82 protein-coding genes and 2 pseudogenes (2 of these 84 cut by a window edge) are annotated in these 115,343 nt (G+C 41.5%); 43 read left to right on the plus strand and 41 right to left on the minus strand.

What is annotated here, in order from left to right; genetic code table 11:
- Positions 1-1,956, plus strand: the 3' portion of a protein-coding gene (locus tag HC965_RS11520) for an alpha-L-arabinofuranosidase C-terminal domain-containing protein (RefSeq protein WP_223854874.1). Its footprint begins 531 nt before the window's first position; only the last 1,956 of its 2,487 coding nucleotides appear in the window; its start codon lies beyond the left edge, outside the window; it ends in the stop codon at positions 1,954-1,956.
- Between the two features lie 151 nt (positions 1,957-2,107).
- On the opposite strand, the gene uxuA is transcribed toward HC965_RS11520, so the two are convergent.
- Both uxuA and HC965_RS11530 read right to left on the minus strand, forming a co-directional pair.
- Positions 2,108-3,295, minus strand: coding sequence for a mannonate dehydratase (gene uxuA, locus HC965_RS11525; RefSeq protein ID WP_191031587.1), 1,188 nt, complete (start codon positions 3,293-3,295; stop codon positions 2,108-2,110).
- Between the two features lie 42 nt (positions 3,296-3,337).
- Positions 3,338-4,153 carry an SDR family oxidoreductase gene (locus tag HC965_RS11530; protein ID WP_191031588.1) on the minus strand — a complete coding sequence of 272 codons (816 nt, stop codon included), beginning with the start codon at positions 4,151-4,153 and terminating at the stop codon, positions 3,338-3,340.
- A 118-nt stretch (positions 4,154-4,271) separates the two neighbouring features.
- Between HC965_RS11530 and HC965_RS11535 the strand changes: the two genes are divergently transcribed.
- Positions 4,272-5,153: an AraC family transcriptional regulator gene (locus HC965_RS11535; RefSeq protein ID WP_191031589.1), complete on the plus strand. Its 882-nt coding sequence runs from the start codon at positions 4,272-4,274 to the stop codon at positions 5,151-5,153.
- A gap of 2 nt (positions 5,154-5,155) precedes the next feature.
- Here the strand turns inward: HC965_RS11535 and HC965_RS11540 are convergent, their stop codons facing one another.
- Together HC965_RS11540 and HC965_RS11545 are read right to left on the minus strand one after the other, a co-directional pair.
- Positions 5,156-5,611, minus strand: coding sequence for a PIN domain-containing protein (locus tag HC965_RS11540; RefSeq protein WP_191031590.1), 456 nt, complete (start codon positions 5,609-5,611; stop codon positions 5,156-5,158).
- Positions 5,608-5,883, minus strand: coding sequence for a hypothetical protein (locus tag HC965_RS11545; protein WP_191031591.1), 276 nt, complete (start codon positions 5,881-5,883; stop codon positions 5,608-5,610). The genes HC965_RS11540 and HC965_RS11545 overlap by 4 nt, the downstream gene beginning before the upstream one ends.
- 136 nt (positions 5,884-6,019) lie before the next feature.
- Between HC965_RS11545 and HC965_RS11550 the strand changes: the two genes are divergently transcribed.
- Positions 6,020-7,972 (plus strand): glycoside hydrolase family 97 protein, encoded by a 1,953-nt coding sequence (locus HC965_RS11550; protein ID WP_191031592.1) that lies wholly within the window; start codon positions 6,020-6,022, stop codon positions 7,970-7,972.
- A 181-nt stretch (positions 7,973-8,153) separates the two neighbouring features.
- On the opposite strand, the gene HC965_RS11555 is transcribed toward HC965_RS11550, so the two are convergent.
- Positions 8,154-9,005, minus strand: coding sequence for an aldo/keto reductase (locus tag HC965_RS11555; protein WP_191031593.1), 852 nt, complete (start codon positions 9,003-9,005; stop codon positions 8,154-8,156).
- Between the two features lie 232 nt (positions 9,006-9,237).
- Between HC965_RS11555 and HC965_RS11560 the strand changes: the two genes are divergently transcribed.
- Complete coding sequence (locus tag HC965_RS11560; protein WP_191031594.1) at positions 9,238-10,854, plus strand: alpha/beta fold hydrolase; 1,617 nt, start codon at positions 9,238-9,240, stop codon at positions 10,852-10,854.
- Positions 10,855-10,879: 25 nt separating this feature from the next.
- Here HC965_RS11560 and HC965_RS11565 read toward each other — a convergent pair whose 3' ends face one another.
- Together HC965_RS11565 and HC965_RS11570 are read right to left on the minus strand one after the other, a co-directional pair.
- The gene (locus HC965_RS11565; RefSeq protein WP_191031595.1) at positions 10,880-11,263 is read right to left on the minus strand and encodes a DUF3037 domain-containing protein; all 384 of its coding nucleotides are present in this window, start codon (positions 11,261-11,263) and stop codon (positions 10,880-10,882) included.
- Positions 11,241-12,023 (minus strand): HipA family kinase, encoded by a 783-nt coding sequence (locus HC965_RS11570; protein ID WP_191031596.1) that lies wholly within the window; start codon positions 12,021-12,023, stop codon positions 11,241-11,243. Before HC965_RS11570 ends, HC965_RS11565 begins: the two co-directional genes overlap by 23 nt.
- 164 nt (positions 12,024-12,187) lie before the next feature.
- On the opposite strand from HC965_RS11570, the gene HC965_RS11575 reads away from it, so the two are divergent.
- The 18 genes and pseudogenes from HC965_RS11575 to HC965_RS11660 all read left to right on the plus strand — a co-directional run bounded on the left by HC965_RS11575 (position 12,188) and on the right by HC965_RS11660 (position 48,869).
- Positions 12,188-14,119, plus strand: coding sequence for a glycoside hydrolase family 127 protein (locus HC965_RS11575; protein ID WP_191031597.1), 1,932 nt, complete (start codon positions 12,188-12,190; stop codon positions 14,117-14,119).
- 75 nt (positions 14,120-14,194) lie between these two features.
- Positions 14,195-16,120 carry an alpha/beta fold hydrolase gene (locus HC965_RS11580; protein ID WP_191031598.1) on the plus strand — a complete coding sequence of 642 codons (1,926 nt, stop codon included), beginning with the start codon at positions 14,195-14,197 and terminating at the stop codon, positions 16,118-16,120.
- A gap of 19 nt (positions 16,121-16,139) precedes the next feature.
- Positions 16,140-18,407, plus strand: a complete 2,268-nt coding sequence (locus HC965_RS11585) for a heparinase II/III family protein (protein WP_191031599.1) — start codon at positions 16,140-16,142, stop codon at positions 18,405-18,407.
- Positions 18,408-18,533: 126 nt separating this feature from the next.
- Positions 18,534-21,309: pseudogene (locus HC965_RS11590) on the plus strand (two-component regulator propeller domain-containing protein).
- A 231-nt stretch (positions 21,310-21,540) separates the two neighbouring features.
- Positions 21,541-22,056: a sigma-70 family RNA polymerase sigma factor gene (locus HC965_RS11595; RefSeq protein WP_191031600.1), complete on the plus strand. Its 516-nt coding sequence runs from the start codon at positions 21,541-21,543 to the stop codon at positions 22,054-22,056.
- Between the two features lie 44 nt (positions 22,057-22,100).
- On the plus strand, positions 22,101-25,310 hold the full coding sequence (locus HC965_RS11600; protein ID WP_191031601.1) for a TonB-dependent receptor: 3,210 nt from the start codon (positions 22,101-22,103) through the stop codon (positions 25,308-25,310).
- A 27-nt stretch (positions 25,311-25,337) separates the two neighbouring features.
- The gene (locus HC965_RS11605; protein WP_191031602.1) at positions 25,338-27,059 is read left to right on the plus strand and encodes a RagB/SusD family nutrient uptake outer membrane protein; all 1,722 of its coding nucleotides are present in this window, start codon (positions 25,338-25,340) and stop codon (positions 27,057-27,059) included.
- 34 nt (positions 27,060-27,093) lie between these two features.
- On the plus strand, positions 27,094-28,557 hold the full coding sequence (locus tag HC965_RS11610; RefSeq protein WP_191031603.1) for an Ig-like domain-containing protein: 1,464 nt from the start codon (positions 27,094-27,096) through the stop codon (positions 28,555-28,557).
- 53 nt (positions 28,558-28,610) lie between these two features.
- On the plus strand, positions 28,611-29,876 hold the full coding sequence (locus HC965_RS11615; RefSeq protein WP_223854841.1) for an alginate lyase family protein: 1,266 nt from the start codon (positions 28,611-28,613) through the stop codon (positions 29,874-29,876).
- A gap of 95 nt (positions 29,877-29,971) precedes the next feature.
- The gene (locus HC965_RS11620) at positions 29,972-33,115 is read left to right on the plus strand and encodes a glycoside hydrolase family 2 TIM barrel-domain containing protein (protein WP_191031605.1); all 3,144 of its coding nucleotides are present in this window, start codon (positions 29,972-29,974) and stop codon (positions 33,113-33,115) included.
- 164 nt (positions 33,116-33,279) lie between these two features.
- Positions 33,280-36,105: a two-component regulator propeller domain-containing protein gene (locus HC965_RS11625; RefSeq protein WP_191031606.1), complete on the plus strand. Its 2,826-nt coding sequence runs from the start codon at positions 33,280-33,282 to the stop codon at positions 36,103-36,105.
- A gap of 955 nt (positions 36,106-37,060) precedes the next feature.
- Entirely contained in the window at positions 37,061-37,576 is a 516-nt protein-coding gene (locus HC965_RS11630) for an RNA polymerase sigma-70 factor (RefSeq protein ID WP_191031607.1), read from the plus strand.
- A gap of 69 nt (positions 37,577-37,645) precedes the next feature.
- Positions 37,646-40,933, plus strand: coding sequence for a TonB-dependent receptor (locus HC965_RS11635; protein ID WP_191031608.1), 3,288 nt, complete (start codon positions 37,646-37,648; stop codon positions 40,931-40,933).
- Positions 40,934-40,944: 11 nt separating this feature from the next.
- Positions 40,945-42,684, plus strand: coding sequence for a RagB/SusD family nutrient uptake outer membrane protein (locus tag HC965_RS11640; RefSeq protein ID WP_191031609.1), 1,740 nt, complete (start codon positions 40,945-40,947; stop codon positions 42,682-42,684).
- 37 nt (positions 42,685-42,721) lie between these two features.
- Positions 42,722-44,293 carry an Ig-like domain-containing protein gene (locus tag HC965_RS11645; protein WP_191031610.1) on the plus strand — a complete coding sequence of 524 codons (1,572 nt, stop codon included), beginning with the start codon at positions 42,722-42,724 and terminating at the stop codon, positions 44,291-44,293.
- A gap of 43 nt (positions 44,294-44,336) precedes the next feature.
- Complete coding sequence (locus HC965_RS11650) at positions 44,337-45,725, plus strand: alginate lyase family protein (RefSeq protein WP_223854842.1); 1,389 nt, start codon at positions 44,337-44,339, stop codon at positions 45,723-45,725.
- Between the two features lie 224 nt (positions 45,726-45,949).
- The gene (locus HC965_RS11655) at positions 45,950-47,599 is read left to right on the plus strand and encodes a glycoside hydrolase 43 family protein (protein ID WP_191031612.1); all 1,650 of its coding nucleotides are present in this window, start codon (positions 45,950-45,952) and stop codon (positions 47,597-47,599) included.
- A 49-nt stretch (positions 47,600-47,648) separates the two neighbouring features.
- The gene (locus tag HC965_RS11660; RefSeq protein ID WP_191031613.1) at positions 47,649-48,869 is read left to right on the plus strand and encodes a glycoside hydrolase family 88 protein; all 1,221 of its coding nucleotides are present in this window, start codon (positions 47,649-47,651) and stop codon (positions 48,867-48,869) included.
- Positions 48,870-48,991: 122 nt separating this feature from the next.
- Here the strand turns inward: HC965_RS11660 and HC965_RS11665 are convergent, their stop codons facing one another.
- The 4 genes from HC965_RS11665 to HC965_RS11680 form a co-directional block, all read right to left on the minus strand.
- The gene (locus HC965_RS11665) at positions 48,992-49,471 is read right to left on the minus strand and encodes a copper resistance protein NlpE N-terminal domain-containing protein (RefSeq protein ID WP_191031614.1); all 480 of its coding nucleotides are present in this window, start codon (positions 49,469-49,471) and stop codon (positions 48,992-48,994) included.
- 53 nt (positions 49,472-49,524) lie between these two features.
- Complete coding sequence (locus tag HC965_RS11670; protein ID WP_191031615.1) at positions 49,525-50,811, minus strand: hemolysin family protein; 1,287 nt, start codon at positions 50,809-50,811, stop codon at positions 49,525-49,527.
- Between the two features lie 184 nt (positions 50,812-50,995).
- Positions 50,996-51,778, minus strand: coding sequence for a M48 family metallopeptidase (locus HC965_RS11675; RefSeq protein WP_191031616.1), 783 nt, complete (start codon positions 51,776-51,778; stop codon positions 50,996-50,998).
- Between the two features lie 19 nt (positions 51,779-51,797).
- A complete protein-coding gene (locus HC965_RS11680; RefSeq protein WP_191031617.1) occupies positions 51,798-54,176 on the minus strand; it encodes a TonB-dependent receptor in 2,379 nt (792 codons plus the stop codon).
- Positions 54,177-54,290: 114 nt separating this feature from the next.
- On the opposite strand from HC965_RS11680, the gene HC965_RS11685 reads away from it, so the two are divergent.
- Both HC965_RS11685 and HC965_RS11690 read left to right on the plus strand, forming a co-directional pair.
- Positions 54,291-54,725, plus strand: a complete 435-nt coding sequence (locus tag HC965_RS11685; RefSeq protein WP_191031618.1) for a DUF2007 domain-containing protein — start codon at positions 54,291-54,293, stop codon at positions 54,723-54,725.
- A 25-nt stretch (positions 54,726-54,750) separates the two neighbouring features.
- Entirely contained in the window at positions 54,751-55,569 is an 819-nt protein-coding gene (locus HC965_RS11690) for an alpha/beta hydrolase family protein (protein ID WP_191031619.1), read from the plus strand.
- 205 nt (positions 55,570-55,774) lie between these two features.
- Here HC965_RS11690 and HC965_RS11695 read toward each other — a convergent pair whose 3' ends face one another.
- On the minus strand, positions 55,775-57,193 hold the full coding sequence (locus HC965_RS11695) for a S41 family peptidase (RefSeq protein ID WP_191032011.1): 1,419 nt from the start codon (positions 57,191-57,193) through the stop codon (positions 55,775-55,777).
- Positions 57,194-57,373: 180 nt separating this feature from the next.
- On the opposite strand from HC965_RS11695, the gene mnmA reads away from it, so the two are divergent.
- The 3 genes from mnmA to HC965_RS11710 all read left to right on the plus strand — a co-directional run bounded on the left by mnmA (position 57,374) and on the right by HC965_RS11710 (position 59,113).
- Entirely contained in the window at positions 57,374-58,441 is a 1,068-nt protein-coding gene (gene mnmA, locus HC965_RS11700; protein ID WP_191031620.1) for a tRNA 2-thiouridine(34) synthase MnmA, read from the plus strand.
- Between the two features lie 89 nt (positions 58,442-58,530).
- Positions 58,531-58,770, plus strand: coding sequence for a hypothetical protein (locus tag HC965_RS11705; RefSeq protein ID WP_191031621.1), 240 nt, complete (start codon positions 58,531-58,533; stop codon positions 58,768-58,770).
- Positions 58,760-59,113 (plus strand): type II toxin-antitoxin system RelE/ParE family toxin, encoded by a 354-nt coding sequence (locus HC965_RS11710; RefSeq protein ID WP_191032012.1) that lies wholly within the window; start codon positions 58,760-58,762, stop codon positions 59,111-59,113. The genes HC965_RS11705 and HC965_RS11710 overlap by 11 nt, the downstream gene beginning before the upstream one ends.
- Before the next feature lie 36 nt (positions 59,114-59,149).
- Here the strand turns inward: HC965_RS11710 and HC965_RS11715 are convergent, their stop codons facing one another.
- The 8 genes and pseudogenes from HC965_RS11715 to HC965_RS11750 form a co-directional block, all read right to left on the minus strand.
- The gene (locus HC965_RS11715) at positions 59,150-59,809 is read right to left on the minus strand and encodes a response regulator transcription factor (protein ID WP_191031622.1); all 660 of its coding nucleotides are present in this window, start codon (positions 59,807-59,809) and stop codon (positions 59,150-59,152) included.
- 101 nt (positions 59,810-59,910) lie between these two features.
- Positions 59,911-60,501 carry a DUF4251 domain-containing protein gene (locus tag HC965_RS11720; RefSeq protein ID WP_191031623.1) on the minus strand — a complete coding sequence of 197 codons (591 nt, stop codon included), beginning with the start codon at positions 60,499-60,501 and terminating at the stop codon, positions 59,911-59,913.
- A gap of 67 nt (positions 60,502-60,568) precedes the next feature.
- A pseudogene (locus HC965_RS11725) lies at positions 60,569-62,017 on the minus strand (Na+/H+ antiporter NhaC family protein); the annotation flags it as partial.
- Between the two features lie 43 nt (positions 62,018-62,060).
- On the minus strand, positions 62,061-62,933 hold the full coding sequence (locus HC965_RS11730) for a VIT1/CCC1 transporter family protein (RefSeq protein ID WP_191031625.1): 873 nt from the start codon (positions 62,931-62,933) through the stop codon (positions 62,061-62,063).
- A gap of 121 nt (positions 62,934-63,054) precedes the next feature.
- Positions 63,055-63,489: a hypothetical protein gene (locus HC965_RS11735; protein WP_191031626.1), complete on the minus strand. Its 435-nt coding sequence runs from the start codon at positions 63,487-63,489 to the stop codon at positions 63,055-63,057.
- Between the two features lie 46 nt (positions 63,490-63,535).
- Positions 63,536-64,711: an MFS transporter gene (locus tag HC965_RS11740; protein WP_191031627.1), complete on the minus strand. Its 1,176-nt coding sequence runs from the start codon at positions 64,709-64,711 to the stop codon at positions 63,536-63,538.
- Positions 64,712-64,736: 25 nt separating this feature from the next.
- Positions 64,737-67,103 (minus strand): penicillin-binding protein 1C, encoded by a 2,367-nt coding sequence (pbpC, locus tag HC965_RS11745; RefSeq protein WP_191031628.1) that lies wholly within the window; start codon positions 67,101-67,103, stop codon positions 64,737-64,739.
- A 119-nt stretch (positions 67,104-67,222) separates the two neighbouring features.
- Positions 67,223-72,940: an alpha-2-macroglobulin gene (locus HC965_RS11750; RefSeq protein ID WP_191031629.1), complete on the minus strand. Its 5,718-nt coding sequence runs from the start codon at positions 72,938-72,940 to the stop codon at positions 67,223-67,225.
- 97 nt (positions 72,941-73,037) lie between these two features.
- Here HC965_RS11750 and HC965_RS11755 point away from each other — a divergent pair, with 97 nt between their 5' ends.
- Positions 73,038-73,439: an FKBP-type peptidyl-prolyl cis-trans isomerase gene (locus HC965_RS11755; protein ID WP_191031630.1), complete on the plus strand. Its 402-nt coding sequence runs from the start codon at positions 73,038-73,040 to the stop codon at positions 73,437-73,439.
- 19 nt (positions 73,440-73,458) lie between these two features.
- Here HC965_RS11755 and HC965_RS11760 read toward each other — a convergent pair whose 3' ends face one another.
- The 3 genes from HC965_RS11760 to HC965_RS11770 all read right to left on the minus strand — a co-directional run bounded on the left by HC965_RS11760 (position 73,459) and on the right by HC965_RS11770 (position 75,581).
- Positions 73,459-73,857 carry a LytTR family DNA-binding domain-containing protein gene (locus HC965_RS11760; RefSeq protein WP_191031631.1) on the minus strand — a complete coding sequence of 133 codons (399 nt, stop codon included), beginning with the start codon at positions 73,855-73,857 and terminating at the stop codon, positions 73,459-73,461.
- Between the two features lie 134 nt (positions 73,858-73,991).
- Entirely contained in the window at positions 73,992-75,104 is a 1,113-nt protein-coding gene (locus HC965_RS11765; protein ID WP_191031632.1) for a helix-turn-helix domain-containing protein, read from the minus strand.
- Positions 75,105-75,227: 123 nt separating this feature from the next.
- Positions 75,228-75,581 carry a DUF1622 domain-containing protein gene (locus HC965_RS11770; protein ID WP_191031633.1) on the minus strand — a complete coding sequence of 118 codons (354 nt, stop codon included), beginning with the start codon at positions 75,579-75,581 and terminating at the stop codon, positions 75,228-75,230.
- A gap of 173 nt (positions 75,582-75,754) precedes the next feature.
- Between HC965_RS11770 and HC965_RS11775 the strand changes: the two genes are divergently transcribed.
- Positions 75,755-75,961, plus strand: a complete 207-nt coding sequence (locus tag HC965_RS11775) for a hypothetical protein (RefSeq protein ID WP_191031634.1) — start codon at positions 75,755-75,757, stop codon at positions 75,959-75,961.
- Complete coding sequence (locus HC965_RS11780) at positions 75,958-76,572, plus strand: zeta toxin family protein (RefSeq protein WP_191031635.1); 615 nt, start codon at positions 75,958-75,960, stop codon at positions 76,570-76,572. Before HC965_RS11775 ends, HC965_RS11780 begins: the two co-directional genes overlap by 4 nt.
- A gap of 179 nt (positions 76,573-76,751) precedes the next feature.
- Here HC965_RS11780 and HC965_RS11785 read toward each other — a convergent pair whose 3' ends face one another.
- The 5 genes from HC965_RS11785 to HC965_RS11805 all read right to left on the minus strand — a co-directional run bounded on the left by HC965_RS11785 (position 76,752) and on the right by HC965_RS11805 (position 80,696).
- The gene (locus HC965_RS11785; RefSeq protein ID WP_191031636.1) at positions 76,752-77,246 is read right to left on the minus strand and encodes a lipocalin family protein; all 495 of its coding nucleotides are present in this window, start codon (positions 77,244-77,246) and stop codon (positions 76,752-76,754) included.
- Between the two features lie 207 nt (positions 77,247-77,453).
- Entirely contained in the window at positions 77,454-77,672 is a 219-nt protein-coding gene (locus tag HC965_RS11790; RefSeq protein ID WP_191031637.1) for an XRE family transcriptional regulator, read from the minus strand.
- Between the two features lie 471 nt (positions 77,673-78,143).
- On the minus strand, positions 78,144-78,746 hold the full coding sequence (locus HC965_RS11795; protein ID WP_191031638.1) for a hypothetical protein: 603 nt from the start codon (positions 78,744-78,746) through the stop codon (positions 78,144-78,146).
- A gap of 218 nt (positions 78,747-78,964) precedes the next feature.
- Positions 78,965-79,975 carry a GGGtGRT protein gene (locus HC965_RS11800; RefSeq protein ID WP_191031639.1) on the minus strand — a complete coding sequence of 337 codons (1,011 nt, stop codon included), beginning with the start codon at positions 79,973-79,975 and terminating at the stop codon, positions 78,965-78,967.
- Positions 79,976-79,994: 19 nt separating this feature from the next.
- Complete coding sequence (locus HC965_RS11805) at positions 79,995-80,696, minus strand: iron-sulfur cluster assembly scaffold protein (protein WP_004296942.1); 702 nt, start codon at positions 80,694-80,696, stop codon at positions 79,995-79,997.
- Positions 80,697-80,934: 238 nt separating this feature from the next.
- On the opposite strand from HC965_RS11805, the gene HC965_RS11810 reads away from it, so the two are divergent.
- The 9 genes from HC965_RS11810 to HC965_RS11845 all read left to right on the plus strand — a co-directional run bounded on the left by HC965_RS11810 (position 80,935) and on the right by HC965_RS11845 (position 89,136).
- On the plus strand, positions 80,935-81,339 hold the full coding sequence (locus tag HC965_RS11810) for an HsmA family protein (RefSeq protein ID WP_167963913.1): 405 nt from the start codon (positions 80,935-80,937) through the stop codon (positions 81,337-81,339).
- 227 nt (positions 81,340-81,566) lie between these two features.
- Positions 81,567-82,067, plus strand: coding sequence for a DMP19 family protein (locus HC965_RS11815; protein ID WP_191031640.1), 501 nt, complete (start codon positions 81,567-81,569; stop codon positions 82,065-82,067).
- An 82-nt stretch (positions 82,068-82,149) separates the two neighbouring features.
- Positions 82,150-82,905 carry a hypothetical protein gene (locus tag HC965_RS11820; protein ID WP_191031641.1) on the plus strand — a complete coding sequence of 252 codons (756 nt, stop codon included), beginning with the start codon at positions 82,150-82,152 and terminating at the stop codon, positions 82,903-82,905.
- Between the two features lie 32 nt (positions 82,906-82,937).
- Positions 82,938-83,483: a Yip1 family protein gene (locus HC965_RS11825; protein WP_191031642.1), complete on the plus strand. Its 546-nt coding sequence runs from the start codon at positions 82,938-82,940 to the stop codon at positions 83,481-83,483.
- 9 nt (positions 83,484-83,492) lie between these two features.
- Positions 83,493-83,945: an SsrA-binding protein gene (smpB, locus tag HC965_RS11830; protein WP_022139564.1), complete on the plus strand. Its 453-nt coding sequence runs from the start codon at positions 83,493-83,495 to the stop codon at positions 83,943-83,945.
- An 87-nt stretch (positions 83,946-84,032) separates the two neighbouring features.
- The gene (gene metH / locus HC965_RS11835; protein ID WP_191031643.1) at positions 84,033-86,780 is read left to right on the plus strand and encodes a methionine synthase; all 2,748 of its coding nucleotides are present in this window, start codon (positions 84,033-84,035) and stop codon (positions 86,778-86,780) included.
- A gap of 12 nt (positions 86,781-86,792) precedes the next feature.
- Positions 86,793-87,392: a nitroreductase family protein gene (locus HC965_RS11840; RefSeq protein WP_191031644.1), complete on the plus strand. Its 600-nt coding sequence runs from the start codon at positions 86,793-86,795 to the stop codon at positions 87,390-87,392.
- Between the two features lie 71 nt (positions 87,393-87,463).
- On the plus strand, positions 87,464-87,589 hold the full coding sequence (locus HC965_RS26680; protein ID WP_223854845.1) for a symporter small accessory protein: 126 nt from the start codon (positions 87,464-87,466) through the stop codon (positions 87,587-87,589).
- Complete coding sequence (locus tag HC965_RS11845) at positions 87,586-89,136, plus strand: sodium:solute symporter (RefSeq protein WP_191031645.1); 1,551 nt, start codon at positions 87,586-87,588, stop codon at positions 89,134-89,136. The genes HC965_RS26680 and HC965_RS11845 overlap by 4 nt, the downstream gene beginning before the upstream one ends.
- 13 nt (positions 89,137-89,149) lie before the next feature.
- Here the strand turns inward: HC965_RS11845 and HC965_RS11850 are convergent, their stop codons facing one another.
- Both HC965_RS11850 and udk read right to left on the minus strand, forming a co-directional pair.
- Positions 89,150-90,541, minus strand: a complete 1,392-nt coding sequence (locus HC965_RS11850) for a transporter substrate-binding domain-containing protein (protein WP_191031646.1) — start codon at positions 90,539-90,541, stop codon at positions 89,150-89,152.
- A gap of 24 nt (positions 90,542-90,565) precedes the next feature.
- On the minus strand, positions 90,566-91,177 hold the full coding sequence (gene udk / locus HC965_RS11855; RefSeq protein WP_191031647.1) for a uridine kinase: 612 nt from the start codon (positions 91,175-91,177) through the stop codon (positions 90,566-90,568).
- A 106-nt stretch (positions 91,178-91,283) separates the two neighbouring features.
- Between udk and HC965_RS11860 the strand changes: the two genes are divergently transcribed.
- Both HC965_RS11860 and HC965_RS11865 read left to right on the plus strand, forming a co-directional pair.
- Complete coding sequence (locus HC965_RS11860) at positions 91,284-91,583, plus strand: Dabb family protein (protein WP_191031648.1); 300 nt, start codon at positions 91,284-91,286, stop codon at positions 91,581-91,583.
- An 18-nt stretch (positions 91,584-91,601) separates the two neighbouring features.
- Entirely contained in the window at positions 91,602-93,653 is a 2,052-nt protein-coding gene (locus HC965_RS11865; protein WP_191031649.1) for a cytochrome c biogenesis protein CcdA, read from the plus strand.
- Positions 93,654-93,748: 95 nt separating this feature from the next.
- Here HC965_RS11865 and HC965_RS11870 read toward each other — a convergent pair whose 3' ends face one another.
- The 11 genes from HC965_RS11870 to HC965_RS11920 form a co-directional block, all read right to left on the minus strand.
- Positions 93,749-94,453 (minus strand): pirin family protein, encoded by a 705-nt coding sequence (locus HC965_RS11870; RefSeq protein ID WP_191031650.1) that lies wholly within the window; start codon positions 94,451-94,453, stop codon positions 93,749-93,751.
- A 133-nt stretch (positions 94,454-94,586) separates the two neighbouring features.
- Entirely contained in the window at positions 94,587-96,821 is a 2,235-nt protein-coding gene (bglX, locus tag HC965_RS11875; protein ID WP_191031651.1) for a beta-glucosidase BglX, read from the minus strand.
- A 25-nt stretch (positions 96,822-96,846) separates the two neighbouring features.
- Positions 96,847-98,826 carry an FAD-dependent oxidoreductase gene (locus HC965_RS11880; protein WP_191031652.1) on the minus strand — a complete coding sequence of 660 codons (1,980 nt, stop codon included), beginning with the start codon at positions 98,824-98,826 and terminating at the stop codon, positions 96,847-96,849.
- Between the two features lie 8 nt (positions 98,827-98,834).
- Entirely contained in the window at positions 98,835-101,150 is a 2,316-nt protein-coding gene (locus HC965_RS11885; RefSeq protein ID WP_191031653.1) for a glycoside hydrolase family 3 N-terminal domain-containing protein, read from the minus strand.
- 85 nt (positions 101,151-101,235) lie between these two features.
- Entirely contained in the window at positions 101,236-102,450 is a 1,215-nt protein-coding gene (locus tag HC965_RS11890) for a hypothetical protein (protein ID WP_191031654.1), read from the minus strand.
- A gap of 13 nt (positions 102,451-102,463) precedes the next feature.
- On the minus strand, positions 102,464-103,819 hold the full coding sequence (locus HC965_RS11895) for a glycoside hydrolase family 2 TIM barrel-domain containing protein (protein WP_191031655.1): 1,356 nt from the start codon (positions 103,817-103,819) through the stop codon (positions 102,464-102,466).
- Positions 103,820-103,823: 4 nt separating this feature from the next.
- Positions 103,824-105,470, minus strand: coding sequence for an FAD-dependent oxidoreductase (locus tag HC965_RS11900; protein WP_191031656.1), 1,647 nt, complete (start codon positions 105,468-105,470; stop codon positions 103,824-103,826).
- Positions 105,471-105,497: 27 nt separating this feature from the next.
- Complete coding sequence (locus HC965_RS11905; protein ID WP_191031657.1) at positions 105,498-107,084, minus strand: RagB/SusD family nutrient uptake outer membrane protein; 1,587 nt, start codon at positions 107,082-107,084, stop codon at positions 105,498-105,500.
- 12 nt (positions 107,085-107,096) lie between these two features.
- Positions 107,097-110,366, minus strand: a complete 3,270-nt coding sequence (locus tag HC965_RS11910) for a TonB-dependent receptor (protein WP_191031658.1) — start codon at positions 110,364-110,366, stop codon at positions 107,097-107,099.
- Between the two features lie 268 nt (positions 110,367-110,634).
- Positions 110,635-111,612 carry a FecR family protein gene (locus HC965_RS11915; protein WP_191031659.1) on the minus strand — a complete coding sequence of 326 codons (978 nt, stop codon included), beginning with the start codon at positions 111,610-111,612 and terminating at the stop codon, positions 110,635-110,637.
- A gap of 124 nt (positions 111,613-111,736) precedes the next feature.
- Positions 111,737-112,339, minus strand: a complete 603-nt coding sequence (locus HC965_RS11920; RefSeq protein ID WP_191031660.1) for an RNA polymerase sigma-70 factor — start codon at positions 112,337-112,339, stop codon at positions 111,737-111,739.
- Between the two features lie 174 nt (positions 112,340-112,513).
- Here HC965_RS11920 and HC965_RS11925 point away from each other — a divergent pair, with 174 nt between their 5' ends.
- Positions 112,514-113,167 carry a DUF2490 domain-containing protein gene (locus HC965_RS11925; protein ID WP_191031661.1) on the plus strand — a complete coding sequence of 218 codons (654 nt, stop codon included), beginning with the start codon at positions 112,514-112,516 and terminating at the stop codon, positions 113,165-113,167.
- Positions 113,168-113,470: 303 nt separating this feature from the next.
- Positions 113,471-115,343, plus strand: partial view of a fimbrillin family protein gene (locus HC965_RS11930; RefSeq protein ID WP_191031662.1) — the 5' portion only. 35 nt of this gene lie beyond the right edge of the window; only the first 1,873 of its 1,908 coding nucleotides appear in the window; the start codon lies at positions 113,471-113,473; its stop codon lies beyond the right edge, outside the window.

Raw genomic sequence — 115,343 nt, forward strand, 5'->3', positions numbered from 1 at the left:
GTGGATGATAAAAAGCGTTTTGCCGGATTGAAGCCGGTAACAGCCCATATCAAGGTAGAAAGAGAGCTGACGAAACCTATTAGTGAGCATCTGATAGGAGTGTTTTTTGAAGACTTGAATTATGCAGCAGACGGTGGCCTTTATGCGGAACTGATTCAGAATCGTGATTTCGAATATTCTTCCAAAGATGGGAATAAGGATAAAAATTGGAATAGTACCTATGCGTGGAGCATACAGGGGGATGGAACAACATTCACTATTGGCACTGATCAGCCGGTTCATGTAAATAATCCGCATTATGCTATATTGGATGTTCACGCACCGGGAGCTGCCTTTATGAATGCCGGTTTTGGTGGTATTATTGCTAAGAAAGGAGAAAAATATGATTTCTCCATGTTTTCAAAAGTATTAGGTGGAGGAAAAGGAGGAAAAACCCTTGTTCAGTTGGTAACTAAAGAGGGAAAAGAGATTGCAAGAACAGTCATGAAGCTTTCTTCCAAGGATTGGAAAAAGCAGAGTATTACATTGACAGCAACCGAAGATGCTGATAGTACGATATTAGTTCTTTCTCCTCAAACAGTAGGGTGTTATGCTTTGGATATGATTTCTTTGTTTCCACAAAAAACATTTAAGGGGCATAAGAATGGGCTTCGTGCAGATTTGGCACAAGCAATAGCAGATATCCATCCTCGTTTTGTTCGTTTTCCGGGTGGTTGTCTGGCGCATGGTGACGGAGTGGATAATATTTATAACTGGAAAGAAACAATCGGACCGTTGGAAGCTCGCAAACCGGCACCTAATATTTGGCGATATCATCAGACACGTGGTTTGGGATATTTTGAATATTTCCAATTTTGTGAAGATATAAATGCAGAGCCGCTTCCTGTGGTGGCGGCTGGTGTACCATGTCAGAACTCTGGAATAAATGGACCTAGTCATCATTCTACAAATATCATAACTGCCAACGGACAACAAGGGGGCATTCCAATGAAAGAAATGGGACAGTATATTCAGGATGTACTGGATTTGATAGAATATGCTAATGGCGATGCAAAGAAAACTGTATGGGGTAAAGAACGTGCGAAAGCAGGACATCCGGCACCTTTTAACCTGAAATATTTGGGAGTAGGCAATGAGGATATGATAAGCGATGTTTTTAAAGAACGCTTCACAATGATTTGTAATGCAGTAAAAGAAAAGTACCCGGATATTATTGTGATAGGAACCACCGGTCCGTTTAGTGAGGGGACTGATTATGAAGAAGGTTGGGCATTTGCTGATGAATTGGGAATCCCCATGGTTGATGAACATAATTACAATACACCGGGTTGGTTTATTCATAATCAAAACTATTATGATCATTATGACCGTAATAAATCAAAAGTTTATTTAGGAGAATATGCAGCGCATTTGCCGGGACGTCCGAGTAATATTGAGACAGCTTTGGCAGCAGCTTTATTCCTTACTTCTGTAGAACGAAACGGGGATGTGGTAGCTATGACTTCGTATGCGCCTCTTCTAGCCAAAGAAGGATGTATTCAATGGAATCCTGATTTGATTTATTTCAATAACAAGGAAGTAAAACCAACCGTAGATTATTACGTACAGCAGATGTATGGACAGAATGCCGGTAATGAATATATTTCTGCTGAAGTTTTATTGGATAATAATCAGATATCCGTAAAAAAACGTATTGGGACATCAGTTGTACGTGATGGAAAAACTGGAGATTTAATTGTGAAACTGGTAAATATGCTTCCTGTTTGTGTAAATGCACATTTGGAGATTCCTTCATTGAAAGGTATAAACGCTATTGTAACTAAAACACTGCTAATGGGAAATCCTGTTGATGTAGATGTTGTTCCTGTATCGGAAACAATAGGCATAAGTGATAAGTTTCCTTATGAATTACCTGCATATTCATTCACTGTACTTAGAATCCAAGCATCTAAGTAGACAATAAAATAATAAGGGGTTGAATAGGTTTCTATATTTCAGTTCCCCCTAAGATAACGATTGCTTCCCCGTAGACAAACCAGAGTTCCTCCATAGGGGAAACAACAGTTTGTTTACGGGGAAGCAATCGTTACATTCTCACGGGAAATGATTAAAATCTCATCTGACGTTCTTTCTCATCATCCACCACAGCCATCATTCCTTCTACTTGTGCAAGAGCCAGCATACGTCCGTGGAAAGAATATCCCGGGTTGTAGCCTTTATCTTCATCTCCGAGCATCATTCGTCCGTGGTCTACACGCATCGGTAATCCCGGATTCTCATTTTCGAAGATACGGATAAGGTCAATCAGATGCCCTCTTCCCGTGAGATGGGAACTTTCAATAAAGTTTCCACCTTCCATAGCAGCCGTGCTACGCAGATGTACGAAGTGAGTTCTTTTTGCAAATTTCTTAGCCAACTCACGTGTATCGTTATGCTCGCCTGCACTCAAAGAACCTGCACAGAAAGTCAATCCGTTATGAGGATTATTTACGGCATTTAAGAACCATTCAATATCACTTTCATTGGTAACGATACGCGGTAAACCTAATATCTGGAATGGAGGGTCATCCGGATGTACGCACATATTGACACCGTATTCTTCGCATACGGGCATGATGGCAGATAAGAAGTAGCGCATATTCTCACGCAATGTATCTCGGTCTATATCTTTGTACATAGAGAGTAACCGCTTGAAGATGGCTACCGGATTTTTATCTCCTTCCTTGATATTACCGTTGACAAAACCTTGTGTCTTGACAATGATTGTATCAATCAGGGCATCTTTCTCTTCTTCTGTGATAACCTTGTCCAACTCGGCTACTTTTCGAAGTTCTTCTTCGGTATAATCCTTTTCAACTCCTTCACGTTCCAGGATTCGGATATCGAAATAAGCAAAACGGATACGGTCGTAATACAGGGAGCTGGTACCGTCCGGCCAGGGGTGTTGCAAGTCTGTACGTATCCAGTCGATAACGGGCATGAAGTTGTAACACACTGTCTTTATGCCGCATTTACCCAAATTGGCAAGGCTTACTTTATAGTTCTCAATCAACTGTTCACGTTCCGTTCCTGCATATTTGATTGTTTCGCATACAGGAAGACTTTCCACTACCGACCACCGCAAGCCATAAGATTCGATGTATGATTTCAAATCGTTAATAGCTTCTACTGTCCATATTTCACCGTTCGGTACATCATGTAGGGCAGTGACAATTCCTTCCACTCCTATCTGTCGGAGCATCGGCAAGGTTATCTTATCCTTTTTGCCGAACCATCTCCATGTTTTTTCCATCATAGTCTTTTTCTTCTCTTTATAAAACAGGCTATTATTTATTGCTTAAACTCCGCTGAATGCACTGAAACCACCGTCGATGGGCAGCATTGCTCCGGTTACGAAGCTAGCGGCTTCACTACACAGGAAATGCACTGCACCATTCAACTCTTTAATGTCGCCGAAACGTTTCATCGGAGTTTTAGCCAATACTTTCTTGCTTCTGTCTGTCAGTGAACCATCCGGGTTGATGAGTACCCGACGGTTTTGGTCGCCGATAAAGAAGCCCGGTGCAATGGCGTTTACACGGATACCATCACCATATTTAAGTGCCATTTCGCTGGCCAGCCATTGAGTGAAATTGGCTACGGCAGTTTTTGCAGCCGAATATCCCGGTACACGGGTGATAGCACTGTATGCTGCCATTGAGGATACATTGATGATACATCCTTTGCCTTGTTTTGCCATTACTTTACCGAATATCATAGACGGATATACGGTTCCGTTCATATTCAGATTAGTTACTTTCTCCCAGCAGGAGATATCCATATCATAGAAATGCTGTTCCGGTTCAAGAGTCGCTCCCGGCATATTGCCACCGGCAATATTCAGCAGAATATCAATCTGTCCCCATTTAGATACGATTTCTTCGGCTACTTTTTCCAGACTGGAGATGTCAAGGACATTACCAATGATACCGATTACGTCTTCACCATATTGCTTGAGTTCAGCCACACGGTTGTCCAGTTGCTCCTGACGAATGTCAATAGCTACTACTTTCGCTCCCTGCTGTACAAAGTGTTGGGCAATATTTCCACCCAGTACACCACCTGCTCCGGTAATAACAGCAACTTTACCGGCAATACTAAATAATTCGTTCATGGTTCTATCAAATGTTTTTATGAATGATGCAAAAATAGCGGGTTTTTACACATGCTATGATGCGTATTTTTGCAAGATATTTACTTATCTTTGCAAAAGTAGTTTAGAAAGGAGATTTATGAAGAAGATAATGAATGAGAAGTTGACTATTACGACTTCCAATCCAGTCCGTGCCCGCTTTTATGAATATCCGCGTTTCACGTATCCGTGGCATTTTCATAGTGAGTATGAAATTATCTATGTGGAGAAGGGAGAAGGGGATTGCCTGATAGGTGACAGCATTATCTCTTATTCAAAAGGTGATTTGATTCTTTTCGGTTCCGAACTTCCTCATAGTATGCAGAGTCCGCCGGATAGCGGGAGAGAATCAGATAACGGAGAAGAATCCGAACTGAAAGTAAAAGGAGTGAATATTCAGTTTGAGAAAGACTTTATGCATTATTCCATCTCTCAATACTCGCAGTTTATTCCTATCAGGAATCTGTTGGAAGATGCTTGCAGAGGAATTAAATTCACTGTTACCCACTCAGGGAAAATCATTAAGCTATTAAAACAGATTCCTTCTGCCAAAGGGGCGGAGCAAATCATCCTGTTGCTTTCACTTCTACAAATGATGGCTACCAACAATCACAGGAAATATCTGACTACTTCCCATTATACTCCGTCCCCTTCCATTATGCGTAATGAAAGGATGGAAAAAGTGATTGCCTATCTGAACAAGCATTATACCAAGTCTATCGGCCTGGATGAAATAGCTTCTTACACAGCGATGAATCCCACCGCTTTCTGCCGGTATTTTAAAGAAAACACAGGGAAGACATTCAAAGAGTATGTACTTGATATGCGTATCGGATATGCTTGTAAACTATTGAATAGTAGTATGATGAATATATCGCAAATCAGTGCAACTTGCGGATTTGAATCACCCGTACACTTTAATCGTATCTTTAAACGACTAACAGGTATGACACCGACTTTTTATAGAGAGCAGATGGAATAATATCAAAGTTCAGATGATATTCTTTTTATAAATTCTTCAGGAGTTACAATTTCTATTTGTTCATTATCAGTATGAAAGTCTTTTTTATTCAGGGTTATTAGATATTCACATTGTTCGGCTATAGCATTTTGATATTGGTAACTATCTTCTATGTCTGTAAAATTAGTATCCCATATACCTTTGCTTAATTCTTCATTGGAAATGTCGCAGATATCCGACATTAATAATATATTGTTAAGTATATTGCGTAGTTTATCCAAACGTTCATCTTTGGATAAAGAATCTGTTTTCTTTAAATATGCTTCTACAAGATATGTAATTGTATAAAAAGAACCTTGGGAAATGTAGCAGTCAATAACTCCGGTTTTAAATAGATTGTATATGCGGACAATTTCAGTGGAATGTGAACGGTTGGTTATGGACTCCATTAATATGTTAGTATCTAAAAAGACTCTCATTCTAAGTTGTATTTTTCTTTTAAAATATTATCTCTCATCTCTTCCCACGGCATTTCAGAATCAATACTTCCTATTAAGGACTGGCTGTCGAACAATTCTCTTCTTTTCTTTCTGGAAAGGTTAATCTGTCCCTCTTGTTCTTTTTGAAACTGCATATACTGCTTTAGCACATCAACATTTTCTTCTTCTCTGATGGACTTTATAATCTTGCGTCTTATATTTTTAATATACGACTGGGAATAATATTCACCTATAGGCTCTTCTACTTTCATATCTTGTTCTGTTTACAATATAAACAAAGATACTATTAAATAATGGAACTGAAAATAATATTTTATTTTTTATCGTATATTTGATGTTGAGTATAATTTCTTTCTCGTTCGTATGTAATAGGAAAGATGAATAAACATGAACGTAAATAGAATGAAGAAAAGAATTTTGCTTTTGTTGCTGGTGATACCGGCATTGGTGAAAGCGCAAGATGTGATGACAGAAACCCGTCAGGAACTGATATCTCCCGACGGAGCTTATCGCTTTACCTTCTATCAGCGTGCGGTGGGAGAGGATAATGCACAAATGTATTATACCTTAACTTATAAGAACCGTCCGGTGATTGAAGAAAGTAAATTGGGAGTTCTGATTGAGAATCAGTTGTTTGAGTCGGCGTTGGGTGTTCCGAATGATACTTGTCTTTTTTGGTGCGAGAATCTGAAGTTGACAGGGACTGAACAACGAAAAGCGGATGAGACATGGAAGCCTGTATATGGCGAACGTGCGGAGGTGCGTGACTGTTACAATGAGATGACTTTGAAATTCAAGAAGGGAGAAGGGGATGGCAACCGAGACGGTGGCTATGATAAGCGTAAGAACTACTTTATGAACATTATCGTTCGTGCCTATAATGAAGGAGTTGCTTTCCGCTATCATTTCCCGGAAACGACAAACGGGCTTTTCTTGCATATCGTCGGTGAACAGACCAGCTTCACAATGCCTGAAGGAACGATGGCTTATTACGAGCGTTGGGCACAAGGACCTTGCGTACTTCGTCCGTTGGAAGGATGGGGAAAAGAGGAAAGTGAACGTCCTCTGACTTTGAAACTGCCTGATGGATTGTCCGTAGCCCTGCTCGAAGCGGAGATGGTGGATTATGTTCGTGGTAAATTCCGTTTATCGGCTGAGAAGCCTTCCACTTTGGAGACAAGTCTGTATAGCAGCGTCGATATTATTTCTCCTTACAGCACTCCGTGGCGTGTAATCATGGTCGGAGAACGTCCGGTCGATTTGATTAATAACAATGATATTGTCTTGAATCTCAATCCGGCTTGCAAACTGGCTGATACTTCCTGGATTAAACCGGGAAAAGTATTCCGTTCGGGCGACTTGAAACAGGATAGAGTGAAAGCAGCCATTGACTTTGCGGCAGAACGTGGTATTCAGTATGTGCACATGGATGCAGGCTGGTACGGGCCGGAAATGAAGATGAGTTCGGATGCCACTACTGTTTCTCCGGATAAAGACCTCGATATACCCGCTTTGTGTAAATATGCCGAATCGAAAGGAATCGGACTGATGGTGTATGTCAATCAGCGTGCGTTGGTGCAGCAGTTGGATACTTTATTGCCTTTGTATAAGAAATGGGGATTGAAAGGTATTAAGTTCGGTTTTGTACAGATAGGTAATCAGCGTTGGAGTACTTGGTTGCATGATGCAGTCCGTAAATGTGGAGAATATGGTCTGATGGTAGATATTCATGACGAATATCGTCCGACAGGCTTCAGCCGTACTTATCCTAACCTGATGACGCAGGAAGGTATTCGTGGAAATGAAGAAATGCCGGATGCGACACACAATACAACTCTTCCTTTCACCCGTTACTTGGCAGGTGCAGGAGATTATACGCTTTGCTATTTCAATAACCGGGTGAAGAATACGAAAGCACATCAGTTGGCGATGGCAGCAGTGTATTACAGTCCTTTGCAATTTATGTTCTGGTATGACAGACCGGAATTTTATAAAGGAGAAGAAGAACTGGAATTTTGGAAAGCTATTCCGAGCGTATGGGATGACAGCCGTGCATTGGATGGAGAAATTGGTGAATATATCGTTCAGGCTCGTCGTTCGGAAAATGACTGGTTTGTGGGAGCAATGACGAATACGGAAGCCCGTACTGTTACCTTGACTACGGATTTCCTGGAACCGGGGAAGAAGTATATGCTTCATCTGTACGAAGATGACGACAAGCTGAATACACGGACGAAGGTGCGCAGTACTCATAAGAAGATAAAAGCAGGAGATAAGCTTGTCTTGAAGCTGAAAGCGAGTGGAGGAGCCGCATTACATTTCACTCCATTGGAAAAATAAATATGATAAATAATAAAGAAGGAAATAACATACTGCAAGAATTAGTTGCATGACACCCGGGTCTCATACATACCGACACCCGGATGTCAGGCATACCAACACCCGGGTGTCAGCATGCTTGAGACCCGGGTGTCATACAACTTGTTTATATAGCACAAATATTTCTTGAATACATATCGTTTCATTCATTTTTGGTACCATAATTAATCAACCACTTCACCATCTCCGGGTCATTGTGAGAGAAGAAAAGGGTTTTAGCTGTATCAAGCGCAGCGATAGCCGCCATAGCATCCGGTGTTAGAGAAAAATCGAATACATTGAAATTCTCAACCATACGTACTTTATGAGTTGATTTGGGAATCACGATAATATCGCGTTGAATCAGATAACGAAGAGCAACTTGTGCCACTGATTTACCATATTCTTTACCGATTTCCTGGAGAGTCGGGTTGGTAAAGAAATCGTTCCGGCCTTCGGCAAACGGGCCCCATGACATAATTTTAGTACCATATTCCTTCATTACTTCCTGTAACTTTATCTGTTGGTTGAAAACGTGTGTCTCCACCTGATTGACAGCAGGAGTGATTTCACAGAATTCCGCCAGGTCTACAAAGCGGTCAGGATAGAAGTTGCTGACACCGATTGCACGAAGTTTACCGGCCTTGTATGCTTCTTCCATAGCCCGGTAAGTTCCGTAATAATCACCGAATGGCTGATGAATGAGCAGCAAGTCGATATAATCACTCTTCAATTTGCGCAGCGACTCATCAATAGAAGCTTTAGCCTTTTCGTAACCGGCATTTGAAATCCATACTTTTGTAGTGATGAACAGCTCCTCACGCGGCACACCGCATTTGCTGATTGCATTTCCTACACCTTCCTCATTATGATAGGCTTGTGCCGTATCAATAGAGCGATAGCCTACACTGATTGCATCTGACACGCAACGTTCACACTCTTCAGGCGTAACCTGATAAACACCATAACCCAAAATAGGCATTTCAATGCCATTGTTCAATTTTACTTTTTCCATAATCAAGTATATTAAAATAAAAGCGTATTCTAATGTTTTTATTATCTTTATTTCCTCTATGCAAAGTTAGCCTGTAAATAGTAATCTGTCTTTATATAGATTACGGGTTTTGCTACCATTTTTACGGATAGCCCTATCTTTGCATTTAATCTCTCATATATATAGTCGTTTTTTGAGTGTTTTGTTCTCCATATTCGTAGTATATGGAGTTAAATCAATTAAAAGAAGCATTATGAATAAATATTTTCTTGTTGTTTTGTTATCCCTGTTCATGCAGGCTACCCGGGTTGCAGCAGCCCCCTGGCAATGGTCAGTAGAAATAAAAGAGCTGATTTCGGAAGAAACAAACGCTCACCCTTCCGCCTTTCTATGGATACCGGAAAACTGCAAACAAGTCCGTGCCGTCATCATCGGACAACATAATATGACGGAAGAGACGATTTTCGAACATCCCCAATTCCGGAAGAACATGAGTAAACTGGGAATCGCGGAGATATGGATAACTCCCGGAATAGACCAACGATGGGACGTGACCAAAGGCACTCAGCAAATCTTTGAAACAATAATGAAGAACCTGTCTGAAATAAGCGGATATGCAGAACTCGAATTTGCCCCAGTCATCCCTGTCGGACATTCGGCAATGGCCACCTATCCGTGGAACTTTGCCGCCTGGAACCCCGAACGGACATTGGCTGTACTCTCTATTCACGGTGATTCTCCCAGAACTCATCTGACAGGTTACGGGCGTGCGAATTTGGATTGGGGGACTCGTACAATAGAAGGCATCCCCTCATTAATGGTAATGGGAGAAGACGAATGGTGGGAAGACCGGCTGATAACCTCTTTCGATTATCGTCGTGAATACCCGAATGCCCCTCTTTCGTTCCTTGCAGATGCAGGACACGGACATTTTGATATTTCCGATGAATTGATTGATTATCTTTCCCTCTTTCTGAAAAAGGCAGTACAATATCGGTTGCCGAAACATTCACCATTGGATGCTCCGGTTCAGTTAATCCCGGTAGAAGCAAAGAATGGCTGGCTGGCAGACCGCTGGCGGAAAAATGAAATGCCTACAGCAGAAGCCGCTTCCTATGATAAATATAAAGGAGACAAGAACCATGCGTTTTGGTATTTTGATAAGGAAATGGCAGATACCACAGAAAAATACTATGCCAATGAACGTGGAAAGACAGAACAGTATATCGGCTTTGAGCAAAAAGGAAAACTGATTACTTTCAATCCGAAATCCCATGTGCGTATGTCTCCTTCTTTTCAACCCGAAGCGGATGGAGTCACTTTCCACTTGAAAGCAGTCTACACAGATACGCTAAGGAACGAATATTCAAAAAAACACAGTACACGTCCGATTCGAATGACGAGAATCTGTGGACCGGTGGAAGTTGTGAATGATACGACTTTTACTGTACGTTTCTATCGGATGGGGTTGGATAATCCCAAGCGTACAGGAAGTATCTGCCTGATGGCTTCCGTAAAGCAGGACCATAAATACCGGAGTGCCGTTCAGCAGGTAGAGATTCGTATTCCGCATCGGAATAAGGAAGGGATACCACAGCATATTACTTTCCCGAAACTATCGGATGTAAAAGCTTCTGTGAAAGAAATTACGTTGAAAGGAACTTCAGATTCCGGTCTCCCGGTCGGCTATTATGTAAAGGAAGGTCCGGCAGAAATAAAGGGTGATAAGCTCGTATTGACAAAAATTCCCCCACGTGCAAAGTTTCCGGTGAAGGTTACGGTAGTAGCCTGGCAATATGGACGTAGCGTAGAACCCCAAGTGCAGACTGCCGAAGCAGTAGAGCAGAGTTTCTATATTACTGCCCGTTAGTTTGGTGAAGAGATTGTTCAAGGAATCAGAGTACTAATTCCTTGAACAATCTTTCCAAAGTCTTATCTAAATCAGCAGAAAATCCCGGATGCGGACGGGACACCTGTATGCAGGAACTTTTGACCGCAGTCAGCCAACGGAACCTGTCGGGAATATCCATATTGGCTATGGCTCCTCCCTCTTTATTTCCCATGCATATCTTGTCAAACACCTGTAATCCTTCTCTCAGGCAATTCATATCCAGTTCGGAAGAAAACAGTTTCAGTTTGTTTTCATTTATCATATAGAGGGATTTCAGGTATTTAGCTCGTTTGGAAAACAGTACAATTCCCACGTTGATAAACTCCTCACGTTCTACTTTGGGAACGAAGCGGATAACTGCGTATTCATATAAGTGCCTTTCTTGCATTTTGTGCTTCATTTACAAATGTTTTGGAATGCTTCATCCTTTCTTCTAAGAATTGGATATAAATATCTCTCAAATCCTGTGGCGTTTCTGTGCCTTCCGTCCAGTTCAACCAGTTGTCGGGAACAGCATTGACTATCTCACGTATTTTATCGGAAGTCAATAACTGCCTGAATTCAGCGTCTACCTCTTCCAGTTTATCGGCAAATGGTAGTAGTACATGGTCTTTTACCTGTACAAAAGGAACAAGCGCCTGTTTTTGCCAATTTGTCCAGGAATGGTGGAAATAGAGGGAAGCCCCGTGGTCAATCAACCATAGTTCTTTGTGCCACATCAGCATATTGGTATTTTTGATGGTGCGGTCTATATTAGTCAGCAGGGCATCCAGCCATACTACTTGCGAAGCCGTTTTCCCATCCACTTTATGTACTATCGGGTCAAAAGTCAGTGAACCGGAAAGGAAATGCAATCCCATATTTAGTCCGCGGCTCCATTGCAGTAAATCCTGTATTTCTTCATCCGCTTCCGTTTGCCCGAAGGCTTCATCCAAGTTTAGAAAAACGATTTCGGGAACTCTGAAACCCAGTGCACGAGCTATTTCCCCGCCGATTAATTCGGCAATCAGTGCTTTCGTACCATGTCCTGCTCCTCTGAACTTTACGACATACTTAAATTCATCGTCAGCTTCGGCCAAAGCAGGCAATGAGCCCCCCTCACGCAGAGGAAGAATATATCTTGTTACATTTGCCGTACGTAAATACATGTAGCTCCTTTCTTTAATTTGGGCAATAAAGATAGGGCGTTTCGGATGAATTTTATTAGAAAGTGTGCCTTAAATTAAAGAATTGTAGCTTAATTAAATAATTTTGTAGCTTTGAGTGTTTAAGGCGCTTTGTTCGTATCTTATAGATAAAAGATAGAAATAGTATGAATAAGAAAGTTTTAGTTACGGTATTCTTGTTGGGCTCATGGACAGTATCAGGTATAGTGTCTGCCCAGTCTGTATATCCCGGACAACATCAGGGAAAGTTGAAAAAGGAAACAGTGGCTCCCCTTCAGGCAGAGAGTTTTGATTTGAAAGACGTCCGCTTGTTGCCCAGCCGCTTCCGCGATAATATGCTTCGGGATTCTGCCTGGATGACTTCAATAGATGTCAATCGTCTGCTGCATAGTTTCCGTACCAATGCTGGCGTATTTGCCGGACGTGAAGGCGGATATATGACAGTGAAGAAACTTGGTGGCTGGGAATCTTTGGATTGCGAACTTCGCGGACATACTACCGGACATATGCTTTCGGCACTCGGTTTGATGTACGCATCTACCGGCAGTGAAATCTTCAAACTGAAAGGCGATAGCCTGGTCAATGGACTCGAAGAAGTGCAGAATGTGTTGAAAAGCGGGTATCTGAGCGCCTGGCCCGAAGAACTGATAAACCGGAACATTCAGGGAAAAGGCGTATGGGCTCCCTGGTATACTCTGCATAAACTTTTCTCAGGGTTGATAGACCAATATCTGTATGCGGATAATAAGAAAGCATTAACTATTGTCACCCGAATGGGCGATTGGGCATACAATAAACTGAAACCCCTTAGTGAAGAAACACGCAAACTTATGATTCGCAATGAATTTGGCGGTATCAATGAGTCATTCTACAATTTGTACTCAATCACAGGAGATGAACGTTATCGCTGGCTGGCGGAATATTTCTATCACAATGACGTAATCGACCCATTGAAAGAACTTCGCGATGACTTGGGAACGAAGCATACGAATACATTCATCCCGAAAGTCATAGCTGAAGCCCGCAACTACGAATTAACCCGGAACGAAACAAGCAGGAAACTCTCGGAATTTTTCTGGCACACCATGATTGACCATCATACTTTTGCTCCGGGATGCAGCAGTGATAAAGAACACTACTTTGACCCGAAGAAATTCTCCCAACACTTGACCGGCTATACCGGAGAAACTTGCTGTACCTATAATATGCTGAAACTTAGCCGCCATCTCTTCTGCTGGACGGGCGATTCATCTATTGCGGATTATTATGAAAGGGCCTTGTACAATCACATCTTGGGGCAACAAGACCCCGAAACGGGTATGGTGGCTTATTTCCTGCCTTTGCTTTCCGGCTCTCATAAACTGTATAGCACAAAAGAGAACTCTTTTTGGTGTTGCGTGGGCAGCGGATTTGAGAATCACGCCAAGTTTGGAGAAGCTATCTACTACCATAACAATCAAGGAATATATGTAAATCTCTTTATCTCCTCACAGGTAACTTGGAAAGAAAGGGGATTGACAATCCGCCAGGAAACGGAATTTCCAAAAGAAGAAACAACACGTTTCACTCTTAGCGCAGAGAATCCCGTTCGTACCACTGTTTATCTGCGTTATCCTTCATGGAGCAAAGATGTGAAAGTCCTGGTGAACGGTAAGAAAATATCTTTAAAGCAGAAATCGGGCTCTTATATCGCCATTACCCGTGAATGGAAAGATGGCGACCAAATCTCGGCTACTTATCCAATGCAAATCAAAATGGAGACTACCCCGGATAACCCGAATAAGGCAGCTTTGTTATACGGCCCGCTAGTATTGGCGGGAGAACGGGGTACTGAAGATATGCAGGCACCTGCTCCTTTCTCAAATCCGGCTCTTTACAATGATTATTATACCTATAATTTTCATGTCCCTGCCCATCTGCGCACTTCTTTAAAACTGGATAAGAAACACCCTGAACGTGCCTTGCAACGTGTAGGACGTGATTTAACGTTTACGACAGAACAAGGAGATGTGATTCGTCCGCTATATGATTTGCATCACCAGCGCTATGTCGTATATTGGGATTTACAATCCGAATAGTACCCGCTACAATCAAAATAACGCCTGCTAAAACAGGAAATATTGAAAACAGAAAATAGATAGTAAAACAACGAAATGAAGAATCATTTATTAATTGCCGCTTTTGTAAGTATCTGCTTTTTGTCCGGTTCTTGCAAAATATCATCCGGTCAGGGAAATCAGTATGACTTCTCTTCTTTGGATTCTGTCATTCAAGGATGGGTTGATAAAGGATATTACCCCGGTGCATCCATTTGCGTAGTGAAGAATGATACCGTCATTTTTCAGAAGAACTATCGGGATTATACCCCTGATACGAAGGTATATGTCGCTTCTGCCGGAAAATGGGTGGCGGCTGCCGTCATCGGTGCAGTTGTAGACCGTACAGATTTGGGATGGGATGATTCGGTAGAGAAATGGCTGCCGGAATTTAAAGGCGATGCCAAAGGCAAGATTCTTTTGCGGCAATTATTATCCCATACATCGGGAGTGCGCCCGTATCTTCCCGAACCTCGTGTAGATAACTATAATCATTTGGATTCGGCAGTCATAGAAATTCTCCCTTTGGATACAGTCTTTACCCCCGGCACTCGTTTTGAATATGGTGGACTTGCCATGCAAATTGCCGGAAGGATGGCGGAAGTGGCGATGGGAAAGGAGTTTGAAACTCTTTTCCAGGAACTGCTTGCACAACCTTTGGAAATGAAGAATTCTCATTTTACCCCAATCAACACGGACGGCGGACATGCACCCATGTTAGGGGGCGGACTGTGTACTACCTTGAATGATTATCTTCATTTCCTGTCTATGATTTATCACGATGGAATGTATAATGGCAAGCAGATTATATCAGCAGAAACAATAAAGGAGATGCAGGCCGACCAAGTGAAAGATGCCATCATCCCTTCGCATGACTCGGATAATTATGTAGCGAAAGGACTAGGACAATCCCACAATGGAATCTACGGATTGGGAGAATGGCGTGACCTGATAGATAAAAAGACAGGTGAAGCCTATCAGATTAGTTCACCGGGATGGGCTGGTGCTTATCCATGGATAAATAAACATGATAAAGTTTACGGATTCTTCATCTCCCATGTAACAGGTTCTTCCGCAAAAGAAGACGGTTTCTCTTCTTTCTTCGGCAGCCCTGTCATTTCACGGACTGTTTCAGAAATACTGAAAGGTAATTCATTGGTTATTAAGCAAGGACGTATTAACGTCGGAAACGGCTCTCTATACTATGAAGAAGCCGGGCAGGGTGAACCGGTAATCTTTGTTCACGGCCATTCGCTCGACCATCGTATGTGGGATGAGCAATTTTCGGTATTTGCGAAAAAGTATCATGTCATTCGCTATGATTTGAGAGGGTATGGCATCTCTTCTTCCCAAACGGAAGATTATCAATTTATGCACGCTGAAGACCTGGTTACTTTGATGGACTCTTTGAACATTCATGAAGCACATATTGTCGGACTTTCTTTAGGTGGATTTATCACCGCTGATATGTTAGCGTATTTCCCTGACCGGATGCTATCGGCTTTTCTAGCTAGTGGAAACATTCGGAAATCAAAAGGCCCCAGTGAACCGATGACTAAGGAAGAAGCAAAGATGCGTGATGAAGAAATAGCTGCTCTGAAAAAGAAAGGAGTGGAGGTGATGAAGAAAGAATGGTTTGAAGGATTAATGAAATCCGGTGGAACTCAACGTGAACGGATGCGTGCACCTTTGTGGCAGATGATTGACGAATGGGATGCATGGCAACCGCTACACAAAGAAGTGCGGGTAGTAGCAGGACTGGATGCCATCGAAAGATTGAAAAAGAGTCACCCTGCCGTACCTGCCTTAATTGTAGAAGGTCATTCTTCTGATAATAAATTCTCAAAAAATCCCCCAATATTAGACTATCTGCCTAATGGAAAGTTGAAAGTCATTGAGGATTGTGGACACATGATGAATATGGAACGCCCGAAGGAATTCAATGCAGCTTTAGAAGAATTTTTAATCAATATTGAACACTAAAATAAAAGAAACAAATATCATGAAACAAATAGTTCTATGTCTAATCGGAATCTTATTTGCATCGTTTGTATCTGCACAAAAGATAAACCACCCTTCGCTTTTGTACACCCCTCAACGTATTCAGCAGGTGAAACAGCGTATGCAAAACGAGAAGAAATTACAGGAAGCCTGGGAAGATATTAAGAAAACCGCCGATGAAGCCTTGCAAAAGAAAGATTTCAATCGGTTGGATTATCTGTCGTTAGCTTATCTGATGACGGATAACAAAGATTATGCTGACGTAATAAAAGAGATTCTTTTGAAAGCAGTGGAAGCCGAGTCTTGGGGAGATATGGAAATGATGGCACGTATTCCTGCCTGGCGTTCGCAACTGGGCATGGCACATAAGAGTTTTCTTTCTGCCATAGGGTATGATGCAGCTTATAACGTAATGTCTTCTTCGGAAAGAAAAAAGATAGCCGAAGGATTGAAACGATTGGCGGTAGAACCTGCATTGGGCGATTGGCTATTGGAACCTACCCGTATCCATTCTTTGAACTCTATGGGACACAACTGGTGGACTTCCTGCGTATGCCAGGGTGGAATTCTTGCATTAAGCCTACAGAATGAACTTCCCGAAGTAAAAGAGTGGGTAGACCAGCTTCATGAATCACTTCCCGAATGGTTTGACTTTGCAGGCGATGCCTTGCAACAGAAAGCAAAGAGCTTTGATGAGGCCGGAGGAATGTATGAAAGTCTGAATTATGCAAACTTTGGCATCCAGGAAGCTCTACTGTTTCGGATAGCTTGGATAAATACGCATCCCGGACAGAATCCCGGCGATATACCCCAATTAGCAAAACTGCCGAACTACTTCTCACAAGTATGCTATCCCCGTACAGGTATGCTGCATAGTTTGAATTTTGGCGACAGCCATAAGAACGTATCAGCAGAATCAAGTATGATGTTACTGTATGCATTAGGACTGAAAGACCCGACTATTCTGTGGTATATAACCCAGATAGAGCAAGGGCAGCATCGCGATGGTTTTTTCCTGAATCGTCCGATGGGCTTTCTTTATACACCTGATTTGAACAAAGCTCCCGTAACTCCCGAATTGAAAACGTCACAACTATTCTCAGATTTCGGTTGGGCTACCATGCGTACTTCATGGGAAAAGGATGCTACGATGCTTGCCGTGAAAAGTGGCCATACCTGGAATCATTCTCATGCGGATGCCAATTCCTTTATTGTTTTCCATAAAGGAGTCGATATAATCAAGGACGGAGGAAACTGCTGGTATCCCAATCCTGCCTATCGCAACTATTTCTTCCAAAGCCAGGCGCATAATGTAGTCCTGTTCAACGGAGAAGGACAACCCCGTGAACAACAGTATAGCGGCTCTACTTTGCGAGGAAATCTTTGTCATCTCCTGGATGCAGGCAATGTGAAATATGTTTTAGCGAATGGAACAGGTCCTGTCTCTAATAATTTCAGCCGTAACTTCCGTCATTTCCTATGGATGGATAATGTGATTTATATGATTGATGACTTGAAGACGCACAAAGTCGGACAGTTCGAATGGCTATGGCATACCAATGGAACTTACAAGAAATCGGGCATTGACGTAAATGTGACAAACGGAAATTCTTCAGTAGTCATCCGCCCTTTATATCCTCGTCTGCTGGCTAAATCAGATTTTGTGCACGACTATCCCGAAGATTTATATTGGGAAGAAATAGAAGCTCCTACGGAAGACTTGAAAGGAACCGAAAAATATTATTCTTTCCATTTACCGGCCGAAGTGAATCGTGTGAAAGGACTGACAGCCATTATCCTGAAAGATACTCCCGATGAAAAAGACCTGCCACAAATGGAAAGGCGTGAAGGGCAGGACTGGATAGGGCTTCGTATCCGTCATAAAGGTAAAATTACCGATTTATATATTAACCAATTGGCAGACGGAAGATTAATGCACAGTAATTCATGGATTATGCCCGACGGTTGGATGACAGATGCTTATATGTTTGCTGTTTCCTATCCGGAAGATACTGAAGCAAAGGATGCTAAGGATTTCTTCATTGCCTACGGAAGTGCATTGAGACGGGACAATGAAACCTACTTCTCATCATTGGCTAAGCTCTTCGTCATTCAGAAAGCAGAAGATAAGAAACTGAATCTTTGGATAGACGGACAGCCGAAGATAAATGCAACTTTTAGAAGTACAAAGAAGCCTGTAACTGTAGAAGTGAATGATAAGAAAATTCCGGTGAGCTATCAGAATTCGCAGGTAAAGGTGAAACTATAAATAAGTATATCCAGGATAAATTCTATCTTTTCAAAAAGAATAAGTTCCTTGTTTTTTGTGCAAACCTATATAAAATCCGAGATATTTTATGTAGGTTTGCATTGTTTCGTTAAATATGAATCCTCTATGCATAATCTAATACGACATATAGTGAAGACTTTGGTTGCCCTTTGTCTGCTACTCATAAGTATGCCTATTTATCCGATTTCATACTCTTTCCGCAGTATTTCCGAAACGGACGGACTTTCCGACCTGATGGTCAGTTCTTTTTATAAAGACTCATTAGGCTATATCTGGATTGGCACAGCAAGTTCTGTTGAACGTTTTGATGGAGTCCATCTGAAACATTACCCTATATTGGGAAATAATGAAAAACTAAAATGGGTGAATGTAATAACAGAGACGGCAGGTAATAGGATATGGATAGGGAATGATATGGGATTGTGGACGGTTCATAAGGAAACGGAAAAACTGGAACCCTTTAGTCCGGAGACTATTAATTGTGGTGTCCGTGCCCTTTTGCCAACTCAGGACGGAGGATTGTATATAGGCAGTGAAAAAGGCTTATTTATCTATCGAAATAATCAATTGGAACGACTGGCAGTAAGTTCCGACATCTTATCGGCGGAAAACTTCATCGTTGCATTGAATTTGGATGAAAATGGAACTTTATGGATTCTCACCAAAGGCGGATTACATTCCATGAACATCTCAAACCGGAAAATAACCTCTTATCCATACAAGCAAGGATTCTCCTATAGAAACATGACACGTATCGGCAAAAAGCTCTATTTAGGAACAATGGATCATGGATTGCTATGTTTTGATAGTTCGACAGGTGAGTTTAAAGAAAATATTATCGACTTGGGTTGTAACGTTATCATGTCTCTCTCCAGTGATGAAAAGAATCTGTTGTATGTAGGTACCGATGGAAACGGGGTACATTTTGTCTCTGCGGACAACATGAAGATTGTTCGTTCCTTTTGTTACGAACCGGGAAATAAACAGGCGATCCGTTCCAATTCTGTCTATGCGTTATTAGTTGACAGGGAAGGAGTGATTTGGATTGGCTTTTATCAGTTAGGATTGGATTATACGCTATATCAGAGCGGGTTTTTCTACCTATGCCTATCTTCCCTATTTCGATTCGAAAGAGATGCCTGTTCGTGCAATAGCCGTTTCGAAAGATGAGAAACTGATAGGTTCGCGCAATGGACTTTTCTATATAGATGAAAAGAAGCAGCGGTTTAAAAGTTTTAAAGTTCCTCAGTTACGTTCCAATATGATCCTGTGTATTTATGCTTTTGAAGGAAAGTATTACATCGGTACTTATGGTGGCGGTATGTATGTACTCAATCCTTCCACGTTGGCTTTGTCTGATTTTGAAGCAGCAGACCTAAAATCAACCCCATTCTTGAAAGGGCATGTGTTTAGTATAAAATCGGATGATGAAGGAAATTTGTGGATGGCGACGTCCATGGGGCTTTATTGTTATAAGGACGGGAAGCAGATCCGGCATTATACTACCGAAAATTCAAAACTACCGGGAGAAAATGTGTATGATATATGCTTTGATTCCACACGTAAAGGATGGATTTGTACAGAGAACGGTTTATGTATTTGGGATCCGTCAACCAATAGTGTGAAGTCGGATGTGTTTCCCGAAGGATTTATTCATAAAGATAAAATCCGGACGGTATATGAAGATTCCAATCATGAACTTTATTTTCTTCCTGACAAAGGTGCTATTTTTATATCTGATTTGTCGATGAATCATTTTCGGAGAATGCAGTCGGGTACTCCTTTGGATGGAAAGGATGCGATGTTTATTGTAGAAGATCCCGAAGGTTGGTTGTGGATTGGTACCAATTTGGGCTTATATCGTTATGATAAGAAAAATAATTTTATTCCCTATAATTTCGTAGATGGCTTGCCGAGCTCTATTTTTATAACCTGTTTCCCTGTAATAGACGAAGAGGGTACAATATGGTTTGGTAATTCGAAAGGTATGATTTATCTGACCTCGGAACAAAACGGCAGAAAGGCAAAATGGCATTATCCGGTTGCTATTACCGACGTACTGGTGAATGGAAAGCAATCTGTTTATGCTCAGATGAATAGAGAAAATAACGTGTATAAAATAAAATTGGAAGCCGGGCAACGCAATCTGACAATCCGTTTCTCCGGGTTTACCTATTCGGAGCCTGCTTATATGTCTTATAAATGTAAGATGGAAGGGATAGATGGCGACTGGCAATTATTGAGCGGACAATCAGAAATGACGTATTACGACTTATCATCCGGCAATTATCAGTTTAGAATTCACCGGGTGGATGATCCGGAGTCGGAAATTAGCCTGATAGTGACTGTTGCTCCTCGTTTCAATGCTGTTTTGTGGAGTATGATTGTTTTAGTGATATTGACAGTAACCTTGACTTATATATATTATCACCGGAGAATGAAACGAAACAACCTTATTGAATTGACGGAAAAGCAGCAACCGGTAATAGAAGAAAAATATAGAAAAAGCAATGTGACTGAAGAAGAATGTAGACGCTTGGCTGGCGAATTGGAACTTCTGATGCAAAGGGATCGGCTATATGTCAATCCAAATCTGAAAATAGCAGATTTAGCTTCTATATTGAATGTTTCTACTTATACATTATCCTATTTATTCAATCAATACTTGGATAAAAACTATTATGACTATTTGAATGACTATCGCATAGAGGAGTTTAAGCGTTTAGTTGATAAAGATGAATATTCCAAATATACATTGACAGCCATCGCTGAACTATGCGGTTTTAGTTCGCGCACGTCTTTCTTTCGCTATTTTAAAAAGGTTATCGGAATTACTCCGAATGAATATATTCGAAGTATCGGAAAGACCAACGAAGAATAATCTACCTATGTACCTTTCACTTTAAACTTTAGATTGATAAATACCCCTTTAGAGTCTCAAATAATAAATTGAGACTCTATGAATTTGTAACCTAACTGATTGATAATTAGCTTTTAATTTAGTTTCTCGTTCTCTGCCAATAGGACGGAATTTATCTCTCTCTTTTTGAATATCAGTTTTCATATTTACCCTCTATATTTGCCAGCGTAATGATAAACAAAAATCTAAGCAATGGAAAATATAGATATGTCATCCGCACAGTTGATTACTGATTCCTATCAGAATTATCATCGTTCCGTCTACTTATATATAGTATATAAGATAGGGAAAGATGAAGACGCGAAAGATTTGGCTCAAGATGTATTTTTGCGTTTGATGGATTATAAGCAAATGTTGCGTCCGGAAACAGTAAAGTACTTCATCTTCTCTATTTGTCGGAATTTGGTTACTGATTATTTGCGTCGTCATTATAAAATGCAGGAAATCACATCCTATTTTTTAGATCAGATTCCTACCTCTACCAATGAGGTAGAGAGTCAGATTATCGCCAATGATATAGCTGCGTGTGAGCAGGAGAGAGTTCTCCGGCTGCCTGCGCAACGGAAGAAAATTTATGCGATGAGCCGTTTCGGGCACAAATCGTCGGCAGATATTTCCGCTTGTCTCGGCTTATCTGTCCGTACGGTAGAAAATCATTTGTTTATCAGCCGGAAAGAAATCCGCGAATATATCCAACAGTGTATCTAATATTAGAATAAATAGTATAAATGTTAGTTTTAAATTTTATGTATATGAAAAAAAGTCTCTTCAGATTTTCATCGAGAAGGATTCTATTCTCCACGGTGATAGCCTCTGCTCTTCTGGCAGGTGGTTCGCAGGCTGTCTTTGCAGATGCTGGGGAAGTGCAAGCTGTATTTCAGTCTGGCACAATCAAAGGAAAAATCGTGGATTCCAATGGCGGGCCTGTCATTGGCGCCAATGTTATGGTTAAAGGTACCACGAATGGATGTATAACAGACATCGACGGAAACTTCTCATTGAAAGATGCCAAAGGAACTTTGGTTATCTCCTATATCGGTTACAAAACGGAAGAGGTACAGGTGAAAGGCTGTGAAACTAATTTGAGAATTGTGCTGAAAGAAGACTCTGAACTACTGCAAGAAGTTGTGGTGGTGGGGTACGGTAGCATGAAGAAAGAATCGTTGACAGGTTCGGTAACTGTGGTTGACCAGAAACTTTTTAAAGATAAAGGTACGGTAGCCAATCCACTCTCGGCTATGCAAGGTCAAGTACCGGGTTTACGCATCACCCGTTCGTCTGCTGCTCCGGGCGAAGAAGGATGGGGCGTCTCTATCCGTGGTTCGGTTTCGAAGAATAACGTAGAGCCTTTACTGATTATCGACGGCGTACCTGCCAGCGGTGTGAGTGAGATGGCGCAACTCAATGCTGACGATATCGAAACCATTAACTTCCTGAAAGATGCTTCGGCTGCCATTTATGGGGCAAAGGCGGCCGGCGGTGTGATTTTGGTAACCACCAAACGTCCTGACGTCGGTAGAACCAAAGTGGAATATAGCGGTTCGGTTACACGCAAAATTGTAGGTTTGCAACCTCGCATGATGAGCATGGATGAATGGACAGACGGTGTGCTCCAAGCTCGCTTGAATGATGGCTATGGCGAAGATGACAACTGGGTACGCTACGCCCGTTTGGCTAAGGCGATGAAGGGCAGTTGGATTAACCTGCATGGTGGTAACAACCCTGACGAAGATCCCATTCCGGGAGGATTCCGTGGCGTGGCTGATTTTGTGTTTCACGATATGAACTGGACTGATGTGTTGTGGGGAAATGCCACTTCTACCCAGCATAATCTTAGTGTAAGCGGAGGTACTGAAAAATCGAGTTACCGACTTTCACTAGGTTATTTGAACGACCAAGGTACGCTGCAATGGGGAAACAACTCAAACGAACGCTATAATGCACGTTTGTTCAGTAGCGTCAAGATAAACGACCGTATCAGTTTGGAAACCAACATGTCGGCCAGTCGCCAGCATCAAGTAGCTCCTACACAGATTGGCAGCATATTAGGCAGCAGCATACCGCAACCGGGGCTTCCGGTTTCGACTATCGATGGCAAACCTTATGCATGGGGTGGTATTCACACTCCCAACTGGTCAGCCGAGTTGGGCGGAGACAACAAACTTGTGGTAACCGCTATGAGTGTGAATGAGATTTTAAAAGTAAACATTCTGGATGGGCTTGATTTTCAAGGCACTTTGGGATACTCAACGAATAACGCAGCCCGTGATGAACAATATCTTTCGATTGATTGGTATCAATACGACGGAACACCGATTCTGAACGAGAACTCTCCTTATCCCGCCAAAGAAAAATCGTCATATACGAAAAGTTCCGCACGTACCGACAACTACACAGCATCCGCTTTCCTCACTTATAAGAAGTTATTTGATGAAGTTCATGACATATCGCTTATGGGAGGTGTGCAATACGACTATGCTGCTTACGATTATAGCGGTACCAAAGCAATGGATGTGGAAGCTGCTATCGAATCGCTCAACGGTAAGGGGCAAGTCTACATCGATAAAGTAGACCGTTGGGAGGAAGCCATTCTTTCTTATTTCGGCCGTTTGAATTATAACTACAAGTCGAGATATATGGTAGAAGTGAATGCTCGCTACGACGGCTCTTCAAAATTCTTGCCTGAAAACCGCTGGAACTTCTTTTGGGGGGCATCGGCCGGATGGCGTATCACTGAAGAGAAATTTATGGAGAACTTGCGCAATTATGTGAGTGAACTGAAACTGCGTGCTTCATATGGTGAGGTAGGTAACCAAAACGGTATCGGACGCTATGACGGCATACAACTCTACAACTATAAATCTGGTAGCGGTGCCTTGTTAGGCAATTCGAAAGGAACCTATGTAGAATCTGCCGGACTGGTGAGTACCGTGCGCACTTGGGAACGCATCTACAACTATAACTTGGGTATCGATTTCGGTTTCCTCAACAATCGCCTTACAGGTACGTTCGAGGTATTTAAAAAGAAAAATGACAATATGCTGGTTTCTCGTTTGCATCCCGGTGTTTTGGGTGGAACGGCTCCCAGTACCAATAGTGGTAAGTTCGAAGCTAATGGTTACGATGCCAGTTTGACTTGGCGTGACAAGATAGGCAGTTTCAACTATCACGTTGGCGCTACACTGACCTATATGAATAACAAACTCATTGATGGAGGTAACATTGTGGTGAATGCAGGCTATAACGAAGCAGTGAATGGCTACCCACTCAATTCTGTGTTTGGTTATCGCTACGTGGGCAAGGTTCAAAACCAGGACCAGCTGGACTATTATGTGGACAAATATGTGGGCAGCAACTCTATCGCCCTGCCTGCCAACCTGCGTTTAGGTGACCACATGTATGAGGATGTGAACAAAGATGGTAAATTGACACAGGATGACCTTGTATTTCTCGGTTCCGACGACCCCAAATATTCGTTCTCGTTTAATTTCGGATGTGAGTGGAAGGGATTCGATTTCAATACCGTGTTCCAAGGTGTGGGCAAACGTACCATCTATCGTGAAATCGACTCTTGGAAAGTGCCTTTCAAAGCTATTTGGCTGAACACTACTAATCAGTCAGTAGGTAATGTATGGAGCCCTGAAACCCCTAACAACCATTTTCCTACCTATTCGAACAGCAATGACATCAATAACTACAACTACATTCCTTCTACCTGGTCGGCCGACAATGGTGCCTACTTGCGTCTCAAAGAGATTGTGCTGGGTTACACATTGCCAAAGGCATGGATGAACAAGAGCGGCTTCATCAGCAACTTGCGTGTTTACGTATCGGGTGCCGACTTGTGGGAGAAATCGTACATTAGTGATGGATGGGACCCCGAAGCTACTCGCAAAGTGGAGAACAAACAACGCTATCCGTTTAACCGCACCGTGACTTTCGGTGTGAATGCCACGTTCTAATTTTTATTCTTAATATTGAAGATAACAATGAAAAAAATAGCATATATTTTAGGAGTTATTTGCGCCATGACCATGCAGTCGTGTTTAGACCTTGAGCCCAAGACGCAATTGGCCGATACCAACTATTGGGAGTCGCCCGAACATTTCAAACTCTTTGCCACCCAGTTTTATGGCTGGTCGGCAGACTTTCGATGGCTTGACGATAGTCAGCACGCCGATATTCGTTCGGACTTGTTTGCTTATAGTACGGTGAATGTCTATAGCAATGGAACGAACAGTATTCCGTCGTCCGACAAGCACTATACCGACAATTACAATCGTATTCGCCAAACCAACACTCTGTTGCAACAAGCCGATGCGTACGACCGACAAGCTGACATCACCACTTCGGTGGGTGAAGCTCACTTCTTCCGTGCTTATTGCTACTTCGAGTTGTTGCAGGCTTACGGTGACCTTATTATTACCCGCACACCGCTCGATGTCGATTCGCCAGAGATGCAGAAGGCCCGCAATCCGCGTACCGAGGTGGCTGACTTTATCATTGACGACTTAAAAGAGGCCGTCAGACTCTTACCTGTCGATAAAGCTATCAGTAGCAGCGATGAAGGCCGTCTCTCCAGCGAAGCCGCTTTGGCATTTCTTTCACGTGTAGCTCTCTATGAAGGCACATGGGAGAAATTCCACAATGGCGGTCAAAACACCGAACGTACAAAAGATTTGCTTAACACTGCGGCACAGGCAGCCCATGATGTGATGCAAAGCGGAACATTCGAACTTTTTGCTCCTCAAGAACTGGGTACGGAAGCCTATAAGTATCTCTTCATCCTGGAAAATGAGAAGTCAAACCCTGCCAGCATCAATAAAACAGGTAATAAAGAGTATATTTTTACCCGCCGTCATGACCCCGTTCTCAACTCTATTGGTTTCAATATTACACAGGGGCGTTTGGGTAATGCTCTGTACGTCACTCGTAAAATGGCTAATATGTATCTGCAAAGTAATGGGTTACCCATCAACCCCCAAACGTGGAGTTACACAAAAGTGGATGATGAATATAAAAACCGCGACAACCGTATGAACAATCAGCTTATGGTACCCGGACAGACCTACTGGGGTACAAACGGCGGGCGCATCAATTGGACCGGGGACGCTGCCGAAATAGCCAATGCCTCGCATCGAAATTTCATACCTCAAACAGGTACGGGCTACTTCCCTCATAAGTGGTGTAGCGAACGCGATGGAGTGCCTACCGGTATGGAAGCTTACGACTTTCCCATCATTCGCTATGCCGAGGTGTTGTTGAACTATGCAGAAGCCGTGTTTGAACGTGATGGGCAGATATCAGATGAAGACTTAGCTATCAGCTTGAACCTGACACGCAAACGCGTCAACCCCGAAATGCCCGACTTGACCAACGATTTTGTTACGACAAACAATCTGGATATGCGTACCGAGATTCGTCGCGAACGTACCATTGAATTTTTCGATGAGAATTTCCGCATTGATGACCTGAAACGTTGGAAAACAGCCGAAGACGAAATGCCGATGAACCTCACCGGTGTGAAGTGGGAGGGAACCGATTTTGAAAACAGATGGCCCGATGCTTCTTTTAAGGATAAAGATGGCGAAGGTTGTATCATCCACGAGAAAGGACGCAACTGGCACGAAAAGCATTACTTGTTGCCGCTGCCCGCTGACCAACTCAAACTGAATCCCAACTTGAAACAAAATCCGGGTTGGAACCAATAATCCATTCATCATTCATTTATAAAGTAATCGAATTATGACAAACAAAAACATACTTCAAAAAGGTGCATTTGCAGCACTGATGACGAGTAGCTTGGTGATGACCGTTTCGTGTAACGATGACGATGTATCCACCGTTTTAGACGAGAGAGTACTCGTGAAGGAAATCAGCCTTGAAGTGACTCCTGACCTGCCTCTGTTGATAGGTACTGATACATTAATAAAATATACGGTAGGCCCCGATGAAGCTTTCAACAAAGAGTTGGTATGGAAATCAACTGTGCCCGATGTAGCTACCGTAGATGCCGAAGGACGCATCACGGCAGTAAGTGCGGGTAGCACGGTCATTTCGGCCAGGCCGGCTGTAGGCTATTCTACCACTTCAACCATCAATGTGAAGGTGGTAAACGAAATTGTTCACATCGCTGATATCAATCTCACTAACGAAGAGCTTGAAGTGTTTGTTACCTCGACTTTGCCACTCACTTGGCAAACTATTCCGGCCGACCCAACTTATCCCGGGGTGATTTGGAAAAGCCTCACTCCTGATAAGGCTACCATCAATGAAAAAGGTGAAGTAAAGGGCGTAGCTGAAGGAACGGCACGTATCCAGGTTACCGCTACCGATGACAAGCATTTTACAAAAGAGTTTGAAATTAAGGTGAAGCCCATTATCTATATCGAAAGTATGGAATTCGTGAAGGAAGCCGACAAGCTGGCTTTAGGCGAAACCTATACTCCGCAGATGAATGTAATGCCGGCAGACGCTACACTATCGTACATCGCATGGGAAAGCAACAAACCCGATGTTGTGGAAGTTGACGAAAAAGGCCGATTCGTGGCGAAGGCTTATGGCAATGCCGTGATTACCGCTTTGGCTGATTATGGTGACGGTAAACCTGTCAAAGCTACGATGAGTATTAACGTGAGTGAAGGTTTAATGAACGACCAGTTTACTATCGAGAATATGTGGCAGCCATTCGGCAGCTTTAACCACAGGGAATTTGAATGGATGAAAAACGATGGAACGCTTCGCGTCTTCCCAGGCGATGATAAGGCTTACAAGGCTATGCGCATTTGTCGCACTGGTGGATTTGGATTCAATGTAACCAACTATCCCATCTTGGCCTTTAAAGTGAAATTCCCCGAAAATGTGTTCGAAGCATCCACAAGCATGGAGTGGTATCTCGACATTTGGGGGGGAAGCGGCATTACAGTAGCCGGTAAATATGGTGAAGATACCGATAAAGGTAAAAACGCCATGGCTGTGGTAGATTGCGGTGAATATAAAGTGTTCTATGCCGACTTTACGAAGAAATTCCTCGGCTCAAAACAACAGTATATGCCAACTGCATTGACGAAGTATGATACGGTGGAACTTCAATTTTGGAAAATCTGGTATGAAGCCAATGAAACTGGCAGTATCTATGTGGATTGGATTAAGACTTTCACATCGGAACAGGAACTGAAAAATCTGATAAAGGTTGAAAGTTCTGAATAATTGTAACCGACTTCTCAGAAAACTGATTGAATAACAAAATGAAATTTGAATGTATGAAAAATCTGATTTATACCTTCGTGGGCAACATAGCGCTTGTGTTATTGACCAGCTGCAGTGCCGAGTTCGAGAACGGAACTCCCGAACCGTGGCAACGCGAAATTAACCCCAATGAAAATTATGAGTACACCATCAAGCATCCTTGTCTGGTGAACACCGAAGCCGACTTTGAACGTGCACGCCGCAAAGTGAATGAACGCGCCGAACCTTGGATTAGCGGCTGGCAAAAATTGTGCGATAGCCGATTTGCCCAACTGAGCTACAATTCAAATCCGCAAGAGGAAATTGTGCGCCACTCGCAAGGCGGGAACTTTAATACGGCTGCTTTCGATGCCGGCGCCGCTTATCAGTTGGCTTTACGTTGGAAAATTTCGGGGGATGAAGATTACGCCAAAGCGGCTATTAAAATTCTGAACGGATGGGCTAAGACTTGTAAGGGGGTGAATTATAAAACATGGCCTGACGACAGCCATCGCCTGCTTGCCGCCGGATTCATCGGTTACCAGTTTGCTGCTCCCGCTGAACTGATGCGCGACTATGAAGGCTGGAAAACCGAAGATTTCGAAATCTTCAAGAAATGGATAGATAAAACTTTCTATCCCATCTGCGATGATTTCTTAGATAACCACTTTAACTCTTCAGCTATTGCGGGCTGGATGAGTTGGGACCTGCCCGCCATGCTCACCATTCTTTCTATCGGTGTGCTGAACGATGACGATGCCAAGATAAAACAAGCCTTGGAGTTTTTCTATCACGGAAAAGGTATGGGCTGCATCGAGTGGTCGGTGAAAGGTATGCACGAAGACCCGGAGGGAAAAGTGAAAGGCAGACATTTGGCACAGAGTCAGGAGATGGGACGTGACCAAGGACACGCTACTCTCAACGTAGGATTGCACGCTTACTTCTGCCGTACAGCCTATAACATGGGTATTGACCTTTTCGCCTACAATGACAACATCATTCTCGACCTCTGCGAATACACGGCTAAGTACAACCTGACTTCGACCGAAGATGTAGAGATGCCCTTCGAACCTTACTATCACCCCAAGTATGGCTGGCATGAGAAGGTATCGGCCGACGGTAAAGGCCGTGCCCGTCCGGGATGGGAACTTCTTTATAACCATTATGCCAAGGTGAAACGTCTGAATGCGCCTTATTCACAAGCCTTTGCCGAAAAAGAACGTCCCGAAGGATATGGTGAGCGTGGTACTGCCGAAGCCGGTGATTTGGGATTTGGAACATTATTGTATACTGAAGAATAACTTTTAGAGATTCTCCTGCTGATTTCAAGGAGTTAAGAAGTCAGGCTTCTTAACTCCTTGATACTCTCCGCTGAAACCCTCATAACTCTTTCCTTATGATAAATAGATTATTTTCTGCCTTATTATTCCTTTTCTGCCTTTTGGGTGGTTCACCTCAAACGACGAAGGCGCAAAACAACGAGTGGGAAGACCCCACCAGATATGAGTGGAACAAAGAGAAGCCACATACTGACTTTCGTCTCTATGAGCGGGCTGACGATGCTGTAAGCGATAATCCTCAAAAATCGCCCTGGCAACATTCATTGAATGGTACGTGGAAGTTTATCTACGCCCCAGATATAGCAGAGAGCATAAAAGATTTTTATCGCACAGATTTATCCGACAATAACTGGGATACAATTACCGTACCTTCCAACTGGGAAATCCAAGGATTTGGTGAGCCGATTATCCGTAACATTCAGTATGTGTTTTCACCCAATCCACCTTATATTGACGTTGACAATCCGGTGGGTACCTACCGGCGCACATTTACAATCCCTCAACATTGGCAGGACCGTGAAGTGTTGTTGCATTTCGGCTCTATCAGCGGCTACGCCCGTATTTATGTGAACGGACAACAAGTAGGCATGACCAAAACTTCGAAGGTCCCTGCTGAATTCAATATAACCCGCCATCTGAAAGAAGAGGAGAATTTACTTGCCGTGCAGGTATATCGTTGGCACGATGGCAGCTATATGGAAGACCAGGATTTTTGGCGTTTGAGCGGTATCGAACGCGATGTTTTCCTTACCGCTTATCCCAAAACTACTATCTGGGATTTCTTCTTGCATGCAGGACTGGACGATACCTATCGGCATGGGAAATTCCGGGCTACCGTAGACCTACGTTCGTTCAATACTAATATGACTCCTGCCAAAGGGACGCTTACACTCGAATTGAAGGACGCAGAGGGTAAAATAGTCTTGTCGGCCAAGAAAGCATATCATATTTCAGATATTAGTACTACACTAGCCTTTGAAGGCGCTATACGCAACGTACAGAAATGGAGTGCTGAACAGCCTTCGCTTTACAACTGTATCCTGACACTTCAAACCGATAACGACAAGCAAAAAACAGTAGTGGCTCATAAAGTCGGATTCCGCCGTATCGAAATAAAGAATGCCAAACTGTGGGTGAATGGTGTTCCAACCTATATAAAGGGGGTCAACCGACATGAACATAACGACAGTTTGGGACATACTCAAACTTATGAAATCATGATGAATGACCTGAAGCTGATAAAGCAACTGAATATGAACGCTGTTCGTACCAGCCATTATCCCAATCATCCGTTGTTTTATAAATTGTGCGACCAATATGGCATTTACATTGTAGATGAAGCCAATATTGAAACCCACGGAATGGGTTCAGTTCCTTATTTCAAAGATACGATACCGCATCCTGCCTATCGTCCCGAATGGTATGCTGCTCATGTAGACCGTATCACCCGTATGGTAGAAAGAGATAAAAACCATCCATGTATCATTGGCTGGTCATTAGGAAATGAGTGTGGTAATGGAATCGTATTCCATGATGAATATAAACGCCTGAAAGAATACGATCTCAGCCGTTTTGTACAGTTTGAGCAAGCTTGGGAAGATTGGAATACAGATATTGTATGTCCGATGTATCCTAATATGTGGAAAATAACGGAATATGCCAAGTCCGGTAAACAGCGCCCGTTTATCATGTGTGAGTATGCTCATGCCCAGGGGAATAGCAATGGTAACTTTAAAGACCTTTGGGATGTTATTTATGACAGTCCTAATTTGCAGGGTGGCTTTATCTGGGATTTTATGGATCAAGGATATAAGATGAGTACAGAACCGAGAGACGGACGTACCTATTGGATGTATAATGGCAAAATGGGAAGCTATAAATGGCTGGAAGATAAGAAAGGGGAACTGAATACAGGAACCGATGGTTTAATTTCTGCTAATGGTATCCCCAAACCGCAAGCGTATGAAGTAAAGAAAGTCTATCAATATATTCAGTTTAATGCCAAAGATTTAAGTAAAGGGATTATTTCAATTAGAAACCGTTATGACTTTACCAATCTGAATGAATATGCTTTCACTTGGGAGATAACTAAAAATGGAGAGAAGTTCTCTACCGGAAATTTCAATGTTGAATTAAAACCTCATGCGGAAAGAGAGATGCGTTTAAGCCTTCCTGTTATCCCGGAAGATGGACATGAATATTTTCTCAACCTTTATGCCTATACAAAGGTTGCTACCGATTTAATCCCTGCACATTATGAAGTAGCTAAAGAACAGATAAAGCTAAATAAAAGCAGTTTTTTTGCTCCTCTTCCTGTTTGTTCGGGTAAGTTGTCTTATGAAATGAAAGACAACGTTTTATCCTTTCAGTCGGGTACTGTTTCCGGTAAGATTGATTTGAAAAAAGGAGTATTGTTTAATTATAGTATAAATGGCAAACAACCCATTAAGCAATATCCGGAACCCGCTTTTTGGCGTGCTCCGGTTGATAACGACTTCGGCAATAAAATGCCAGCTTTGGCAGGTGTTTGGCGGACAGTTCATGTCAACCGTTATGTGAAGAATGTAATAATAGACGAGAAGAATGAAAAGGGATTGTCCATAAAGGTTGATTGGATATTAAGTGATATTCAGATTCCTTATACGATGGAATATTTGATACGCAATAATGGCTCTATTATTGTGACAGGAAGCATCGACCTGACAGGAACGAGACTTCCTGAACTTCCCCGCTTCGGTATGCGGATGGAATTGCAACAACCCTATGAGAATCTGACTTATTATGGCAGAGGTCCTTTTGAAAACTACATCGACCGTTATTCAAGTTCATTCATCGGGCGTTATGATGATAAAGTTGAAAACCAGTTTTACTGGTATATACGTCCGCAGGAAACCGGTAATAAAACAGATGTCCGCTGGCTGTCTTTATTGGATGGCGAAGGACAAGGAGTGAAAATTACAGGTCTGCAACCTATCGCATTCTCCGCCTTGCACTTCTCACCGGAAGACCTTGACCCGGGGTTGACCCGGAAGATGCAGCATACGATTGACATTGTTCCTCAAAAGAATATCTTTCTGCATGTAGATTTGAAACAGCGTGGACTGGGCGGTGACAATAGTTGGGGAATGTATCCGCACAATGAATATAGACTGCTTGATAAGAAATATGCATATAGTTATATGATTGAATTGATAGATTGATGTTTTTTTTGAGTGACGTTTGAGTAAATATAATCGTCTTTTCGTATTTGTTTATTAAACATATAGCAGATATGAAGAGACGATTTTTAATAAAAGAAGTATTCTTCTTTGGAGATTTTTATGTAAGTTTGTCACATGTTTAATATGAGAAGAGCTGTAAACAGGTGAAAGACACGATTAAATATCTGATTTTTTTAATAATATATTTGGTTTGCGGTGTCAATCTGCAAGCCCAGAATTATACATTTCGTAATGTCGTCATGTCCGACGGACTTTCCGGATTGTTGGTGAATGCTATTTATAAAGATTCGGAAGGCTTCGTTTGGTTGGGAACTGATAACTGTCTCGACCGTTTTGATGGCGTGAAAGTGCGTCATTTTGAATTCCGGGGCATTGAATCGGGGAGAAAGAAACGTGTGAACAGCGTTACGGAAACAGCCAATAAACAACTTTGGGTAGGAAATGGTATAGGACTTTGGCGGCTGAACCGCACTAACAGCCAATTGGACAGGATTGTCCCCGAAAAGATAGACTTTGCTGTAAATACATTGCTGGCTGATGGAGATATTCTTTATATCGGTACGGAGAAAGGTTTGTTTATCCATAAAGACGGTCAGTTGCTTCAAGTCCTGACAGACCGGAATATGCTCGCCGCCTGTAACAGAATCATGGATATTTGCCTGAATGAAGATAAAACCGTATTATGGCTGGCTACAGTGCAAGGCTTGTATTCTTATTCGCTGAAAGATGGAAAGATTGATTCCTGGCATTTTCAGGAGAATGTACCCGAAGCAGATTATTTCCGTTGTCTGACTCGAATCGGGGAAACGCTCTATCTCGGTACAATGAGCCAGGGGGTAGTACGTTTCGATATAAAAAAGAAAGCATTCTCTCATACAGTATCTTTGGGGTGTGATGTCATTTCCGATATTTCCAGCGATGGGAAAGAGACTGTGTATATAGCTACTGATGGCAATGGCGTCCATTTTCTTTCGCATAAAGACCAACAAGTGACACGCCGTTTTTATCACGATCTCAATGATAAGGAAGGAATTCGCAGTAATTCTGTCTACTCTTTGCTTGTAGATGATAGAGGTGCTGTCTGGGTGGGGCATTTTCAGGCAGGGCTAGATTATTCGCTCTATCAGAACGGACTTTTCCGTACCTATGTTTATCCGCCTTTGTTCAACTCGGCCAACCTTTCCATTCGCTCTTTCGTAAACAGGGGACAGGAGAAAGTAATCGGTTCGCGTGACGGTTTGTTTTATATAAATGAAGTTACCGGAGTAGTAAAGAGTTTTGTAAAACCCGTCCTAACCTCGGATTTGATACTGACAATCAGTTTCTATCAAGGAGAATATTATATCGGTACGTATGGTGGAGGTATGATGGTGCTGAATCCGGAGACGCTGTCTCTTAAATATTTTGCACAGGGTGATACGGAGCTTTTCCAAAAAGGACATATATTCTGTGTGAAACCGGATGCAAAGGGAAATCTTTGGATAGGAACTTCGCAAGGATTGTTTAGTTATAACGGGCAGACAAAACAGATAAAGCATTTCACCAGTGCCAACTCCCAGTTGCCGGAAGGTAACGTTTATGAGGTCAGTTTTGATTCCACCGGCAAAGGGTGGATTGCTACGGAAACCGGTATGTGTATTTATGACCCGGCTTCCCAAAGTTTACGTTCCAATGTCTTTCCCGAAGGATTTGTGAACAAGGATAAAGTGCGCACCATTTATGAAGACTCCGAACATAACCTTTATTTTATCCGTGAGAAAGGGAGCTTGTTTACATCAACCTTGACGATGGATCGTTTTCGTAATCAATCTGTATTTTCCACGCTTCCCGACAATTCTTTGATGGCGATTGTAGAAGATAATCAAGGTTGGTTGTGGGTAGGCTGTAATGACGGCTTGCTGCGTATCAAAAAGGAAGGGGAGGAGTATGACGCTTTCACTTTCAATGATGGAGTGCCCGGGCCGACTTTTACTAATGGAGCTGCTTATAAGGACGAGCATGGAATATTATGGTTTGGCAATACGAAAGGGCTGATATCTGTCGATCCAAAACGGGTGGATGAAGTGCGGGGTAAAGTCCGTCCGATTGTATTTACGGATATATTAGCCAATGGAGTTCCTTTCACCAGTCCGTCCTTGAAATATAATCAGAATAATCTGACTTTCTGTTTCACAGATTTTGCCTATGGCCTGCCTTCCGCATTGCTGTACGAATATCGCTTGGAAGGCGTTGATAAAGATTGGAAACTATTGGCTGCGCAGAACGAAGTTTCTTATTATGGACTTTCTTCCGGGACGTATACATTCCGTATTCGTCTTCCGGGAAATGAGCAGTCGGAAGCTACTTGTCAAGTGACAGTCTGTCCTATGATACCTTGGTGGGGTTGGGCGCTTTCCGTTTTATTAATTGTAGGAATCATAGCCTTTATACGGTATTATGTATGGAAACGCATACGTCGTTTGCCTGCTTCTTCTGTTGCTTCATCGGCTTCAGTATCAGCAGAGGAAATACAACAGAAAGAGCAATCGGTGGAACAGCCGGAAGTGATTTCTGAGCAACAACCTTCCACTGCCGAAGAGAAATATAAGACTAATAGGCTAACTGAAGAGGAGTGTAAAGAGCTTCATAAGAAACTGGTGGCTTATGTGGAGAAAGAAAAGCCTTATATTAATCCCGATTTGAAAATGGGTGACTTGGCTTCTGCTTTGGATACTTCTTCACATTCATTATCGTACCTTTTGAACCAATATCTTAATCAGTCTTACTATGATTTTATAAACGAATACCGTGTCACCCAATTCAAAAAATGGGTAGCAGATAGCAAATATTCCCGCTATACATTGACTGCACTGGCAGAACTCTGTGGATTTAGTTCGCGTGCATCTTTCTTCCGGTCATTCAAAAAGAGTACAGGAGTTACTCCGAATGAATATATCCGTAGCATCGGAGGTACTGCCAAGGAAGAATAAGTACTTCTTTCATTGGTTTCATGTACATCATTCACATCTATCCTGTACTTGATTCACTCCAATGTTGTACATGTTTGTCATCTCTCTTGTACTGGTTTTATTCCGTTCTTGTACTTATCCGGATTTAAACCGCTATTTGTCCGTATTTAGTACTGTGGGAAGGTGTGCTTTCTACTGACATTACTGACAACTGACACTTTGTGCTTATTTGTCAGCGGTTTTATATGTTTATGTGTTTGTTGTTGCTTGATAATCAATTAAATATCTCTTATTTGTAGAACCGATAGATACCGCTGATTATTCCATTATTTTATTTTTGTCAGTGGCCTTCTATATCTTATTATGTTGATATAAATCAAATATATGATACCTTTTGGAAGTTAGTAGGTATTATGCGATAAAATATACAGGAAGGTAATAATTGGATACATTTTCTCTTTTAACATAGAAAGAATTTCAAAAGAAATAGGCATAAAGGTGTCAGTTGTCAGTTGTGTCAGTAGGTTTTCTTTGAGTTTGTTTATTATGTGGTTGATATATAGTGTATTATGTGAATTTATGTCTACGGTGAGACTGACTGAAATGCGTTTTTGTTACTGACATTCTAAACGTTAATTTTAGAATTATGGAGTAGTAATTATTATTTATATAATTTTTCGACCCTATTTCTCAACTTATTTTCTCCGGTTGCAAAGGTTAGTTGCGACATTATATTCTGCCAAATAGCTATTGATGATAAGAAATGAGTTCTAATACTTCTTATATGGGCATAATTGAGTCTCATTTTATAAAGTGAGACTCAATTATGATAGTGGGTAATGCGTTGATTATTAATGTTATAACTTTAAATAAGTCTATCTAGATTCGTTGAGATTGATCCGTCCTATTTTCAGGATGTTATATCCGAAATCCCCTCTATATTTGCATCGTGATCAAAACCGAAAAAGATAGTATTATGGAGACAACAACTAACACTTCCGACAGCATCATCACCCGTTCTTATGAAGAATATTATCAGGTGATTCTTACCTATATTACTTATCGTATCACTCATCGCTACGAAGCTGAGGATTTAGCCCAAGATGTATTTGTACGTCTGCTGGACTACAAACAAATGCTTCGCCCGGATACAGTGAAGTATTTCCTGTTCACCATTGCCCGTAATATAGTAACCGACTATATCCGTCGCTATTATAAGAAACAAGAGATAGACGGCTATATCTATGATACTATGTCCACCTCTACCAATGAAACCGAAGAAAAAATTATCGGTGATGATTTAATGACAATGGAACGCAACCGTTTGGCTGCCATGCCCGAGCAACGTCGGTTAATTTATACATTAAACCGTTTTGAAAATAAAACCTCGCCGGAAATCGCCAATGAACTGAATCTAAGCTGTAGGACAGTAGAAAACCACCTGTTTCTGGGCCGTCGTGAAATGCGCGAATTCTTCCGAAATTGTATATAATCTTATTCATTAATAAATAACCCTTTGTGCTTATGGAAAAGGAGTCAGAATTTACAAAGAGGCATCTGTATGCCTTCCCTTATTTTAGAGAACAAAAATTTAATACTATTTTTAAACCTCAAATTTAATTTTATGAAACAAAGAGGATTAATTTTTAATTCGCGACCAGGCAAAACTGCAGTGTTTGCTTTGGGATTGATGTTAGGGCTCTGTCCTGTTTCGCAGGCATGGGCTGATACGGAATTTAATGACAGTCAGATAGTAGCACAGGCGCAGAAGAAAGTAAAAGGTCAAGTTATTGATGCGACAGGCGAACCGCTGATTGGAGTGAATATCAGTGTAGTAGGTGGAACCGAAGGTACTATTACGGATATTGATGGAAACTACACCATTAATGTCCCGGCTGGTGCGAAACTGAAATTCAGCTATATTGGTTATAAAGACCAAATAATAGAAGTCGGTGCGCAAACTGTAGTAAATGTGAAAATGCAGGAAGACAGTGAAGTGTTGGATGAAGTAGTGGTAGTGGGTTTTGGTACCCAAAAAAAGGAATCATTAACAGGTGCTGTTACTGTAGTTGGAGAGAAGGCTTTTAAGGAGAAAGGGGGATTGTCAAGTCCGCTGGAAGCATTACAAGGACAGGTTGCCGGAGTAATGATTACTCGTGGTTCTTCTGCACCGGGTGATGAAAGCTGGAACTTAAATCTTCGTGGTTCTTCCTCCAAAAACAGTACGGAGCCATTAATTATAGTTGATGGAGTGGCATGCAACAGTGTCAATGATATGCGTTTGCTGAATCCTAATGATATTGCGTCAATCAACTTCCTGAAAGACGGTTCGGCTGCCATATATGGTTCACGTGCCGCTGGTGGTGTTGTTTTGATTACCACTAAAAAAGGGGCGGAAGGTAAGGTCAAGGTTGAATATAGCACTACTGCTACTTTGAAAACTGTTGGTCTAATGCCGGAACTGATGAATATAGACCAATGGGCAGATGGTGTGATGACCGCTTTGAGCAATGACAATAACACTTCCAATGTGTGGTATACATATGCTCAACTAGCTAAGCAGTATAAGAACTCTTATATTGATTTACAAACAAGTGCCAATCCTTTTGGGCAAGCAGCCTTTACAGACGTGAAAGATTTTGTATTCGATGATAGTGTGAACTGGTTAGGTTCGCTTTTTGGTAGTACTTGGTCGACAGAGCAAAGTCTGAGTGTTTCCGGTGGAACGGAAAAATCTTCTTATCGTATATCGTTAAACTATTTATATGATGGCTCTACTTTGCAATATGGAAATAACAACAACCAACGTTATAATTTCCGTGTAAACAATACATATAAATTTAATAAAAATATCACATTAGAATCTTCTATATCATACAATCGTCAGGAACAAGTTTCACCCACATTAATTGGGTCTGTATTGACTGTTTCCGTACCAATGCCGGGACTTCCGTTAAAGACATCCGATGGTAAGCCATATGCATGGGGAACATGGGGATCGCCTGTATCTAAAGTAGAAGAGGGTGGTGATAATAAATTATCTGTATCGGCTATTAATATTAGCGAGACTTTGAATGCAAAGGTGACAAATTGGTTGGATGCTAATGTCAATGTAGGCTATAATACATCTTCTGCTAATCGCAGTACAGTGCAGAATTCTATAACTTATTATAATTTCGCAGGCAATGCACAAACGCTTGTTGATCCATCGCAAGAAAAGTCGTATTATCAACAAACTACTTCACGTACGGATTTCTACTCGCTATCTGCGTATGTGAATGCGCACAAGACTTTTGCTAATAAACATAAGCTGAGTCTGACATTGGGTACTCAATATGAATTTAAAGATATGAGCTACTATGGTGCCAATTATACTGATATTTTGGATGGTGTGGGAATTATTAATGGTACCGGAACATTGACTTTGGCTAATAAAGACGATGCCATGAAAAAGAATAATTATCAGAATGCCAATCTGTCTTATTTTGGTCGTTTCAACTACGACTATGATGGTCGTTATTTATTAGAAATCAATGGCCGATATGATGGCTCATCTAAGTTTCAGCCGGAAAATCGTTGGGATTTGTTCTATGGATTCTCTTTAGGGTGGCGTTTGAAACAAGAAGCATTTTTAAGAGATGTTGATTTTTTGAGCGACTTGAAACTTCGTGCTTCTTATGCAGAGATGGGTAGTCAAAGCGGTATTGATAATTATGACGGATTTTTATTTTACAAACTAATTTCCGGAACAGGAGCTTATGTTGGTTCCGACAAACTGTCTTATATTGCTACAGACGGAAAATTCGCTTCTACTACCCGAAATTGGGAACGTATAAAGAATTATAATATCGCAGTTGATTTTGGTTTCTTTAATGGAGCCTTGACCGGTACGGTAGAAGGATTTATGAAACGCAATAATAATATGTTGGTTGAAATTACTTATCCGGGTATTTTGGGTGATAAAGCGCCTACTTCTAATGCTGGTAAGTTTAAAGACTGGGGATTTGAAGGTCAGTTGACGTATAATGGAAAAATAGGAGAAGTGAGCTATCATGTAGGTGGAAATTTTACTTTCACTAGAAATGAGCTGGTAGACTTTGGCGGTACATCTGTTATGAAGTCCGGTTATACTTCTAATCAACAAGGATATTCTCTAAATTCAATATTCGGACTACGATATGGTGGTAAGATTCAGAATGAAGAGCAGTTGGCTGCATACATCGCAAAATATTATAATAATAATGGTATTGGTATGCCCGACAATTTGCGTGTAGGTGACAATATGTTTTGTGATGAAAATGGTGACGGTGTGCTTGACTATAGAGATTATATTTATCTAGGTAGCGATACTCCTGAAATTTCATATTCATTCAATTTGGGAGCAAACTATAAAGGTTTTGATGTCAATGTGATCTTCCAAGGTTCAGCCAATCGTTTTGTATACCGTGGGGTGGATAACTGGACTGTTCCTTTCCGTTCTAATTATACGAATACTATCACTTCTTCTATAGGTAATACATGGAGTGCATCTAATCCTGATGCCTACTATGCACCTTATACGAACGATAGCAAGATTAATGATTACAACTATCAAGCGTCTTCTATTACTGCTCAAGATGGACGTTATCTTCGTTTGAAAAATGTGACTATCGGTTATACTTTCCCTGCTAACTTACTGAAAAAGACTAAAGTAATTCAGGGAGTACGTTTGTATCTGACGGGTACGGATTTGTGGGAAACTACTAAAATTGAAGATGGATGGGATCCGGAAGCTGCCCGTGATGCTTCAGGATTGAAACGTTATCCTTTTACTCGTAACTTTACCTTTGGTGCGAACTTAACTTTTTAAATTAATATCTGATGAAAAAGAAACAATACATAAAAATAGCTTGCCTTTCTTTGTTGAGTCTGATGGCTACTTCTTGTCTGGATCTTGAACCGAAGGCAGAATTGAATGATGCGATAGTATGGAATAAGGCATCTAATTTTCAGTTATTTGCTAACCAATTCTATACCTGGACCCGGGATTTTCATAGCTCAAATACTTATATGTGCTCTACTAGCGACGGTCCTCACAGTGATTGGCGTTCTGATCTGATTGCCGGAGCTTCTGTAAATACGTATAGTAAAGGAACGAATTCAATTCCTGCAAAAGATGATAATTATACGAAACTGTATACACAGATTTATTATACAAATCTATTGTTGGATAAAGCAGAAAGTTTTGCTGATGGAGCCTCTATAGCTGTCCCTGTAGCTGAAGCTAAATTCTTCCGTGCATATTGCTACTTCGAATTGGTGCAGATATTTGGAAATGTTATTCTGGTAACTAAACCTCTGGATTTGAATTCTCCGGAACTTCAGACAACACGTGATGACAGAGCTGTGGTAATAGATCAGATTGTGAAGGACTTGACTGAATCAGTGAATGGTCTTCCTGAAACAGCGGAAACTGGTCGTGTTACAAAAGATGCAGCTTGGGCAATGCTTTCCAGAGTAGCTTTATATGAAGGTACTTGGCAGAAATTCCATACAAACGGTAGTAATGCAACGACTAATACGGAACGCAGTGCGGCACTGTTGAAGATTGCTAAAGATGCTGCTTATAAAGTAATTGATGGTAAGCGATTTAAGTTGTTTTACAATGATAAACTAGGTGTTGAAAGCTATCGCTACATGTTTATTTTGGAAGATGTTGATTGTAATCCGGCTCATCTTATAAAGTCTAATAATACTGAATATATTTTAGCTCGCCGCCATCGTATCGAAGATGGTATCGGCACAAACATAACGAAAGGTTATTTGGCAAATGCTACTTTTGTGACTCGTAAATGGGCTAATATGTATTTGTGTTCTGACGGGTTACCTATTGAAAAGTCTCCACTGTTTAAAAAATATGTGGGTGTGACTGATGAATTTCAGAATCGTGATAACCGTATGACTACTACTTTGATGCAACACGGTGAGAAATATTGGAATAACACAACTAATAACTCGCGTAAAACTTGGGATGACCAGGATTTGGCAACAGCTTTAACTCTTTCTGTCACTTCTAATAGTGGATATCAGAATCACAAATGGGCGGTAGAACGGTTAGTGGCTGACACACAAGAGTCTATGGATTATCCGGTTATTCGTTATGCCGAAGTTTTGTTGAATTATGCTGAGGCTACTTATGAGTTGGATGGAGCGATTTCGAATACTGATTTGGATTTGTCTCTAAACTTGGTTCGTCTGCGTATTAATTCGACTATGCCGAAGTTGAGTAACTCATTTGTCACAACCAATGGGCTTTCTATGAGAGAGGAAATCCGTCGTGAACGTACATTGGAACTGGTGCTTGAAGGTTTCCGAATTGATGATTTGAAGCGTTGGGCTACTGCTCCGAAAGAAATGGTAGAAGACCAGCTTGGTGTGAAATATACTGGTACCTGGTTTGAATCTCATTGGGCAAATCAGTCACGCTCTTTGAATAGTGATGGTTGCATCGTTCTTTATGATGGCCGGGTTTGGTCTGATAAACTATATTTATATCCATTACCTTCAGATCAATTGCAGTTAAATCCGCAGTTGGGACAGAATCCGGGATGGACCGAATAAATGAATTTATATAATAATAAAGAGTATGATAGATATTATGAAACATATAATAAAAAATAGATTGACGCTTATGATGCTAAGTGTTGCTTCAGTGGCGCTGGTATCTTGTAGTGATGATGATGCTATATCCAATCTACCTGCATCCATTTGCCCTTCTTCCATTGTATTTAATTTGCCATCGGATATACAGCAACTTATTTATAAGGATGAGACGGGGGCTAACGTATTACCTCTGATAAAGGGGGAGAGTGTTAATTTGGAATATACGATGACACCGGAGAATATTACCTATAAAGACGTTGTTTGGACTACTTCCAATCCTGCTGTAGCTACTGTGGATAATGGTAAGGTTATGGCTGTGAGTGGTGATGGAACAGGGTATTCTATTGTTCAGGTGGCTCCTATAGCTATGTATTCGGGTAGTGGGGTATATAGTAATTTGAAAGTAGCCGTTGTGAATGAATTGGCTCCAGCGCAGACAATAACTATCAGTTCAGATGTTGATAATGTATATGCCGGCGAGACATTACAGCTTTCAGCTTCTATTTTACCTGAAAATGCTACTTATAGGACGGTTAAATGGAGTAGTTCTAACGAGTCTGTTGCTAAAGTTGATATGAATGGGCTTCTTACTGGTATAGAAAATGACAATATCCATGCAAAGGTTATTATTACAGCAACATCTTTGGATGGTGCAGGTATTACGGCAAGTAAGGAAATTACAGTTGATAAGCGTGTACCACCTGAAGACGTTTCTATTGACCAAACATATTCAGTAGATAAGGGATATTTATTTGCGATTTCAGATAAGAAAGTAACTTTGAATTATACGACTGTTCCCGAAGATTGTACGAAGTCATTAATAGAGTGGTCTTCCAACAATACGGAAATTGCGACTGTGAATGCCGGTGTAGTGACATTCAATCAGAATGGAGTGTTTGGTGACGTGATTATTACAGCTACTTGTCCGGAAACAGGGAAGAGTTCTTCCATTACATTACGTTTAGAAGAAGGATTGGTTCGCGAACTATTCCATGACCAAAATAATTATAATTGGTATGATGCGAAACAATCTGGTAACGGAACTTCCTCATCTCATGTGTGGAGTGATGGGAAAATAACAGTTACTACTTATAAGCAGAACGATACGAAGCAGAGAGCTGACCTTAAATGTTGGAGTCCTAAGACTTGGTTGCATGCTGGTAAGTATCCTATTTTTGCTGTCCGCATGGATGATGTTCGTGATTTGTATAAAGATCAAGGAGTTACTGCTTGCGCGATAAATCTGGATGCTTCCGGTACTTGTGATGGTGTTACATATAGTGGGAATTTTGGAGGTGATAATAATAAATGGCTTCATGATTATAAGTGTAGTGATGGCAGTCATGTATTTATTTATAATTTATCTTCACAGACTTGGAAGAATGGTGGAACAATGCCAACAACATCTGTTGCGACTTTTACTACTCTTCAGTTCAAATATGCAGATATTGCTACTATTACTACTCAGATTCAGTATGATGTTCACTGGATACAAACATTCAAGACATTGGATGATGTGAAAGCATATATTGAGTCAGAGGGATTGACTTACGATGTAATAAAATAATGGAGTAATAATTTTATTCAAAATGAACTTTATGAATAAGAATATGATAAAGATGACGGGTTTGGCACTGCTGATGGCAGTGCAGACCGCATGTCGTGAAAATGAATTTGGAGTGGTGGATCTGACTATGCCGGAAGAAGTGTATGTTCCCGTAGAAGCTAAATATACCTATACTCATCCATGTGGGATGTACAATGGTGATGATTTTGCACGTGTGAAAGATATGTTGGATAAAGGGACTGCACCTCAAGCTGTAAAAGATGAATTTACAGCACTAAAGAATAATCGGTTTACCCAATTGCCTTATGAAGCGAACCCGCAGACATTGATAGTACGTGGTGATGCTACTGGAATAACAAGTGATGGTAAAGAAAATTATGCACCTGCAATGTATGATGCTGCGGCAGCTTACCAGATGGCTATGTTATGGAAGTTAACCGGTAATTCAGATTATGCTGATGCGTCTGTCAAGGTTTTGAATGATTGGGCGAAAACTTGTACTGAAATTAAGTCAAATGATGCTAATCAGATGTTGGCTGCCGGATGCCAAGGATATACTTTTGCAAATGCAGCGGAAATTATGCAGACTTATTCAGGCTGGGCTTCTAAGGATATAGCTGCTTTTAAAGACTGGATTGTTAAAGTGTTTGCGGCTAAAAATAAACAATTCCTGACTTATCATTGGTATCAGGGGACTACAGACTGTGTTTATCATTATTGGTCGAATTGGGACTTGGTTAATTTGTGTTCGTATATGGCTATCGGTATTTTGACTGAAAATGATGAAATGGTTAATTATGTAGTCAATTATTTCCATAATGGTAGCGGTAACGGTTCTATTAATAATCTTATTCAGGGAACTTTCGCAGATCCGTTGGATAGTGGAGAAACAATTTGTCAAAACCAGGAAAGTGGGCGTGACCAAGGGCATGCCATGATGTCGGTAGCGGTAACTGCTAATCTCTGTCAGATGGCTTATTCTTTATATAAGTATAATCCGACAGTTACGGAACTTGATTTCTTCGCTGCGAATAATAATGCCGTTATGAAAATGGGTGAATATACAGCTCTTTTTAATCTGAAAGAGGGTGTTGATAATGCTAATGCAACAGGCACATGGATGATTACAGCTACTAAGATGCCGTTTGATGAATATAAATATTGCATAGATTGCAGTTGTAAAGATAAAAATCACGGTAAAATCCATACATCTGTTGCAGATGATGAAGGACGTGGGACACCTCGTACGGGATGGGAAATACTATATAATCATTATGCTAAGGTCAAAGGTTTGAATAATGGCTATATATATGCTAAAAAGTTTGCAGATAAGATGCGTCCGGAAGGTGGAAGTGGTGATAACCGTTATGGGGTTAATAGCGGGGCATTCGACCAATTAGGATGGGGTACCTTGATGATGTATCGTGAGTAATGTGTGAACGGATACTATTTGATAGAGTATAAGAAAAAAGTTATGAGGGGATTAGGTAAATACTTAATCCCCTTCGTATATATAAGCAAATAGGTCAGTAAACAGATTGTTTTAAAAAAAGAGATAAGATTCAGTTTTACGGCTGATTAGTTTTATATAAGGTAGAAAGAACCTGTTTTTAGGAATAACAATTGAATTTAGAAAAGAATTATTAGTTAGGTACTATGCGTAAAAAGATTCTGTTTTTAGCAGGAATGATGGCTTGTTGTTCATTGGCAGGCGCACAAGAAATTTCAAAGACCTGGGTGGCTGATAAGGGCAACGGTACTTATCAGAACCCGGTTCTCCATGCAGATTATTCCGATCCGGATGTTTGTGCAGCCGGAGATGATTTCTATATGACAGCGTCCAGTTTCAATTGTATCCCGGGTATTCCTATTCTCCATTCCAATGATTTGGTCAACTGGTCGTTGGTGAATTATGCGTTGCCGGTGCAGGAACCGAAAGAGTTTTTTGATAAAGCGCAGCACGGTAAAGGCGTATGGGCACCATCTATTCGTTTTCATAACGGGGAGTTTTACATTTACTGGGGCGATCCTGATTTTGGAATCTACATGATAAAGGCGAAAGACCCCAAAGGGGAATGGAGCAAACCGCTGTTGGTAAAGGCAGGAAAAGGAATGATTGACCCGACTCCTCTTTGGGACGAAGACGGTAAAGTATATCTGGTATATGCATATGCAGCCAGCCGTAGCGGAATAAATAGTATTGCTGTGATTTGTGAACTGAATGCTGAAGGAACGGAAGCGATATCAGCTCCGGTCATGGTGTTTGACGGAAATGACGGAAAGAACCATACGGTGGAAGGCCCGAAACTTTATAAGCGTAACGGATACTATTACATCTTTGCTCCGGCAGGTGGAGTCGCAACCGGTTGGCAGTTGGTTCTCCGTTCGAAGAATATCTATGGCCCTTACGAATCGAAGATTGTGATGGCGCAAGGAAAGACAAATATTAACGGCCCTCATCAGGGAGCTTGGGTAGACACGAATACGGGAGAATCCTGGTTCGTTCACTTTCAGGATAAAGGGGCTTACGGACGTGTGATTCACCTGAATCCGATGGAATGGAAAGCAGACTGGCCGGTAATCGGAGTTGATAAGGACAAAGATGGTTGCGGCGAACCTGTCACTACGTATAGAAAGCCAAATGTAGGAAAGACGTATCCGGTAGCCACACCGCCCGAAAGTGATGAATTTAATACCCGTCATTTGGGATTACAGTGGCAATGGCATGCCAATAAACAAGACACTTACGGGTTTACTACCGATTTAGGATATATTCGTTTGTACGCAGGCAGCCTGTCGAAAGAATTTGTGAACTTTTGGGAAGTGCCTAATCTGTTGATGCAGAAGTTTCCGGCGGAAGAGTTCACAGCAACCACGAAGCTGACTTTTACAGCCAAACAGGATGGAGAACAAGCAGGGCTTATTGTGATGGGATGGGATTACAGTTACCTGTCCGTTCGCAAAGCAGGCGATAAGTTTATTCTGCAACAGGCAGTCTGTAAAGATGCGGAGTTGAAAAATCCCGAACAGGTGAAAGAACTTGCCAGTTTCCCGGTAGAATATCTGAAGATGCCGGGCGTGGCGGACAATGAATGGAAAACAGTCTACTTACAGGTGAAAGTGCGTAAAGGATCAGTTTGTACGTTTGCATATAGCCTGGATGGAAAGAAATATACGACGGTAGGAGAGAATTTCATCGCCCGCCAGGGTAAATGGATTGGAGCTAAAGTCGGTGTATTCTGTGTGACTCCCAATGAAGGGAATCGCGGATGGGCGGATGTAGACTGGTTCCGGATGACTAAGTAGAAAAGAATAAAAATAGATAGATTAAGAATTAACGCGAAGATATTGAACAATGAAAAAGATTGTAGTAGGTTTGGCTGTGATGTTAGGATTCTGTACGTGTACTCACAAGCCTTCCGGTACATTGGATGTGAATAAAGCATTAGACTACTGTGCGGAACAGACACAACGTACGCTTGCGGAACTGAAAACGGATTCCGGTATCGACTATACGATGATGCCGCGTAATATCATGCCCGACGAGCAGCACTGGAATTGCCGTAAGGCGACGAAAGAAGAATGGTGTGCCGGTTTTTGGCCGGGGGTCCTTTGGTATGATTATGAATATACGCAGGATAAACATATCCTGGAAGAAGCTGAGAAGTTCACCAACTCCCTGGAGTTCCTTTCTCAAATTCCGGCTTTCGACCATGATTTGGGCTTCCTCGTATTCTGTAGCTACGGAAACGGGTATCGCCTGACCAAGAATCCTGCTTACAAACAAGTGATACTGGATACAGCCGATACATTGGCTACTCTGTTTAATCCGATTGTGGGCACTATCCTTTCGTGGCCCCGTGAAGTGGAGCCGCGTAACTGGCCGCACAATACCATCATGGACAATATGATTAATCTTGAAATGCTTTTCTGGGCAGCCAAGAATGGTGGTAATCCCTATCTGTATGACGTGGCAGTTGCCCATGCGGACAAGACCATGAAATGCCAGTTCCGTCCCGATTATACTTCGTATCACGTAGCTGTATATGACACGATTACGGGGAATCTTATTAAAGGAGTCACCCACCAGGGATATGCCGACAGCACTATGTGGGCACGCGGACAAGCATGGGCAATTTATGGCTATACCGTAGTCTATCGTGAAACGAAAGACCCGAAATACCTGGATTTTGCACAGAAAGTGACAGATGTTTATTTGGAAAGACTGCCTGAAGATAAAGTTCCTTATTGGGATTTCGATGACCCGGCTATTCCGAATGCCCCTCGTGATGCTTCGGCAGCTTCGGTGGTTGCTTCCGCTTTGCTCGAATTGTCTACGTATCTTCCGAACGGAACGGGAAAACGTTATAAGGATGCAGCTATCGAGATGTTGGCAAGTCTGAATTCCGACAGCTATCAGAGTGGTAAAAGTAAGCCTTCATTCCTGTTGCATAGCACAGGACATTGGCCGAATCATTCGGAAATAGATGCTTCTATCATCTATGCGGATTACTATTATATCGAAGCCCTGTTAAGATTAAAACGTCTCCAGGAAGGGCACGGAGTGCTTGGATAAGGCGATTTAGTGAAATATGCTGCCAATGCCACAGTATACGGATTGGCTTAAAAAAATAAATGCTCTGCAAGAACTATTCATTCTCTGCAGAGCATTTTTACTGGTTAGGGTTAGGTTGTTTATTATTGTTTCACCTTGATGATGTCATAATTCAGGTCGCTGACAGCTTCTTGTAAGCTATCGTTTACCAGGCGAAGAGTAGTATCGTTTACAATCACGAAGTACATCGGACTGTCATTACTATCCTTCGGAGTTAACTTAACAGCGGTAACAGGCTTTTTGTTCACGACTTTGTGTATAGTCTGTTGTTTTCCTTTTGAGGTGAAGGTTTTGTTTTTTCCTTGTCCTTCGGCATCCAGGTAAGTCATATCCAGTGTAAAAGTGGTATCTATGCCATCAGTAGCAGCGTTCAGGGTCAGTACATAGTCAATACCCGGTCCGTCGGCAGCAGGAAGAGTACCTTCATAAACTTCGGTCATTTCTGTGATCGGAGTCATGGCAATGGCAAGACTGTCTGCTTCTGCCTCTGCGGTTTTGTTGGCTTTTGATTGGCAAGATGCCAAAGCAGCTACAACGGCTGCTAACATAATTACTTTTTTCATCGTTAAGTGCTTTAAGTTAATATAAATATAGTGAGCTATCGCTCGGTTTTTACCTATTCTTCATCCCGTTTGATGACCAGCAGTTTGTCTACTCGTCCCCGGTCCATATCTACTACTTCGAATTGCAGGTTCTTGTAAGTAAAGATGTCTCCGGCTTTCGGGATACGACCTATCAGGAACATGGCCAGTCCGCCTAAAGTGGTGAAGTCCTCAGACTCCAGGTCTTCATAAGATAAAATTCCCATTTCTTCCATGAAGTCGTCAATGTTCATTGAAGCTTCCACCAGCATCGAACCATCCTGCCTTGTGACGATTTCTTCTTCTTCCGTTTCATCCTCTTCAAGAATGTCTCCGAAGATACTTTCGGTCAGGTCGTGCAGCGTGATAATACCCTCCGTACTACCATACTCGTTAACAACAACTCCGAACTTGTTTTTGTTCTTCTTAAATAGCTCTAAAACTTTATTTGCATACAAACTTTCCGGAATAAAGAGGGGAGGACGGGCTATTTCGCGTAAATTAAACTGCTGTTGGCTGCCCACCATCAGGATAATATCTTTTACGGAAACCACTCCGATAATCTCGTCTTTCCGTTCGTCCACCAACAGGTATTTACTGTAATGTTCGTCTTCAATAACTTTCATCACCTTCTCCCGTGTATCGTCAGGATGCAGAATGATAAGATCCCTGCGATGTGTCATCAGCTCGTTGGCACGCTTGTCTGAGAAGCGGAATACGTCACGTATCATTTCCGTCTCTTCCTTGTCGATCACTCCCTGTTCCGAACTTTGATGGAGAATCATTTTAATTTCTTCCTGCGTCATGGGACGTTCTTCGCTTTTCAGACCGATAAGTCTGTTCAGTAGCCGGGTAGAGATACTTAGTAACCATACAAAAGGATAAGATACTTTTGTCAGCAGAATCATAATCGGGCTGAATAAGATCGCGTATTTTTCAGGATTACTCAAGGCAATGGATTTAGGAACCAGCTCTCCGATGATGAGGGAAAGATAAGTAATGATTGCTACGGTAGTAATCATGGCGAGGTTGCGTGCGTAGGCTTCTGCTCCCGGAATAAGGGAGAACAGAGGAACGAGGTCGTCGGCAATGGCTACTCCACCATATGCACCGGATACGATACCAATCAGCGTAATACCGATTTGAATAGTGGATAAGAACTTTTCCGGTTCTTCCAGTTGTTTCAATACTCCGCGTGCGGATTTGTTACCTTTCGCGACAAGGGTTTCAAGACGTGCTTTACTGGAGGATACCAGCGCAATTTCATACATGGCAAACACGCCATTCAGTATGAGTAAGAGAAGAATAATAAGAAATTCCATAAATGGATTAAAATGGTTATTGCTTCGAAATTACATGAAATCACGACACTATGCAAATCTGCATTATAGATTAATGATTTTTTAATACTAGCGTGTTCTTTTTTATCAGAAACAAAAGAGGAGATACGTTGGTTGTGCAACCGCGGTATCTCCTCTTATATGGGTTTGGAAATAATGTCTGTTATTATTTAGCGTAAGTAGCCGCTTTTGCTTTGGCACGCTCGATACGTTTCATGGTATCGGGGTGTGACGAAAACATCTTTTGCAGATAAGAAGGCTGTGCGACACCTTCTGAAAGTTTAGCCAGCTTGGTCAGCGAATTAGCCATGGCATAAGGGTCGATACCATTCTTTACGCAGAATTCTACACCGTACTCGTCGGCTTCGTTTTCTTGTTTCTGAGAATATTGGGCACCTGCCAGGGCTTCAGCCATCGCTCCGAGTTCTGAATCAGTCAGTTTGGCAACCTTGTCATTGGTAGCTCCTGCTGCGTTCTTCACTGCTGAACGAAGATAGGCATTCTTCATCGCGTCTTTGGAGTCAGTGTGAACGACGTGACCGATTTCGTGACCTACTACAGCCATCACTTCTTCGTCAGTCATCACATCCATCAGTCCGGCACAGATACGTACACTACCGTCACCACAGGCAAAGGCATTGATATCTACTACTTCATATACGCCGAAGTTCAGTTTCAGTCCGTCTACTTCTTTGATGTGTCCTGTCAGTTTCTCCAAACGCTTGCCGTATTCTGTGTCAGGCTTGGTCAGCGGATTGTGTTCGTCCATCCATACCATGTATTCCTTACTCATTTTAGCAATGTCGGCATCGGATAAAGTAACGGCCGTTACCACGTCTTTTCCTGCTTGTAATGCTTTTCCCAAATTAATCTTCTTGCCGAATTGTGCAGAAGCTGTCATACTCATGCCTACTAATACGAAGGCGATCATAGCAATTTGTCTTTTCATACTCTTTTAATTAATAATATTAATATTCAAATGTAATTCCCAGGGTCGGAAGCAACGTTCCACTGGATTGTTCAATGCGTTTCATTACGTAATGCTGGTTATTAGCGGGAGCTTCCGGATTTTCAATTACTCCCGTACTCATAAGCACATCCTGTTGCTTCAGTTTGCTCATGGTGATATTTTGCAGATCAATATAGAATCCTAGCATGCAGTGTTTTAGATAAAATGTCTTGTCGATGCGGATGTCTGCCTGCACAAAAGCAGGAAGGCGTTCTTTATTGTATCTTGAATAGTCGTAATATGCTTTTCCTTGTGCATCCCAGGCGGATACAAGAGATGATTTCTCTTCATCATAGGGCGTATAGGGAGCACCGCCGATACAGCTGACTTTCATTCCGACACTCCATTGATGGGGTAGATTATAGGTTCCGCGCAGGTTGAAGATATAGCGGTTGTCCCAAGCCGATGCGATGTATTCACTTTCTTTGTCGTTACGATATTCACTTTTGAATAAGGTAAAGGAAGAGGCAAGATTCAGCTTCTTGGCAATCAGCCATTTTGCCAGAATCTCTACACCATAGGAGCGTCCTTGCGCTGTGGAAGTCAACAGCTCATTTCCGATTACTCCGTAATCGTTTCCTTTGCAGGTCAGGGGAATTCCGTCTACCATAGAGAGCGGTATCTTATCATAATCCTTGTAGAATCCTTCAACGGAGACTTCGAACGAATCCCCTTTCCGCCAACTGATTCCCAAACTTTCCTGGCTGACTTTCATATAACGGAGATTGTATTTGTTGGCATACGTTCCATTGTTGTTTTTAAAGCCGAGAGCCGTATAAGGGGGAAGCTGGTAGTAAAGTCCTGCATTGCCGCTGACGAACCAGTGATCGGTCAGTTGGTAAGAGAGCGAGATGCGGGGAGATAATTGGTCGGAAAGCGACTTCATCGCTGATGAATAATTGTTGGCGTCGGCTCTCAATCCCAGGGAAGCTGTGAAACGTTCGTCCATGGAGGAATAATTGATGGTTCCGAAGAGTCCCCAGCGCAGAATTCCCAAGTAGGTATGATAATCGAACGTTTGTGCCTGGTTGGTATATACTTTTTGGAAGGTAGTATTGGAATACTGGCTGTAATCCAAATTCACTCCAAGGTTGATTTTCCAATTTCGGAAAGAAGAATTGTTCTCGAAACGGAATTTGGTTTCCTGTTCGGTTGAACGAAGGCGTAGCATCAGATTTTCAGGAACACTTTCGTCATTCTGACGATATTTCGTATTACGGTTGTTCAGATAACTGTGACTGACTACGACCGATTGTACATGTGCACCTGCGTAATGGCGGTATACAGCGCCTAGCGTAAATGTTTCCTGCTTTATTTTAGGAAGGTAGCTGAGGATATATTCATTGTCTTCACTATCGGCCTTCGTGTTCAGTCGCATATTGTCGATTCCGCCCAGCCCTAATACGGTCAGTTCATTTTGCTCGTTGAAACGGGTTTTCAGTTTGAATTGGGCATCGGTGAAAGTCGGCAGGAAGGGAAGATCGAGCATGTCAAAGAGGAACTGCAAGTAGGATTGACGCACGGATACCAGATAGGAAGTCTTTTTCCCGATGTGTCCATTGGAAGCGAGAGAAACTTCGGAAGCTCCGAGTGTTGCCTTTAGTGAATTGCGTTCCATGTCTCCGTCACGCAATTTGAAGTCGAGTACCGAACTAAGTGCGTTCCCTTTGTCGGTGGGAAAAGCGCCGGTGTAGAAGTTTACTTCACGTATCAGGTCGGCATTGAGGATGCCTACGGGGCCGCCGGATGCTCCTTGTGTGCTGAAGTGATTAATATTGGGGATTTCCACTCCGTCCAGATAAAAACGGTTTTCGAAAGGAGAACCACCACGCACAATAAGGTCGTTGCGATAGCCTATCGGTGAGAAAGCAACTCCGGGATAAGACTGTACGATACGCGAAATGTCCCGGTTGGCTCCCGGACTCTTTTCTATTTCCTGTAGTCCGATGATACGCAGGCTGACAGGGCTTTCCATATCACGACGGAAAGGAGATGCTGTGACGGTGACTCCTTCGAGTTCGGTCAGGTTCTCTTCCATCTCAATCGGGATATTCAGATTTTTGGTGGAAAGGATATATTCGGGAGTGGTGACACTTTTATAGCCGATAGCCGTCGCTTGCAGACGATAGATGCCGGGAGGTACTTGTTCAATAGTGAAATGTCCTTCTGCATTGGTGACACCACCTTTGTTCAGCCCGATAACCATCACATTGATAAATTCCAAAGGTTGGCGGCTGTTTTTGTCAATCACTGTTCCTTTTATTTGGTGCACAGGTTGAGCGTGCAACGGAAAGAACAGGATATTGAAGAATAAAAGAAGTGTCAACAGTCTTTTCATGTGATTGCAGTTTAGTGCTGCGAAAGTACGAAAAAAGTATTAAAGAATGATATAGTCAGTGAATAAAAAAGGAATAAGTCTTATATTTGTAGGACATATTAAAACAGATTCCTTATGAAGACTGTAAAATTGATAACTTGCAATGACGCAATGAAGGCACATATCCTTCAGGGAGCGTTGGAAAATGAGGGTATTGAGTCTATCCTGCATAACGAGAATTTTTCTACTTTGTATAAAAGTTGTGTGAGCAACATAGCAGGAGTAGATATATTAGTTGCGGAAGAAGAGTATGACAAAGCAATACAGGTGTTGAGAGATAATCAAAGTTGGCCGGAAGAGTTGACACTTTGTCCCTATTGTGGTTCTTCGGACATCAAGTTGGTTTTGAAAAAAGGAAAGAAATTACGTGCTATAGGTGCGGCTATTCTTTCGGCATTGACAATGGCTCCTCCGGGAGATAATCATTGGGATTATACTTGCAAACAGTGCCATAAGACCTTTGGTACACCTGTTGCTGAATTTCATTCTTTGGAAGAAACAGAAGAATAATTGTATCTAAACTATAAATCACATAATGAAAAAGAAAAAAAATCTATTAATTACTCTTTTCTTAGTCTTGGCAGCACCTTCCTTTGCTGCCAAAGTTGATACCTTATTAATTAAAAGTCCTTCCATGAGCAAGGAAGTGAAGGTGGTAGTAGTAACGCCGGACGCAGCAATGGGAAAGAAGGCTGTAGCCTGTCCAACTATTTATCTGCTACACGGATATGGCGGAAATGCCAAAACATGGATTGGAATAAAACCGAATCTGCCTCAAATAGCGGATGAAAAAGGAATTATCTTTGTTTGTCCCGACGGGAAGAATAGCTGGTACTGGGATAGTCCGCTTAATCCCTCATACCGTTATGAAACTTTCGTTTCATCGGAACTTGTGCAGTATATCGACAAAAATTATAAGACGATTGCCGACCGGAAAGGACGTGCCATTACCGGATTGAGTATGGGCGGACATGGGGCAATGTGGAACGCTATCCGCCATAAAGATACGTTTGGTGCGGCAGGAAGTACCAGTGGAGGAATGGATATTCGTCCATTTCCGAAGAATTGGGAAATGTCTAAACAGTTAGGAGAATATGATTCAAATAAGGAAGTATGGGACAATCATACGGTTATTACTCAGATTGATAGCCTTAATAATGACGATTTAGCGATTATCATAGACTGTGGAGAGAGTGATTTCTTCCTGAACGTGAATAAGGATTTGCATAATCGCCTGTTAGAGAAAAAGATTAACCATGACTTCATAACACGTCCCGGAGCACATAACGGAACGTATTGGGGAAATTCTATTGATTATCAGATTCTATTCTTTGGTAAATACTTTAAAAAGTAGATTCTGCTGCAAGCATAATCGCATTACGCTGGTGCCATATTCATGCCAGCCTGGTGTCACAACTGTGCCACTACGATGTCACGGCTGTGCCATTGCGATGGCACAGTTGTGACAATGCGTTGGCACAGCATCCCCTTTGTAGATGCTTGTATGGCTTATTATAAGCTATTCAATAACGGATTGATATGCTTTCGCTTGAATGTTGTTATTTGAGGAGTCTTAGTCCATTGCTCGTGAAGCGTCTGCTAGCCGGGCTGCTGACACTCTTTTCTATCTTGAGCTGTGCCTTTTTCGTTTCTCCTGTATCTTCGTCTTCTTTAGGCGGATAAGTCTTGTTTAATACTCCGAGGGCAACACTCAACAATGTTTCCTTCTCATCGCCGAAAGGTAGGAACGTCAAGTAATCCGTTGAAGCATTGACGGCATAAGTCGGTTTATATCCCGTATAAGTGTCATGCTCTGAATTGTAGATTGTACATACGACAGGGTTAATCGACCATAAGAATTCTTCATTAACGAACTGCTCTGTTGCTACATTTTGTCCTTTAGTCGAACTGCCGATAGCTATTAATTCTTGAATTTTTCCATTCAGACAGTGCATTAACATTTCCGGAGCTCCTGCTGTTTCTCCACTAATCAGAACGATAAGGGTAGTTAAATCCAAATTTTTACCTGAAGGGGTTAGTAGTTCGGAATTAAATGTCAGAGTTGCATCTTTGGCTGTATTCTTGTCGTTATATTCTATAAATGCCATGGTTTGGTCAAGATAGAAAGAGGGAGCAAGCATGGTACTTAATAGTTGTGCGCAATCAATACTTCCGCCCTTATTATATCTCAAGTCGAGTATCACTTTATGAATATCCTTCTGTGCAAGTTCTGCCGACCAGTTGCGCAACTCATTATTATATTTTTCTGCATCATCTTTGGTTCCTGCTGTGAAACTGTTGTACATTAAATAACCTACTTCACCATCTTTGTATGGCAGAATTTTCATGCAATGTACAGGATTATCTATTAATGGTACGGCTGCGCCGATTTCTGTCGGTTCTTCTTCCGGTACGACCCTGTAAATATCCTCTGGTTCTTCACCTTCTGCAGGTGGCTCTTCCGGGTCTACCTTTTGATATGTTCCTAAAGTTACTTCCAGCGGCTTCGTACCTTGTAGCAGCAGTGTTTCATATTTCTTGCTGATATAGGAAGTATCCACCTTTACAATCCAATTGCCACGTTTCAAACCAGCTGTTGCCGCAGGTGAACCGGGAATGACGTAAGTAATCAATGCATTATAAGCGGTATCAATGTCCGGATTGCGGACTAATGAATAGTCGAATCCATAGCTAGGCAATGGAGTTTCCATAATGGAATCCACGAATGAATAACTATCGTTTTTTGATTTTACCTTAGATAAGAACTGGTCAGGTGCCAAAAAAAGGTTTGCATCATCATAGGAAGGTAAGTCTTGATACCACAGATAGTTCTGTTGCATAATATCCAACAACCATGTATCCAATGCTGTCTGATGGGCATACTCCGGCCAGCGGTCGACGCCGCAGGAGAAAAAGCCGCTGATAAATACGATAACCAGGGCAGGTATAAGGATTATCTTTCTTAATTTCGTCATTATAAAAAGCTTTTCATGCTGCAAATGTAGGAAATACTTTGCTTATCTACCACATTTATGGTATAAAAATGCCTTCAATGTGTGATTGGTTGTTAGAGAATATAGCCTTATCTTTGTAACGTTAAAGTTTTCAGTAGGTATTAACTATATTATAGTAAGTTATTAATAGACGAATTTTTTTTCATGGATATAGCTGCATTATTATCGGGAGGTGTCGACAGTTCGGTTGTTGTACACCTTCTTTGTGAACAAGGATACAAGCCAACTTTGTTTTATATCAAGATAGGCATGGACGGAGCGGAGTATATGGATTGCTCGGCAGAGGAAGATATTGAATTGTCTGCCGCTACCGCCCGTAAGTATGGTCTGTCTTTGGAAATCGTTGATTTACACCGGGAGTATTGGGAGAATGTGGCAGCCTATGCCATTGATAAAATCCGGCAGGGATTCACGCCGAATCCTGATGTGATGTGCAATAAACTTATTAAGTTCGGTTGCTTTGAACAACGTGTCGGAAAAGATTTCGACTATACAGCAACCGGTCACTACGCTACCACATTAGAGCGTGACGGCAAAATCTGGTTGGGTACGGCAAAAGACCCCGTAAAAGACCAGACCGATTTTCTTGCCCAAATTGATTATCTGCAAGTCTCTAAACTCATGTTTCCCATTGGTGGATTCATGAAGAACGAAGTGCGTGAAATAGCCAATAGGGCAGGATTACCGAGTGCCAGGAGAAAAGATAGCCAGGGCATTTGTTTCTTGGGAAAGATAAATTATAATGATTTTGTCCGTCGTTTCCTTGGAGAGAAAGAGGGAGCGATTATAGAACTGGAAACCGGAAAGAAACTGGGTACCCATCGCGGCTATTGGTTCCACACTATCGGACAGCGAAAGGGACTTGGTTTGAGTGGTGGCCCCTGGTTTGTGATAAAGAAGGATATTCAAGAAAATATTATTTATGTATCCCGAGGGTACGATGTGGAAACACAATATGGCAATGAATTCCGAATGCATGACTTCCATTTCATTACCGATAATCCCTGGGCAGGACAGGACAAGGAATTGGATATTACTTTTAAGATTCGTCATACTCCTGAATTTACGAAAGGAAAACTCATACAGGAAGGAGAGAACCAATTCCGTATCTTATCTTCCGAAAAGTTGCAGGGCATTGCTCCGGGACAGTTCGGAGTGATTTACGATAAAGAAGCGGGAATCTGCGTGGGAAGTGGGGAGATTATCTGTTAAATAGATATTTTTGAGTGGTGAAGATTGAATAAACAGGATTATTTTCATTACTTTTGTTTCATAGAAATATAAATAAAGGAGGATTGATTATGACAACGATGGAATTGAAAAGTCTGAAAATGGACTTGGTGGAGGAACTCCTGAGTTTGAATGACAAAGAGATGCTCACCCGAGTAAAAAACTATTTGAAACGACTTAAAAAGATGGAAGCTGAAAAAGAAGAGGAAGAAATCAGTAAAGAAGAGATTCTCGCAGGGATTGACGCTGGGCTGAAAGATGTAACAGCTGGAAGAACAAGATCTGCTTATGAACTCATTGATGAACTATAGTATAGAAAGTTCTGCCTCATTTGATAAAGAGGCAAAACGTTTAGGGAAGCGTTATGTTTCATTTAAAGAAGATTATCTGAAACTTCTTGATGAATTATCTCGGAATCCTCAACTTGGAACAGACCTTGGTCACGGTTTGCGTAAGGTTCGTATGAAAATTACTGCAAAAGGAAAAGGTAAAAGTGGTGGTGCAAGAGTCATAACTTTTACTTTGGTAATTTCCCAACAAAATGCAGTATTAAATCTTCTTTATATCTATGATAAGGCAGACAGAGCTTCTATATCTGAGAAAGAAATAGAACAACTTCTGAAACAAAATGGTTTGAAACAAAGAAAAATATAGGAATGGGGTTGTCCATGGTATTGGACAGTCCACACGTCAGATATAATACTCCGCTAAATCCACAATCCCCGCCCGCATGGCATACTTAGTTGCTTCATGTACATTATTCACCCCCAACTTCCGGAAGATATTTTTGCGATGACTGTTAATCGTATGAAAGCTGAGGTTTTTCTCTGCCGCAATCTCCTTGGTCGTTTTTCCTAATGCGATTTCTTTTAGAATATTCTTTTCCGTTTGCGTCAGCAAATGGTCATCTACGACCGATGCACTCATCGGAGAAGTGGTACCGGAAAGTAATAGATTGCTGACATGATTACAGATATATCGCTGTTTGCGGGTAGCGCATTGGATGGCAGTCATGATTTCCTCTTTGGAGTTATCTTTCATCACCACTCCGAAAGCCATGCTGCTGAATAGAATCTGACGAAGAAAGTTAAGACTAAGCTCGTCGGAGAATAAAATCCAGTCGGCTTCCTTAAACCTCTCTTGCAGCACAATCAGTTCATCTGCTCCGGCAAAGTCGAATAACGTATAATCCAGAATAATCACCGCTTGCGGATACAATCGCAGTTGCTGAATCAGTTCAGCCTTATTGTCAGCTTCTAAAAGGGTGGATACATCCTTTTGCTTACTCAGCAGAAACATCATTCCTGCCTTGCTGATATCTTGATTGTCTGCGATGATAAATTCTCTCATGGTTTAACGAACTAACGAACGGATAAATAAAAAACTCCGCTACAAATGTACGCATTTTGCGCGATTTGTAGCGGAGTTATGATAAGATTCTTGTATCCCGATTACCAGGAACGTCCTTTGAAGATGTTTGACTGGTCGAGCGGAACGATATTTCCGTTCAGTGTCAGGTTATTGTTACTGAAGTTAGGGCTGATGGAAACTGAAGCAGTGTTGTTTCCGCTACTCATGTTGATAAAGACCTGGGCAGAGATGCCGATGCCTTGAACGCTGAATGAACAGTTGACATTTCCTTTCTTGTCGACATTCATCTTCATATCTGAAGAATTACCATCTACTGTAACACCACCGATACCGTTAGGGCCGGGATAAGGAGTGTTGAAAGCAGTCTGTACGGTAGCTCTGTTACCATTCATCAGAACGAAGTTGGTGTTTGAAGTCACAAACGCACTCATGCCATTACGGAAGATTACCTGATTGGCTTCCAATACAAATTGCTTGTTCTTCAAAGCCTGTACAGCTTGCTGATAGGCTGCCATGTCCTGCACCTCTTCTTCGGCGCGGAGTTTAGCTCTTTCCGCATCTCTTTGAGCTTTTCTGTCTGCGCGGCGTACTGCTGCGTTACTTTCCTGTGCATACATCATCGTGCTTGCACTCACTAATACTAATGCTAATAATGCAATAAACTTTTTCATAACTTTTTTTTGTTTAGGTTTAATACGTTGTCCGTTTATTGCAAAAACAAAGTCTATGCCAGATTGTTCATGAACGCCTTGCAATTTTATATCCGATAGCTGCAACGGCAATACTCATTAAAGGGCTGATAATGTTGAAAAAACAATAGGGCAGATACACAAGTGTCGGCACACTCAGGATTGTGGCCTGAGTCATTCCGCAGGTATTCCACGGAATCAGCACGGATGTAACGGTTACTGAATCTTCCGTAGTCCGGCTTAGCAAGCAACTTTCGTAACCTTTTTTAGCATAAATATCCCGGAACATATTACCGGTCAGGATGATACTGATATATTGGTCGGCAGTTGCCAAATTGAGAAAAAGGCCGGAGCAAACCGTTGCAGTCACCACACTGACTGTCTTCTTCATGAAGCGGACAAAGATGGAAGTGATACTTCCCAGCATGCCGCTCGCTGTCATTGCGCCACCAAAACACATGGCACATAAAATCAACCAAACGGTATTCATCATCCCGGACATACCGCGCGTGGCAATTAAGTCTGTCAGAACGGCATTGTCGGAATGCAAATTTGTCCCTCCGTAGACAGTCATCATCAGACCTTTAAACAGAGAATCGGCACCGGAAGTCATCATCCCAGAAATCTCCCGCAACAAATCCGGCTGAAAAATTAAAGCAAAGATACCGGCCAGCAGTGTTGACAGGAACAAAGTAATAATGGAAGGCACTTTCCGGGCAATCAATATTCCGGTTACCACAGGGACTATCAACAGCCAGGGAGTGATATGAAACTTCTCATTCAATGCGGCTGCCACTTCCGTGATATGCTGCGTATTGCTCGCGTCGTGCGAGAATCCCGCCACGGTGAAAATAATCAGCGTGATAATAAGGGAAGGAACAGTCGTTATCATCATATAGCGGATATGCCTGAACAGGGGAGTATCCGTCACGGAAGCAGCTAATATGGTCGTTTCCGATAGAGGTGAAACCTTATCTCCAAAATAAGCGCCGGAGATGATAGCTCCCGCAATCCATCCATCCTCAAATCCTTGTGCCCTGCCGATACCCATCAATGCGATACCGATGGTAGCAATTGTCGTCCACGAACTACCGGTCATGATGGAGATGAGTACACAAATGATGCAGGTAGATGCGAGGAAGAAACTGGGATGAATGATTTGCATTCCATAATAAATCAGAGTAGGTACTATGCCGCTAATCATCCAGACACCGCTTAGTGCGCCGATAATGAGCAGGATAATGATAGCTGTTGTCACTCCGGCCACATTGTTGGTAATTGCTATCTCGTAATCTTTCCACGGAATTTTGTAAAAAGCCATACCGATAAGGATGCATACAGCAGTAGTGCTAAGCAATGAAACCTGGCTTCCACCACTTAGAGCATCACTGCCGAAAGTGTGAATAGTGGCCACTAACATTAATATAAGTACGATAATCGGTATCAGCGATACAATAGGGGAAGGAGCTTTTTTCATATTAAGTTCTCTGGTACTTTCTTCTTTATTAAGACATTATTAATTAGTAAGACATTATCAGGTATTAAGCATCAATGCCGGTAAACGTTTTCAAGGCGTAGCCAATCAGGAAACTGATACCTGCCACACTGAAACTGAGTACGGCCATTTCGGTAAATCGCTTTCGGAAACTTTCGCCGCGGGCTACCGAGTAATAGTAATTGAAAAGCGCGATAATGACAAGTGCCATGCTCAACATCACTGCCAGAGCTATGATTACATTACTGATAAGGATAAACGGAGCGACCAATGACACTACTGTAATCAGATAGGCAATACCTGTGTAGACGGCTGCCTTTACAGGATGTTTCTTATCGTCTCCTTCCGACTTGGTCGAAAGATACTCGGATGAGGCCATTGATAATGCAGCGGCAATTCCTGTGATACTACCGGTGAGGGCGATTAGCTTACTATCGTTCAAAGCCAGTGTGAATCCTGCCAGTGCACCGGTAAACTCCACTAATGCATCATTCAATCCCAACACGACGGAACCCATATATTCCAGTTTTTCTTCATTGATAAGTGCAATCAACTTCTGCTCGTGCACCTCTTCGTCCTGGGCAAGACGTTGCAAATCGGGAATATTCGCGTATTTGTCATAATTGCTGTGAGCATTTTCCTCGCTTGATTCCATCAGCTTGATAGCGAAAGTAAGCCCTAGCGTGCGTGCTAAAAGATAGAAGCGGGCAATACGCTTATAATCAGGAGCAACCTCTTTTCCTGTATATTTTTTGAGGATGTTATAGTGTGACTTTTCTTCCGCGGCAATCAGTTTGAGCGTCCTGCTGTTGTTTGTGTCTTTTTCTATCAGCGCAAGTCGCTCGTATAGAATACTTTCTGTAATCTCATTCCGTTGAAAACGGATGAAATTATTAATGTCTTGTTGAACTAAATTCATTCCTATATTATTTTAGTCTGCAAAGATATAACAAAATGGTCGAAATCTTCTGCATTGCGGGATAGAGCAATAAAAATTATTATAAGTTTATATTTTCTTGGAATATAGGCAGATGTGAGCGTCAGTCAAGGATTGTCTTACGTTTTATCCACCAATAGCGGATGAAAAGTATTCCGGTGAGAATCAGTGCTATGGACAATCCTGTGTAAAATACAGAAATGAAGCTGTCCGGCAACAGGTGGAAACTCCGGATGGTGATTCCCAAAGAAATCATGAATATCATCACTATCCAGCTTTTTACATCAAAGAAAGAGAAAGGGCAGTTACGGGTTTCTTTCTTCTCTTCAATCCGGCGGGTATGTTTATAATAAAGTCTTCTGAAAATTAAGACAAAAAATAATAAGAAAACAACAGTTGCTTCTCCAATTTTGAACATCCACTCTTGAGAGCTGTTCAGCCAAGTCACAATTCCTATTCGTAAGATATTGGCACCGGCGATAATCCAAACTGTGCCAGCTGTGATTAGTAAGATTTTCTTGTTAACTCCGTATTTCATTGGCTTTAGTTTTGTAATAAACGGTTTGACCGTTCATTTTGTTGACTCATTTCTTATAGAAAAGCGTAATTAATAAAGAAATCATAGTTAAAATGACTCCGACACCAATAACACCGTGCCAACCATACAGTTGCCAAAAGCTGCCGGCAAGGAATGTCCCCATCGAACCACCTATAAAGTAAGTTGTCATAAAGACGGTGTTGATACGGTTCGAAGCGCGGGGAGATAGCTCGAAAATACTCGTCTGATTACTAAGCTGGATGCACTGCATACCTATATCAATAATGATAATGCCGGCAATAATGCCTATATATGTATTTTCTCCCACGTAAAACAGCAACCAGGCGAAAAGAATCAATCCGCAGCCGATAAAGTTGAAGCGGCGTACGCCTACCTGCTTCACGTATCTCCCTACAAAAGATGCCGTCAATGCTCCGGCTACTCCGCAGAGTCCCAACAGTCCGATGACGTCGCTAGTGGCGAAGAATGGAGCTTGCGCCATCTTGAAAGCCAGGCAAGACCACATGGCAAGAAGGGAACCGAAGTTCAGCGCTGCCCGGATGGAATAAATGCGTAGTTGCGGAAACTCTTTTACCAAAGCTACCAGGGATTTCATCAGGTCGCTGTATTTCCCTTTGAAGTTGGTCTGAATATCGGGAAGGACTTTCAATACAATAATTGCGCAGACCAACATCATGCCTGCGGCGATATAGTACATTTCACGCCACCCGAACAGTTCGCCGACAAATCCGCTGACAACACGTGAAGCCAGTATGCCGGTCAGCAGTCCTGAAAGTACGATTCCTACGTTCCTGCCTTTGTGCTCGGGACGTGAGAATTGGGCGGCTATGGGAATGAATATCTGTGGAATCATGGAGCAGGCTCCCGTAAGGAATGAGGCAATAAGTATCAGGTGGATGTTATGCGTCAGGGCGATGGTCAGCAGGGAGAATATCAGGACGGTAAAGTTGGCGAGTATGATTTTCTTCCGTTGACATAAATCACCTAAGGGAGTGATAAACAACAGTCCGGCTGCATAGCCAATCTGTGTGACCATGGCAATCAGGTTGGTTCGGAATTCTGATATGCCAAGTTCATGGCGTATCATATTCAGAAGAGGTTGGACATAATAGATATTGGCTACCGAGATACCCGCCACAATAGCAAGTGTCCAGAGGATAGACGCCGGTAGTCCCCCGTTTTCTTTTAATGGCTGTTTCATGCCGCAAAGATAGTAAAATTGATGCTCACTCAATGAAGAAAGTAGTGGAAACTGTATTGCCTTCTCCATCTACTGCTGTCAAAGAATGTTTTCCGGGAGCGGGTTGCAGGGAAATCTTGTGGAAATCCTGCGTTTGCGTCAGATAGGTGTCATCGAGGTGCCAGAATAGGGTGGCATTGGGGTCGTTGTGTGCCAATTCGACGGTTATGAATCCTCTGCTGCCGTCCAGTTGTTTCGGCAATTTAATGTGAGCATTTATCGGAGGATAGATGAATTGCATAGGTTGGAAAGTGTCTTCCCCACAACCTGCTTTGAAAGGGGGGAGAGGTCTGTATTCCGGATGGTGTTGCTTATAGTACCATTCCCATACGGGGGGAAGGGTAAACCATGACTTTTGAAGGGTCGGTTCTGTGTTGGCACAGTTCTCATAGACACGGTGCTTTTCGTCAGCGGATAATGTGATTAGATGATGGTACGGGCAAGCGTCCGTGCGCAGTCCGGCAGGGAGAATAAGGATTGTGTCCGTTTCTTCGCAGAATCTACCTTTCAAATGTCCTGACTGGCGGCATACTTCTGCATCCACAAAAACACCGGTCGGGCGTTCAAACCAGGATGAAGCGGGAAGATAATTGAATATATCAAATAATACGGGACCTGCCGTTTGTGCACCGACCAGTCCCGGCTTTCCTTCACCGGTTGCATTTCCTACCCATACCCCGACTGCATAGCGCGGGGTGACACCGACTGCCCAGGCATCCCGGAATCCATAACTGGTTCCTGTCTTCCAGGCAATGGTTTGCATGGACGGGATAGATTTCCAGTCGATTTCTTCGGGACGGTTTACTTCTTTCAAGGCGTCGAATGTTTGCCACACAGCGCCTTTCTCCCAAATGAAATTCTTCTGATTACTCTTCTGAGTAGTCTCGTTTTCTTCTTCTTTCTCTTCCCCTTTCGCCATTATAATCCCGGCTTCTTTCTTTTCAGAGAGCTTTGAATCCGGGTGAGGAATGAGACTCCTTCCCATTTGGGCATAGGTATTTGTCACATCCCACAAGGTCGCTTCCGCTCCACCTAGAATCAAGGATAATCCATAATGAGACGAAGACCGGGTGATTGTCTTGAATCCGGTCTGTTGCAGGAAATTATGAAACTTAGGTACTCCATATCTTTGCAGCATCGTCACGGCAGGAATATTCAATGAACGGGCAAGCGCTTCCGAAGCCGGGACAGCTCCTTCATATTGCATGCTGAAATTCTGAGGAGTAAAGCCGTTTATATTAATAGGTATATCCGGCAATAACATATCGGGCAATAAAGAACCTTCCTGCAACATGGCATAATATAGGAAAGGTTTTAAAATACTGCCTGTGCTCCTGGGAGCTTGAATCACGTCAACTTGATTGCCGCCCTGCTTTCGGTCGAAATGTACATTTCCGCAATAAGCTATCACCTGATTGGTGGGTATATCAATCACTAGAATAGCCAAATTACGAATATCACTCCGGTTGAACTCATTACTCCAACGTTCTGCCAAATCTTCTATGTGGGTCTGCATCCCCCGGTCGATAGTAGAACGGGTGTATTGCCCGTTCCTCTCCTTATAAAAACGGCTGACCAAATGGGGAGCTATCTGTGGAAGAGGATACGGCTCATCGGGAAGCGGTTCGGTGATAGCCAGTTCGTAGGTCGATGAATCTATGATTTTCTTTTCTAGGAGTTGTTTCAATAACCGGTTCCGTTTGGAAAGCAGCATCTTCCGTCCTTTGGATAGATGAATCATAGCGGGAGCATTGGGAAGCACGGCAAGCATGGCGGATTCTGCCCATGACAGGTCTTCCGCCGAATGCCCGAAATACCGCCAGGCTGCTGCATCCAGTCCTACTACATTGCCACCGAAAGGCGCATGAGATACATACATGGATAAGATTTCTTCTTTGGAAGCCCGGAATTCGAGTCGGGTAGCCCAAATCATTTCGATTATTTTCTCTCCGAAAGTCCTCGATTCATTTCGGGCAAGACGGATGGTTTGCATAGTCAGTGTACTTCCACCACTGATAATACGTTTGTGCTTGGTGTTCTGATAGATAGCTCTTCCGACGGATAACGGATTGACACCCCAATGGTGATAGAAATGCTTGTCTTCAAATGTTATGAGACATTGTTTGATTTTCTCCGGTGTTGTCTCGCGTGGAGGAAACCGCCATTGCCCGTCGGAAGCAATGCGTGCTCCCAGCAATTCATCGTTACGGTCGGTGACGACGGTAGAATAGGGGACATGAAACAGTTGCCGGGGAAGACAAAATATATATCCAATCAGCAGGAGAGTAAGGATGCCAAGCATTACTTTCCTGAATATTGATAATCGTTTGAAGAACTTATAGATAGAAATCATTGAATGGCAAAAGTTAGGATATATATATTTATGACGAATGATTAGGCACGGATTACACGGATTTCACGGTTCTACTCGTTAACTAAAACCGTGAAATCCGTGTAATCCGTGCCTGAAATTTACTTACTCACCGTCGTTCTTCCTGCTTTGCTTCGTGCTTGCACGGTTGCGTCATACATGGCTTCGCATTGAATAGCCGGAAGGATAAAGTTACCTGCATAAGTGGCTTGCAGCCTGACTGTAAACACTTTCGTTTCTCCACGGCGTAGATTGAAATAAGTCAATACACGGTCGTCGCGAATATCCTGATAGGAATACTTGCTGACTGAGTTTCTTGGAGTACTGGTTGCACTGGCGGCGTTCTCTGTATCAGCAACCAACATTCGTTCATTGTATATCTCCCATCCGGACGGTATGATATGCGTCAGTGCCAGGTTGATATAGTCCGAAGTGCCACTGATATTGGATATGGCGGCAACAGCGATAAAATCAGTACCTTGCCTGATATCATCTATTGATATAGGTGTACCGTTCATGTCTGCATATCTTATATCCATCCGGATATTGTCCGAAATGGCAGGCAGCGTATCATTCAGCAACTGTGTACGTGTGATAATATCTACGCCCAGTGCCCCCTTGCCTTGATTCTTTATCGAAATCGTACCGGATTTCGGGGAAGTGGAAATCTCTTTCTCAAATACAGCCTTAGCAGATTTTACCGCAGGTTGTTGCTTACCGTTCCATGTCCATGTGAAATCCAATGTACCTGATAACTTTTCGGCCAACCGTCCCATTGCCATAAGGGCGAAGGCAGTAGATTGAGTACTGAACCAATTCTCTTGTGACAGATTCTGTGAGACTTTCTTCGCCTGTTGAAGCGCATCCCGTTCGCGGTTCATCAGAATCAATGTTTCCAGAATCATCGCTTCATCCCGGTCGGATGAACCGTAAATCAGATTCATTGAAGAATAGGGGATAACGGTAGTCTCGGCATTGTACACTAATTCCTCGGCTGGTTTCATCTTGCCTGTCAAAGCATAGGCGGCTGCCAGTCTCCATTTTGCCTGGATAGACAATCCTTGTTGTTCTTTCATCCGGTTCATTGCTCCGTATTCCGGTGCGCCTGCCAATGCCAAAGTGTATAAACGGAAAGCCTGCATCAATTCCGACTGCCATTGCTGCCAGCTACTTGCATCCTGCGGCATGCGCCAGTTTTGAGCCGCTGCACGTTGGAAACGTTTCCACTTATTCAATACATTGGAGTGAACGGCATAGCCTTTCTCTTGTGCCAACGTGAGGAACATTCCCGTATATGAACTAATCCATTCGTCGGCAACGGCATTTCCCGGCCAATAGATAAATCCGCCGTTCGGAAGTTGACGGGCATAAACCTGACGGATGGCTTCCTGCACATTTGTTTTTATTTTCTCTGATTCCTGCTCGTCCACCGCTTTGAATTGGGAGACGAATAAGAGTGGCAGGGCTTTGGAAGTCAACTGCTCCGTGCAATGATGCTGATAGTTGTACAAGAAGTCGAATCGACGGCTGATGTCTACTGATGGAATACGTGAAACTTCCAGTTGGATATGATTATCGTCGGAAGAACCGGCAAGGCTGTATGACAGTTCTCCGCTTTGTCCGCTCTCTACCCATTGGCTGTTGCGTAATGTCACAATCGGGTTCGGGTTGCGCACTTCTATTTCAATGGTTTCTTTCGTCTGCTGTCCGCCACCGCTTGCTGTAAGGTGGATGGTTGCTTTTCCCGTCTTACTGCCCGTCTTTAATGTAAAGAAAGCAAGTTGGTCGCCCGGTTGATTGAAGGTCAGCGACTGTTGCGGAGAACCGACAATCTGAACACCGCCACCGGTAGCCTGGATAGATACTGTAACATTCTTCACCTGATTTTCCATGGCAAAGATATTTACCGGAACGGTAATCTCCTCTTGAATACTAAGTACACGCGGTAAAGTAGACAGAAGCATTAACGGTGTCCGCACATAAGACGTCTTTTCCGCATTGCCATAAGCTCCGTCCTGTCCTGCCACTACCATGGCACGTACCGAACCTACATACATCGGCAACTTCAATGCATGTGTCTCGCGCTTGCCTTTACCCAAATAGAAAGGCCCTATAAATTTAACTACTGGTTTGAAACGGTTCGCTTTGGCATCCGCCGGCTTCAATGAAGCGTCACCGCCTGTGCTGAAAAGAGAACTGTAACTTCCGGCGGAAGCTCCCAATACATTATCATACATATCCCATGTCCGGATGCCGAGTGCTTCACGTGAATAGAAGTCGTTCCAGGGGTCGGGAGTCTTGAAGTTCGTCAAATCCAGCAAACCGTCATCCACGATAGCCAATGTATAAGTCATCGGCTTCCCGTTCTTTTCGCTGACGGTGACATTGAAACTCGTTTCCGGTCGCAACACTTCCGGCATCTGTATCTGCGGTTGCAGGATAGTCTGATTGTTAGTCACGAATACCGGGACAACACCATACATACGAATCGGTAAGTCATTGACTGTTTGTGCATGAGGCTGCAACAGGCTGATGTGCAAATATACGTTCGGTGCCATTTCCGGCGTAACCTTAAAGCTATATTTCGTATCTCCCTGATTGGATACCTCTATCCATTCCTGCTTAAGTACCGTCGAACCGTTTTCGATGGATACCAACGCACGACCGCCGGCTGCTGCGGGGATAATGGCTGTAGCCGTTTCGCCTATTTCGTAAGAATCCTTATTCAGTGAGAATGCAAGCATTTTGATACCGCTGGGGTCAGATTTGCTTGAACGTCCTCTCCAGTCCGGCCAGTCTACATAGATTGTACCACCGGTGGCATGCCCGCTCTCTTTATCTTTCACATATACGAGATAACGTCCCCAACTCGGATAATCGACACGGAACTTGAAGGAAGCCTTTCCGCCGTTGGTTTGCAGGTTGCCACTGGCTACCGGAGTAATGGAACTGCTGTTTATATAGGAACTGAAAGATTCGTCACTGTTCTCCCACCACCAGCTCCAACTGATGCGGTATATTTTGTATTCCAGATTCGAACGGCTTACCGGTTTTCCTTCAGGATTTACGGTAACAACGTCAAATACATGGTCTTTATCCGTTTCAATGTATTTCCCTTTCGGCTGATTCAGATTAATACCCACATAAGATGTGAACGGTGAGAAAGGAACGCTTTGTGTGTAAATGCTCGCATCTCCGCCCGGTTCAAATACACGGGTAGTGAAAGAAGCGTTCAGCATACCCGGCGCATTGGTTGCCACCGGTAGTTTCAGCGTAACTCCCGCTCTTCCTTCCGCGTCAAGCACACCATCGAATACATCTGTTTTGATGGTTGAGAAATCCGTAGCCGGATTATTGAAGATATATTGTCCGTAGTCCTTGAATTGTGTGTTTACCCTGGACAATGACATCTCTACTTTGGTTTTCAGGCGTGAAGCGGTTGCTCCTGTCAGCCAGGAGGAAGTGAGCGGAGCATAAAACTCTTTGTCCGTTGCCTGAAGTACTCTGGGCAGTGCCAATGTTATTTTGAGCCGGTTAGGCTTTATCGTCTCGATGCGCAGCCCTTTATGGAAAGTGGTTCCGCCTACTTTTACGTATGCATTCCAAAGTCCGGTAGGGTCATCGGGTTGGGTCGGAACATCAAAGGTGTAGAAGCCATTCATTCCCTGCGTCGAAATCATCTTGGTATAGAACTGTCCTTTCGGATTGTAAATCTCCAGTGCTACCGGATGCTTGTCCGGTATTCTTTTTTCGCGGTCTTCCAGGATGAAGGATATGTGCAACGTATCTCCCGGTCGCCATACACCTCTTTCACCGTATATAAATCCTTTCAACCCTTTCTGAATATCTTTTCCGCCCACATCAAACCGGCTGACGGATTGTTCTTCTCCATCTACCACACGTACATAGGCTTTTTGCTTATCCGATTCTGCTACGACAATAAAGGGTACGCCTTTCGGAGCGATTTCTGCCAGACCTTCTCCGTTTGTTTCCCCTTTGCCTATCACTTGCAACTGGAAGTTGTAAACGGTGACTTGTGCTTTCCCGACCGGTTTGGTATCCAAAATATTGCTGACTGCAATCCATAAATTGTTCAGGGAGTTTCTCTTCACAATCATTCCCAAATTAGAAGCAAAGACATTGCAGGCTGCTGTCCGGTCTGAACCCATGTAGTAGGATGGATGGCAGGGGTTATTCCGTTCCTGCCAACGATACAAACTCCAGTCCATTGTTGAGCCGTTATAGTAATAATAGGCTTCGGGAGTATCCCAAACGGCTTCGTCTTCTTCTGATATAACACTTCCGCTTACTTTGGTCAGACCATCGGAAGTGCTGTCGGCAAATTTCATTTCCTGCTTGTCACTACCACCGCAAGGATAAGCCGAATACTCTTGCCGAAAAGATAGAATGACACGATAGATAGCACCCGGCTCCTGATGAATCAGTCCGGCAAGGTCAATCGAGTAATCTTCCCAACGGTGAACGTCTTTGGAAGAGTCTTTGCCCAACCACAATGTTTTCTTATAAACCAATCGTCCCGAACGGCGCAACTCATTGGCAGAAGTCAGTGAATTGCTTTGCATGAACATCAACACATTATTCTCGAAAATGCGTATCACACTCAAGTCCACCGCATACAGATTGACAGCCCGGAACGGGATAATCAAGCTTTTGGAATCGGGAAGAATAGCTGCCGAAGTAGACATTTCAACCTGCGGCTTTAGATTCAACTCGCTGAACGAGATAGAATGTGAAGTTCCTAAGGTCTGTTCCTGACTGCTTTTTACTCCTTCGTGAATATTTAAAGTCAGTTTATTAATCTTGTTCGCTTCGAAATAAATAAACACTTTATTGTCCTTGATTTGAGTGATAGAAGAAGATACTTCCGGTATTTCAATGAGTCCTTTCAAATCCTGCGTATTGGATACGGGAGTGGAGAATACGATTTCAATCCCATTCTCCGGTTGGTCAACGCGTTCGGCTGTCAGAAAACGGAAACTGTCTTTTGCCGGAATCAGAATCTCTTCGCTTTGTGTATGGTCAATCCGTGCAGGACTTCCATTGGCCTTTATCTCCAGTTGGTAATCTTCCGCTTCTCGTGGAATCCGATTGATATTGAATTCATAACGGGTGGAATTATCAGTGGAAGTAATCTCTACCGGATAGTTTTTGCTTTTTCCATTATCGGCTGTTTGTATTTTCCCTATCATTTCTTTTTTCGGCGTAGTGCTGAGGTGTACTTCTTGTTTAGAACTTTTGCCAGTAATGGCTGTCAGCATTTTCTCCACCTCTTCTTTCTTCACTACATCACTGAAACGTATTTCTCCTTTTATACTTACTTCATCGGGTTGGGTAGCTGTAATCGTTATAGGTTCTGTATGGATAGTAAAGTTACGCTCCTGCACCCGGAATGAGAAGTTAAACTCCTTCAGTTGCTTATCGACTTCCATAAAATCTCCGAGTTGGAAAGTCCCCTCATAAAATGCCCCCGGTTTCAGTGTACCTTCTTCCGGAACAAACTCAATGGTATTATTGCTGACCCAATATGCTTTTCCTTTCAATGAGGGCGAGAAACTGAATGGATTATCTTTCAATTCATTGTTCATATCCACCATTGGTTGGTCATGCGTCAGTTCGATGCGTATGGTCGAGCCTTGTGAAATGACTCCACCTGTATAAGCGTTAACGTATGGCGCATATTCTGCGGAAGGGATAATGTCTTTTTGACTGCGCGTACATGCGGAAAAACTCACAATCATCATTAAAAGGAAGAATAATCCGGTAGCAATCCTGCTACATCTAGTTTTAATTTGTCCCATAGCGAAGAAGTTTTATAGTTCAATGAACAAATATACAGTTTTTATGATAGATTCTTTTCAAATCTACTTATTTTTGTACGCTCTAATAAGATTGTTTATGGGAAAAAAGAAAGAATACAAAGAAGCTAACCGCCGGTTCCTGAAAAGATTGGCTTTTCAAGAAGGTGTTTCCGCATTGCCGGGTGGTATCTATTATAAAATTTTGGAGACTGGTGAAGGAACGATTTCTCCGGGTGCGCGGAGTATTATCACCGTGCATTATACGGGAAGTCTGATTGATGGCCGGATGTTTGATAATTCTTATGAGCGCAATTGCCCGGATGCATTGCGCCTTAGTGATGTGATAGAAGGTTGGCAGGTGGCACTTCAAAAAATGCACGTTGGCGATAAATGGATTATCTATATACCTTATACACTGGGATACGGTAATAAAAATACTGATTCTATACCGGCTTACTCAACATTGGTATTCGAAGTGGAACTATTGGCTGTTGCATAAAAAACAGGGCTTTTGATTGTCAGAGACAAGGATATCTTTCTTTCAGCTTTTTCATAAAGGATTTGCTTACTTGCAGAGTTTCTGAGTTGCTGAAGGGAGGAAGTAATAGACAGTTGTTATCTTCAATTGATGACAGATAAGTGATATTGATAATATAGGACTGGCTGATCTGAACCAAACAAGGATGCAAGTTCAGTATTTTCTGTGAGTTTGTATTTCTCTTTAATAGTAAGGTGTGCTTATTATACAATACAACTTCCCACAATTTACTTTTGGAGTTATAGCGGAAGTAACCGATTTCTTCAAAATGAACCAGTTGCAAATTTCCGGTAATAGTCGTGTATAAGAAAATGTTCTCTTGATGCTTTTCGACGATTGTATGATTACAACGCTCGGTGTGTGTCTCTTTATTGTCCATGTGATTTACTTGTCTATATGGCTTATGTCATATTTTACTTTCAGTCAAAAGTAGTGCATTGCTCTTAATTGTGAAAATAAAAAGTGTCTCATTCCCGAAATGAGACACTTTTATACAGCGATATTGATATTCTTTTAGATAAGAACTTCTTTGTTATTATATTGATTATCAATGAATTTACTGGGAGATACGCCATATTTATCAGAAAAGTTCCGGTAGAAAGTTGCCCGGGAACTAAAACCGCACGCGAACATTAATTCCTTCATGCTTTTCTCCGGATTCTCGACTGCTAACTGTCTGAAATATTCTAGCCGGTTGCAGTTTATATATTCCCGGAAGCCACTAAAACCCTGATTTTTGATTGCCATCGAAATATCGTGCTCTTTTTCGTTTAAGGATTTAGCTAAATCTTTTATGTTGTACAGTCGGTCTGTATAAGGATGATGCTCTTTAAGATATGTTTCAATGGTTGAGAAAAGTGGGAGAGGTTGAGGTGAATTTTCTACTTGCGATATCTTTTTATTGGTATTATACACCATACTGATATGATCCGAAAATGGATTCTCGTATCGTAAATATAGTATTGAAAATAGAACGGTGAAAACAATTGCTGTAATGCCGAATAAATTGAAAATAAATTCATTGATGTTTAAAGTGAATAGAATATATATTCCTAAAAATAAGAACAGGAAACCTATAAACAAGTACATATTCTTATTTATTCTGCGATAAGTTTTTGTGCAGATCATTGTATGAGTAAGAATAAAGAGGGGTGTAAGGACAGAAAGTAAGAATATACAAATCCTGAGCCTAACATCTGTATTATTTATATTCGGTATTATTTCATTCAATGAGTAAATAGGAGTTATAACTCCGTTGAATCCCAAATAGCAAATTCCTACAGTTATTGTTATGATAGGCGGCAATAGGAATGTAAATATTCTGAAGTGGTTAAGATATCCCGGAGATAGAGAAGCGGTGGGAAATAGAACAACGATATTAGCTAAAGCATACCATTTGAGCATCTTTTCGATGTTGAGCAGATCGGTGAAATTGTATTCAGGAGTATCTGTTACGATTGTCAGCCATCCGATATTTTCCCATGAGAACATAAGTCCTATACCCACTGCTATAATTCCCCAATATAATTTCGGGTAATTATCTTTAGCGCGAAAAATAAGAATAATTCCTGATATCAAGGCAATCAGATCAAGTGTGAGTTCAATTGATAAATGTAGTATTCCCATGTTTATGACGTGTTTTTACTCTTTTCCTTCTTCTAACTGGAGAGTTAGTGGAAACAAAAGTAATCAATTTAGTCATATCAGGCAATAGAAAAAGTATGGCTTTTGAGATTATGCCACTAGATATTATATTTCTTTAGAGGACTCATTTTCTGCCAATTCTTTAATCTCTTTATTCAAAAAGACAGAAAGTACTGTTCTTACCACAACTACCCCGCCTAAAATTGCCAATTCATCCAGGGTCGGATCAACTACAGTTTTCAGTATGTCAGATGCAATCAGAAACTCCAGACCAAGCAAAAGATAACTACCGAAATCAGCCCTGAGCTGCCGGATATTATTAACGGTATATGTCCCGTTGAATCGTTTTATCTCATTGCGTAGAAAAGCAATGATGCCGACGAATACTCCATAGGTGACAATCAGCAGACTTATTACGCTGATGATAGTAGCAAGCATATTTAAGAAAGTCAGTAGCATTGTGTATAATTTTGGTTATACTATATAAACAACTGACTTCCTTGAATAGTTTTATCAAAAGGAGAATTGATAATGAATATACTAATAATCAATGTTCAATATGCAAAAATGGTCTTTAGATTGTTATATCTATATTGGAATGATTATATTTGTAGAACTAAATATTGATAACTATGTCTGAAAAAGAAATGAATTCTTATCGTTTGACTAGTATGGAAGAACCTACTGATCAAATGCTTGCTACCTTAATGAGAGAGGTGGCGGAAGAAGCAAAACGTAAGGGGCTGGAAGCAACAGATAAACTTTTTAAACGTTTGGATGAAACTGTTGCATTACGAAAAAAAGAATGGATGCAAAGACGTAATAAAGTTGTAGAATGATGGAACACTCTATGCACAGTCCAGTTTTAATTGTGATTGCCGGACCTAATGGTTCCGGTAAAACTTCTGTTACTTCTAAAATACTTCATCATGAATGGATGGAAGATGCTGTTTATATAAATCCTGATATTATAGCTCAAGAGAAGTATGGAAATTGGAATTCAAAGGAAGCGGTGATGCAGGCAGTGAAATATTGTGAAGAACTAAGAGAGCAATGTCTTGCTGAGCATAAAAGTCTTATTTTTGAAACTGTTTTGTCTGTAGAAGATAAGATTGACTATATTCTGCGAGCGAAAGAAGCGGGTTTTTTTATTCGTTTCTTCTTTGTTTGTACAGAACATCCTACTATTAATGCTGCTCGTATCGCGCGTAGAGTAATGGAAGGTGGACATGATGTTCCTATTACTAAAATAATATCTAGGTATGATAAGTCAATTGCTAATAGTAGCATTGTATCAGACTTTGTAGATCGGGCTTATATCTATGATAATTCAATTGAGGATGTGGACGCACAACTCCTTTTCCGATTAAAAGATGGAAAATTAGTGAAGCAATATGTGAATGCTATTCCTAGATGGGCATTAGCTATATATGATAAACGCGATGACTGAACGGGTACTTAATCTGTTCTGCATTTGTAACTTGTATGATATATCGACCAATAAGGAATACATTTAAATTGTATTAAACCCATCTACTAAATAGGTGGATTTAATACGATCACGTAAGTTACTCAAATAAAATGAAAATCCAGATATGATTTTTATCTTACCCAAAGAGTTTATGTGTTTTATCTGGTGAAGATAAATTGGTCATTGTATTCATAATTAATGCCATCTTCCTTCGACTTTACGCGTATCTCATAGGATAATTCTGTTTCTGTCATTTTGGTTACAGTCCAGGTTTCTGTGGAATATTTTTCAACATCAGCGTCTTCGTCTAAAGTCAGTTTATTTCCAGAATATGACCATGTACCAGTATTTTTAGTTGTTGAGGGGGCAAAATGGCCTTCGGGGTCAAGGTATGTGTCTATTGTTTGGTAAGTGCCATCTTCTTTAAATTCTATTGAAAATCTGTTTGTTCCATTGACAAAATCTTCAATGTTGTTTTCCGTCAGTTCTCCATTTTCCCATTCTTGACTCAAATAGGATATGCCGTTCCACGTCCCCAATAACATTTCTCGTGAACCAACTGAATCTTCATCATCATTACTGCAAGAGTAAATGCAAAAAGTCAGTAACATAACGCTAATGCAAGTTGCAATTTTCCAAAATACTTTTCTCATAACTTTTTTTATTTAAATTAGATATTGATAATATAACTACTATGTCTAAAAATGTCATTTTGATTATGCAATTCTTTGACATTGCAAAGATATGTTGTAATTAGATGTGAGTCGTAAATTGTTTGTAGCTGTGTAGTAACAGAACTGTAGCTGATTAGGCTACTTCTTGAAAATAAAATAACTAAAAGTGGTTTATGTTTAGTTACTTTATTCGTTGCTACAACTTTCTAACTCTTGCAGATAGTAAATGAAGAAGTTGTGTTTGAGAATAATGGATATTCGTAAAAGCAAATCAGAATCTATACTTCCCCGTTTGAATATTTTATATACATTGGTTCTGTCGCAATAAAGTTTGTTGGCAAACCATGTTACGGAGCGTTCTTGTTTGTGAAGTTCTGCCTCTATTATTTGACCAATGTGTATCATGTCATTCTTGTTTTAGAGAAGTGTTTGTCTCTATTTGTAGCTTTTATATATTTATACAAAGTTATCCCTAATTTCGTCAGTTTTAGATTTTTAATGTTGATAATAAGTCACGTATATGTAGCTTATTATTCACAAGTAGGAAATATTTGTGCTGATATGTTGAATGAGAAATATTCTGATATAGATTTATATATCTGTTATGTCTTGTATGAATGTACGGATACATATTCTTAGCTTTTTATAAAATAAAAAAGGCGGAACCATTCGAAACTTATTTTGTTCTGAGGTACCGCCAAGCACCCTGCAAGTAAATAAGTATGAATAGTTCACGCCTATAAAGCGCAAACCTTTATCAACTTATTCTCACTTACTTTAAATTGGCGGTTTTCAGAACAGAGAATAAGAGCTAAAAGCTCAAGTATCTTTTTAATAAGTATATGAATGGAATCGCTATTCCAAAAGTTTATTGTTTTAAATATACATGGAAGTCCTTAATCTTATTTGTGTATCAATGAAGTATAAGTCTCCATCTATCCCATAAAGTACATTATTAGGGACTGCATCAAACACTTCATAATTTTCATTATGATATTCGTCGTAATAATCCATTTCAAAGCCTAATGCTTGCATATAGGTGGCTATTTCATCTTCTGTGGCCTCCCGTTCTGCTATAATATAAGGCTGTATGAGGACTGCGCAAAACTCCTGTTGGCTGTTGTAAGAGAAACCAATCATTTGATAGGGGACATTACTGAAGAACTTATTGTGTGCGACAATACGAATGAAGAAGTTCTCCAGGTCATCGCCTGCGTATTCAAAATTATTCAGTTTGATAACAGATACTTTTCCATCATGGAACACTTCATTCTCACCACCTTTATCCATATAGGTAATGTCGAGGTGGGATAAGTCAATCCATAAGTTGTTAGTATGGGCAAAGTCTGTTAATTCTTTAATTTGCCCTCTCTTATAGCCCTCTGTTGGTTCAATTTCTCCTGTTGCTTTTTTACCTCTTTTGACGATGCAGGCTGCTTGCTCCAGGATATTATTGATTGACGAGTACGCTCTATCCATTGTTTGTGAAATTCATTAATATATTCCATAAATCTTATGATTATGAGTTTAAGACAAAGATAATCATTCTCCTTTAAATCATCATAGTTTAACTACAACATTTTTAAAAGGGCTGTGTTAGAGGATATTCTATTCTTTATGGAGCAGTTATTTATCTATATGAAAAACTTCTGTAATCTTACTGATTACAGAAGTTTTTCTATATAAAGTAATCTAAATTACTTAGCTAAAGCCTGAGCTACATCAACCGCACAAGCTACTGTACAACCTACCATCGGGTTGTTACCAATTCCCAGGAATCCCATCATTTCCACGTGAGCAGGAACAGATGAAGAACCAGCGAACTGAGCGTCAGAGTGCATACGACCCATAGTGTCAGTCATACCATAAGAAGCAGGACCGGCAGCCATGTTGTCCGGGTGAAGAGTACGACCTGTACCACCACCTGAAGCTACTGAGAAATAAGGTTTGCCAGCAAGAACACGTTCTTTCTTGTAAGTACCGGCAACCGGGTGTTGGAAACGAGTCGGGTTAGTAGAGTTACCTGTGATAGATACGTCTACGCCTTCTTTCCACATGATAGCTACACCTTCGCGAACATCGTCAGCACCATAGCATTTTACTTTTGCACGAGCACCGTCAGAGTAAGCGATTTCGCGAACAACTTTCAGTTCACCTGTAAAGTAATCGAATTGAGTCTGAACATAAGTAAATCCGTTGATACGAGAGATGATCTGAGCGGCGTCTTTTCCAAGACCGTTCAGGATGCAACGCAACGGTTCTTTACGTACTTTGTCTGCTTTTGCAGCAATTTTGATAGCACCTTCAGCAGCAGCGAAAGATTCGTGACCTGCCAGGAATGCGAAACATTTAGTTTCTTCGCGCAGCAACATAGCAGCCAGGTTACCGTGACCGATACCAACCTTACGGTCGTCAGCTACAGAGCCCGGGATACAGAATGCTTGCAGACCGATACCGATAGCTTCGGCAGCTTCAGCAGCATTTGTGCAGTTCTTCTTAAGAGCGATTGCAGTACCTACAACATAAGCCCATTTTGCGTTTTCAAAACAGATAGGCTGAGTTTCTTCACACGTTTTATAAGGATCAAGTCCGGCAGCTTCGCAGATAGCGTTAGCTTCTTCGATGTCTTTGATGCCGTTAGCGTTCAAGGCTTCAATGATACCTTTGATACGACGGTCTTGGCTTTCGAATTTTACTTCTCTAATCATAGTTTCTTTCCTCCTTATATTATTCGTGACGTGGATCAATAGATTTAACTGCTCCCTGTTCTGCTGTTACGCGACCATAAGTACCTGTAACTTTTTTCAATGCTTCGTTAGCATCAGTACCTTTTTTGATTTCGTCCATGAACTTGCCCATGTGTACGAATTCGTATCCGCAGATTTCGTCGTTCTTGTCCAAGAAGATTTGTTTGATATAACCTTCTGCCATTTCAAGGTAACGAGGACCTTTAGCCAAAGTACCATAAAGAGTACCTACCTGGCTACGCAGACCCTTACCCAAATCTTCCAAACCTGCACCGATGATCAAACCACCTTCAGAGAAAGCTGATTGAGTACGTCCGTAAACGATTTGCAGGAACAGTTCGCGCATAGCTGTATTGATAGCGTCGCAAACAAGGTCAGTGTTCAGTGCTTCAAGAACTGTTTTACCCGGAAGGATTTCAGAAGCCATAGCAGCTGAGTGAGTCATACCAGAGCAACCGATTGTTTCGATCAAAGCTTCCTGGATGATACCTTCTTTAACGTTCAGTGTCAGTTTACAAGCACCTTGTTGAGGAGCGCACCAACCGATACCGTGTGTCAAACCAGAAATATCAACGATTTCTTTAGATTTTACCCATTTGCCTTCTTCGGGTATGGGAGCCGGTCCGTGGTTAGGACCCTTCTTTACAACACACATGTGTTCCACTTCGTGTGAATAAGTCATAATTAGCTCTTTTTTTAAGTGATATAATTAAAAATACGTAGTCACGATTCTCTAAATCGCCCACAAAGGTAGTCGATTTATTTGTTTCTGCAAATCGCCTTTTATTACTTTTTTGTGAAAAGTGACAATTCAGTTTACGTTTTTTCGCAGTTTGTAAAGTCGGGATTGCATTTGCGGAAGATTGGGGGTGAACGAACTATCTATTTGTTGCTTTGTTATTATTAGAAAACCAAAATTTATGGAACTGAATCAAATAGATATACATTATTTAATTGCGGCAATTTGTGTTATTTCATCTGCGCTTATTTTTTATACGATTGGCGTTTGGGGAGAACGTCTCCAAAAGAAATTAAAGTTTTGGCATATTGTCTTTTTTCTTCTAGGTTTGATTGCTGATGCGGTTGGCACAAGCCTGATGGAACATATTGCCGAACTAACTCATTTGCATGACGAGATTCATACGGTGACGGGTACGATTGCCATTCTTCTTATGTTTGTACATGCTTCATGGGCGATATGGACTTACGTGAAAGGTTCGGCACAGGCGAAACGGCATTTTAACCGTTTCAGCATTGTGGTTTGGTGCATCTGGCTTATACCTTATTTTATAGGTATGTATTTGGGTATGCGTTTACATGCATAAGTGGTTATTCGTATTGGTAGCTATGTATCTATAAATTAAACCTTTATAGTTTCCTGTAATTTCCATTGTAGGAAACGCCAGTTTCTCACCGAGGAAACGCTCGTTTCTCTACGGGGAAACGGAGATGGCTTTTAAGCTTTTGTTTTCTAATGGTTTTATTTGCTTTATGAATTGTTGGGATGTAGAATAAAATTCGTAGCTTTGTTGCAAAATTTATTGAATAGGCTATGATAGAAATTACAGATGCTGCTTTACAAAAGGCTGCGGGTGAAGGAATGGATGAGTTTATCCAGGTATTTACCAATAAATATAAAGAGGTGATTGGTGGCGAACTGGCTGCTGAAACAATGTCTCTGCTGACGGGAGAACAACATTCTTTGCTGGCTTATCAGATATTTCGTGATGAGGTGATGGCAGGGGGATTCTGTCAGTTGATCCAAAACGGTTACGGTGGATATATCTTTGATAATCCATTTGCTAAAGTAATGCGTTTGTGGGGAGTGGAAGAATTCTCGAAGTTAATCTATAAAGCAAAGAAAATATTTGATGCCAACCGTAAAGACTTGGAGAAGGAACGGACGGATGATGAATTTATGGCTATGTATGAGCAATACGAAGCCTTTGATGAGTTGGAAGAGGCTTATTTAGAGATGGAAGAGCAGGTTACGGCATTGATTGCAAGTTATGTAGATGACCATTTGGAACTTTTTGCAAAAATAATAAAGTAGCGGATGCAGTATTTTTTAAGTATCTGCATTTATTAATTGTGAATTAGAATTTATATCTTTGCAAAATCTAAAAAATATGTTTATGAAACAGATGAAATTTTTATTGGTAGCTTTGATGGCTGTGGTGATGGGTTTGTCAGTTACTTCTTGTATGAATGGGGATGACAATAATGGACCGCAAACTTTCGGTGTCATCGCAAAATTAGACTCTTATGCGAGTAGCTTTAAAACTATGGATGGAACTAAATGGATTCCTACTGATGCTACTAGTATTATGCTTTTAAGTTCAGGTATGTATATTATTAATGGTCAGTATAACAGGGAAGACGTGAATGCTAATACAGCTTCCATTACTTTTACTTTGACTTCTACTCCTACTAACATAGATGGTCCGTCGGTAACTTCTACACCGGAGACTGCGAATGCAACAATGTATGCTTTGAATTATGAAAATGCGTATTATCCTTATTTATTTGATAAGAATACATTGATTCTTCCTGCAATGTTCCATTTCAAAAACTCTTCAGTTGCAACAGAACTGGAAGCTGAATTGAAAAAACATAAGTTTGTTATTTCATATGACGAGGAAGAAGTTGCTAAAGGTGGTGAAACGTTAGATCTATTTGTAAATCACGTTGTCACTGATGATGAAAAGGTAGTTCGTGATTCTTATACTGTAAGTTATGAAGCTTATGATTTGTCTTATATTATAAGTCGGTATTCAAATTTGAAAACAATAACAATACATGCTCAAGTGAATAAAACTTCTGATGATTTGGCTAACTCTTCTACAAAAGAAGATAAGTTTGATATCGATTATTCAAAGATTACACAGTAACATTGAACTACAAAGAACTATTTAACATAGCAATGAAATTGATTTCCTCTCCGGCCAAGGCTTGGGAGGAAATTTCTATGGAAGAGGATAGGCGAAAAGTATATATGGCTTTTGTCTATCCTATGATTGGTTTATGCGGTCTGTCCGTGTTCATCGGGTCATTATTGACGAATGGATGGGGCGGTCCGCAAAGTTTCCAGATAGCTATGACCAATTGCTGTGCCGTAGCTGTAGCCTTGTTCGGTGGCTACTTTTTGGCAGCTTATGCCATTAATGAGATGGGGACAAGAATGTTTGGTATGCATAGCAATATGCCGCTGACACAACAGTTTGCGGGATATGCCCTTGTTGTACCTTTCTTGCTTCAGATCGTAACCGGACTATTACCTGATTTTAGAATTATTGCTTGGCTGCTACAGTTCTACATCGTCTATATAGTATGGGAAGGAACTCCTATACTGATGGGAGTAGAAGAAAAACAACGATTGAGATACACCCTTTTGTCGTCTGTATTGTTAATACTATGTCCGACGTTGATTCAAATCGTGTTTAATAAATTAACGGCCATACTTAATTAATGTGTGAAGATGAAACAACCCTCTGTAAATATTAAGAATAAACGGGCTACGTTTGATTACGAACTGATAGATACCTACACAGCAGGTATTGTACTGACCGGTACTGAAATCAAATCCATTCGTTTGGGAAAAGCCAGCCTGGTAGATACGTTTTGTTATTTTGCGAAAGGCGAATTGTGGGTGAAGAATATGCACATCGCCGAGTATTTCTATGGTTCGTATAATAATCATACGGCGCGTAGAGAGAGGAAGTTGTTGCTTAGTAAGAAAGAATTGGAGAAACTTCAACGGGATATGAAGAATCCCGGTTTTACGGTTGTTCCCGTACGCTTGTTTATCAATGAAAAAGGTTTGGCGAAACTGGTAATCGCTTTGGCGAAAGGAAAGAAAGAATATGATAAACGAGAATCCATTAAGGAAAAAGATGACCGTAGAGATATGGCAAGAATGTTCAAGCGGTAAGTAGGACCGCTATAAGATAAATTCCGGACTGTGATAAATCCGGTCGTTGGCAGAGTGATAATTTTAGGTATAAATGTGATAGGGTAAATGAAAAAGACTATTTCGCAGATCGTATCCGAGCGCATCCTTATTTTGGATGGAGCAATGGGTACCATGATTCAACAATATAATCTCAAAGAAGAAGATTTTCGTGGTGAACGTTTCGCGCATATTCCCGGACAGTTGAAAGGGAATAATGACTTGTTGTGTCTGACACGTCCCGATGTGATTCGGGATATTCATCGTAAATACCTGGAAGCAGGTGCAGACATTATCGAAACCAATACATTTAGTTCGACTACCGTTTCTATGGCCGATTATCACGTAGAAGAATATGTGCGTGAAATGAATCTTGCCGCAGTGAAACTGGCCCGTGAACTAGCGGACGAATATACTGTAAAGAATCCCGACAAACCTCGTTTTGTAGCTGGTTCCGTAGGACCTACGAATAAAACTTGCTCCATGAGCCCGGACGTGAACAACCCGGCTTATCGCGCTTTGAGCTATGACGAACTGGCCGCTGCCTATCAGCAACAGATGGAAGCAATGCTTGAAGGTGGGGTAGACGCCATTCTGATTGAAACGATATTTGATACACTGAATGCTAAAACGGCTATTTTTGCTGCAGAACAGGCTATGAAAGTGACAGGAGTCGAAGTACCTGTCATGTTATCAGTGACTGTATCCGATATTGGCGGACGAACTCTGTCAGGACAAACATTGGAAGCGTTTCTCGCTTCCGTACAACATGCCAATATATTCTCTGTCGGCCTGAACTGTTCGTTCGGTGCCCGTCAGTTGAAACCTTTCCTTGAGCAATTGGCTGCCCGTGCACCTTATTATATTAGTGCCTACCCGAATGCCGGATTACCGAATAGTCTCGGTAAGTACGATCAGACACCTGCGGACATGGCTCACGAAGTGAAAGAATATATCGACGAAAGATTAATCAATATTATCGGTGGTTGTTGCGGAACGACGGACGCCTACATCGCCGAATATTCATCCCTGATAGAAGGTGCTCGACCACACGTCCCGTCCGCAAAACCGGATTGTATGTGGCTTTCCGGCCTTGAACTGCTGGAAGTGAAACCGGAAATTAATTTTGTGAATGTCGGTGAACGCTGTAACGTAGCCGGTTCACGTAAATTCCTTCGCCTTATCAATGAAAAGAAATACGATGAAGCTCTTTCCATTGCCCGCCAACAGGTAGAAGACGGTGCCTTAGTAATCGACGTCAATATGGATGACGGTCTATTGGATGCCAAGACTGAAATGACTACCTTCCTGAATCTTATTATGTCCGAACCGGAAATAGCCCGTGTCCCAGTTATGATTGATTCTTCCAAATGGGAAGTGATTGTTGCCGGACTGAAATGCCTGCAAGGTAAATCAATCGTCAACTCTATTTCTTTGAAAGAAGGAGAAGAAGTATTTCTCGAACATGCCCGGACTATCAAACAATACGGAGCTGCTGCCGTCGTAATGGCTTTTGATGAAAAAGGCCAGGCAGATACCGCTGCCCGTAAAATAGAAGTGTGCCAACGTGCATACCGTCTGTTAGTCGATAAAATAAATTTTAATCCCCATGATATTATCTTCGACCCCAATGTGCTCGCCGTAGCTACGGGAATCGAAGAACATAACAACTATGCGGTAGACTTCATTGAAGCTACCGGATGGATAAAGAAAAACCTTCCCGGTGCGCACATCAGTGGTGGAGTAAGTAACCTTTCTTTCTCTTTCCGTGGCAATAATTATATCCGTGAAGCCATGCATGCCGTGTTCCTTTATCATGCCATCCAGCAAGGGATGGATATGGGAATTGTGAACCCGGGAACTTCCGTTCTTTATAGCGATATTCCGGCCGATGTACTGGAGAAAATCGAAGATGTTGTTTTGAACCGCCGCCCTGATGCAGCGGAACGTCTCATTGAATTGGCAGAATCTCTGAAAGCAACAATGAGCGGAACCGCGGGAGAATCGGCTGTCAAGCAGGATGCTTGGAGAGAAGGATCTGTTCAAGAACGTTTGAAGTATGCTTTGATGAAAGGAATTGGCGATTTTCTCGAGCAGGACTTGGCAGAAGCACTGCCTCTTTACGATAAAGCGGTCAATGTGATTGAAGGTCCGTTGATGGATGGAATGAATTATGTCGGTGAACTTTTCGGAGCAGGTAAAATGTTTCTTCCGCAAGTGGTAAAGACTGCCCGGACAATGAAAAAAGCCGTTGCTATCCTTCAGCCTATCATTGAATCGGAGAAAACTGATGGAGCAACCTCTGCCGGAAAAATATTACTTGCTACTGTGAAAGGCGACGTGCACGATATCGGAAAGAATATCGTTGCCGTGGTGATGGCCTGTAACGGTTATGATATTGTTGACTTAGGAGTGATGGTGCCCGCAGAAACAATCGTTCAGCGTGCTATTGAAGAAAAGGTAGACATGATTGGATTGAGCGGTTTGATAACTCCTTCACTGGAAGAAATGGCTCACGTAGCCGTTGAATTGGAAAAGGCAGGATTGGATATACCTCTTCTGATTGGAGGAGCTACTACCTCAAAGATGCATACAGCATTGAAGATTGCTCCTGTGTATCATGCTCCGGTGGTGCACTTGAAAGATGCGTCATTGAATGCGGGTGTTGCTGCTAAACTGCTGAATCCGCAGGCGAGAGCCGAACTGGTGAACGAATTGAAAACTGAATATGAGACACTTCGTGAAAAGAGTGGCATGATGAAGCGTGAAACCGTTTCATTGGAAGAAGCACAGAAAAATAAGTTGAACCTATTTTAAAACATTACCACAATGAAAAAGATTTTCTCTTTCCTATGTCTGTTCATGGTAGTAACTACTATGATGTCATGTTCTTCTGCAAAAGAAGAAAAAGGAACGTCCGAAACCGGAAATGCTGCATTGGATAATATCTTTGAGCGCAAAAGCGTGCGCACTTATCTGAATAAAGGAGTGGAGAAAGAGAAAATCGATTTAATGCTTCGTGCCGGAATGGCTGCGCCTTCGGGAAAGGATGTCCGTCCTTGGGAGTTTGTCGTAGTGACCGACCGTGCCAAACTGGATTCGATGGCTGCCGCACTTCCTTATGCCAAAATGTTAACTCAGGCTCGCAATGCCATTATCGTTTGCGGAGACTCTGCACGTTCGTCTTATTGGTACTTGGACTGTTCTGCCGCCGCACAAAATATTCTTTTGGCTGCCGAAAGCCTGGGATTGGGAGCTGTATGGACAGCAGCCTATCCTTATGAAGACCGTATGCAGGTAGTACGCAAGTACACCAACCTTCCGGAGAATATTCTTCCGCTTTGTGTCATTCCTTTCGGCTATCCGGCTACAAAAGAGAACCCGAAACAGAAATTTGACGAGAAAAAGATACATTATAATCAGTATTAGTAAACAAAAGTTTTGTCTTTTCAATAAATTCCTTACATTTGCGCCTTAATTGATTAAAATCTGATACGCAAATGTTTGGAATAGAAGACCCTTTTATCATTATACCATACCTGCTTTCGGTGGTATGCGTGATTTTTGCTGCCTGGTTCGGGCTGAAATATTGGAATAAGGACGATGAAAAAGACGAAACACGATGAATACATTTACACTTGGACTGATTGTGATAGCTTATCTGCTGTCACTCGCCTATCTTGGCTTTTTAGGATATAAGAAAACGACGTCTACCAGTGATTATCTGGTGGGGGGACGACAGATGAATCCTATCGTGATGGCGCTTTCTTATGGTGCTACGTTTATTTCAGCATCTGCTATCGTGGGGTTTGGTGGTGTGGCCGCTGCTTTCGGAATGGGTATCCAATGGCTGTGTTTCCTCAATATGTTTATCGGGGTTGTCATTGCCTTTATCTTTTTCGGGTTACGTACCCGGCGTATGGGAGCAAAATTAAATGTGAGTACCTTTCCTCAATTATTAGGCCGTCACTTCCGTTCACGTAATATACAGGTATTTATTGCTGTTGTCATTTTCATTGGAATGCCACTTTATGCAGCCGTCGTAATGAAAGGCGGGGCGGTCTTTATCGAACAGATTTTTCAAATAGACTTCAATGTCTCCTTATTGATATTCACATTGGTAATTGCTGCTTATGTCATAGCGGGTGGTATGAAAGGGGTAATGTACACAGATGCTTTGCAGGCAGTTATCATGTTCGGCTGTATGCTGTTTCTGTTATTCTCTTTGTATCAGGTGCTCGGTATGGGCTTTACGGAGGCAAATAAGGAATTGACAGCTATTGCTCCGTTAGTCCCGGAAAAGTTTAAAGCGTTGGGGCATCAGGGATGGACAGCGATGCCTGTGACGGGTTCTCCGCAATGGTATTCATTGGTAACTTCCCTTATTTTAGGAGTTGGAATCGGCTGTCTTGCGCAACCGCAGCTGGTGGTTCGTTTTATGACGGTAGAGAGTGGCAAGCAGTTGAATCGTGGTGTGTTTATCGGTTGTTTCTTTCTGATTATAACGGTAGGGGCTATCTATCATGCCGGAGCGTTGAGTAATCTTTTCTTCCTGAAAACAGAAGGGGCGGTTGCAACAGAGGTAGTACAGGATATTGATAAGATTATTCCCTACTTTATTAATAAGGCAATGCCCGACTGGTTTGCGGCACTCTTTATGTTGTGTATCCTTTCAGCCAGTATGTCTACACTTAGTTCACAGTTTCATACGATGGGGGCTTCGGTAGGTTCAGATATTTACGGAACTTATAAGCCGCGTTCACGGGGTAAACTTACCAATGTAATCCGTCTTGGCGTATTGTTCTCCATTTTAGTCAGCTATATTATTTGCTATATGCTGCCCCATGACATTATTGCCCGTGGAACTTCTATCTTTATGGGAATCTGTGCGGCTGCTTTCCTGCCGGCTTATTTCTGTGCTTTGTATTGGAAGAAAGCTACCAAACAGGGTGTAATGGCAAGTCTTTGGGTAGGAACACTCGGAAGTTTGTTTGCTCTTGTATTCCTTCATCAGAAAGAATCTGCAGCATTGGGCATCTGCAAAGCTCTGTTCGGACGGGATGTATTGATTACTACTTATCCTTTCCCAGTCATTGACCCGATATTATTTGCTTTGCCTTTATCGGTATTGGCTATTGTGGCAGTTAGTTTGGTAACCTATAAAAATAAGTAGTAAGTTACTTTCTTTACGCTTTGATTTTCTTTTTGTAAGATTCATAGCGTGACATAATGTCGCGAACGAAATTGTAAGTCTCTATGCCACGGAAGTAACCGTTTTTACAAACGGGGTCGGTGAAGTATTCTTCATTGCTTTTGAGTAAGATGAAGTTTTCTACATTATCTTTCCATACCAGTTTGTTCTTTCCGTATTTCTCGGCCAGTGCCATGGCATCGTAAATATGTCCTAAACCGGCATTGTAGGAAGCGAGGATAAAGTTGAGACGTTCCTCTTTATCGGGAATCATACTGAAACTACGGTCGGTAGCAGTAATATACTTGATGGCAGCCTTAACGCTCTCTTCCGGGTTTTGTTCCTTTCCGGCAGGCACTCCCATTGCCCGGGCAGTGGCGGGCATTAGTTGCATGAGTCCTTTGGCACCTGCCCAGGATACGGCTGTTGTGTCAAAATTGGATTCCGTATAAGCCAGAGACGCAAGCATACGCCAATCCCATCCAATGTCTTTGGAATACTTTTTGAATAGATCATCATAATGGGAAATCTTTCCCTCTCTCAATGAAAGGATAGGAGAGTGGGGCATCATTTTACTGTTTTCAAAATAACGTTTCATACTGGCAGTATAAGCAGGAGATGTCATGTTCTCCTGATGCCATTTAGTGGCGGCTTCGGCTAGTTCCGGGCTGTCTTTCCGTACTGCCCAGGAAGAACGCTGGTCGAAACTGATAGATAGGTTTATATCCAGATTGGGATAATACGTCTTATTTAGTTTTGCTAAATCATTGTCGGCCACAGTATATGGTATTTTACCTTGTGCCACTTGTGTGATTAAGTCCTCGGTGGTGATACTGTCATTGTTCACTTCATGGATTTGGATGCCGCCGCCCAGTTCGCTGTTCAGGTTGACAAGGCGGTCATAATACTTTCCGGGTTTTACATAGATGTCTTTTCCAATCAGTTCGGTAACATCTTCCAAAGGCTTCTGTTTACCTCTCCCTTGCTGGACAATCACCTGATGGGTTATCACATCTTCCCCACAATAAAGGAGACTGTCTTTCCATTCTTTGGTGATAGGCAGATTGTAGGCAATCATGTCTCCCTCGCCTGCCAGTAATTTCCGAATCAGTTCGTCAACGTTATTGGCGACTTCTATTCGAAGTTTTAAACCCAGGCTTTTGGCAAACTGTTCGCTAAGTTCATACTGGAAACCCATTTCCTGTCCCCGGTAAATGAAATATGAAGTAGAGCTATACAATGTCAATACAACCAATTCGCCGCTATCTTTTATCTGTGGAAGATCGCGGGCAGATTCATTCGTTTTACTATGTTGCTTGTCACGGCATCCGATTACGCAACAGAATAGCACAAGGAATAAAGGGATAATCAGTGGCTTGACATTCATTTCTCAATTTTCAATTTTCAATTTTTAATTCTTAAGGTGTTTTTTGATGTACATTGTCAGTATATCGATAGCTACCTTGTTGCTACCGCCTTCAGGCACAATAAGATCGGCATAACGCTTGCAAGGTTCGATAAATTGCAGGTGCATCGGCTTCAGAACCCGCGTGTAGCGATCCATTACAGCTTCGGCAGTTCGTCCGCGCTCGATGACATCTCTTTGGATAACACGTATCAAGCGTTCGTCGGGATCGGCATCTACAAATATTTTAAGATCCATCATGTTGCGTAGCTTCTTATCACACAAGGCAAGAATACCTTCGATAATAACGACTTCGCGTGGCTCGATATGAATCGTTTCGGGTTGGCGGGTGCAGGTCAGATAGGAATAGGTGGGCTGTTCGATGCTTTTGCCTTCTTTCAGCGTCATGACGTGTTTGGAGAGCAAGCTCCATTCAAAAGCATCCGGATGGTCAAAATTGATATTCTGGCGTTCTTCGACTGGGACGTGGCTACTGTCTTTGTAGTATGAATCCTGCGGTAATAACACTACTTCTCCTGCGGGGAGGCTTTCTACTATTTTCCGTACGACGGTGGTCTTTCCGGAGCCAGTTCCGCCTGCTATTCCTATAATTAACATCTCTTTAAGTGTATATTTAAACTAAATAGACTAATTTTGCATTTATATTAATGTCATATGCATTAACAAGACAAATATAGAAACAATTCATTAAAATAACAACGTAATGGTAAAACACATTGTATTATTTAAGTTAAAAGACGAAGTTTCCGCTGCAGAGAAACTGGAAGTCATGACTAAATTTAAGGAAGCGATAGAAGCACTTCCTGCCAAAATCTCTGTAATTCGTAAAGTGGAAGTCGGATTGAACATGAATCCCGGCGAAACATGGAACATTGCGCTTTACAGCGAGTTTGATACTTTAGAAGATGTGAAGTACTATGCAACGCATCCCGAACACGTGGCTGCCGGTAAGATTTTGGCAGTGACGAAGGAAAGCCGTGCGTGTGTAGATTATGAATTATAACCCCCCAATTACAAAAGAATGAAAAAGTTAATTTCTTTTCTGCTTCTAAGCTTTGTAGTGTATGCACTGCAAGCGCAGATTAAAGATCCTGTGAAATTTAAAACGGAGTTGAAATCTCTTTCTGATACGGAAGCGGAAATTATTTTTACCGCAACCATTGATCAGGGGTGGCATGTGTATTCTACTGAACTTGGAGATGGCGGACCTATTTCCGCAACCTTCAACGTTGATAAGAAATCAGGTATTGAACCGGTAGGTAAATTAAAACCGGTAGGTAAAGAAGTAGCGACTTTCGATAAATTATTCGAAATGAAAGTACGCTATTTTGAGAATACGGCTAAGTTTGTTCAGAAGGTGAAGTTCACAGGTGGAGCCTATGCAATAGAAGGTTATCTGGAATATGGAGCTTGTGATGATGAAAGTTGCCTGCCACCTACTGAAGTTCCATTCAAATATACAGGTGAGGCTAAAGCCGGGAATACGGCTGCGGCGGTAGCTAAAGAAGATAAAGCAGAAAAAAAAGAAGAAACAGCTCCTGCTCCTGCTGAAGTGAAAGATTCTGCTGCCATGATGGAATTGGTTCCCGCTACTCCGGTGGATGCTGCTACGGATGTTCAGTCGGCAGTTAGTTCCAGTGAGCTTTGGAAGCCGGTTATCAGTGACCTGCAAGCGTTAGGCGAAGAACATGGTCAGGAAGATATGTCCTGGATCTATATTTTTATAACAGGTTTCCTCGGTGGATTAATCGCTTTATTCACTCCTTGTGTATGGCCGATTATTCCGATGACAGTAAGTTTCTTCCTGAAACGCAGTAAAGATAAAAAGAAAGGTATTCGGGATGCGTGGACGTACGGTGCATCCATCGTTGTGATTTATGTAGTGCTGGGATTGGCTATTACGTTGATTTTCGGTGCCAGTGCGCTAAATGCTTTGTCTACCAATGCCATCTTTAATATTCTCTTCTTCCTGATGCTGGTAATTTTCGCTGCTTCATTCTTTGGAGCATTCGAAATCAGACTGCCGTCAAAGTGGGGAAATGCAGTAGATAGCAAAGCGGAATCTACCACTGGATTATTGAGCATTTTCCTGATGGCTTTCACACTTTCATTGGTATCTTTTTCTTGTACAGGTCCGATTATCGGTTTCTTGCTGGTACAGGTATCCACAACAGGAAGTGTCGTTGCTCCGGCAATCGGTATGTTGGGCTTCGCCATCGCATTGGCTTTGCCGTTTACTCTGTTTGCTCTGTTCCCGTCATGGCTGAAATCTATGCCGAAATCAGGCGGATGGATGAATGTAATTAAGGTAACGCTGGGTTTCCTTGAACTGGCATTCGCGCTTAAGTTCTTATCAGTAGCCGACCTGGCTTATGGATGGAGACTGCTTGACCGTGAAACATTCCTTGCTTTATGGATTGTTATTTTTGCTTTGCTTGGACTCTATCTGTTGGGTAAGATTAAATTCCTGCATGATGACGATAATAATAAGGTAGGAGTTACCCGCTTCTTTATGGCGCTGATCTCTTTGGCGTTTGCCGTATATATGGTTCCCGGTTTGTGGGGAGCACCTTTGAAAGCAGTAAGTGCATTTGCTCCGCCTATGCAGACGCAGGACTTCAATTTATATAAGAACGACGTACATGCAAAATTCGATGACTATGATTTAGGAATGGAATATGCGCGTCTGAATGGAAAACCTGTTATGCTCGACTTTACCGGATATGGTTGCGTAAACTGCCGTAAGATGGAAGCAGCAGTATGGACTGACCCGAAAGTGAGCGATTTGATTAATAACGACTATGTTTTGATTACACTGTACGTGGACAACAAGACTCCGTTGACTGAAAACGTGAAGATTGTAGAGAATGGAACAGAACGTACTTTGCGTACCGTCGGTGATAAATGGAGTTATCTGCAACGTGTGAAGTTTGGCGCTAACGCCCAGCCTTTCTATGTATTGCTCGATAATCAAGGTAAACCGTTGAACAAGTCGTATGCTTACAACGAGGATATTCCTAAGTACATCGAGTTCCTGCAGACCGGATTGGAAAACTATAAGAAAGGGAAATAACAACAGTTTCCCTGATAGACTGATAATAGAAAAGCGGCCTCATCCTTTCGGTGAGGTCGCTTTTTTGAATAGAATAGATTGAAATATTGATGAAATTACATCGGTACTTCCATTAGCAGAAGTTGGGTTCCTTTTGATATATGTATCGGGAATGATTTAGTATCCCAGATACCAATACCGTCACGCTTGGACAGACGTTCTTCCGCTGCTGTGATTTCTCCTTCGATGACGAAGATATAAACTCCGTTTCCTTCCTGGTGCATCTTGTACTCTATTGTTTTTTCCATATCGAAATTTCCCATAGAGAACCATGCATCCTGTTTGATAGAAGCAGGTGTCTTACCGTTAGGAGAAAGAATCAGTGACAGCTCGTTCTGTTTCAGCAACGGGCGGATATCGAAGTTATTATACTCCGGCTTCGTGTTTTCGACTCGTGGAAATACCCATATTTGCAGAAATTCCAGTTGTTCCTTGTCACTTCCGTTGTATTCACTATGATAGATTCCGCTACCCGTACTCATCACCTGAATGTCTCCCGGAGTAATGGTTTTCGTATTTTGTACACTGTCACCATGCTTCAGGTATCCTTTCAGAGGGATGGAAATAACTTCCATATTTTTATGCGGATGTGTATCAAATCCCATTGAAGGGTCTACACTATCATCATTCAGCACTCTCAATGCTCCGAAATGAATTCTTTCCGGATTGTAATAGTTGGCAAAGCTGAATGTGTGATGAGTCTTGAGCCAGCCGTGGTTAAAATAGCCTCTTGACGAAGCTCTGTCGATTACTTTTTTCATAATCTTCCTTTCTTTTTTAAATAGAACTTTGTTGTGCGTATTGTTTGCACTTTACTACTACAATAACAATGAAAGAGTATATAAAGTTCCCGACGTTGACTAATCAAAGATATTTCTTACTTTAATGCTGCTGTCATTTTACCGCAAAGAAAGTTTCCAATCCGCTTTCACTATCAGTGCCGACCATTATTTTGAATTTGCCCGGTTCCACGACCTTTTTCATATCAATATTCCAAAACGCCAAACTATGTAGTGGGAGTTCGAATACTACTTCCTTTTCTTCACTTGGAGCCAATTCTATTCTTTTAAATCCCTTTAGTTCCTTTACTGGGCGGGTGACTGAACCTACAAGGTCTGATATATAGAGTTGTACAACTTCTGTTCCCTTATATTGCCCGGTATTTTTCACTTTGACGCTGATTGAAAGTGTGTCGTTCGGAGTAACTATTGCTTGGGCTACTTTTAAATCAGAATACTGAAAAGTTGTGTATGAAAGACCATATCCAAATGGGAATAGAGGTTGTGTTCCTAAATCAAGATAATAGGAAGAATGTCCTAATACCGACTGTTTGGCATTTAAAGGTATCTCGTCTAAAGACTTTTCTTTTCCAGTGGCCGGACGTCCGGTATTAGTATGGTTATAATAAATGGGAATTTGTCCTACCGCCTTCGGAAAAGTAACCGGTAGCTTACCGCTCGGTGTTGATTTACCAAAAAGAATGTCAGCCAGTGCATTACCGCCCATTGTCCCGGGATGCCAGGCATATAGAACAGCATCAGATAGGTTTAGTTCCTCGCTGATAGTTAATGGGCGTCCGGCCATAATGACTGTAATTAGTGGTTTATTTGTTTCGCTTAACTCTTTGATAAGCTCAGATTGCGCTCCTTGTAATTTTATATCAGCCAAACAATGTGCTTCTCCCGATAAGATAGCTTCTTCGCCCATGAATGCTATAATAGCGTCTACTTGGCGTGCCTTCGCTAATACCTGATTGAAAGTAGACGTATTTTTATCTCTACTATATTCCAATCCTTTAATAAAATGGATTTTCACTTTGTCACCATACATTTCTCTTAGTGCTTTTATAGGTGTTTGTGTTCTTTCTATTTCTCCATCCATTGTCCAGGTGCCAAGTTGGTCGTGAGGAGCATCGGCCAATGGACCTACTACTAGAAGATTTTTAATCCGGGAAGATAGAGGTAATGTGTTACTTTCATTTTTTAATAAAACAATTGATTCCTCTGCAATTTTCTTGGCTGTCGCTAAATGTTTCCCGGAATATGTTTCTTCAGGTCTATTTATATCCGTATATGGAGAATCAAACAAACCGAGCCTAAATTTTAATCTTAGCACATTTCGCACTGCGTTATCCAGTGTTGCTTCAGATACTATATCTTTAGCTATCAGCTCTTCCAAATGCTGAATGAATGATTTGGAAGACATTTCCATATCCAGTCCGGCTTCTATGGCTTTTCGGGCTGCATCTTTTCTGTCTTCTGCGAAACCATGTTTTATCATTTCAGTCACAGAGCCCCAATCGGAAACAACCACTCCGTCAAAGCCCCATTCTTTGCGAAGAATGTCCTTTAATAATGTGCTATTACCAGTAGCCGGAATTCCGTCATTATCATTAAATGAAGTCATTATGCTGGAGCAACCTGCTTTTATTGCCTTCTCAAAAGGTGGCAGGTAAACATCCCTTAATTGCCTGTCCGGAATATGAGTTGAATTATAATCCCGTCCACCCTCTACTGCTCCATATCCAATGAAATGTTTGGCACATGCCGCCATTGACCGGGCATCTGCCAGATTATCACCTTGAAATCCTTTCACTACGGCAATAGTCATTTTTTCCGTCAGGTATGTATCTTCACCAAAACTTTCGGCAATACGTCCCCATCTGGCATCCCGGGATATATCTATCATGGGAGCAAACGACCATCTGATGCCATGCTCTGTTGCTTCTATGGCTGCTACTCTTGCACCTTCTTGTATCAGTTCCGGATTGAAGGTGGCAGCTTGTCCGAGAGGTATGGGAAGCATCGTTTTGAATCCATGGACAACATCACGTGTGAAAATTAATGGGATGCCGGTTCTTGATTGTTCGCAAGCTATTTTCTGTAGTTCGTTGACAACTTTGGGCTCGGTAACATTCATTACCGAGCCAATTTCTCCTTTTCGTATGATTACTTTCAAATCTTCAATTGTACCGCGTCCGTCAAGTTGGTTTAATTGACCTATCTTTTCCCGGATAGTCATTTTCGATAGTGTTGAGTCAATCTTTTGCTCTAAATTCCGATTCTCATTTTGAGCATGTGAATAACAAAATATTGATAACAGGTATAGCAAACACAAATTCTTTTTCATGTATATGTAAAGTTTGTATATATGTTTATTTAATAGGTATAAATAGTACAGCGTCAGCTATAACTGTTCCGGTTGCACTTCCGGTCGATACTTCTACATAGGGAATGGAGTTTTTATGAAAATCGTATGTTCCCAGTGCTATCCACTCGCCCGTAGTTTGTCCCTCTACTTTTACGCTGTCTTTATTGATAACAGTTGCCCAGCTATTGCTTCCATCTGATATGGAATATGTGATAGTTGGTGATATGTCTTTTCTCATGTGATAATAAGTATATACCTTATATTTTCCTTCATGCTCTATCGTCGGAGTGAAACGAACGGGTGAACTGTTGTGTTTCTTGGATTTCAGGAAAGTCGGGCCATATCCTCCCTGCTTTCTTATAATTTCCCAATCATTATTGGCAGACATATCCAGTTCACTGTCATCTATAAGTATTTCAGAAAAACTACCGTCCAATAAAGGATTCTCATGCAATACTGCCTGTACTTTCTTTATATCAATAGACTGTACACTTCCCGTGTTGATTGCTTCCGTTGCAGCGATGGCGGCAGATTGAGCTAATACCATAAACACGGGTTCCATACGAATGGAACCATAAGCGATGTGGCTGGCAGAGAGACAAACGGGAACAAGTAAGTTTTTACATTCTTCTTCCTTGGGGATGATGGAACGATAGGATATAGGGTAGGGGAGCCCTCCGCCAATTTCCACATTTCCTTCATTTTTTACCATATATCTGACAACTATGCGCTGGCAGTTGTGGGAATCCATGGTATATGCAGCCATGCCAATACCATCAGTTACAGTTTCCCGTCCCTCACAATGTGCTTGTGTCATTACATAGTCGCCTACCATTCTCCGGCTTTCTCTGATATATAATTGAGGTGACCAATGATTGTCTTCTATGTATTCATCTTTAGGATATCCCCATGCTTGAATTTCATCTCTTAATTTTAGGGGAACTCTGGGATCGGACTTGTAGAAATAAAGCAATCCCTGGGTATAGTCTTTATGTGCTTTGATTATTTTTTCCCTTTCTTCGTAGGATGCTTCCGGATAGTTATGATTCATTCCAATCATATCAGTGGAAAATCCTCCCCGATTATTTATATCTGTCTTGTTGTTCGGCATCCGACTCCAAATGAAATAGTGGTTTAATCTCCTTTTATCGGGTTGTGCATCGAATAAACGTAGCAGTAATTCATATTTAGTGGAATCATAATTTTCCGGGCGGGTAATTTCAACTTTATTTATAGGATCGTTAGTAAGGCAAATGCGGTAATTATATGCCTGTACTAACTTGTCGCCTGTTCCGTCAGGTGAAAGTGCAGCAGGACTAATTCCCCATAATAATCCACTTGTAGAATCACCTTGTACCTTGTATGGGTCTATTCCATCGGGAAATTGATGCCCTTTCATAAGTTGTACACCATTATAAGTCTCATGATACAGCTTATTATCTTCCCGCCCTATCGTATAAGAAACACCTGCTTTTGCCATTAAGTCGCCTTCATACGTACAATCAATAAAAACTTTGGCAGATATGGATTTGTCAGGCTTGGTTCCGTCAGAGCTTTCCAAAGCAATATTTTCTATATATCCGTCTGTAAGACGGGCTTCTGTGATTCTATATCTGTATAACACCTCAATATCTGCCCGTTTCACATAATCATTGAAGATACTGTCTGCCACTTTAGGTTCGAATATCCATTGCTCTAGTTTACCGTAATGAGCTCCTAAGCGACGGTAGAAGTCTTTCGATAATCCGGTTACTACTTGTTTGTTTCCTATATCGGTAAAGCCCAGTCCGCCGGAAGTTAGTCCGCCGAGACGGCTTTGCGGCTCAATAAGCAATACTTTTTTTCCTAACAATTTAGCAGAGTATGCTGCTATTACTCCGGCAGAGGTACCGCCATATATACATATATCGTACTCTTCTTTTGGATTACTCTTGCAACTGAATAGCAGAGTAAGGACGGTCAATGATAAAATAAGTTTCTTCATATCCGATTTTATTTTATATTAAACTTGACTTTTTGCAGATCCGTATCCAAAGAACTGCCTCCCACCATAACGGTGAATGAACCCGATTCCAATACATATTCCGCTTTATGATTATAGTAGGACAGGTCTTCTTTATTTAAGGTGAATGTTACTACTTTGCTTTCCCCTTTATCTAAAAGAATACGTTGAAAACGTTTCAACTCTTTTACCGGACGTGTTGTGTTGCTAAAGTCATCCCGGATATAAAGTTGAACGACTTCTTCCCCTTCTCTCTCTCCTGTATTGCTAACATTCACAGTCACTTCTATTTCTTCGCCGGCATTATAATCCGTTTTATTCACTTTAAGGTGATCGTACTTGAAAGAAGTATAACTTAGACCATATCCGAAAGAATATAGCGGTGTTTTATTTCCGTCGATATAAGGGTGAAGAAATTGAGATGGCTTGTGATTATATACGGTTGAAATCTGCCCTACGTGCCGTGGGATAGTGATGGGTAACTTTCCGCTAGGATTAACTTTACCAAAAAGGATTTCAGCAACGGCTTTCCCACCCATGGAGCCCGGTTCCCAAGCTTCAATAATAGCCGGGATATTTTCAGAAATCCATTCGGTGGCAAGAGGACGTCCGTTTATCAGAATAACAATAGTAGGAATTCCTGTCTTGTGAATGGATTCTACAAGATAATTCTGTTTACCCCAAAGAGTGATGTCCATACGATCTCTGTTCTCTCCACATGTTTTCTCTTTCCAATGCTGTCGGAAAGAATCCTCACCGACTACGACGATTGCCAAGTCCGAAGAACTTGCTGTCTGTATCGCTTCTTCTATCTTCCCGTCATCCAATGCTCGCAGATTCCAACCGACATCTACATAATTGACTTTTATATCGGATGCTTCCTTTTTTATGCCTTTCAGTATGGTTGAGACATTCTTTTCCGGCTGCTCAAATACCCAGTCACCCATAATAGACTGATTATTTGCATTAGGGCCTGTTATAAGTATCTTTTTGAATTTTCTTGTATCAATAGGAAGTATATTTTCATTTTTCAGCAAAACAATCGAACGTCGGGCGATCTCTAAGGCGGTTTGTTGATGTTCTTTGGTGAAAACTGTTCTTTTTATATTGCCTTCTGTGACATAACGATTCTCGAATAATCCTAATCGGAACTTAGCTTCCAGTATCTTGGCACATGCTTTATTAATTCTCTCTTCGGTAAGTTTGCCTTCTTTAATTAGTTTCAGAATAGCATCGGAAAATACTGGGCCATGCATATGCATATCTACTCCGGCATCCACAGACAGGAAGAATGCATCGGTCGCATTTTCGGCAATCCGATGGCGGGTACTAATCGCTTCCATATCCATCCAGTCACTTACTATGAATCCGTCAAATCCGTATTCATTACGCATGATATCGGACATCAACCATTTGTTTGCATGACATGGGATTCCATTCAGTTCATTATGCGCCGGCATAAGGGTAAAAGGCTGTGCTTCCTGTATAGCTGCCTTGAAGGGGGGTAAAAAGGAATTTCTTAGTTTTCCTTCACTTAACTCTACCGGGCCGGCATTGGTTCCATTATTGGCTATTCCCCCTGCAACCAGATGTTTGGCACAAGCTAGTACGGTATTTACTCCTGTAATATTATCAGTTTGCAGCCCTTTTATAGCTGCTACTCCCATCCGGGACACTAAATACGGATCTTCTCCGAAGGTTTCTCCAACTCTTCCCCAACGGGCATCACAAGCTATCTCTATATTAGGGGTAAATGCCCAATGAGAGCCTGTGGCACGCATCTCCACGGCTGTCTGCCTGCTAGCTTTTTCTATCAGGGCGGGAGCAAATGTAGAAGCCATTCCTATGGGAGACGGATAAATAGTGGAGCCGCTGACGAGCCCGTTTCCATGTATGGCATCAATTCCTATCAGTAAAGGTATTTTCAGGCGGCTCTTTTCTGCTAGCTTTTGCAGATGATTGGCTTCCTCAGGAGTCAGAACATGAAGAAATGAACCTATTTCTCCCTGTGTAACCATTCGCTCTACTCCTGTGGAGTGCAGCCCTTTATAGAATCCTCTGGCGTGACCGTTCAGCAGTTCTTCTTCTGTGATATTCTTTTCTGCGTCACGCATATGTTCCAGTCCTACATATTGACACATTTGGGCAATCTTTTCTTCCAAAGTCATTAAAGACATCAGATTCTCGACTCTTTTCGGGACAGGTTGGGAAGAATCAAGATAAATCGCTTGTTCGGGTATGCCATTAGCCCCGAATACAAAGGACTGACAGGCTATTAATAGGATTGATACTAATTTTATTTTCATTGTTTTATAGATAATAGTTTCTAATCCGCCCCTATTTCTATAATAAATAAGGGCGGTTAAGAATTAAATTATATTGAGAAACAGGTTATTTTTCCACTTTCATATCAATGGTGACATTTCCTTTCGCGCTACCGCTGGCAAATGATTTGACAATCATAATACCATATTTGTCGGCAACGGTTTTGAATCCAATGATGGAGCCTACTCCCAACTTGTCTGTCAGTTTTTCGACTTCTGCTCCGGAAGAGTTCGTGTAGAGGTTCTGAATCATTTCAGTAGAATTGATTGCCAGGAACTCATCCGGAGTTATTTGGATAACTTTTAATTTGGTACTATTACGATGTTCCCAGGTTGTTATTGCATCCGGTGCTTTAAAAATAGCTTCGATACTTGCGTCAGACGGAGATACGAAATAATAGCCGTATGAGCCGTTACTATAGAACAAGGTGATGTCAATGTCAGCTGATTTTGCAGCAGCTCCGTCCCGTACATAAATTTCCCCATTGGTCGTATTTAAGAAAGGTCCTGCGTCCGTGCTGGTTTGTGCTCCGATTTGAAGTCCATAGAATTCATTTATGTCTAATTCCACAGCTCTTGTTACCTCTACACTGTATCCGGTTCTTACAATTCCGCCATTGGCATCCATCACTTCGAAAGCGAATGACAAAGTTTGTCCGGCATCTAAATCTGTAGTTGTGTATGAGAACGCATATGTATCACTGTTGGGATTCTCAAAAATCTCTTTGCTAAGTTCTGTGATCTCTACATCTCCCAGGTATGTTTTTATGCTTCTTAGCGCTGCTGTGGAAGTAATTTCGATGTCGAAAGCTATCACTTCTCCTGCGGTAACCGTTTCCGGCGCAGTATCAGGAATCTTTGTATCAATCTCCGGTTTAGCTGCCTGGATATATACTGCATATTCGGCAGTGGATTTCTTTTCTTCATTATCATAAGCCAATATTACAAAATTCAGTGTTTTGCCCACTTCTTCTGATTTAATGGTGTATGATACGCTATATGAATCCTTCTCCGTATTCTCCGGATACTCTTTCGCACTTCCCGGTATTTCTTGTGAATCGAGCACGGTGACCACTCTTTTGATACCGGCTGTGGCTGCCATCTCAACAGAAAAACTAAGTTCTGTTCCCGGATAGGCAATAACAGGTTCGTTTCCAACTTTCGTGAATTTAATAGTTGGTTTCGGATTCTGCTGTATACTTTCATCATCACTGTCACAAGCAATGAAGAAGATAGTTGTAAGGCATAACAAAACGCCTAATTTATATTTTAATAGTTTCATAGTCGATAATTTTTTATTGAACTAAAAATGGGATAACTGCACTTGCTACTTTCTTATTTTTAGCGTCGCGTACGAAGACTATCAGACGATAACCACCGGCTGATGAAGGGGCTTTGAATGTGATTTCTTTTTTTGTGTTATCGTCTATTAGCCCCGTGATACCATCCGGTAAGCTACCATCTGAAGAAGCTGTTTTTTCTTTCATTATCATCCAGTCGTAGGTCAATGCATCTCCGTCAGGATCAGTGGCTGTAACTTTAGCTTCATTGGATGAGTTCGGGCTGACTGTAATAATATCTTCTGCTTTCTTACCATTCATAAGCATATCATTACGTGTGGCTATTACCGGAGCCCGATTCGTTGGATAGCTCCCTGTCCATGCATATTGCATGGCATCTACTGCAGGAAAGGTGTATCCTTTTTTGTCAAATAACCCATACCAAGTCAGTACTTCTCCATGAGTTTGGTATCCCCATAGGAATACAAAGGAACCCAAACAACCGTTGTCTTTATTGGCGGCTATACTCTCTTGGTAGGCTTTCAGGTAATCAGCCTCTTTTTCACTGCTGGTTTGTTCTACTAAGCCACCCCATGGCAAAACTCTTTCCGGCTCGGGATTCATTTGCCATGTGCCACGCGGGCCGAACTCCGTAATCATATAAGGTTTCGTCCAGCCGGCAGATTGAAGATTTCCCAATACTCCCGGAAGATTAGGTGCATATGAATTGACTGAAAGAATATCTATATGTGGGGCCTTTTCTATAATATTCTTGATATGATTTACATTTGAAGATGCTAATGCCACTGTGGTAGGGTGATTAGGATCAATTTCGTGAATCATCTTGGCTATGTCGTTGATTGCATCCCAAAGTTTGAGATTGGTATAGCTTGCTTCCGCTTCATTACCTATCGACCAAACCAAGAGTGCCGGATGGTCTTTAAAGCGTTCAACTGCTGCTTTCATTTCATCAAACTGCGCTTTTACTGCTGCTTCGTTATTGTAATCAAAGCCATCAGTTTCTCTTTTTACATATAGTCCGAAATTGACATAGATTCCTTTTTCCTGCGCAGCATCCAGGATAGCCTTACTCTTATCGGAGACTCCGTAGGTTCTGACAACATTGGCCCCGAAGTCGGCTGCTTCCGCATAGAAGTTGTTGCTGGCAGCACCTTTGACATATAACTCCTGACCGTCCACCAATAATCTCCACTTTCCGTTCACTTTTGATGTCTCAACCTTGACAGGGGGCACAACGGGTTTTTCCTCAAAGGAACCTTTGGGTATCGTATAGTTGTCGTTGTCTGAACACGATGCATTCAGAATGGCGGCCAAGACAAAGAATGATGTAAATATGTATTTTAGCTTCATAATTTTATTTTTTAGTTGGTATTGATAATAATTGTCCGTCCTGCAGTAATTTATACTTCAATACATCATAGGAAATTTTCTGAACGGGTAGGTCTGAATCTATAGCCATAGCAGCGGCAGTGGCTGCTGATTGTCCTAGTATCATATATACCGGTTCCATCCTGATTGTACTATAAGCGACATGAGAAGATGATAAACATACGGTTGCTAATAAGTTAGCGCATTCTTCTTCTTTAGGAGTCAGTGAATAGTAACTGATAGGGTAAGGCGTGGTAGGCGCGAATATGGTTCCTTCATTTCGCAACTTGCCTTCCTGGTCGATCACACGTGATACATAATGACAGTCTAAGGCATAAGAACCTAAACCGACTGAATGATCGGCCAATGTACGATCTGTTTTGCGTACATTCTTTTCTGTCATTACAAATGTTCCGATCATTCTGCGAGCTTCCCGTACATAGATTTGATAAGGGAAATTATGAGTGTCGGCAAATTCATCCTTAGGTAATCCCCAGTCCAGCATCTCCTTGCGGATATGTTCCGGTACACGTTTGTCATGCCCTAAAAACCATAGCATCCCCAAAGCATAATCTTTATGCAATTGTTCTATTTCCTGCCTGGTCTTATAGTCAGCTTCTGCGTAGTTATAGCTTGCTCCGAAAAAGTCCAAATGGTTGGTATCTGTTTTTTTGTTAGGCATGGGAGTCAATGTTATAATTTGCTGAAGTTTTGTTTCAGGTTCTAACTTTAGCATGCGCACATATATTTCATACCACAATGGATTATAATTCTTTGGCTTTTGAATGGATATGCGATTGTCGGGGTCGTTTGTCAGAGTCATTCTGTAACAGTAAGCCTGTACACGTTTGTCCGCATCCCCTTGTTTACCCCATTCTTGTGCTGTCACATAGGGCAAGGTACCGGATTTAGCATTTCCTTCTTTGATATAGGGACTTATCTTTGTCAGGTCTTTCCCTTGATCATAATTAATGCGGATGCCGTTATACGTTTCGCCGTATTGAAGATTTGATTCACGTCCCACTGTATAAGATATTCCTGCACGCGCTAAAAGGTCTCCTTCATAGGAAGCGTCAATAAACATTTTTGCCTCGATTGATTTTCCGTTTTCTAGTTGGATACTTTTAATTATGTTCTCTTCCTTTTGAACGTTCTTGTTCAAATCGAGCCGGTGATTGAAGAGGATTTCAACTCCTGCTGTTTTCAGCATATCCAGCATAATTCTTTCAGCTACTGAGGATTCATAAACCCACTGTATCTGTCTTTCATCATTTTTCCCTCTATAGGTACGCTTTAGCGTAGAAATCATAAATGATTCCCTGTCTTGATTGCGCCAAACTTCGGGTTGCAGGTAGTAGTTATATATTTTGTTGTAGAATTCTTTGGTAATTCCTCCTATGAGATCATTGCGATTCATATCTGTAGCTGTCAGTCCCGATGTGACAAGACCGCCTACATGGTTGTTCTTGGATACAAGTACCACTTTCTTACCCATACGTGCGCCTTGTATTGCTGCGATTACTCCGGAAGCCGATTCTCCGTATATACAAATGTCATATCGTGGAGAACTGGCAAACAATCCCGTAACTAAAGAACAAAACAGCAGTGTTAATATGGTAATCTTTTTCTTCATCTTATTTATATATGTTGTTTTCAGTTATTATTTATATCCTACATTTTGCGGGAAGTTTTCGGCTCCCATATTGATAACCTCAGCTTCAGGTATCGGCCATCTCACAAAGTGAGGGTTGGCAGGGAGATTATTGCGGCCGAGAATGGATGCCGGAATTTCCGGATCTCCGGCGTATGCCTTGACTTGTTCGATAAGTATTCCCAGTCGTTTCAGAAAATACCATCTGTCACCTTCGAAAGATAGCTCGCGAGCCTGCTCATCCATAATATCTTTCATAGTAAGCGTACCGGTAAATTTATCGTTCCCAGCTCTTTCCCAAGTTTTGTTATAATAGTATTTAGCCAAAGTCTGGTCGTTCTTCATCAAAGCTGCTTCGGCTGCCATTATATAAGATTCGGCGAGACGATACGTTATAACGTCTTTATAACCACGAGTTTCGGAAGCTGTACGTGTCCATTTGTCTCCATACTTGATACATCCCGGGTATACATTCTTATTGATGCTTCCATTTTTATATAATGGAAAATAATCTCCGGGTTTTACTGTAGCCGATCCGTATGTGATATTTTTTTCAGTCGTGTTCTTATACTGGTGTATATAATACTCCTGATAACGTTTGTCCTTGGCTTTGTCATATAGTGAAAACAAATATGGGCTGGGAAGACATCTTCCATATGTATATCCCCAATTATCATAGGAACAGGCATATTCGGCGGTTCCTCCGATTTCAGTACGGTACTGGGCGATGAAGTAGGCTGCATAATAATTTCCTTTCGGAGTGGCATTCGATAAGTTTCCTCCCGGATTTTTACTCCACTGTTGCACCATTAGCGCTTCTTTGTGATTCAAGTCTCCGGCATTAAATACTTCATTTACTGCGATTAAATCAAAATGGCCTGACTTCTCTATTTCTTTGACCTGTTCCAGAGTGGTATCCCAGTCTTTAAGCCATAATGCAGCCTTAGCTTTCATATGACGGGCGGCAGCCTGAGTGAATCTTCCTGCTTCATTGGATACCCAGTCGAGGTTTGTAATGGCATAATCCAAATCTTGATAAATCAGTTCAAATACTTCTTTCTCGGAAGCTGCATGAAAATCTCTTGGATCATTGACATTTTCGGCAGTAGTCGGCAATACATTAAGCCATATTCTGTCAAATGTACGATATAGCAAGAAATAAGACTGGGCTCTAAAGCATTTGGCTTCTGAGACAGTTTCCCGTAATGAAGGAGTATCTTCCAGTTTTTCGGCAGCAGCGATTATTTCATTTGATTTACCTATGATTTGATACATTGTACGCCACATAAAACCGACCTGAGTGGCGGATGGCTTTAAATAATTAGGATCATATATTCCATAGAAATTACCGGTTCCGCCATTGGTTACGGCCAAATCAGTTCCTCTTTCCAATGCGAAAATTGTGGCATTTTCGGTATCATTTGCATAGTAACGTTGTAATGCATATAGTGCATTGACGGCTAGCTTAAGTCCTTCCGGCGTTCCAAATACATACTCGGAACTGTATTTAGTCTTATGCTCCTCATCCAGGAAGTCAGAGCAGGAACTATTGATAAGGAAGCAGGCTGTAAATATTAATAATATACTCTTTTTCATGATTTTATTTAATTAAAATGTCACATTCAATCCAAATAATACAGTCCTGGGCTCAGGATAATCTCCCGGAGTTTGTTCCGGACCATAAGCCTGTACGTCGGTTTTTGTCCAGAAATTGGACAGTGTCATATAGAGTCTCAGACTTTGCATATAGGCTTTGCTGATTAGTGAGCGTGGGAAATTGTATCCGAAGGTGACGTTTCGTAGACGAACATATGAAGCATCCTGATAACCCAATGAACTGATATATGCGGGCGCCTGAGTCATATTGGGAGCCGGAGCTTCATTGGACGGGTTATTCTGTGTCCAGTAATTGCGTCTTATCCCATTTCGTTTGGCTGTCAGGTCACCACCATTTTCAAATGTTGTCAGATACGGGTTATACATGATACCACCATGAGAAATATACAAGTCGGCAGATAAGTCAAAACCTTTATAATTGAAGGAGGTTCCGACTGTACCTATCCATTTGGGATCGCGTTGCATCACTACCCTGTCATCAGCTGTAATTTGATTATCATTGTTCACGTCACGTAGTTTGATACTTCCCGGAGTAGCTGTCGGCATATGAGAATTTGCAATATCATCATCTTTCTGCCAAATGCCATCAAATACATAGTCGTAGTAGACGTTCATCGGATGTCCGACAAACCATTTGTTATTGACATCATCAAGTGGTTTTCCGTTCTCGTCGACTTGTCCGTCTATCTTTTTAATCTCATTCTTGTTTTTTGTAAAAGTGAAGTTTACATCCCATCTGAAATCTTTTATTTTGACGGGAGTGGCATTAAGCGTTATTTCAATACCATTATTTTTCATTTCTGCCAGATTCACTGTTTGGGTGGAATAACCCAATGAACTTGGGATAGACTTGGTGACAAGCAAATCTGTAGTTTTGGTGTTGTAGTACTCTATTGTACCATTAATTCTTCCGTTGAAGAATCCGAAATCAAGTCCGATATTCCCTGAAGTGGATGTTTCCCATTTCAAATTGGGATTAGTCAATTCTGTACCGGGCAAATAACCGATGACCGTTTTATCTCCGAACTCAGTCAGGTATCTGTCGGTCAATCCGAGTGACTTATAAGGGGTAACTCCTTGATTACCGACTGCACCATAGCTTAAACGAAGTTTCAGGTTGGACAACCATTTGGTGTCTTTTAAAAAGGATTCTTCATTGATTCTCCAGGCAAATGCTCCCGAAGGGAAATAACCATATTTATTATTCTTTCCAAAAACAGAGGAACCGTCTACGCGTAAAGCGAAAGTAAATAAATACTTTTCGAATAAATTATATCTGACACGTCCCAAGAAAGATAATAGTTTTCTATCGGATAATTCCCAGGTAGGCGTCCCGTATTCATTGGCTGAACCTATTGCATTGTAAGTCAAATCATCGTTAGCAAAGCCGGTACCATTAATTCCTAAGTTTTTCCATTCAATCACATTGACACTTTGCATGAAGGTCGCATCAAAATGATGATTCTTATTGAAATCCTTTACATAGTTGACTATATTCTCAAACAAGTAGTCATTGGAGAAACTTGTTCCGGCAGTTGCTTTTCCGTTATTATTGCGGCCTGTCGTATGTTTTGTCCCTTGGTATGTATTACTATGGACTGTTCTGGTGTTCAAACTTCCGTTTGCACGGTATGATAAATCTTTGGTGATTTTCCAGTCTACAAAGAAATTAATCAATAACCGGTCGGTCTGACTTTTATTGTTTGAATAGTCGATATTCCATAGTGGATTGTAATGAGATTCTCCAGCCTCGGTTACATCTTCTCGTAGGGAGCCGTCATCGTTATATACTTTTGCTAAAGGCGGCATGGTAATAAATGAATTGAAGGAACCGTCGGCTGTCTTTTTCCATGATTTGGTATATAAGAAATTGGTACCTATTGTCAGGTTTTTCAGTAACTTGTGGTCAATGTTCAATCGTCCGCTCAAACGTTGGAATTTCGAATTGGGTACCATACCATTTTGGTCAAAATATCCTAGTCCCAGTGCATACTTTGTTTTGTCCCCACCGGATTGTATCAGGATATCGTGCTTTTGTTGCCAGGCTGAACTTATCATTAGTTTTTCCCAATCAACATACTCTCCTGATTTAAGGACATCAAGCATTAATCCTCTGAAACAATCGGCTTCATCATAACTAAGATTGGCGTTGTAATATGCTTCTTTACGTAAAGCAGCCCATTCTTCTCCATTGTAAAATTCAAAGTTTTTATGGATACTTTGTGAAGCGGCGTAAGTGTTATAGCTGATTTTCATCTTTCCGGTCTGTCCGCGTTTGGTAGTAATCAGGATAACGCCATTAGCTGCCCGTGCACCATAGATTGACTGGGAAGATGCATCTTTCAGAACCTCGAGTGATGCTATATCATTGGAATTAATGTCATCAATGCTACTCATCGGAACTCCGTCCACTATATAAAGAGGATCGTTTCCCCCGGAAAGAGAACGGCGTCCTCGGATCAATATATTAGAACTTCCACCAGGGGCGGCGTTAGCCATCGTCACTTGTACACCGGCAGCCTGTCCTCTCAGCATTTCACCCAGACTGGAAGATGGCGTGGCATTCAGCTTTTCGGATGTAACGGAAGATATGGCACCGGTAACATCACTTCGCTTTTGAACTCCATAACCCACTACGATTACTTCGTCCAACAATTCGCTGTCTTCTTTTAGTATAATCCGGGCTAATTCTTTGCTGTTGGCTCTGATTTCAGTTGTCTGATAGCCAATATATGAGAATTGGATAGTCGCATCTTCTGTGACATTTGCTAAAGAGTAATGTCCGTTGACATCAGTAATGATACCATTTGTTGTACCTTTCACTAACACATTGGCTCCGATAATGGGCTCTCCACTTTGATCTGTAACTGTGCCGCTGATTGTTTTTGTTCTTGCGGACTTTGCCGTTTCCTGGCTTTTTTGTTTGCCAACGGATATTGTATTGTTTTTCCTATTGAAATATAAATGAGTCTGTACTGTTATTTTATCCAAAATGTTTTGCAATGAACTGTTGCGTGCCTTGATTGAAATTCGCGGTGCGGCATTTACAATTTCCTGATCATAAAAGAATTTGTAGCCGGTCTGTTTACTTAGTTGATTGAATACGTTTTCTACAGTTTCATTCTTAACGTCCAGCGTAATGTTTTTCTTTTCTTGTGCTTGTATGTAATAAGGTAGTGATGACAAGCATACGAATAGTAAAAAAGCTAAAAATGAATGTACATTTCTACCTTTCCTTTTTGTATTAGGAAGATTATTCATAAATTTGTACGTTTTAGTAATTGAATAGATTATTTAAAACAAAGGCTCGTAATACGAGATACGTTATTCACACGGGTCGAAACGAATGAATATCCGTCCGGATTACGGAATAGGGGCTTCTCTGAGAGACGGCTCCTATTTTTCTGAAATGAAATTAACTTGGTGCTTTCATAATATATTTCTTTAGAATTATAAGTTAAACATTCAAGGTTCTATAAGGTAATACACAAAGCAGGTCATATGCTAGGGTGCCATTAACATCTTTTTGCTATTTATGCAGTAGTATACGGTTTCCTTCTTTTTTATACCGGATGCCACTTGTGTATTCTATGGATTGAAGAACTGCTTCCAAGCTCTTATTGTCATGTTCCCCGGAAATAAGATTGTTGAATTGCCCGTCAGCAAATGTAATACGACAATTGTAAACTCGTTCCAGCTCTTTGGCTACATCGCGTATCGGAGTACTATTGAAACGTAGACCTCCTTTTTTCCAAATAGCTACCGGACGATCTTCCCGACGTTTACTGTATTCACCTGAAATGGTATTGATAAGTACTTGTTCTTTCCCTTTTAACCGCATCATTGCTTCCGGCAAGTCTACCTGTACTTTTCCACTTTCCACTTCTACCGAAACGACCTCATCAGAAGAATAGGATTTTATATCAAAACAGGTTCCCAGTACTCGTACATCGAAACGACGGGTGCTGACTATGAAGGGCTGTTCTTCATTTCTGTGTACTTGGAAATATCCTTCACCTTCCAGCTCTATTTTGCGTTCTTCTCCTATGAAGTTATTTGGATACCGGACATGTGAACAGGAATTTAATGTCAGTTGAGTACCGTCGGGCAGAAGAATCTGTTTGCGTTCACCATAGGAAGTTGCAGCTTCCATGTAAATAATCTGTCGTTCATTCAGATGTTTCAGGTAATGCATTCCACCTAATGCAAGACAAACTATTGCTGCCGTGCTAACGGCAACTACTGCAATACGGCGGAACCAAGTACGTTTCTTATGCTCTATGCGTTTCAATAATTGGCGTGCTTCCCGTTTGTAGTGCTCACGTTCAAGATCTGTGAGAGGTTGTTGCGTGGCAGCTTCTTCCCAAATATCCGAAGATAACTCATTTAATATTTCATGGTCATCCGAATTTGGCAGGCTATCCAGTAGTTGCCGGGCATCTTCTGTTGTATAGAGATCATCTACATAACGGCGATATAGGTTTTTATTCTTTTTTGTATTCTCCATATTTGTTATTTAGAAATCGGGTGTTTCAAACTTTCCCTTTATATAATCAATACACAAGGGAAGAAAATATCTAGGGTGTCATTAACCTCTTTTAACCTTATGCGCCGGCAGAAACTATTTATCACTAAAGGTTGAGACAGATGAGAAGTAAAATTAAATCAGTACCGGTAATTGAGTGCTTTTCTAAATATGTACGAAGCAAACGCAAGGATGATGAGATATGCTCTTGTACTGTGTTGACCGAGATTCCTAATACTTCTGCTATTTCCTTGTGAGACATTTGTTTCTCGCGGCTCATCTCAAATATTTCTCGCTGCCGGGAAGTTAGTTGCTCTAGTGCACGAGACATTACCCTTTGTAAATCATTGGCTAAGATTTCATTATTCGTCTCATTGCTATAATCTACAGCTTGTGAAAGAATTTGCTCTTTCAAACGGTCTTCGCTTGCCAATTCTCGCAATTGGTTTAGAATCCGATTGCGCATAATTGTGTATAAATAAGAAGAAAAGGAAGCGTCAGGATTAATAAAACGACGACTTTCCCAAATTACAGTAAAAGCATCCTGAAAGATGTCTTCCGCGTATTCGCGTGATTTAAGGAAACGCATGGCAAAGTATATCAGGCGATTCTTATAAGCTGCATAAAGTTCACAGAATGCATCCTCATCTCCGGCTATCAGGCGGATAACAAGCGAACGTTCATTACCGGGAATATTTGTAGCGCACATATAGCATTTTAGGTTTCAATTCACAAAGGGATTGTTAGAATGTCACAAACGTACGTAAAATCCGGGAAATAAAAAAGGAAAGAAGTGGCTAATCTTTTTCAGATTTATTTCAGTATCATGATTTTTCTTTGCCAGAGATTATTTACTATCTTTGCAACTTTAACCCGATAATCAATGAGTAGAATATTATTAAATACCAGGATTTGGCTATTGATGCTGTTGTTTGGAGTAGTGTCTTCCGTATGGGCACAAAGTGATGACTTTACTACATGGACCAAATTCAAAGTTAATCATAAGATAGATTCCCGCTTTTCAGTTTCTGGTGATTTGGAATTACGTACGAAGGATGATATGAGTCGATTGGATCGTTGGGGGCTTACTGTTGGTGGAGTTTATCATGCATATTCTTTTTTGAATTTTGGTGTTGGATACGAAACTCACTTGCGTGATTTAGGTGATTCGGACTGGAATTTCAGGCATCGTTATCATATCAGTGCAGTTGCAAGCTTTCGTTATCAATGGTTGAAAGTATCCTTGCGTGAAAGGTTCCAGCAGACTTTTGCCCGTGGAGATTCAGAAACTCGTTTGCGCTCTCGTCTGAAGATGGCTTATGCACCTGCAAAAGGAATTGTTTCTCCTTACTTTTCTATTGAAATCTATCAAAGTCTTGATGATGCTTCTTTTTGGAGAGCGGACCGTATGCGTTATCGTCCGGGAGTAGAGATTGATTTGGCTAAACGTTGGTCATTGGATGCATTCTATTGTTATCAATATGCGTCTTCAAAAGGTAGGCATATTGCCGGTATAGAAGTTGTTTATTCTTTCTGAAAATAGTGGGTTGCTTATATAATAAGGTGTGAGTGAAAACCTCTTGTGTATGGGCACTTCTTGTAAATAATTGATTATTTGTATATTAAATAAAAAAATAAATATTTCCTAATAAAAATATCTCCAGTTTGAAGTATAATATATACTTTTGTTCCTGCAAATCAAAATGATTTGTGGAAATCAAAGACGATACAGTCACAACAGACGTGTTGTATAATGTCTCATAACCGCAAGCGAATACTTCCCTTATGTCATTTTTCTGCTCAATCAGAGATTTCTAATTTTGACTAATAGATAATAATAATGAAAGCATGTCATGGTCTATTAATGGGAATAGGCTCATTTCTTTTTTGTGCAGTTCTACTAACTGCTTGTGTGAATCACATTTCAGAAGAAGAGGAAATAATCAATAATGGAGATATTCCATTGAAATTTGTAGCTGATATTCATGAAGTCGTTAATACTCGTGTGGCAAACAATAATTTTGAAGAAGGGGATGAGGTTGGTCTGTTTGCGCTCGCAGGGAATACTACAATGCAAGAAGAACGTTATGCAGATAATCTTCATTTTGTGCTTTCTTCCAGTGGTGAATTTGTATCAGATGAATCGGTTTACTATCCGGACGATGGAGTAACATTGAATTTAATCAGTTATTATCCATATCAACAGGAAGGAGTAGCAATGGGTGAAAGTACCATGCAAGTATCAGTTGCAGTGAGTCAGAATGAACCTGAAGATTATTCACATTCAGATTTCTTGCTTGCATCTAAAGAAGATGTATTAGCAAGTAAAGAAGCCGTAGCCTTGACTTATAATCATCAATTTTTCCGCTTAAAGATAACTCTTGTTCCGGGTGAAGGAGAAAATGTGGAAGATATATTAGCTGCTAAACCAACACTCTCTGTAAATGGGTTTTATACGAAGGCAATTTACGATTTTCAGAAAAACGCATTTTCTGCATATTCCGAAGAGGAGAAAATAACTCCTGCAGGTGAATGGAAAATAGAAGATGGTTGCCTGGTAGGAAAAGAACTTATTCTGATACCACAGGAAACGACTGTAGGATACCAGTACATATCGTTGGAAGCCGGGGGAAAGCCATATACTAGCTTATTACCTTCCACTTTGCAATTAAAAAGCGGTAAGCAGAGAGAATTGAAGATCACGTTTGTGGCGGATGAAGATATATTAATGAGTAAGGTCAGTGGAGAAATCGGTGATTGGGATGGAACAGAGGTAGATCAGAGCGAATCAATAACTCTTCATAACTATGTAGATGTCTCGAAGTTGACTTTTGAAAAATCGAATGTATACAGAGTACTAAATTCTGGAAAACAAGTTGCTGAAATATGCAAAGAGTACTTAGTTACTCCTGAATTTTCTTCTCAAGCGATTGTTGCTTATCCGATGAAAGACGATGGCAGCGTTGATTTATCGCAAGGAATTGTTGCACAATTATTGGGAGAGATAGGTAAAGGCAAAGTTCATGGTGGAAGCGTTTTATGGAATTTGGAAGACAATTCCTTAACTTATGTTGCCGGAACTTCGGCTGCCCGTAATAATGTTTATGTGATGGCAGACGGAAAAATCTCATTATCAGTAGCTGTGGCAGACAATGTTTTACCTGTTTTGGCATTGGAGGATGTTGCTCGTGATGTACGTGGAGGAATGATTCATAATTATCCATTAGTGAAGATTGGAACTCAATACTGGATGCGGAGCAATTTGGAGACTACTTTATATATGAATGGTGATGAACTAACCCAACTAGATATAGTTACTGAAAATACTACTGGATATTTGCAATCAGATGCAGAACATTATTTTTATACTGCCAGTGCTGTATTATCAAATAGTCTCTTACCCGCACATTGGAGTGTTCCAAATTGGAAAGACTGGAATCTTTTGGGTACCTATCTAAAGGAGGATGTTTCTTTGTTGAAATCAGGTATTTGGTTGCCTTTAAAGGATGGAGATACAGTACAACCTGCTAATAATTTATCTGGTTTTAGTGCAACTCCTATAGGCATGTGGGTTGAACCGAATCAAAATATTTTTGAAGGTAAACATTTAGGATATTGGACGTTGGATGATACAGATACAGAAATTGCTGAATATGTTTTTTATCTGAAAAGTGATGCAAATACGATTGAAAAGGCTGCATCAGGTGTAGAAA

Source organism: Bacteroides sp. GM023, assembly GCF_014750685.1.
Classification (GTDB): Bacteria; Bacteroidota; Bacteroidia; order Bacteroidales; family Bacteroidaceae; genus Bacteroides.

Coding starts and splice junctions, on each gene's coding strand:
- HC965_RS11785 (WP_191031636.1), bottom strand. CDS start 77,246: ATGAGAAAAGTATTTTGGAAAATTGCAACTTGCATTAGCGTTATGTTA.
- HC965_RS11730 (WP_191031625.1), bottom strand. CDS start 62,933: ATGAATTTAGTTCAACAAGACATTAATAATTTCATCCGTTTTCAACGG.
- HC965_RS11635 (WP_191031608.1), top strand. CDS start 37,646: ATGCCTTCCCTTATTTTAGAGAACAAAAATTTAATACTATTTTTAAAC.
- HC965_RS11820 (WP_191031641.1), top strand. CDS start 82,150: ATGAAACAGATGAAATTTTTATTGGTAGCTTTGATGGCTGTGGTGATG.
- HC965_RS11705 (WP_191031621.1), top strand. CDS start 58,531: ATGACAACGATGGAATTGAAAAGTCTGAAAATGGACTTGGTGGAGGAA.
- pbpC (WP_191031628.1), bottom strand. CDS start 67,103: ATGATTTCTATCTATAAGTTCTTCAAACGATTATCAATATTCAGGAAA.
- HC965_RS11870 (WP_191031650.1), bottom strand. CDS start 94,453: ATGAAAAAAGTAATCGACAGAGCTTCGTCAAGAGGCTATTTTAACCAC.
- HC965_RS11595 (WP_191031600.1), top strand. CDS start 21,541: ATGGAAAATATAGATATGTCATCCGCACAGTTGATTACTGATTCCTAT.
- HC965_RS11750 (WP_191031629.1), bottom strand. CDS start 72,940: ATGGGACAAATTAAAACTAGATGTAGCAGGATTGCTACCGGATTATTC.
- HC965_RS11780 (WP_191031635.1), top strand. CDS start 75,958: ATGATGGAACACTCTATGCACAGTCCAGTTTTAATTGTGATTGCCGGA.
- metH (WP_191031643.1), top strand. CDS start 84,033: ATGAAAAAGACTATTTCGCAGATCGTATCCGAGCGCATCCTTATTTTG.
- HC965_RS11560 (WP_191031594.1), top strand. CDS start 9,238: ATGAATAAATATTTTCTTGTTGTTTTGTTATCCCTGTTCATGCAGGCT.
- HC965_RS11665 (WP_191031614.1), bottom strand. CDS start 49,471: ATGAAAAAAGTAATTATGTTAGCAGCCGTTGTAGCTGCTTTGGCATCT.
- HC965_RS11615 (WP_223854841.1), top strand. CDS start 28,611: ATGAAAAATCTGATTTATACCTTCGTGGGCAACATAGCGCTTGTGTTA.
- HC965_RS11845 (WP_191031645.1), top strand. CDS start 87,586: ATGAATACATTTACACTTGGACTGATTGTGATAGCTTATCTGCTGTCA.
- HC965_RS11765 (WP_191031632.1), bottom strand. CDS start 75,104: ATGGGAATACTACATTTATCAATTGAACTCACACTTGATCTGATTGCC.
- HC965_RS11815 (WP_191031640.1), top strand. CDS start 81,567: ATGATAGAAATTACAGATGCTGCTTTACAAAAGGCTGCGGGTGAAGGA.
- HC965_RS11805 (WP_004296942.1), bottom strand. CDS start 80,696: ATGACTTATTCACACGAAGTGGAACACATGTGTGTTGTAAAGAAGGGT.
- HC965_RS11850 (WP_191031646.1), bottom strand. CDS start 90,541: ATGAATGTCAAGCCACTGATTATCCCTTTATTCCTTGTGCTATTCTGT.
- HC965_RS11575 (WP_191031597.1), top strand. CDS start 12,188: ATGAATAAGAAAGTTTTAGTTACGGTATTCTTGTTGGGCTCATGGACA.
- HC965_RS11905 (WP_191031657.1), bottom strand. CDS start 107,084: ATGAAAAAGAGTATATTATTAATATTTACAGCCTGCTTCCTTATCAAT.
- HC965_RS11715 (WP_191031622.1), bottom strand. CDS start 59,809: ATGAGAGAATTTATCATCGCAGACAATCAAGATATCAGCAAGGCAGGA.
- HC965_RS11795 (WP_191031638.1), bottom strand. CDS start 78,746: ATGGATAGAGCGTACTCGTCAATCAATAATATCCTGGAGCAAGCAGCC.
- HC965_RS11920 (WP_191031660.1), bottom strand. CDS start 112,339: ATGTGCGCTACAAATATTCCCGGTAATGAACGTTCGCTTGTTATCCGC.
- HC965_RS11720 (WP_191031623.1), bottom strand. CDS start 60,501: ATGAAAAAGTTTATTGCATTATTAGCATTAGTATTAGTGAGTGCAAGC.
- HC965_RS11640 (WP_191031609.1), top strand. CDS start 40,945: ATGAAAAAGAAACAATACATAAAAATAGCTTGCCTTTCTTTGTTGAGT.
- HC965_RS11565 (WP_191031595.1), bottom strand. CDS start 11,263: ATGCAAGAAAGGCACTTATATGAATACGCAGTTATCCGCTTCGTTCCC.
- HC965_RS11545 (WP_191031591.1), bottom strand. CDS start 5,883: ATGAAAGTAGAAGAGCCTATAGGTGAATATTATTCCCAGTCGTATATT.
- HC965_RS11675 (WP_191031616.1), bottom strand. CDS start 51,778: ATGAAAAGACAAATTGCTATGATCGCCTTCGTATTAGTAGGCATGAGT.
- HC965_RS11825 (WP_191031642.1), top strand. CDS start 82,938: ATGAAATTGATTTCCTCTCCGGCCAAGGCTTGGGAGGAAATTTCTATG.
- HC965_RS11800 (WP_191031639.1), bottom strand. CDS start 79,975: ATGATTAGAGAAGTAAAATTCGAAAGCCAAGACCGTCGTATCAAAGGT.
- HC965_RS11915 (WP_191031659.1), bottom strand. CDS start 111,612: ATGGAGAATACAAAAAAGAATAAAAACCTATATCGCCGTTATGTAGAT.
- HC965_RS11535 (WP_191031589.1), top strand. CDS start 4,272: ATGAAGAAGATAATGAATGAGAAGTTGACTATTACGACTTCCAATCCA.
- HC965_RS11900 (WP_191031656.1), bottom strand. CDS start 105,470: ATGAAGAAAAAGATTACCATATTAACACTGCTGTTTTGTTCTTTAGTT.
- udk (WP_191031647.1), bottom strand. CDS start 91,177: ATGTTAATTATAGGAATAGCAGGCGGAACTGGCTCCGGAAAGACCACC.
- HC965_RS11880 (WP_191031652.1), bottom strand. CDS start 98,826: ATGAAGAAACTTATTTTATCATTGACCGTCCTTACTCTGCTATTCAGT.
- HC965_RS11530 (WP_191031588.1), bottom strand. CDS start 4,153: ATGAACGAATTATTTAGTATTGCCGGTAAAGTTGCTGTTATTACCGGA.
- uxuA (WP_191031587.1), bottom strand. CDS start 3,295: ATGATGGAAAAAACATGGAGATGGTTCGGCAAAAAGGATAAGATAACC.
- HC965_RS11570 (WP_191031596.1), bottom strand. CDS start 12,023: ATGTATTTACGTACGGCAAATGTAACAAGATATATTCTTCCTCTGCGT.
- HC965_RS11690 (WP_191031619.1), top strand. CDS start 54,751: ATGAAAAAGAAAAAAAATCTATTAATTACTCTTTTCTTAGTCTTGGCA.
- HC965_RS11600 (WP_191031601.1), top strand. CDS start 22,101: ATGAAAAAAAGTCTCTTCAGATTTTCATCGAGAAGGATTCTATTCTCC.
- HC965_RS11610 (WP_191031603.1), top strand. CDS start 27,094: ATGACAAACAAAAACATACTTCAAAAAGGTGCATTTGCAGCACTGATG.
- HC965_RS11605 (WP_191031602.1), top strand. CDS start 25,338: ATGAAAAAAATAGCATATATTTTAGGAGTTATTTGCGCCATGACCATG.
- mnmA (WP_191031620.1), top strand. CDS start 57,374: ATGGATATAGCTGCATTATTATCGGGAGGTGTCGACAGTTCGGTTGTT.
- HC965_RS11540 (WP_191031590.1), bottom strand. CDS start 5,611: ATGAGAGTCTTTTTAGATACTAACATATTAATGGAGTCCATAACCAAC.
- HC965_RS11580 (WP_191031598.1), top strand. CDS start 14,195: ATGAAGAATCATTTATTAATTGCCGCTTTTGTAAGTATCTGCTTTTTG.
- HC965_RS11555 (WP_191031593.1), bottom strand. CDS start 9,005: ATGGAAAAAGTAAAATTGAACAATGGCATTGAAATGCCTATTTTGGGT.
- HC965_RS11810 (WP_167963913.1), top strand. CDS start 80,935: ATGGAACTGAATCAAATAGATATACATTATTTAATTGCGGCAATTTGT.
- HC965_RS11655 (WP_191031612.1), top strand. CDS start 45,950: ATGCGTAAAAAGATTCTGTTTTTAGCAGGAATGATGGCTTGTTGTTCA.
- HC965_RS11895 (WP_191031655.1), bottom strand. CDS start 103,819: ATGAAGCTAAAATACATATTTACATCATTCTTTGTCTTGGCCGCCATT.
- HC965_RS11760 (WP_191031631.1), bottom strand. CDS start 73,857: ATGGACAATAAAGAGACACACACCGAGCGTTGTAATCATACAATCGTC.
- HC965_RS11860 (WP_191031648.1), top strand. CDS start 91,284: ATGGTAAAACACATTGTATTATTTAAGTTAAAAGACGAAGTTTCCGCT.
- HC965_RS11890 (WP_191031654.1), bottom strand. CDS start 102,450: ATGAAACTATTAAAATATAAATTAGGCGTTTTGTTATGCCTTACAACT.
- HC965_RS11755 (WP_191031630.1), top strand. CDS start 73,038: ATGGGAAAAAAGAAAGAATACAAAGAAGCTAACCGCCGGTTCCTGAAA.
- HC965_RS11630 (WP_191031607.1), top strand. CDS start 37,061: ATGGAGACAACAACTAACACTTCCGACAGCATCATCACCCGTTCTTAT.
- bglX (WP_191031651.1), bottom strand. CDS start 96,821: ATGAAAAAGAATTTGTGTTTGCTATACCTGTTATCAATATTTTGTTAT.
- HC965_RS11910 (WP_191031658.1), bottom strand. CDS start 110,366: ATGAATAATCTTCCTAATACAAAAAGGAAAGGTAGAAATGTACATTCA.
- smpB (WP_022139564.1), top strand. CDS start 83,493: ATGAAACAACCCTCTGTAAATATTAAGAATAAACGGGCTACGTTTGAT.
- HC965_RS11925 (WP_191031661.1), top strand. CDS start 112,514: ATGAGTAGAATATTATTAAATACCAGGATTTGGCTATTGATGCTGTTG.
- HC965_RS11650 (WP_223854842.1), top strand. CDS start 44,337: ATGATAAAGATGACGGGTTTGGCACTGCTGATGGCAGTGCAGACCGCA.
- HC965_RS11840 (WP_191031644.1), top strand. CDS start 86,793: ATGAAAAAGATTTTCTCTTTCCTATGTCTGTTCATGGTAGTAACTACT.
- HC965_RS11710 (WP_191032012.1), top strand. CDS start 58,760: ATGAACTATAGTATAGAAAGTTCTGCCTCATTTGATAAAGAGGCAAAA.
- HC965_RS11865 (WP_191031649.1), top strand. CDS start 91,602: ATGAAAAAGTTAATTTCTTTTCTGCTTCTAAGCTTTGTAGTGTATGCA.
- HC965_RS11550 (WP_191031592.1), top strand. CDS start 6,020: ATGAACGTAAATAGAATGAAGAAAAGAATTTTGCTTTTGTTGCTGGTG.
- HC965_RS11770 (WP_191031633.1), bottom strand. CDS start 75,581: ATGCTACTGACTTTCTTAAATATGCTTGCTACTATCATCAGCGTAATA.
- HC965_RS11680 (WP_191031617.1), bottom strand. CDS start 54,176: ATGAAAAGACTGTTGACACTTCTTTTATTCTTCAATATCCTGTTCTTT.
- HC965_RS11620 (WP_191031605.1), top strand. CDS start 29,972: ATGATAAATAGATTATTTTCTGCCTTATTATTCCTTTTCTGCCTTTTG.
- HC965_RS11885 (WP_191031653.1), bottom strand. CDS start 101,150: ATGAAAATAAAATTAGTATCAATCCTATTAATAGCCTGTCAGTCCTTT.
- HC965_RS11685 (WP_191031618.1), top strand. CDS start 54,291: ATGAAGACTGTAAAATTGATAACTTGCAATGACGCAATGAAGGCACAT.
- HC965_RS11775 (WP_191031634.1), top strand. CDS start 75,755: ATGTCTGAAAAAGAAATGAATTCTTATCGTTTGACTAGTATGGAAGAA.
- HC965_RS11660 (WP_191031613.1), top strand. CDS start 47,649: ATGAAAAAGATTGTAGTAGGTTTGGCTGTGATGTTAGGATTCTGTACG.
- HC965_RS11735 (WP_191031626.1), bottom strand. CDS start 63,489: ATGAAATACGGAGTTAACAAGAAAATCTTACTAATCACAGCTGGCACA.
- HC965_RS11645 (WP_191031610.1), top strand. CDS start 42,722: ATGAAACATATAATAAAAAATAGATTGACGCTTATGATGCTAAGTGTT.
- HC965_RS11670 (WP_191031615.1), bottom strand. CDS start 50,811: ATGGAATTTCTTATTATTCTTCTCTTACTCATACTGAATGGCGTGTTT.
- HC965_RS11790 (WP_191031637.1), bottom strand. CDS start 77,672: ATGATACACATTGGTCAAATAATAGAGGCAGAACTTCACAAACAAGAA.
- HC965_RS11585 (WP_191031599.1), top strand. CDS start 16,140: ATGAAACAAATAGTTCTATGTCTAATCGGAATCTTATTTGCATCGTTT.
- HC965_RS11740 (WP_191031627.1), bottom strand. CDS start 64,711: ATGAAACAGCCATTAAAAGAAAACGGGGGACTACCGGCGTCTATCCTC.
- HC965_RS26680 (WP_223854845.1), top strand. CDS start 87,464: ATGTTTGGAATAGAAGACCCTTTTATCATTATACCATACCTGCTTTCG.